Annotated in this window: 79 protein-coding genes, 1 other RNA gene and 1 pseudogene (1 of these 81 cut by a window edge); 25 read left to right on the top strand and 56 right to left on the bottom strand. The window is 71.0% G+C overall.

The features are described from left to right. Nucleotides 1-509: 509 nt before the first annotated feature. Nucleotides 510-1,853, bottom strand: coding sequence for a type I glutamate--ammonia ligase (gene glnA / locus ACFY1H_RS15055; RefSeq protein ID WP_366574999.1), 1,344 nt, complete (start codon nucleotides 1,851-1,853; stop codon nucleotides 510-512). Between the two features lie 76 nt (nucleotides 1,854-1,929). Continuing rightward, a complete protein-coding gene (locus ACFY1H_RS15050; RefSeq protein ID WP_366575001.1) occupies nucleotides 1,930-3,210 on the bottom strand; it encodes an MFS transporter in 1,281 nt (426 codons plus the stop codon). A 90-nt stretch (nucleotides 3,211-3,300) separates the two neighbouring features. Between ACFY1H_RS15050 and ACFY1H_RS15045 the strand changes: the two are divergent. Next, nucleotides 3,301-3,888: pseudogene (locus ACFY1H_RS15045) on the top strand (LppX_LprAFG lipoprotein); the annotation flags it as partial. Between the two features lie 78 nt (nucleotides 3,889-3,966). On the opposite strand, the gene ACFY1H_RS15040 reads toward ACFY1H_RS15045, so the two are convergent. Beyond that, nucleotides 3,967-5,535 (bottom strand): alpha/beta hydrolase, encoded by a 1,569-nt coding sequence (locus tag ACFY1H_RS15040; RefSeq protein ID WP_366575913.1) that lies wholly within the window; start codon nucleotides 5,533-5,535, stop codon nucleotides 3,967-3,969. 160 nt (nucleotides 5,536-5,695) lie between these two features. Between ACFY1H_RS15040 and secA2 the strand changes: the two genes are divergently transcribed. Continuing rightward, nucleotides 5,696-8,035: an accessory Sec system translocase SecA2 gene (gene secA2, locus ACFY1H_RS15035; RefSeq protein ID WP_366575005.1), complete on the top strand. Its 2,340-nt coding sequence runs from the start codon at nucleotides 5,696-5,698 to the stop codon at nucleotides 8,033-8,035. 130 nt (nucleotides 8,036-8,165) lie between these two features. After that, a complete protein-coding gene (locus ACFY1H_RS15030; RefSeq protein ID WP_386946850.1) occupies nucleotides 8,166-9,887 on the top strand; it encodes an NAD+ synthase in 1,722 nt (573 codons plus the stop codon). Here the strand turns inward: ACFY1H_RS15030 and ACFY1H_RS15025 are convergent. From ACFY1H_RS15025 to lysX, 3 genes are all read right to left on the bottom strand, one after another. Beyond that, a complete protein-coding gene (locus ACFY1H_RS15025; protein WP_366575009.1) occupies nucleotides 9,884-10,417 on the bottom strand; it encodes a methylated-DNA--[protein]-cysteine S-methyltransferase in 534 nt (177 codons plus the stop codon). The genes ACFY1H_RS15030 and ACFY1H_RS15025 overlap by 4 nt on opposite strands. Before the next feature lie 32 nt (nucleotides 10,418-10,449). After that, entirely contained in the window at nucleotides 10,450-11,028 is a 579-nt protein-coding gene (locus ACFY1H_RS15020) for a hypothetical protein (RefSeq protein WP_366575010.1), read from the bottom strand. Between the two features lie 71 nt (nucleotides 11,029-11,099). Continuing rightward, nucleotides 11,100-14,423: a bifunctional lysylphosphatidylglycerol synthetase/lysine--tRNA ligase LysX gene (gene lysX / locus ACFY1H_RS15015; protein WP_386946848.1), complete on the bottom strand. Its 3,324-nt coding sequence runs from the start codon at nucleotides 14,421-14,423 to the stop codon at nucleotides 11,100-11,102. Between the two features lie 251 nt (nucleotides 14,424-14,674). On the opposite strand from lysX, the gene panB reads away from it, so the two are divergent. After that, nucleotides 14,675-15,553 carry a 3-methyl-2-oxobutanoate hydroxymethyltransferase gene (gene panB / locus ACFY1H_RS15010; protein WP_366575014.1) on the top strand — a complete coding sequence of 293 codons (879 nt, stop codon included), beginning with the start codon at nucleotides 14,675-14,677 and terminating at the stop codon, nucleotides 15,551-15,553. A gap of 19 nt (nucleotides 15,554-15,572) precedes the next feature. On the opposite strand, the gene ACFY1H_RS15005 is transcribed toward panB, so the two are convergent. Then, a complete protein-coding gene (locus ACFY1H_RS15005) occupies nucleotides 15,573-16,415 on the bottom strand; it encodes a cytochrome c oxidase assembly protein (RefSeq protein ID WP_366575914.1) in 843 nt (280 codons plus the stop codon). Between the two features lie 112 nt (nucleotides 16,416-16,527). After that, the gene (locus ACFY1H_RS15000; protein ID WP_366575016.1) at nucleotides 16,528-17,472 is read right to left on the bottom strand and encodes an undecaprenyl-diphosphate phosphatase; all 945 of its coding nucleotides are present in this window, start codon (nucleotides 17,470-17,472) and stop codon (nucleotides 16,528-16,530) included. A 669-nt stretch (nucleotides 17,473-18,141) separates the two neighbouring features. Between ACFY1H_RS15000 and pip the strand changes: the two genes are divergently transcribed. Continuing rightward, nucleotides 18,142-19,095: a prolyl aminopeptidase gene (gene pip, locus ACFY1H_RS14995; protein ID WP_366575017.1), complete on the top strand. Its 954-nt coding sequence runs from the start codon at nucleotides 18,142-18,144 to the stop codon at nucleotides 19,093-19,095. Here pip and ACFY1H_RS14990 read toward each other — a convergent pair. Then, nucleotides 19,092-19,655: a TetR/AcrR family transcriptional regulator gene (locus tag ACFY1H_RS14990; protein WP_366575018.1), complete on the bottom strand. Its 564-nt coding sequence runs from the start codon at nucleotides 19,653-19,655 to the stop codon at nucleotides 19,092-19,094. The genes pip and ACFY1H_RS14990 overlap by 4 nt on opposite strands. A 55-nt stretch (nucleotides 19,656-19,710) precedes the next feature. Here ACFY1H_RS14990 and ACFY1H_RS14985 point away from each other — a divergent pair, with 55 nt between their 5' ends. Next, nucleotides 19,711-20,490 carry an SDR family NAD(P)-dependent oxidoreductase gene (locus ACFY1H_RS14985; RefSeq protein WP_366575020.1) on the top strand — a complete coding sequence of 260 codons (780 nt, stop codon included), beginning with the start codon at nucleotides 19,711-19,713 and terminating at the stop codon, nucleotides 20,488-20,490. Nucleotides 20,491-20,496: 6 nt separating this feature from the next. On the opposite strand, the gene ACFY1H_RS14980 is transcribed toward ACFY1H_RS14985, so the two are convergent. From ACFY1H_RS14980 to ACFY1H_RS14960, 5 genes are all read right to left on the bottom strand, one after another. Next, nucleotides 20,497-21,300 (bottom strand): ABC transporter permease, encoded by an 804-nt coding sequence (locus ACFY1H_RS14980; protein WP_370643837.1) that lies wholly within the window; start codon nucleotides 21,298-21,300, stop codon nucleotides 20,497-20,499. Between the two features lie 15 nt (nucleotides 21,301-21,315). After that, complete coding sequence (locus ACFY1H_RS14975; RefSeq protein ID WP_386946845.1) at nucleotides 21,316-22,197, bottom strand: ABC transporter permease; 882 nt, start codon at nucleotides 22,195-22,197, stop codon at nucleotides 21,316-21,318. 118 nt (nucleotides 22,198-22,315) lie between these two features. Further along, a complete protein-coding gene (locus ACFY1H_RS14970; RefSeq protein ID WP_366575024.1) occupies nucleotides 22,316-23,524 on the bottom strand; it encodes an ABC transporter substrate-binding protein in 1,209 nt (402 codons plus the stop codon). A gap of 25 nt (nucleotides 23,525-23,549) precedes the next feature. After that, nucleotides 23,550-24,626, bottom strand: a complete 1,077-nt coding sequence (locus ACFY1H_RS14965; protein ID WP_386946844.1) for an ABC transporter ATP-binding protein — start codon at nucleotides 24,624-24,626, stop codon at nucleotides 23,550-23,552. Between the two features lie 34 nt (nucleotides 24,627-24,660). After that, on the bottom strand, nucleotides 24,661-26,082 hold the full coding sequence (locus ACFY1H_RS14960) for a gamma-aminobutyraldehyde dehydrogenase (protein WP_366575028.1): 1,422 nt from the start codon (nucleotides 26,080-26,082) through the stop codon (nucleotides 24,661-24,663). Between the two features lie 114 nt (nucleotides 26,083-26,196). On the opposite strand from ACFY1H_RS14960, the gene ACFY1H_RS14955 reads away from it, so the two are divergent. Further along, nucleotides 26,197-26,940 (top strand): FCD domain-containing protein, encoded by a 744-nt coding sequence (locus ACFY1H_RS14955; RefSeq protein ID WP_366575030.1) that lies wholly within the window; start codon nucleotides 26,197-26,199, stop codon nucleotides 26,938-26,940. A gap of 32 nt (nucleotides 26,941-26,972) precedes the next feature. After that, nucleotides 26,973-27,710 (top strand): cache domain-containing protein, encoded by a 738-nt coding sequence (locus tag ACFY1H_RS14950; RefSeq protein WP_366575032.1) that lies wholly within the window; start codon nucleotides 26,973-26,975, stop codon nucleotides 27,708-27,710. Here ACFY1H_RS14950 and ACFY1H_RS14945 read toward each other — a convergent pair. After that, complete coding sequence (locus tag ACFY1H_RS14945; RefSeq protein ID WP_386946842.1) at nucleotides 27,700-29,139, bottom strand: PucR family transcriptional regulator; 1,440 nt, start codon at nucleotides 29,137-29,139, stop codon at nucleotides 27,700-27,702. The genes ACFY1H_RS14950 and ACFY1H_RS14945 overlap by 11 nt on opposite strands. Nucleotides 29,140-29,245: 106 nt before the next feature. Here ACFY1H_RS14945 and gabT point away from each other — a divergent pair, with 106 nt between their 5' ends. Together gabT and ACFY1H_RS14935 are read left to right on the top strand one after the other, a co-directional pair. Beyond that, nucleotides 29,246-30,598 carry a 4-aminobutyrate--2-oxoglutarate transaminase gene (gabT, locus tag ACFY1H_RS14940; RefSeq protein WP_386946840.1) on the top strand — a complete coding sequence of 451 codons (1,353 nt, stop codon included), beginning with the start codon at nucleotides 29,246-29,248 and terminating at the stop codon, nucleotides 30,596-30,598. Next, the gene (locus ACFY1H_RS14935; protein WP_386946838.1) at nucleotides 30,595-32,022 is read left to right on the top strand and encodes an aldehyde dehydrogenase family protein; all 1,428 of its coding nucleotides are present in this window, start codon (nucleotides 30,595-30,597) and stop codon (nucleotides 32,020-32,022) included. The genes gabT and ACFY1H_RS14935 overlap by 4 nt, the downstream gene beginning before the upstream one ends. Here ACFY1H_RS14935 and ACFY1H_RS14930 read toward each other — a convergent pair. After that, a complete protein-coding gene (locus ACFY1H_RS14930; protein WP_386946836.1) occupies nucleotides 32,011-32,784 on the bottom strand; it encodes a helical backbone metal receptor in 774 nt (257 codons plus the stop codon). The genes ACFY1H_RS14935 and ACFY1H_RS14930 overlap by 12 nt on opposite strands. Beyond that, on the bottom strand, nucleotides 32,781-34,181 hold the full coding sequence (locus ACFY1H_RS14925) for an RNB domain-containing ribonuclease (RefSeq protein WP_366575916.1): 1,401 nt from the start codon (nucleotides 34,179-34,181) through the stop codon (nucleotides 32,781-32,783). Before ACFY1H_RS14925 ends, ACFY1H_RS14930 begins: the two co-directional genes overlap by 4 nt. Nucleotides 34,182-34,307: 126 nt before the next feature. Between ACFY1H_RS14925 and ACFY1H_RS14920 the strand changes: the two genes are divergently transcribed. Further along, complete coding sequence (locus ACFY1H_RS14920; RefSeq protein ID WP_366575042.1) at nucleotides 34,308-35,270, top strand: AAA family ATPase; 963 nt, start codon at nucleotides 34,308-34,310, stop codon at nucleotides 35,268-35,270. Nucleotides 35,271-36,372: 1,102 nt separating this feature from the next. On the opposite strand, the gene ACFY1H_RS14915 is transcribed toward ACFY1H_RS14920, so the two are convergent. The 10 genes from ACFY1H_RS14915 to rnpB all read right to left on the bottom strand — a co-directional run bounded on the left by ACFY1H_RS14915 (nucleotide 36,373) and on the right by rnpB (nucleotide 50,147). Continuing rightward, on the bottom strand, nucleotides 36,373-36,570 hold the full coding sequence (locus tag ACFY1H_RS14915; RefSeq protein ID WP_220246518.1) for a hypothetical protein: 198 nt from the start codon (nucleotides 36,568-36,570) through the stop codon (nucleotides 36,373-36,375). Between the two features lie 24 nt (nucleotides 36,571-36,594). Continuing rightward, the gene (locus ACFY1H_RS14910) at nucleotides 36,595-36,966 is read right to left on the bottom strand and encodes a hypothetical protein (RefSeq protein ID WP_386946833.1); all 372 of its coding nucleotides are present in this window, start codon (nucleotides 36,964-36,966) and stop codon (nucleotides 36,595-36,597) included. Between the two features lie 3,942 nt (nucleotides 36,967-40,908). After that, nucleotides 40,909-41,907, bottom strand: coding sequence for a C40 family peptidase (locus tag ACFY1H_RS14905; RefSeq protein WP_366575043.1), 999 nt, complete (start codon nucleotides 41,905-41,907; stop codon nucleotides 40,909-40,911). Nucleotides 41,908-41,911: 4 nt separating this feature from the next. Next, complete coding sequence (locus ACFY1H_RS14900) at nucleotides 41,912-42,520, bottom strand: hypothetical protein (RefSeq protein WP_366575045.1); 609 nt, start codon at nucleotides 42,518-42,520, stop codon at nucleotides 41,912-41,914. A 3-nt stretch (nucleotides 42,521-42,523) separates the two neighbouring features. Continuing rightward, nucleotides 42,524-44,602: a magnesium transporter gene (locus tag ACFY1H_RS14895; protein WP_386946831.1), complete on the bottom strand. Its 2,079-nt coding sequence runs from the start codon at nucleotides 44,600-44,602 to the stop codon at nucleotides 42,524-42,526. Further along, nucleotides 44,599-47,571, bottom strand: a complete 2,973-nt coding sequence (locus ACFY1H_RS14890; protein WP_366575049.1) for an ATP-binding protein — start codon at nucleotides 47,569-47,571, stop codon at nucleotides 44,599-44,601. The genes ACFY1H_RS14895 and ACFY1H_RS14890 overlap by 4 nt, the downstream gene beginning before the upstream one ends. A 3-nt stretch (nucleotides 47,572-47,574) precedes the next feature. After that, nucleotides 47,575-48,063, bottom strand: coding sequence for a hypothetical protein (locus ACFY1H_RS14885; RefSeq protein WP_366575051.1), 489 nt, complete (start codon nucleotides 48,061-48,063; stop codon nucleotides 47,575-47,577). Between the two features lie 12 nt (nucleotides 48,064-48,075). Beyond that, nucleotides 48,076-48,342, bottom strand: a complete 267-nt coding sequence (locus ACFY1H_RS14880) for a hypothetical protein (protein ID WP_285970229.1) — start codon at nucleotides 48,340-48,342, stop codon at nucleotides 48,076-48,078. A gap of 459 nt (nucleotides 48,343-48,801) precedes the next feature. Further along, complete coding sequence (locus ACFY1H_RS14875; protein WP_366575053.1) at nucleotides 48,802-49,659, bottom strand: hypothetical protein; 858 nt, start codon at nucleotides 49,657-49,659, stop codon at nucleotides 48,802-48,804. A gap of 92 nt (nucleotides 49,660-49,751) precedes the next feature. Continuing rightward, nucleotides 49,752-50,147, bottom strand: an RNA gene (gene rnpB / locus ACFY1H_RS14870) — RNase P RNA component class A. A gap of 263 nt (nucleotides 50,148-50,410) precedes the next feature. Between rnpB and sfnG the strand changes: the two genes are divergently transcribed. Beyond that, complete coding sequence (gene sfnG / locus ACFY1H_RS14865; RefSeq protein WP_386946828.1) at nucleotides 50,411-51,535, top strand: dimethylsulfone monooxygenase SfnG; 1,125 nt, start codon at nucleotides 50,411-50,413, stop codon at nucleotides 51,533-51,535. Between the two features lie 108 nt (nucleotides 51,536-51,643). Then, nucleotides 51,644-52,825 carry an SLC13 family permease gene (locus ACFY1H_RS14860; protein WP_386946901.1) on the top strand — a complete coding sequence of 394 codons (1,182 nt, stop codon included), beginning with the start codon at nucleotides 51,644-51,646 and terminating at the stop codon, nucleotides 52,823-52,825. A 19-nt stretch (nucleotides 52,826-52,844) separates the two neighbouring features. On the opposite strand, the gene ACFY1H_RS14855 is transcribed toward ACFY1H_RS14860, so the two are convergent. The 4 genes from ACFY1H_RS14855 to ACFY1H_RS14840 form a co-directional block, all read right to left on the bottom strand. Next, entirely contained in the window at nucleotides 52,845-54,590 is a 1,746-nt protein-coding gene (locus ACFY1H_RS14855; RefSeq protein ID WP_386946827.1) for a hypothetical protein, read from the bottom strand. Nucleotides 54,591-54,875: 285 nt separating this feature from the next. Continuing rightward, a complete protein-coding gene (locus ACFY1H_RS14850; RefSeq protein WP_386946825.1) occupies nucleotides 54,876-56,027 on the bottom strand; it encodes a bifunctional RNase H/acid phosphatase in 1,152 nt (383 codons plus the stop codon). After that, complete coding sequence (locus tag ACFY1H_RS14845; RefSeq protein WP_366575061.1) at nucleotides 56,024-56,761, bottom strand: C4-type zinc ribbon domain-containing protein; 738 nt, start codon at nucleotides 56,759-56,761, stop codon at nucleotides 56,024-56,026. Before ACFY1H_RS14845 ends, ACFY1H_RS14850 begins: the two co-directional genes overlap by 4 nt. Before the next feature lie 36 nt (nucleotides 56,762-56,797). Then, a complete protein-coding gene (locus tag ACFY1H_RS14840) occupies nucleotides 56,798-57,613 on the bottom strand; it encodes a Nif3-like dinuclear metal center hexameric protein (RefSeq protein ID WP_386946824.1) in 816 nt (271 codons plus the stop codon). A gap of 41 nt (nucleotides 57,614-57,654) precedes the next feature. Here ACFY1H_RS14840 and ACFY1H_RS14835 point away from each other — a divergent pair, with 41 nt between their 5' ends. The 3 genes from ACFY1H_RS14835 to ACFY1H_RS14825 all read left to right on the top strand — a co-directional run bounded on the left by ACFY1H_RS14835 (nucleotide 57,655) and on the right by ACFY1H_RS14825 (nucleotide 59,713). Next, nucleotides 57,655-58,116 (top strand): low molecular weight protein-tyrosine-phosphatase, encoded by a 462-nt coding sequence (locus ACFY1H_RS14835; RefSeq protein ID WP_386946821.1) that lies wholly within the window; start codon nucleotides 57,655-57,657, stop codon nucleotides 58,114-58,116. Between the two features lie 79 nt (nucleotides 58,117-58,195). After that, on the top strand, nucleotides 58,196-59,026 hold the full coding sequence (locus ACFY1H_RS14830) for an SURF1 family cytochrome oxidase biogenesis protein (RefSeq protein WP_366575066.1): 831 nt from the start codon (nucleotides 58,196-58,198) through the stop codon (nucleotides 59,024-59,026). 72 nt (nucleotides 59,027-59,098) lie between these two features. Next, on the top strand, nucleotides 59,099-59,713 hold the full coding sequence (locus ACFY1H_RS14825; protein WP_386946819.1) for an FMN-binding negative transcriptional regulator: 615 nt from the start codon (nucleotides 59,099-59,101) through the stop codon (nucleotides 59,711-59,713). Nucleotide 59,714: 1 nt separating this feature from the next. On the opposite strand, the gene ACFY1H_RS14820 is transcribed toward ACFY1H_RS14825, so the two are convergent. Further along, nucleotides 59,715-60,716, bottom strand: a complete 1,002-nt coding sequence (locus tag ACFY1H_RS14820) for a cobalamin biosynthesis protein (RefSeq protein WP_386946817.1) — start codon at nucleotides 60,714-60,716, stop codon at nucleotides 59,715-59,717. Between the two features lie 155 nt (nucleotides 60,717-60,871). Next, nucleotides 60,872-61,582, bottom strand: coding sequence for a FadR/GntR family transcriptional regulator (locus tag ACFY1H_RS14815; RefSeq protein ID WP_386946816.1), 711 nt, complete (start codon nucleotides 61,580-61,582; stop codon nucleotides 60,872-60,874). A gap of 95 nt (nucleotides 61,583-61,677) precedes the next feature. On the opposite strand from ACFY1H_RS14815, the gene ACFY1H_RS14810 reads away from it, so the two are divergent. Further along, on the top strand, nucleotides 61,678-62,172 hold the full coding sequence (locus tag ACFY1H_RS14810; RefSeq protein ID WP_386946814.1) for a gluconokinase: 495 nt from the start codon (nucleotides 61,678-61,680) through the stop codon (nucleotides 62,170-62,172). Beyond that, nucleotides 62,169-63,536: a gluconate:H+ symporter gene (locus ACFY1H_RS14805; RefSeq protein WP_386946812.1), complete on the top strand. Its 1,368-nt coding sequence runs from the start codon at nucleotides 62,169-62,171 to the stop codon at nucleotides 63,534-63,536. The genes ACFY1H_RS14810 and ACFY1H_RS14805 overlap by 4 nt, the downstream gene beginning before the upstream one ends. Here ACFY1H_RS14805 and ACFY1H_RS14800 read toward each other — a convergent pair. Then, the gene (locus tag ACFY1H_RS14800; protein ID WP_366575076.1) at nucleotides 63,533-64,510 is read right to left on the bottom strand and encodes an aldo/keto reductase; all 978 of its coding nucleotides are present in this window, start codon (nucleotides 64,508-64,510) and stop codon (nucleotides 63,533-63,535) included. The genes ACFY1H_RS14805 and ACFY1H_RS14800 overlap by 4 nt on opposite strands. Before the next feature lie 90 nt (nucleotides 64,511-64,600). On the opposite strand from ACFY1H_RS14800, the gene ACFY1H_RS14795 reads away from it, so the two are divergent. From ACFY1H_RS14795 to ACFY1H_RS14785, 3 genes are all read left to right on the top strand, one after another. After that, entirely contained in the window at nucleotides 64,601-65,506 is a 906-nt protein-coding gene (locus ACFY1H_RS14795; protein WP_386946810.1) for an AraC family transcriptional regulator, read from the top strand. A gap of 71 nt (nucleotides 65,507-65,577) precedes the next feature. Next, on the top strand, nucleotides 65,578-65,904 hold the full coding sequence (locus tag ACFY1H_RS14790; protein WP_386946808.1) for an ArsR/SmtB family transcription factor: 327 nt from the start codon (nucleotides 65,578-65,580) through the stop codon (nucleotides 65,902-65,904). After that, nucleotides 65,901-66,410 (top strand): SRPBCC domain-containing protein, encoded by a 510-nt coding sequence (locus tag ACFY1H_RS14785; protein ID WP_354871544.1) that lies wholly within the window; start codon nucleotides 65,901-65,903, stop codon nucleotides 66,408-66,410. Before ACFY1H_RS14790 ends, ACFY1H_RS14785 begins: the two co-directional genes overlap by 4 nt. Nucleotides 66,411-66,449: 39 nt before the next feature. On the opposite strand, the gene ACFY1H_RS14780 is transcribed toward ACFY1H_RS14785, so the two are convergent. The 13 genes from ACFY1H_RS14780 to ACFY1H_RS14720 form a co-directional block, all read right to left on the bottom strand. Then, on the bottom strand, nucleotides 66,450-67,460 hold the full coding sequence (locus tag ACFY1H_RS14780; protein WP_366575083.1) for a BadF/BadG/BcrA/BcrD ATPase family protein: 1,011 nt from the start codon (nucleotides 67,458-67,460) through the stop codon (nucleotides 66,450-66,452). Further along, nucleotides 67,457-68,722: a 6-phospho-beta-glucosidase gene (locus ACFY1H_RS14775; protein WP_386946805.1), complete on the bottom strand. Its 1,266-nt coding sequence runs from the start codon at nucleotides 68,720-68,722 to the stop codon at nucleotides 67,457-67,459. Before ACFY1H_RS14775 ends, ACFY1H_RS14780 begins: the two co-directional genes overlap by 4 nt. Continuing rightward, a complete protein-coding gene (locus ACFY1H_RS14770) occupies nucleotides 68,719-69,603 on the bottom strand; it encodes a carbohydrate ABC transporter permease (protein WP_366575086.1) in 885 nt (294 codons plus the stop codon). The genes ACFY1H_RS14775 and ACFY1H_RS14770 overlap by 4 nt, the downstream gene beginning before the upstream one ends. Then, a complete protein-coding gene (locus ACFY1H_RS14765; protein ID WP_386946803.1) occupies nucleotides 69,600-70,583 on the bottom strand; it encodes a carbohydrate ABC transporter permease in 984 nt (327 codons plus the stop codon). Before ACFY1H_RS14765 ends, ACFY1H_RS14770 begins: the two co-directional genes overlap by 4 nt. Then, the gene (locus ACFY1H_RS14760; protein WP_364059392.1) at nucleotides 70,580-71,956 is read right to left on the bottom strand and encodes an extracellular solute-binding protein; all 1,377 of its coding nucleotides are present in this window, start codon (nucleotides 71,954-71,956) and stop codon (nucleotides 70,580-70,582) included. The genes ACFY1H_RS14765 and ACFY1H_RS14760 overlap by 4 nt, the downstream gene beginning before the upstream one ends. A gap of 20 nt (nucleotides 71,957-71,976) precedes the next feature. Continuing rightward, nucleotides 71,977-73,218, bottom strand: coding sequence for an ROK family transcriptional regulator (locus ACFY1H_RS14755; RefSeq protein WP_386946899.1), 1,242 nt, complete (start codon nucleotides 73,216-73,218; stop codon nucleotides 71,977-71,979). 492 nt (nucleotides 73,219-73,710) lie between these two features. Further along, a complete protein-coding gene (locus ACFY1H_RS14750) occupies nucleotides 73,711-74,079 on the bottom strand; it encodes a hypothetical protein (protein ID WP_366575091.1) in 369 nt (122 codons plus the stop codon). A gap of 154 nt (nucleotides 74,080-74,233) precedes the next feature. After that, a complete protein-coding gene (gene nudC, locus ACFY1H_RS14745) occupies nucleotides 74,234-75,241 on the bottom strand; it encodes an NAD(+) diphosphatase (protein ID WP_366575093.1) in 1,008 nt (335 codons plus the stop codon). Next, on the bottom strand, nucleotides 75,238-76,614 hold the full coding sequence (locus ACFY1H_RS14740; protein ID WP_366575095.1) for a pitrilysin family protein: 1,377 nt from the start codon (nucleotides 76,612-76,614) through the stop codon (nucleotides 75,238-75,240). Before ACFY1H_RS14740 ends, nudC begins: the two co-directional genes overlap by 4 nt. Then, the gene (locus ACFY1H_RS14735) at nucleotides 76,611-77,909 is read right to left on the bottom strand and encodes a M16 family metallopeptidase (RefSeq protein ID WP_386946799.1); all 1,299 of its coding nucleotides are present in this window, start codon (nucleotides 77,907-77,909) and stop codon (nucleotides 76,611-76,613) included. Before ACFY1H_RS14735 ends, ACFY1H_RS14740 begins: the two co-directional genes overlap by 4 nt. 10 nt (nucleotides 77,910-77,919) lie before the next feature. Next, the gene (locus ACFY1H_RS14730) at nucleotides 77,920-79,485 is read right to left on the bottom strand and encodes a DUF2207 domain-containing protein (RefSeq protein ID WP_386946797.1); all 1,566 of its coding nucleotides are present in this window, start codon (nucleotides 79,483-79,485) and stop codon (nucleotides 77,920-77,922) included. Further along, complete coding sequence (locus tag ACFY1H_RS14725; protein WP_386946795.1) at nucleotides 79,478-80,164, bottom strand: DUF2207 domain-containing protein; 687 nt, start codon at nucleotides 80,162-80,164, stop codon at nucleotides 79,478-79,480. The genes ACFY1H_RS14730 and ACFY1H_RS14725 overlap by 8 nt, the downstream gene beginning before the upstream one ends. Before the next feature lie 3 nt (nucleotides 80,165-80,167). Further along, nucleotides 80,168-81,187: an RDD family protein gene (locus ACFY1H_RS14720; RefSeq protein ID WP_386946793.1), complete on the bottom strand. Its 1,020-nt coding sequence runs from the start codon at nucleotides 81,185-81,187 to the stop codon at nucleotides 80,168-80,170. A 152-nt stretch (nucleotides 81,188-81,339) separates the two neighbouring features. Between ACFY1H_RS14720 and ACFY1H_RS14715 the strand changes: the two genes are divergently transcribed. Further along, nucleotides 81,340-82,344 (top strand): stage II sporulation protein M, encoded by a 1,005-nt coding sequence (locus tag ACFY1H_RS14715; protein WP_386946791.1) that lies wholly within the window; start codon nucleotides 81,340-81,342, stop codon nucleotides 82,342-82,344. Here ACFY1H_RS14715 and ACFY1H_RS14710 read toward each other — a convergent pair. The 6 genes from ACFY1H_RS14710 to ACFY1H_RS14685 all read right to left on the bottom strand — a co-directional run bounded on the left by ACFY1H_RS14710 (nucleotide 82,341) and on the right by ACFY1H_RS14685 (nucleotide 88,526). Further along, nucleotides 82,341-83,120, bottom strand: coding sequence for an RICIN domain-containing protein (locus ACFY1H_RS14710; RefSeq protein ID WP_386946789.1), 780 nt, complete (start codon nucleotides 83,118-83,120; stop codon nucleotides 82,341-82,343). The two genes, ACFY1H_RS14715 and ACFY1H_RS14710, sit on opposite strands and share 4 nt — an antisense overlap. A 90-nt stretch (nucleotides 83,121-83,210) precedes the next feature. Further along, nucleotides 83,211-84,503: a DUF58 domain-containing protein gene (locus tag ACFY1H_RS14705; protein ID WP_366575109.1), complete on the bottom strand. Its 1,293-nt coding sequence runs from the start codon at nucleotides 84,501-84,503 to the stop codon at nucleotides 83,211-83,213. Nucleotides 84,504-84,506: 3 nt separating this feature from the next. Continuing rightward, nucleotides 84,507-85,490, bottom strand: a complete 984-nt coding sequence (locus ACFY1H_RS14700; protein WP_364059359.1) for a MoxR family ATPase — start codon at nucleotides 85,488-85,490, stop codon at nucleotides 84,507-84,509. Then, entirely contained in the window at nucleotides 85,487-86,629 is a 1,143-nt protein-coding gene (locus ACFY1H_RS14695) for a DUF4350 domain-containing protein (RefSeq protein WP_366575113.1), read from the bottom strand. The genes ACFY1H_RS14700 and ACFY1H_RS14695 overlap by 4 nt, the downstream gene beginning before the upstream one ends. Continuing rightward, a complete protein-coding gene (locus ACFY1H_RS14690; protein WP_386946786.1) occupies nucleotides 86,626-87,261 on the bottom strand; it encodes a DUF4129 domain-containing protein in 636 nt (211 codons plus the stop codon). The genes ACFY1H_RS14695 and ACFY1H_RS14690 overlap by 4 nt, the downstream gene beginning before the upstream one ends. Then, nucleotides 87,255-88,526, bottom strand: a complete 1,272-nt coding sequence (locus tag ACFY1H_RS14685) for a hypothetical protein (protein ID WP_386946784.1) — start codon at nucleotides 88,524-88,526, stop codon at nucleotides 87,255-87,257. The genes ACFY1H_RS14690 and ACFY1H_RS14685 overlap by 7 nt, the downstream gene beginning before the upstream one ends. Before the next feature lie 371 nt (nucleotides 88,527-88,897). On the opposite strand from ACFY1H_RS14685, the gene ACFY1H_RS14680 reads away from it, so the two are divergent. Further along, on the top strand, nucleotides 88,898-89,896 hold the full coding sequence (locus tag ACFY1H_RS14680; RefSeq protein ID WP_366575119.1) for a neutral zinc metallopeptidase: 999 nt from the start codon (nucleotides 88,898-88,900) through the stop codon (nucleotides 89,894-89,896). Nucleotides 89,897-89,903: 7 nt separating this feature from the next. Continuing rightward, entirely contained in the window at nucleotides 89,904-92,747 is a 2,844-nt protein-coding gene (locus ACFY1H_RS14675; RefSeq protein ID WP_386946782.1) for a BTAD domain-containing putative transcriptional regulator, read from the top strand. On the opposite strand, the gene ACFY1H_RS14670 is transcribed toward ACFY1H_RS14675, so the two are convergent. Next, entirely contained in the window at nucleotides 92,710-93,129 is a 420-nt protein-coding gene (locus ACFY1H_RS14670) for a hypothetical protein (protein ID WP_386946898.1), read from the bottom strand. The two genes, ACFY1H_RS14675 and ACFY1H_RS14670, sit on opposite strands and share 38 nt — an antisense overlap. Before the next feature lie 168 nt (nucleotides 93,130-93,297). Next, on the bottom strand, nucleotides 93,298-94,380 hold the full coding sequence (locus tag ACFY1H_RS14665) for an NAD-binding protein (RefSeq protein ID WP_366575123.1): 1,083 nt from the start codon (nucleotides 94,378-94,380) through the stop codon (nucleotides 93,298-93,300). A 106-nt stretch (nucleotides 94,381-94,486) separates the two neighbouring features. Here ACFY1H_RS14665 and ACFY1H_RS14660 point away from each other — a divergent pair, with 106 nt between their 5' ends. After that, entirely contained in the window at nucleotides 94,487-94,870 is a 384-nt protein-coding gene (locus tag ACFY1H_RS14660; RefSeq protein WP_366575125.1) for a hypothetical protein, read from the top strand. A gap of 3 nt (nucleotides 94,871-94,873) precedes the next feature. Here ACFY1H_RS14660 and ACFY1H_RS14655 read toward each other — a convergent pair whose 3' ends face one another. Continuing rightward, nucleotides 94,874-98,234: the 3' portion of an ATP-dependent helicase gene (locus ACFY1H_RS14655; protein WP_386946780.1), read on the bottom strand. Its footprint extends 80 nt past the window's final position; only the last 3,361 of its 3,441 coding nucleotides appear in the window; its start codon lies beyond the right edge, outside the window; it ends in the stop codon at nucleotides 94,874-94,876.

Genomic DNA, 98,234 nt, shown 5'->3' with positions numbered 1-98,234 from the left:
TCTAGTTTTCTCAAAGGAAACCCCGACGAGGGGGTTTCATATAAGCTCTACTGGCTTAGTTCACTAGCACACTGTTGAGTTCTCAAGCAACACACCGCAACCCAGCCCACCCAGCAGGCAAACCAGATCACCGCGTTGTTTCAAGCTTTTTGGTCGAGCATGCCGATGCCTGCAAGGTAACTCGCAGAGAGTCGGCGGCCGCTCGTGGGCCGACGCTGAACATTACCTGGTCCGTTTCGCGGTGTCAACCCGCTCGGCCCTGGCGCCCCGTTCCCTTGGGGCTTTCGGCCCCGCCGGCCCGGTGTTCCTGGCGACGAAGAGAAGATTACATGCCCCGCAACGGCCCGAAAACAGGGGGGTCACTTAACGACATTGCCGCAGGTCAGGGGCCGATTCGACCCCGCGCGACGGTCACCGACCGCAACGGCTCGCCGGCCCGGAACGCGAACCGGCTCCCCCACCCGCCGCGAAGGCAGGGCGAGGGAGCCGGATTCGAACGGTCCGCGGGGTCAGAGGACCGGCAGCAGGGTCCTCAGCTCGTACGGCGTCACCGCACTCCGGTAGTTGTCCCACTCGGCGTGCTTGTTCCGGAGGAAGAAGTCGTAGACGTGCTCCCCCAGCGCGTCGGGCAGCAGCTCGGAGCGCTCCATCTCCGCGAGCGCCTCCCCGAGGTTCTGCGGCAGCTGCGCGTACCCCGCGGCACGACGCTCCGACTCCGACAGCTGCCAGATGTTGTCCTCCGCGGGCGGCGGCAGCTCGTAGCCCTTTTCGATCCCCTTGAGGCCGGCGGCGAGGATCACCGAGTACGCCAGGTACGGGTTGCACGCCGAATCCAGCGTGCGGATCTCCACCCGCCGCGACGACGCCTTGCCGGGCGAGTACATCGGCACGCGCACCAACGCCGAGCGATTGGCCCGGCCCCACGACACCGTCGTCGGCGCTTCACTGCCGCTGATCAGGCGTTTGTACGAGTTCACCCACTGGTTGGTGACCGCCGAGATCTCCTTGGCGTGGTGCAGCAGCCCGGCGACGAAGGCCTTCCCCGTCGCGGACAGCTCGTACGGGTCCTCCGCGTCGTAGAACGCGTTGCGGTCGCCCTCGAACAGGCTCACGTGGGTGTGCATCCCCGAGCCGGGCTGGTCCGTGAACGGCTTCGGCATGAACGTCGCGCGCACGCCCTGCGTCAGCGCGACCTCCTTGACGACGTACCGGAACGTCATCACGTTGTCGGCCATGGTGAGGGCGTCGGCGTACCGCAGGTCGATCTCCTGCTGGCCCGGCGCTCCCTCATGGTGGCTGAACTCGACGGAGATGCCCATCGCCTCGAGCGTCTCGATGGCGTGGCGGCGGAAGTGCGTGGCCGTGGCGTGGCTGGCCTGGTCGAAGTACCCGCCGTTGTCGGCCGGCTCGGGTTCGCTGCCGTCGTCGGGCAGGGTGGCGAGGAGGAAGAACTCGATCTCCGGGTGCACATAGCACGTGAAGCCCGCTTCGCCGGCCTTCGAGAGCTGGCGACGCAGCACGTGCCGCGGGTCGGCCCACGAGGGCGAGCCGTCGGGCATCGCGATGTCGCAGAACATGCGCGCGGAGTACGGGCCGCCGTCCGGTGTCTCCCACGGGAGCACCTGGAACGTCGACGGGTCCGGCTTCGCGACCATGTCCGACTCGTAGACGCGGGCGAAGCCCTCGATGGCGGAGCCGTCGAAGCCGATCCCCTCGCTGAACGCGCCCTCGAGCTCGGCCGGCGCGACCGCGACGGACTTGAGGAACCCCAGCACATCGGTGAACCAGAGCCGGACGAAACGGATGTCGCGCTCTTCCAACGTCCGGAGCACGAATTCCTGCTGGCGATCCATGGCCGCACCCTAACGACGGCGTGTTAACGACATGTTTCGCGACGCGCCGGAAGTGTCCACAATGCGCGAACTCACCTCAGGCCACGAACGTGAGCTCGCGTTTCCCGGATCGGGTGATCGACACCGACGCGATCGAGGCGATCACCGCGAGGCCCGCCGCCACGTACCAGGCCAGGGCGTAGTCGCCCAGCTGGTCGCGCACGGCTCCGGCCGCCGACGCCGCGAACGCGGCGCCCAGCTGGTGGCACGCGAAGACCCAGCCGAACACGATCGGGCCGGCCTCGCCGAAGGAGCGGATGCAGAGCGCGACCGTCGGCGGGACCGTGGCGACCCAGTCGAGACCGTAGAAAAGGATGAACGCCCACATGCTGGGCTGCACGGAGTCGGTGAACAGCTGCGGCAGCAACGCGAGCGAGAGCCCCCGCAGGGCGTAGTACACGCCGAGCAGGATGCGCGGGTCGACCCGGTCGGTGAGCCAGCCCGACACGACGGTCCCCACCACGTCGAACACGCCGACGAGCGCGAGCAGGTTCGCCGCGGTGGTCTGCGGCATGCCGTGGTCGTGCGCGGCCGGCACGAAGTGGGTGCCGACCAGGCCGTTCGTGGTCGCCCCGCAGATCGCGAAGCCGATGGCCAGCAGCCAGAACGAGCGGGAGCGCATGGCCTGGAACAGCACGCGGATCGCCCGGCCCGCCGAGCCGCGTTTGACGTCCGGGTGGGCCACCTCCGTGCCCTCGGGCGCGCCGAACGCGACCGCCCCGAGGTCGGCCGGGTGGTCGCGCACCACGAGCAGCACGACGGGGACCACCGCGAGCGCCGCGATGGCGATGACCAGCGACGCCGTGCGCCAGCCGTCGTTCACGGCCAGCGTGGCGACCACAGGCAGGAACACGAGCTGACCCGTCGAGCCGGCCGCGGTGAGGATGCCGGTCACGGCGCCGCGGTGGCGCACGAACCAGCGCGTGGTGACGGTCGCGGCGAAGCTCATGGCCATCGAGCCCGTGCCGGCGCCGACGAGCACGCCCCAGCACAGGATGAGCTCCCAGCTCGTGCTCATGAACACCGTGCCGCCCGCACCGAGCGCGACCACGAACAAGGCGGTCGCGGCAACACGCCGGATACCGAAACGTTCCATGAGCGCCGCGGCGAAGGGGGCGAAGAGGCCGTAAAGCACGAGGTTGACGGAAACCGCCAGGCCGATGGTCGCGCGGGACCAGCCGAACTCCTCGTGCAGCGGGTCGATCAGCACGCTCGGCGCGGCCCGGAACCCGGCCGCGGCCAGCAGGGCGATGAACGCGGCCGCGGCCACGAACCAGGCTCGGTGGACGCGGGGCGCGGTGCGGGTCTCGACGGTCACGGGTGATGAGTCTGATTCGTCTTCGGCGTCCTCGACAGTGGCTTGAAGGACACCGTCCGAAAGGATCGGGCCACGGGTAGTCTCACCGCCATGCGCTGCCGACGCTTCCTGCCGGCGCTGCTGCTCCTCGGACTCGTCGGCGGGTGCACAGCGCCCTCGCTGCCCCCGGCCGGTGACCTGCTCGGCGCGGCCGGAGCGAACTTCGCCGGCGTGCGCAGCCTGCACTTTTCCGTGGTCGTGAACGGCGTACTGCCCGGCCTGCCCTTGAGCACCGTCGACGGCGACGCGACGCTCGACGACGGCGGCCACGCGGCCGGCACCGCCGAGCTGGAGAACGCGACGAGCGACCGGAAGCTCTCCTTCGTCCTCGACGGGACCCACGCCACCACGCACGACAGCACCGGCGCGACCTGGTCGGGCCCGGCGACGTTCACCGTCGGAGACTTCCTCGGCCCCGACGGCGGCCTGGCGCGGATGCTCAGCTCACTCGGCAACCCGCAGACCGAGACGCGCGAGCCCGTGCACGGCCTCGACACCTACCGCGTCGGCGGGGTACTGCCCGCGAAGGTGGCGACGCGGCTGCTCCCCCAGATTCACTCGGACGTGAACGTGAAGGTGTGGGTCACGGCCGCCGAGCCGCGGCGGTTCGCCCGGTTCTGGCTGCAGGTCCCGCCCCCGACGGAGAAGGACAGCCCGGTGATGTTCGAGGTCACGCTCTCGAACGAGAACCAGCCCGTGCCGACTCCGCCGGCTGACTCAGCTACCCGCGCAACGCGTCCCGTCGGCCGGCACCGTGCCGTCGACGAGGTACGCGATGCCCGCCTTGTCCACGCACGCGTTGCCCTGCAGGAACGCCGTGTGCTGCGTGCCCTCGAAGGTGAGCAACGCGCCCTTCAGCGCCTTCGCGAGGTTCACGCCTGCCTGGTAGGGCGTGGCCGGGTCGTTGGTCGTGGAGATGGTGAGCGTCTTCGGCAGTCCTTCGACCTGCGGTTCGTGCGGCGTCATGGTGTTCGGCACCGGCCAGAAGGCGCAGGCGTCACGCGCGGAGCTGGCCGGGCGGCCGTCGTCGAGGAACGGCGCCACCTGCTCGTACTTCTGCTGCGCGTCGAGGATCGCCTTCGGGTCGGTGACGCGCGGGTCGTCGACGCAGCGAATGGCGGTGAAGGCGTCCTGTGTGGTGCCGTAGCGGCCGTCGGGGCCGCGCTCGTTGTAGATGTCGGCGAGCTGCTCGAGCGTGGCGCCGCGCTGGTTGCGCAGCTCGTTGAGGCCCGTGTTGAGGTACTCCCAGAGGTTCTGCTGGTAGAGCGCCTGGATGGCGCCGGTGGTGGCGTCCTCGTACGACAGCTTGCGGCCGTCGCCCACCGGCACCGGGAAGTCGATCAGCGGGCGGGTGAGGTCCTGGAACGCCTTCGTCGCCCCGGCCGGGTTGGTGCCGAGTGCGCAGTCCTGCCGAGCGGCACACCACTTCGCGAACTCGCCGAACGCGACGCCGAAGCCCTGGCCCTGCGCGACGAGCGAGTCTTCCGGGTCCTGCGTCGGGTCGACGGCGCCGTCGAGGACGAGCGCGCGGACGTTGCGCGGGAAGTCCTCGGCGTAGGTCGAGCCGAGGAGGGTGCCGTAGGAGTAGCCCAGGTAGGTCAGCTTCTCGTCGCCGAGCACGGACCGCAGCACGTCCAGGTCCTTGGCGACGTCGCGGGTGCCGACGTGTTCGAGCATGTCGTCGCCGAGTTTCGTGCGCTGGGCGCACTTCGCGGCGAAGTCCTTTTCCTGCGTCTCCTGCTTCGTGACGCCGGCGGGCGTGCCGTCGGTTTCACTGTCGTCGGCGCGGTCCGCGTCGCGTTCGCTGTCGGTGAGGCAGCGGATCTGCGGTTCGCTCGCGCCGATGCCGCGCGGGTCGAAGCCGACGAGGTCGAAGCGTTTGCCGAGGTCGTTGTTCTTGACCTGGTCGATCAAACCGGCGGCGGCGACCATGCCGGACGCGCCGGGACCGCCCGGGTTGACCACCAGCGAGCCGATGCGGTCGTCCGGTTCGCTCGCTTTGTGCCGCAGGACGCCGAGCGTGATGGTCTGTCCGTCCGGTTTGTCATAGTCCAGCGGCACGGTCAGCCGAGCGCACTGGATATCCGACCGACGGAAGGCGGTCTGCGCGTCGTCCGAGGTCGCGTAGGGTGCGCAGTCGGCCCAGGTCATGCTCTGGCCGTAGAAGCGCGCGAGCCCCGTGGGCACCGGCCCGACGGGCGGGTGCGATTCGGTCGTCGGCGAGGGCACGGTCTGGCCGGTGTTCGACGAGCACGCGACGAGCGTGCCGCCGAGCAGGCCGGCCACCGCGAGAGCGGCGATCCGGAGGGCGCGAGAGCTGGCGCTGGCATGGGGAGGCACGGTTTGATCGTGCCATCCGGCGGCGGAACTCCGACGCACCACCGGCGCGTTGGGTAATTCGAGGTGGCGGTCGGAGACACGAGCAAGACAGGACGGGAGACCAGGGGTGGCACTGATCAGCCGGGTGGGCAAGCGGCTCCGCCGGATCATCCAGCGGCCGGGCAGCGTCGAGCTGACCCGCTACGAAGCGCTGCTGCCCGCAGTCGCGAAGCTCGAACCCGAGCTCGAGAAGCTCTCGGACGCCGAGCTCACCGAACGTGCCGAAAAGCTGCGTGAGGACCTCGGCGGCGCGAAGGTGTTCAACGACGACCAGCTGGTGGAGACCTGCGCCCTCGGCCGGGAGGCCGCCCGGCGCGCGCTCGGTGAGCGCGCGTTCGACGTGCAGATCCTCGGCACGATGGGCCTGCTCACCGGGCACGTGGTGCAGATGGAGACCGGTGAGGGCAAGACGCTCGCCGGTGCGCTGGCGGCCGCCGGGTACGCCCTGCGCGGCAGCCGCGTGCACGTCGTCACCGTCAACGACTACCTCGCCCGACGCGACGCCGAGTGGATGAAGCCCGTCTATGACCTGCTCGCGGTCACCGTCGGCTGGGTCGAGCCCGCGCACTCGCGCGACGAGCGCAAGGACGCCTACGGCAAGCAGGTCACCTACGGCGCCGTCGCCGAAATCGGCTTCGACGTGCTGCGCGACCGGCTCGTGACGAACGTCGACGACCTGGTGCAGCCCGCGCCCGAGGTGGCGATCGTCGACGAAGCCGACTCCGTCCTGGTCGACGAGGCCCGCGTGCCGCTCGTGATGGCCGGCTCGATCGACCACAACGACGCCGACGAAGAGGTCGCCACGGTCGTGCGGCGCCTGCGGCTCGGCCTGCACTACGAGACCGACACCGACGGCCGCAACGCGTGGCTCACCACCGCCGGCGCGTCCGTGGTCGAGAAGTCGCTCGGCGGCATCGACCTCTACGGCGACACGGGTTCCGACCGCCTGGCCGCCGTGAACGTCGCCCTGCACGCCCACGCGCTGCTCACCCGCGACGTCGACTACCTCGTGCGCGACGGCAAGGTGCAGCTCATCAACGCCGCCCGCGGCCGCGTCGCCGAGCTGCAGCGCTGGCCGGACGGCCTGCAGGCCGCTGTCGAGGCGAAGGAGCAGGTGGCGGCCACCGACCGCGGCGAGATCCTCGACTCGATCACGGTGCAGGCGCTGCTCGCGCGCTACCCGTCGGTGGCGGGCATGACCGGTACGGCCGTGGCCGTGGCCGAGCAGCTGCGCGAGTTCTACCGCCTCGAGGTCGCGGTGATCCCGCCGAACACCCCCAACGTCCGCGAGGACCAGCCGGACCGGATCTTCGGGTCGCCGTCGCAGAAGCTGCGCGCGATCGAGGAGGAGATCCGGAAGGTGCACGAGACCGGGCGGCCCATCCTCGTGGGCACCCAGGACGTGGCCGAATCCGAGGAGCTGGCCGACAAGCTCGCGAAGGTCGACCTGCCGTGCGTCGTGCTCAACGCGCGCAACGACGCCGAAGAGGCCGCGATCATCGCCGAGGCCGGCAAGAAGGGCGCGGTCACCGTGTCCACGCAGATGGCCGGCCGCGGTACCGACATCCGCCTCGGCGGCACCGACGGCGCGAGCCGCGAGGAGGTCGCCGAGCTGGGTGGCCTGCACGTGATCGGCACCGCGCGCTACCCGTCGAGCCGGCTCGACGGTCAGCTGCGTGGCCGCTCCGGCCGCCAGGGCGACCCGGGCAGCGCGATCTTCTTCGCGAGCCTCAACGACGACCTGGTCCTCTCCAACGCGCCCGACATCCCCGAGGGCATCGACGCCGACACCGAGACCGGGGAGATCACCGACCCGGCGGCGCTGCGGCAGATCAACCACGCCCAGCGCGTGGCCGAGGGCGTCGACCTGGAGATCCACCGCAACACCTGGCGCTACACGCGGCTGATCGAGCGGCAGCGCACGGAGCTGCTGGAGCACCGTGACAAGGTGCTGCACACGGCGTTCGCGGCCGAGGAGCTGGAGAAGGCGCAGCCGGAGAAGTTCGCCGAGGTGAAGGAGAAGCTCGACGACACCGAGCGGCTCGAGCAGCTTTCGCGCGAGGTCGTGCTGTTCCACCTCGACCAGCTCTGGTCCGACCACCTCGCGTACCTGACCGACGTGCGCGAGAGCATCCACCTGCGGGCGCTGGCCCGGGAGACGCCGCTCGACGAGTTCCACCGCGCGGCGATCCCGGAGTTCCACAAGATCATCCCGGAGTCGGCGGCGCGCGCTTCAAAGACGCTCGAGGAAGCCGAGATCACCGACGACGGCATCGATCTCGCCGACGCCGGCGTGCGGCGGGCGAACACGACGTGGACCTACCTGGTGCACGACAACCCGTTCGACTCGGACTTCGAGCAGACGGTGAAGAAGGTGCGCAGCATGATGCGGATGAAGAAGTCCTGATCTTGTTCTTGAGGAGCCCGGTCACCTGTGTTGGTGGCCGGGCTCCTTTTTTGCCCACACCCGGGCCTCACTGTGCTGATTGGCCCACATTCACTCGGTCCGGAGCGCAGAGCCAGGTCAGAATGACCGCATGCCGCAACTGCGCATCGCCTTGGCCCAGGTCAACCCCACCGTCGGCGACATCGACGGCAACACCGCGCTGACGGTCGAGTGGACCCGCCGAGCCGCCGAGGCCGGCGCCCACGTGGTCGTGTTCCCGGAGATGTCCCAGACGGGTTATCCCGTGGAGGACCTGGCGTTCCGGGCCACTTTCGCGCAGGCGTCGCGCAAGTCCCTCGACGAGCTGGCCCGCCGGCTGGCCGAAGCGGGCTGCGGCGAGGTGCTCACCTACGTCGGCTACCTCGACCACGACGAGGCCGGCCCACGCGACGCGGCTGCCGCGCTGTTCAGCGGCGAAGTCGTGGCGAAGCAGTACAAGCACCATCTGCCCAACTACGGCGTGTTCGACGAGCACCGCTACTTCAAGCCGGGCACGGAGCTGCAGGTTTTGCGGCTGCACGGCATCGACATCGGCATGGTGATCTGCGAGGACATCTGGCAGGACGGCGGCCCGATCTCCGCGCTGGGCAAGGCCGGTGTCGACCTGGTCGTGGCGCCCAACGCGTCGCCCTACGAGCGGTCGAAGGACGAGCAGCGGCTGCCGCTGGTGGCCCGGCGCGCGGCCGAGGCGGGCGCGCCCCTGGTCTACACGAACCAGGTCGGCGGCCAGGACGACCTCGTGTTCGACGGCGACTCGCTCGTGGTGGGCGCCGACGGCAAGCTGCTCGCGCGGGCGCCGCAGTTCGTGGAGCACCTGCTGGTGGTGGACATGGACCTGACGTCGGGCGGCCACGCCGGCGACGGCGCGCTGGCGGGCCTGCACGTCCACCGGCGGGTGCTGAGCGCCGAGCCGCTGCCCGCGTACCCGCCGCTGACGGATCCGGTGCTCAGCGAGCCGCTTTCGGACGAGGCCGAGGTGTGGTCGGCGCTCGTGACCGGGCTGCGCGACTACGTGCACAAGAACGGCTTCTCGTCGGTCACCTTCGGCTTTTCCGGCGGCATCGACTCCGCCGTGTGCGCGGCGCTGGCGGCCGACGCGCTCGGCGGCGACAACGTGTACGGCGTCTCGATGCCGTCGAAGTACTCGTCCTCGCACTCCAAGGACGACGCCGCGGACCTGGCGCGCCGCATCGGCGCGCACTACCGCGTGGAACCGGTCGAGGACATGGTGAAGGTCTACGTCGACCAGCTGGCGCTGACGGGGCTCGCCGAGGAGAACATCCAGGCCCGCACGCGCGGCATGCTCCTCATGGCACTGTCCAACCTGGACGGACACCTCGTGCTCGCCACCGGCAACAAGACCGAGCTGGCCGTGGGCTACTCCACGATCTACGGCGACGCGGTGGGCGGGTTCGCACCGATCAAGGACGTGTTCAAAACGCACGTCTGGCAGCTCGCGCGCTGGCGCAACGACGAGGCGGCCAAGCGCGGCGAAACCCCGCCGATCCCGGAGAACTCGATCACCAAACCGCCCTCGGCCGAGCTCGCACCCGGTCAGGTGGACACCGACTCACTGCCGGACTACGCGCTGCTCGACGACATCCTCGACGACTACGTGGAGGGCGACCGCGGCTACGCCGACCTCGTCGCCGCCGGATTCGAACCGGAGACCATCGACCGGGTCGTGCGGATGGTCGACCGCGCGGAGTACAAGCGGCGGCAGTACCCGCCGGGCACGAAGATCACCTTCAAGGCGTTCGGGCGCGACCGGCGGCTGCCCATCACCAACGCGTGGCGGGAGCGCAAAGCCTAGAAAAGCGTCGGTTCGTCGGGCAGCGCACCCTCGATGACGAGCATCCGCCGCTTGGTCTCGACGCCACCCGGGGCCGAGAAGCCGCCGTGTTTGCCACCGGCCGCGAGCACGCGGTGACACGGCACGACGATCGGGAACGGGTTGTTGCCCATGGCCTGGCCGACGGCTTGCGCGGCACCGGGCAGGCCCAGCTCGTGGGCGATGTCGCCGTACGTCTTGGTCTTCCCCGGCGGGATGGCGCGGGCGATCTCGTAGGCGCGGCGGTTGAACTCCGGGACGGAGTCGAGGTCGAGCGGGATCTCGCGCAGGTCGTGGTGCGCGCCGGAGAGCAGCGCGGTGATCTTCTCGATCGCATCGGCCGGCTCGGGTGGTGGCACCGCTTCCACCGCGTCGGGGAACCGCCGGGCCAGGAACGCCCGGGTGCTCGCGGGCGAGCTGCCGGGCAGCGCGGTGCCGATGATGACCCCTTCGCGCCAGGCCAGCCCACACGCGCCCAGCGGCGTGTCGAAAACGGTGAATCCGGACCTCATCGGCCCAGGGTACGAGCGACCCCCGACAAAACTCAGCGAACGGGACGCGAGGCGAAGCGCGGCAGGGGCCGGATGACGATGTACGCGACGCCCGAAATCAGCAGCGCGGCCCGCACCCCGAGCTGCACGCGGCTGAACACGCCGGCCAGGTGTCCGGGCCCGAGCAGCGACGCGATGAGGACCAGCGCCCACGTGACGAGCACCAGCGCGAACCCCGCCATCGCCCACTCGCGCCACGGCGGCGGCCACCAGAACATGAGGCTGAACGAGCCCCCCACGAACGCGAGGTTCTCCAGCAGCTGCGCGGCGGTCGTGCCCGGCACCAGTGCGTCGGCGACCAGGACGAGCCCGAAGAACCCGAGCGTGATCGCGGCGACCCGGCCGGTCCAGTGCACCGGCACCAGGCGCAGCAGCGGTGGGCAGGCGAGCAGGAAGGCGAAGCCCGCGACCCCGGTGGTGATCCGGAACAGCGGATCTGCCCGCAGCAACGCTTCGACGGTCTGCTGGGCCGGCGAAACGCCGGTGGGCAGGAAGAATTCGAGCAGCCAGGCGGAATAGACCACCACCCCGAGCCCGACCAGGGCGACCACGGTGAGTCGCGCAGTACGCACGCCCACACATTAAGCGAAGCCGTGCGACGTTGCGCGCGGAGGTGTCACTTTTTCCCTGGTCGCAACGAACCTCAGGCGTGCGGGCGCACGAACGGGAACAGCACCGTCTGCCGGATCGACGCGCCGCTGAGCATCATCAGCAGGCGGTCGACGCCGAGACCCAGCCCGCCCGTGGGCGGCATGCCGTGTTCGAGCGCGAGCAGGAAGTCTTCGTCGAGCTCCATCGCCTCGACGTCGCCGCTCGCGGCGCGCAGCGACTGGGCTTCCAGGCGGCGGCGCTGTTCGATCGGGTCCGTGAGCTCGGTGTACGCGGTGCCGACCTCCGAGCCGAACGCGATGAGGTCCCAGCGTTCGGCCAGCAGCGGGTCGCGGCGGTGCTGGCGGGTCAGCGGCGAGACGTCCGTGGGGTAGTCCGTGTAGAAGGTGGGCAGCACCGTCGAGCCCTCGACGAGGTGCTCGTGGGCCTTGAGCACCAGGTCACCGTGGCCGGCGTCCTCCCCCACCGGCACGCCGGCCGCGCCGCAGAGGCGCCGGAGCGTGGCCACGGAGGTGCCGGAGTCGATCTCCTCGCCCAGTGCGGCCGACACGGCTTCGTGCACGGGGATCACCGGCCAGTCGCCGGAGATGTCGTACTCGGTCACCTGGCCGTCGGCGTCGTGGCGGCGCACGATCTGCGCGCCGAAGGCGGCTTCGGCCGCGTGCTGCACCAGTTCGCGGGTGAGGTCGCGCATCGAGTTGTAGTCGGCGTAGGCCTGGTACGCCTCGAGCATCGTGAACTCGGGGTTGTGCGTGGCGTCGACGCCTTCGTTGCGGAAGTTGCGGTTGAGTTCGAAGACGCGCTCGACGCCGGCGACGCAGAGGCGCTTGAGGTAGAGCTCCGGCGCGATGCGCAGGTACATGCGCATGTCGTAGGCGTTGATGTGCGTGACGAACGGCCGCGCGTTGGCTCCACCGTGGACGGTCTGCAGCATCGGCGTCTCGACCTCGAGGTAGTCGCCCTGGTGCAACCGCTCGCGCACGGCGCGGACCACCGTGGACCGCAGCCGCAGCATGTGCGCGGACTCCGGGTTCACGGCCAGGTCGAGGTAGCGCTGGCGCACGCGCGTCTCGGGGTCGGTGAGGCCCTTTCGCTTGTCCGGCAACGGGTGCAGGCACTTCGCGGTGACCGTCCACTCGTCCACGAGCACGGACAGCTCACCGCGGCGCGACGTGATCACTTCGCCGCTCACGCCCACGTGGTCACCGAGGTCCACGCCGGTGCGCCAGCCCACGAGGTCGAGCACTCCCGCGTCGAGCATCAGCTGCACTTCGCCCGAAAAGTCCTTGATGCGCGCGAAACACAGCCCGCCGAGCGTCCGCAGCGCGAGCACCCGGCCGGCCACGCGCACGCGGTGCCCGGTCCGCGAATCCGCCGGCAGATCGGCGAACTTGCTCACGACGTCGCCCAGCAGGTCTTCGCGGCTGAAGCCGACAGGATAGGGGTCCACGCCGAGATCACGTAGTTTGTCCAGCTTCGCCACGCGCACGCGCACCTGCTCCGGACGCCGCGCGGCCTTTGGGACGACACGAGCGGCGGCGTCCTCGATGCGCCGGACCTCGGCCACGAACTCGTCGCTCACCGTCTCGAGCCGCAGCACGCGCGAGCGGCCCGTGGGGACGAAGCCCTCCAGCGCGCCGGCGACGATGCCGACGCGCGGCAGGCGGCGGGCCGAGGAGTAGCAGAGGAAGCGCGGCTCCCAGTCCGGGCCGTACTTCGCGTTGGACCGGTACAGCGACTCCAGCTGGAAGAACCGCGACGCGAGGCCCAGCACCGACCGCCACAGGCGCAGCACGGGACCGGCGCCGATGCGCTCGCCCTCGGCGAAGACCGCGCGGAACATGGCGAAGTTGAGGGAGATCCGCTGCGCGCCGAGGTGCTGTGCGGCCGCGACGACCTCGGCGACCATGAACTCGTTCAGGCCGTTTTCCGCGGCGCGGTCGCGGCGCATCAGGTCGAGCGAGAGGCCCCGCCGGCCCCACGGCACGAAGGACAGCAGGCCGCGCAGCTCGCCTTCGCCGTCGTAGGCCTCCACCATCACGCTGCGGGCGTCGCTGGCGTCGCCGAGGCGGCCCAGCGCCATCGAGAAACCGCGCTCGGACTCGGCGCCGCGCCACTGCTGCGCCCGCGCGAGCAGGCCCTGCATCTCGTCGTCGGGGATCTCGCCGTGCCGGCGGACGCGCGCGGTGTACCCCGCGCGTTCGATCCGCTTCACGGCCTGGCGCACGGACTTGCGCTCGGGCCCGGTCAGGGAGAACTCGCGGACGTCGAGCACGGCTTCGTCGCCGATCTCCAACGCCCGAAGGCCCGCGGCGGCGTAGGTCTTCGCGCCGCGCTCACTCGCGCCGAGGACGCCGGGAATCCAGCCGTACGAACGGGTTTCGTCGAGCCACGCCCGCACCGCGTCGGGCCACGCGTCGGGGTCGCCGATCGGGTCGGCGCTGGCGACGCTGGTGCCGCCGAGCACCCGGTAGGTGACGGCCGCGCGGCCGTTGGGCGAGAAGACCACACTCTTGTCGCGGCGCGTGGCGAAGTAGCCGAGGGAGTCGTCGTCGCCGAACTCGGCGAGCAGGCGCCGCAGCTCCAGCTCCTCGTCGTCGGTGCGCCGGCGGCGGTGCCGGACGCCGCGGAAGAGCGTGTACAGCGCGCCGGTGGCCACGAAGGTCGCGCCGAGGTCGAGCACGACGTCGATCCACGCCGGGCCCTCGCCGACGCCGATCCTGCGCAGCTGCAGGTTCTCGCCGGTGGCGTGGTTGAGCACCCAGACCAGGCGTTCCCACGAGTCGCCGAGCGTGCCGGGGAACGCCTCGGTGAGCGCCCAGCCGAGCGCGACCACCACGAGCAGGCCGCCGAAGAGCACCGCCAGCCCGTCGCGCCAGGCGCCCGGCGCGAGCCGCGCGGGGAACGCCGGGCGCAGGGCCAGCAGCAGCCAGATCAGCAGCACCGACAGGACGTCGGCGATCGTCAGCACGCCGACCTGCATCGGGATGTGCCGGATCTGGCGCGGGCCGAGGGTGAGCAGGTCGGGTGCCCACAGCAGGACCGCCTGCAGCGCCAGCGTGATGGCCAGGCCGGCGAGCTGGAAGAGCAGCAACGTGTAGAGCGCGGCTTTCTTCCGCCGGCGCAGGGCGGCGCCGAGGACGACGAGCAGCAGCACGATCACGAGGCTCGCGCTCGTCGGCACGCTGAGGGCCGAGAAGGCCATGTCGATGCCGTTGAGCAGGCGCCCGCGGGTGCCGCCGGCGATCAGCAGGACCACCGAGAAGACGGCGGCGAGCTGCACGACGGTCGCCACGATGCCGCCCGCCCTGGCCTTCCAGGCCGGGATACGGGTGCGCGTGCTCGCTGGGGTTCCCATCGGTGCCCTTCTCACGTGATCCTCACGACTGGTGCAGAGACGTCAGTGAACAGCGAATGGTTGTCTGAGGACAAACACCAGTCATCACCCGGCAGGCTGAGCCGGGATCGTCCTGACGGAGCACACCACGCGCGTGTGAAGCTCATCGCACGACCTTGGGGCGGCCCGACGGACATGTCAGGCTTTGACGTGTTCTGACTCCACGACCCGGGGACCTCACCGAGGCCTCGAGGGAAGGACGGTCGACGACGATGTCTGCCAACCCGAACGGATCCGACGAGGTGGCCGCCCCGTACGGAACAGGCGCCGCGCCCGCGCAACCCGCGACGACCGGGCGCAAGGTCCGCGTGCACCACCTGCGTGAGCTGAAGGAACGCGGCGAGCCGTGGCCCATGCTCACCGCCTACGACATGTACACCGCGCAGATCTTCGACGAGGCCGGCATCCCGGTGCTGCTCGTCGGCGACTCCGCGGCCAACAACGTGTTCGGCTACGACACCTCGCTGCCGGTGACGGTCGACGAGCTGCTGCCCCTGGTCCGCGCCGTGACGCGGTCGGTGAAGCGGGCGCTCGTGGTGGCCGACCTGCCGTTCGGCTCCTACCAGCTCTCGCCCGAGCAGGCGCTGGCCACGTCCGTGCGGTTCATGAAGGAAGGTCGCGCCCACGCCGTGAAGCTGGAAGGCGGGCGCCGGTTCGCCGCGCACGTCGAGGCGCTGACGTCGGCCGGCATCCCCGTGATGGGACACATCGGATTCACCCCGCAGAGTGAACACAACCTCGGCGGCTACCGGGTGCAGGGGCGCGGTGAAGCGGCAGACGTGCTGCTCGCCGACGCGCTGGCGCTGCAGGAGGCCGGCGCGTTCGCCGTGGTGATGGAGATGGTGCCCGCCGAAGCCGCGAAGCGCGTGACGCACGAGCTGAAGATCCCGACGGTCGGCATCGGCGCCGGGCCCGACTGCGACGCGCAGGTGCTGGTGTGGCAGGACATGGCCGGGCTGCGCCGGGGCAAGGCGCCGCGGTTCGTGAAGCGCTACGCCGAGCTCGCCGACGTGCTGCAGGGCGCGGCCTCGGCCTTCGCCGAGGACGTCCGCCGCGGCGAGTTCCCTGCTCCGGAGCACGCGTTCCACTGAGATTTCCCAGGCCCGGGGCTCACCGGCGGCGAAACCGCTCGGCGAGCTCCGGGTCGTTCTGCCACCAGAGGCCACCCGTCGGGGCCTCACCGGATTCGGCTTCCTCGTCGAGGCGCTCGTCGATCTGCTTGGCGCGCTTCTGGTCGTCGCGGACCCAGCGCACGAACAGCGCGCCGACGAACGGCAGGCCCGCCACGTCGCCGCCGATCCACAGCACGCCGGCGCCGATGATCTGGTCGGTGCGCGGGTCCGGGCCCCAGCCGGGGTGCGCCGTGGCGTAGTGCGCGGGCGCCAGCAGCGGGCCGAGCCAGAGCACGAGGCCGAGCGCGCCGTCGAAGACGACTTCCGTGAACGAGATCCACACGGACACGAGGTGTGAGCCGCCGCGCGGGGTCGGGTCGAGCGCCACGCGGCTGTAGAAGTAGAGGAACCCGGCGGCGATGAGGAACACCCGCACCAGGCCGCCGACCACGGGGTAGTCGAGCGCCAGGCCGTAGAGCGGCGTCAGGTAGATGATCACGAAGGGCGCGATCAGCACGACCGTGACGGTGAGCGGGAACGTCAGGAACTTCGCGAACGCGCTGCGGCCGTGGTGGCGCAACCACGCCGCCAGCCCGGGCGGCGCGGCGCTCATGAGCAGCGTGATCGGCGCGCCGAGGGCCAGCAGCAGCGGCGTGACCATCAGCAGCACAGTGTTCTGCGTGGCACGGATCCAGAACAGCGTGGTGTCGTAGACGCCGAGGAACGAGCACGTGACGAGGACGATCGTGGCGAGGCCGGCGAGGAACGCCGTGGTCCGGCCGGGTGCCCAGGTCTCCTGCTTCCGCGCGGCGACGACGTAGGCCGCGCCGAGGGCGAGCACGACGACCACGGCCGGGACGTCGAGTGTCCAGGCCGTGAAGAGCGTGGTGCCGGTCAGCGGGGTTTCGATAGCGCCAGTGTCCCCTTCCGGAAATCGGGCCGGGACACCGCCCTCAGAAACTGAAGACGAGCAGGCTGGCGATTCCGGCGAGGACGCAGTAGATGGCGAACGGCGTCAAGGTGCGCGTTTCGAAGTATTTCGTGAGAAAACGGACAGAAATGTAGGACGCGATACCGGCCACCAGACTTCCGGCGAGCGCCGGGCCGAGCGACGGGCTGTTCTCCGGCGTGAACAACGACGGGAGTTTCAGCACGCCCGCGGCGAGGATCACCGGGGTGGCCAGCAGCCACGCGAAGCGGGCCGAATCCTGGTGGCCGAGGCCGCGGCGCAGGCCCGCGACCATCGTGATGCCGGAGCGGCTGATGCCCGGCAGGAGCGCGAGAACCTGAGCCGAGCCGATGAGCACGGCCTCCTTCACGCTGAGCTTGGAGAGGCGGGCGTCGGTGGCTTCCTCGACCGTGATCGCGCGCATGACGAGGGTGTCTTCGGCGCTGAAGTCGACGGTGTCTTCCGTTGTCCTGCCGGAGATCCCGGTCTTCGGCGCGGCGCGGGAGAAGCGTTCGGCCGCGTAGAGCACGCCGCCGTTGAGGATGAGGAAGATGGCCGACGGCACGGGCTTGCCGAGGAAGTCGCGCAGCAGGCTTTCCAGCAGCAGACCGGCGATGCCGACGGGGATCGTCGCGAGGATCAGCAGCCACGCCAGGCGCTGGTCGGCCGTGCGGACCTCGCGGTGGCGGATCGAGGAGATCAGGCCGCCGATGATGCGCACCCAGTCGCGCCAGAAGAACAGCACGAGGGCGAGCGCCGTGGCCACGTGCATCGCCACGAGCACCGCGAGATAAGGCGAATCCTCACCGATGCTCAGATCACGCTGCCAAGATCCGCCGATCACCGCGGGCAACAGGATGCTGTGCCCGAGGCTGGACACGGGAAACAATTCCGACACGCCTTGCAGCGCGCCGACGACGATCGACTCGACATACGTGACCGCGGACATTCTCGAGCCTTTCTCGCGTCGGTTCGGCCTTTCCTCGCGCAAGCTACCCACTACCGGGTAAACGCGGGGCAAGGGGGCGAAAGAACCTCCTCAGCCGGCCTGTGCTTGTTCACATCCATGAACACGAATCATGTCCTTGACTGGTGTTCGGGCCGTGGCTTAGCGTGGTCCCCACCACGAAGGTGTGAACCTCAGCCGAGCGAGGAGGACGGGATGCCGGAAGCAGCCGGAGCTTCACGCGCTTCCCGTGCGACCCGCCGCCCGAGGTCCGCACCCCGGTGAAGGAAATCGCGACGCGGCCACGTCTCCCGTGAGCCACCGACGCGACACGGACGGGGGCCCGCTCAGCCCGGCGGCGGGGGCGGGCCTCCACCTTCTCTCTCGATGCAGGTGCCGCTGAGCTCAGCGAGACGCCGGCGGTACGCGCGACAGTGCAAGCGGCCTCGCTGCGAACCCGGACCGCGACCGTTTCGCCCGACGTCGGAGGAAAGCGGTCCCGACTCCCGCGTGACGCACTACACAGCCGCATTTTCGGCGGCGGCCGCGCACGGAGGCGAAACCGGCGTCCGCGCGCACCAGGCCGGCCGACACCCGGACGGCTCGCGGCCTTTCGGCTGAACGGCGCGGCGACTCCCGCGCGACGGTCGCCGGTCCGGCAGAGTGATCGGTATGGACGACCTCTACCCGCCGCTGCAGCCGTTGGCCGATGGGATGCTCGACGTGGGCGACGGGCACTGGATCTACTGCCAGGAGGCGGGGAACCCGCAGGGCAAGCCGGTGGTGGTGCTGCACGGGGGGCCCGGGAGCGGGATCGCGCCGATGGCGCGCCGGCATTTCGACCCCGCCGCGTACCGGATCATCCTGTTCGACCAGCGTGGGGCGGGGCGGAGCACGCCGAGCGTCGCGGATCCGGACGTGGACCTCAGCACGAACACGTTGTGGCACCTCGTCGCAGACATGGAGCTGCTGCGGGAGCGGCTGAACATCCGGCGCTGGCAGGTGTTCGGCGGGTCGTGGGGGTCGACGCTCGCGCTGGCGTACGCGCAGACCTACCCCGATCAGGTGACGGAGCTGGTGCTGCGCGGGATCTTCACGGCACGGCAGCGCGAGCTCGACTGGATCTACCGCGGCGGCGCGGCGAACCTCTTCCCGGCCGAATGGGAGGACTTCCTGGCGCCGCTGCCCGAAGAGCACCACAAGGATCCGCTCGCCGGGTACGCCGAGCTGCTCGACGACCCCGACCGCGGCGTGCGGGAGCGGGCTGCGATCGCGTGGAGCGTCTGGGAAGGCGCGACGGTGGCGCTCATGCCGCAGCAGGCGTTCCTGAACCGGTACGCCGACCCGTCGTTCGCGCTGACGTTCGCGCGGCTGGCGGTGCACTACTTCAGCCACGACGCCTGGCTCGAGGACGGGCAGCTGATCCGCGACGCCGGCAAGCTCGCCGGCGTGCCGGGCGTGCTCGTTCAGGGCCGCTACGACGCCGTCTGCCCGCCGATCACCGCGTACGAGCTCCACCACGCGTGGCCCGGCTCGATCCTGCGCATCACCGAAGGCGCGGGGCACGCCGTGAACGACCCGGGCACCCTGGCCGCACTGCGGCAGGCGACCGACGACTTCCGCTAGACGGCCAGCAGAAGCCGGAAGAGCCCTTCCAACGTCGAGGCCAACGCAGCCTCGTCAGTCGCGTTCAGAGCGGTGCTGCCGATCACCTTGCGCATCAACCAGAAGCCCGAGATCAGCGACAGCGCCACGGCCGCGCGATCAGTCCCGCGCGCGCCGGGGACGACGTCGAGGATGTGTGCCTCGACGTGCTTCTCGATGCCCGCGCGCAGGATCTCGGCGGCGCGCGGGTTGGGCGCCGAGCGCAGCATGAGCAGGAACGGGTCGAGGTTGTCGGCGTCCGGTGACGTCCGGGACACCAGCGAAGCCGCGACGTCGCGCGCGAGCGTGGCCGGGTCGCCGGTCAGCACGGTCCGCTCGGTCATCGACACCTCCACCACCTCGGCGAAGAGCCCTTCCTTCGAGCCGAAGTAGCGGTTCACGAGCATCGCCGTGACGCCGGCGGTCTGCGCGATCTCCCGCACGCCGACGCCGTCGTAGCCGAAGCGCGTGAACGCCTCGACGCCCGCGCGCAGGATCGCTTCCCGGGTCGCGGCGGCGTCGCGACGACGTGGTGCAGTCATGTATACGAGTGTAGACTAAAACTAAATCTACACCCGTAGACCTGAACGGAGAACCATGGAACTCAACCTGACCGGCCGCCGCGCACTCGTCACGGGCTCGAGCTCCGGCCTCGGCGAAGCGATCGCGCGGCTGCTCGCGGAAGAGGGCGCCGACGTCGTGGTGCACGGCCGCGACGAAGCCCGGACCCGTGCGGTGGCGGACGAAATCGGCGCGAAAGCCGTGGCGATCGGCGACCTCGCGACCGACGAAGGCGCGGCGAAAGTGGCCGAAGAAGCCGGCGAAGTCGACATCCTCGTGAACAACGCCGGCGCCTACCAGCACTTGAGCTGGGCCGAGGCCGAGCCCGAGGAGTGGGCGCGGACGTACGAGGTCAACGTGGTCTCGTCGGTTCGCATGATCCGGCACCTCGTGCCCGGCATGCGCGAACGCGGCTGGGGCCGCGTGATCCAGATCGGTGGCGGTCTGTCCGGCCAGCCGATGGCGTCGCTCCCCCACTACAACGCGACGCTCGCCGCCCGCCACAACCTCGCGGTTTCCCTTGCGCGGGAGCTGAAAGACACCGGCGTGACGTCCAATGTGGTCGCACCCGGCGCGATCCTCGTGGACTCCGTGCAGAAGCTGCTCACGGACCTCGCGCCGGAGCACGGCTGGGGCGAGACCTGGGACACGATCGAAAACAACGCCGCGCAGGACTTCGTGCCCAACGACATCGGCCGCTTCGGCCGGCCCGAGGAGATCGCGGGCGCCGTGGCGTACCTGGCGAGCCCGTACGGCGACTACGTCAGCGGGGCCACCCTCCGCGTGGACGGTGGCACCATCCGCTCCGTGATCTAGGAACCCCTAGATCCGGCCACCCGAAGAACTGTCGCCGCCGGAGAGCTTCTGCGCGAAGTACACCGGCACCGTCGAGACGATGATCAGCACCGCCGCCACCACGTTGACCACCGGGGCCTGGTTGGGGCGGAACAGGTTGTCGTAGATCCAGATCGGCAAGGTCTCCATGCCGGTGCCGAGCGTGAACGTCGTCACGATGATCTCGTCGAACGACAGCGCGAACGCCAGCAGACCACCCGCCAGCAGTGCCGAGCGCAGCATCGGGAACGTCACCAACCGGAACGTGGTGATGCCGTCGGCGCCGAGGTCCATCGACGCTTCCTCGAGGTTGCCGCCCATGCGCCGCAGGCGGGCGACGACGTTGTTGAACACCACGACGATGCAGAAGGTCGCGTGGGCGATGATCGCCGTGAGCAGGCCGAGGTCGATGCCGAGGATCGTGCGGAACGCGTTGTTCAGCGCGATGCCGGTGACGATGCCGGGCAGCGCGATCGGCAGGATGATCAGCAGCGAGATCGAGTCCCGGCCGAAGAACCGGTAGCGCTGCAGGGCGAACGCGGCCATCGTGCCGAGCACGAGCGCGATCGCCGTGGCCGCCACCCCGGCCTCGATGCTGGTCCACAAGGCGTGCAGCGCGCCGGCGTTGGTGACCGCGCGGCCCCACCACTCGAGGGTGAAGCTCTTCGGCGGCCAGCCGAACGTGGTGTCCGAGTTCACGGAGTTGAGCAGCACCACCAGAAGCGGGAAGTAGATCACCGCGAACCCGACCCCGAGTGCCGTCCACAGCACCACCCGGCCGGTCTTCGACATGCGCACGGCGGTCTCCTAGAGGTTGTTCAGCGCGCCGGTGCGACGCACGACGGCCAAGTACACGAGCATGATCACGACCGGCACGATGGCCACGGTCGCCGCGAACGGCAGGTTGTTGGCCGCGCCGATGTTGTCGTAGACGACGTTGCCGAGCATCTGCGACGTGCCGCCCACGATCTTCACGGCGATGTAGTCGCCCAGTGACAACGAGAACGTGAAGATCGAGCCGGCCACGATCGCCGGGAAGGCGAGCGGCAGGATCACCGAGCGGAACGTGCGGAACGACTTCGCGCCGAGGTCGCCCGAAGCGTCCACAAGGGAGTCCGGCAGCCGCTCGAGACCCGCGTAGATCGGCAGGATCATGTACGGCAGCCACAGGTAGGACAGCGTGATCACGGTGGCCGCGACGCCGTAGCCGGGGCCGGAGAGGCCGAACGGGCTCAGCAGCCAGCTGATCGCACCGTTGCCGGAAAGCAGGGTGCGCCACGCGTAGGCCTTCACCAGGTAGCTCGCCCACAGCGGCGTCATCACGGCGATCACGAGGATCCGTTGCGCCTTAGGGGAAGCGAGCTTGGCCATCGCGAAGGCCATCGGGAACGCGATGACCGCGTCGATCACCGTGACCAGCAGTGCGATTCCGACGGTCCGCAGCGTGATCGTGCGGTAGACCGAGTCGGTGAAGAGGGTGACGAAGTTGTCGAACGACCAGTCCGTGACCACCTGGCCGGTGAACACGTCGGTGGTCCAGAAGGCCGTGATGAACAGGGCGGCGAGCGCACCGAGGTAGGCCAGGCCGAGCCACAGCAGCGGGGCCGTGAGCAGGATGCCCAGGCGCAGCTTGGGTTTGCGGAAGAAGAAAGCCGAAGCGCGGCGGCTCGGCGGGCTCACGGCGGTCATGAGGAAGACACCTTCGGGAAAGGGGGTCCGGGGGCGGCGGACGAGGGGGGAGGGTGCCCGCCGCCCCCGGAGCTACCGGGGAGATCTCACGGGTGCGGTGAAGGCACCCGTGAACACGTCAACCCTTGATCTCGGTCCAGGCACGGGTCCAGTCGCCGTAGTCCTTGCACTTGACGTCCGTGCGGCCGTCGAGGCACTGCGGAATCGGCGTGGTCCAGTACTGGATCTTGGCGGCGTAGGCCGCGTCGTTGGCGTGGTAGGTGTCGCACAGCGACTTGTCGGTGAACTCGGCGCAGGCCTTGGAGTTGGCCGGTGCCTCACCGAAGTACTCGGCGACCTGGGCGTTCACCTTCGGGCTGATGATGTAGTCCATCCACTTGTACGCGCACGTCTTGTGCTGCGACTTCGTGGCCACCATCCAGGTGTCCGACCAGCCGGTGGCACCTTCGCTCGGCACGGTCGCGCCCAGCGGAGCACCCTCGCTCTTGGCCAGGTTCACCGTGACCTGCCACGCGGTGCCGATCACGGCGTCCGCGTTCTTGAGCGACTGCGTTTCCTTGAGGTAGTCCGCCCAGTACTCGCTGACGTTCGGCCGCTGCTTCTTCAGCAGGTCCACCGCCGCGTTGAACTGCTTGTCGTCCAGGGCGTACGGGTTCTTGATGCCGAGGTCGGGCTGGTGCGCCATGAGGTACAGCGCGGCGTCGGCGATGTAGATCGGCGAGTCGTAGGCGATGATCTTGCCCTTGTAGGGCGAGTTCACGTCGAACATCGGCGACCACGACGTCGGCTCCGGGCTCACCTTGTCGGTGCGCCAGGTGAGCACGTTCGCGCCCCAGCCGTGCGGGATGCCGTAGGCGACGTTGTTGACGCTGTTCCACGGCTTGTTCTTCAGGAACGGGTAGACGTCGTTGTAGTTCGGCACGAGCGCGGTGTTGACCGGCTCGACGTCACCCGAGGCGACCAGGCGCAGCGAGGCGTCGCCCGAGGCGGACACCACGTCGTACTGGCCCGTCTTCATCAGCGTCACGGCCTCGTCGGACGTGCCGAACGCCTTGACGTTGACCTTGCAGCCGGTCTGGTCCTCGAACGGCTTGACCCAGTTGACGTTCGGGTCGGTGGCGCCGTTTTCGGCGTAACCGGGCCACGCGAGCACGTTCAGCTGGCCTTCCGGCTGGCCCAGCTGGGTGAGTGCGGCCAGCTTGGGCGGGGTGAACCCCTGGGCGCCCGGCGCGGACCCCGCGCTCGAGTCGGAGCCCGACGTCCCGCAGGCCGCGAGCAGCAGGCTCACGCCGCACAGACCCGCGAGCAGCGTCTTCCTGTTCTTCATGTCGAGAGAAACCTTCCCGTGAGAACTAGCCGGCTTCGGGGACCCGGAAACTGTGTTCGTGGCGCCACCGCAGGCGGACCCGGCCGTCGGCGAACTCGGTCGGTTCACTGGTGTTCTGGCGGACCACGGACAACTGACCCCCCGCATCGAGCGCGACAGCGTAGCGCACTGTGGATCCGGCGTATACGACATCCGTGACGATTCCGGTCGCCGAAGTCTCGCCCGGACCGGCCGGTGACGCAAGATCAGCATCGATGCGGATTTTCTCCGGCCGGATGCTGTACACGCCGGGCTTGCCGATCACCGCTTCGGCCCCACGCCCGCTGAGCAGGTTGGACGTGCCGACGAAGCCGGCGACGAACGCGCTCGCCGGTCTCTCGTACACCTCCACCGGGGTGCCGACCTGTTCGATCCGCCCGGCGTTGAACACCGCGATGCGGTCGCTCATGGTCAGCGCCTCGTCCTGGTCGTGCGTCACGAACACGAAGGTGATCCCGACCTCGCGCTGGATCTGCTTGAGCTCGATCTGCATCGCCTGCCGCAGCTTGAGGTCGAGCGCTCCCAGCGGTTCGTCGAGCAGCAGCACCTTCGGGCGGTTCACCAGCGCCCGCGCGAGAGCGACGCGCTGGCGCTGACCACCCGAGAGCTGCGAAGGCTTGCGGTCGCCGTACTCCCCGAGGCGCACGGTCTCGAGGGCTTCCGCGGCGCGTTGCCGGCGCTCGGCCTTGCCGACCCGCTTGACCTTGAGGCCGTACTCCACGTTCTGCCGCACGGACATGTGCGGGAAGAGCGCGTAGTCCTGGAACACGGTGTTCACGTCGCGCTCGAACGGCGCGAGCTGGCTGACCTCCCGGCCGGCCAGCTCGATGGTGCCCGCGGTGGGCAGCTCGAAACCGGCGATCATGCGCAGCACCGTGGTCTTCCCCGAGCCCGACGGGCCGAGCATGGAGAAGAACTCACCGGGCGGGATGTCGAGGTCGACGCCGTCGACGGCGCGGACCTTGTCGAAGTGCTTCTGCAGCCCGGTGAGCCGGATCGCCGGCTCACCGCCGGCCCGCGGCCGTTCGGGCCGGCGGGCGGTCGTCGGGGCTTGGTGGGGCATGGCGGGCCTTCCCGTGGATCTCGTCACCTGGTACCTACAGCGCGCTCATCACGTGCTTGACGCGGGTGTAGTCCTCGAGGCCGTACAGCGAGAGATCCTTGCCGTAACCCGACTTCTTGAACCCGCCGTGGGGCATCTCGGCGACGAGCGGGATGTGGGTGTTGATCCACACGCAGCCGAAGTCGAGCTTGGCGGACACGCGCATGGCGCGCTGGTGGTCCTTGGTCCAGATCGAGGACGCGAGGCCGTAGGGCACGCCGTTGGCCGCCTTCACCGCGTCGGCTTCGTCAGAGAAGCGCTGCACGGTGATGACCGGGCCGAAGACCTCGTTCTGGGTGATCTCGTCGTCCTGCGTGACGCCGGAGACCACGGTGGCCTCGTAGAAGAACCCCTCGTCGCCGGCGCGCCGCCCTCCACAGTGGACGGTGGCGTGGCCGGGCAGGCGGTCGATGAAACCCGACACCTTCTCCAGCTGCGCGGCGTTGTTGAGCGGGCCGAAGGCGACGGTGTCGTCGTCGGGCTTGCCGGTCTTGTTGGCCTCGGCCTGGCGCGAGAGGGCGGCGACGAAGGTGTCGTGCACGTCGTCGGACACCAGCACGCGGGTGGCGGCGGTGCAGTCCTGGCCGGCGTTGAAGTAACCCGCCATCGCGATGGTCTCGGCGGCGGCCTCGAGGTCGGCGTCCTCGAAGACGATCACGGGCGCCTTGCCGCCCAGCTCGAGGTGCACGCGCTTGACGTCGCGGGCCGCGGCGCCCGCGACCTCGATGCCGGCGCGCACGGAGCCGGTGATCGACACCATCGCGGGGATCGGGTGCTCCACCAGCGCACGGCCGGAGTCGCGATCGCCGGTCACGACGTTGAACACGCCCGGCGGCAGGAACTCGCCGCAGATCTCGGCCAGCAGCAGCGTGGACGCCGGCGTGGTGTCCGACGGCTTGAGCACCACGGTGTTGCCCGCGGCGAGCGCCGGCGCGATCTTCCAGATCGCCATGAGCAGCGGGTAGTTCCACGGCGTCACCTGCGCGCAGACACCCACGGGCTCACGGCGGATGAAGGACGTGTGGCCTTCCATGTACTCGCCGGCCGCACGGCCTTCGAGCACGCGCGCGGCGCCGGCGAAGAAGCGCAGCTGGTCGACGATCATCGGCAGCTCTTCGGACATCGTGAGCGCCACCGGCTTGCCGGTGTTGCGCGACTCCACGGCGATGAGCTCCTCGCCGCGGGCCTCCACGGCGTCGGCGATCTTCAGCAGTGCGAGCTGGCGCTGGGCCGGCGTGGTCTCTTTCCAGCTCTCGAACGCTTCGGCCGCGGTCTTGAGGGCGCGGTCGACGTCCTCGGCGCCCGCCACCGGCGCGGTGCAGTACGCGCGCCCCGTGACCGGGTCGACGATCTCGAGAACCTTCCCTGACAGCGAGTCGACGAATTTCCCGCCGACGTAGTGCTTCAGTTCCTGCACGCGTGCGCCTCCTGACTCTCCGTGGCAGGGTGAAACATATAACTCCATATTTCACATGACAAGGTCCTGGGGCACTATTGGCCCCAATCGCACGCCGAGACGGGTGGACCCACGATGCGCAAGGAGATGTCGAACAGCGCACGACTGGCGATGTTCGCTCCGCTGGACCAGCTCGGCCGCGCCGAGGCGGTCGCGGCCCGGCTGCTCGACGCCATCACCCTGGGTCTGCTCGACGACGCCGAGCAGCTGCCGAGCGAGGTCGAGCTCGCCGCTCAGTTCCGCGTGTCCACCGTGACGGTCCGGGAAGCGCTCGCCGTGCTGCGGCAGCAGGGGCTGGTCGAGACCAGGCGCGGCCGCGGCGGCGGCAGTTTCGTGCGCACGCCCGCGTGGCCGGCACCGAGCTCGTGGGCCCAGCGCCTGCGGCTCGTCTCGCTCGCGGATCTGCGCGACTTCGGCGACCACTACCTCGCCGTGGCCGGGTCGGCGGCCAAGCTCGCGTCGGAGCGCAGCTCGCCCGAAGACCTGGAAAGACTGCGTCTGACCAGCGAAGACCTCCTCGGCACGACCGGTCCCGAAGCGACCCGCGCCGAGCGGCACTTCCACCTCGAGATCGCGGCCGCCGCGCAGTCGCCGCGGCTCACCAACCAGGAGGTCCAACTGCAGGGCGAACACGGCGGGTTGCTCTGGGTGCCCCTCGACGGCGAGGACACCTGCCGCCAGTCCTACGCTGAGCACCACGCGATCGTGACCGCGATCGCGGCGGCCGACGGCGACCTGGCCCGCAAGCTGACCGAGGAGCACATCCTGAGCGCGCTCGACCGGCTCGTGGATCTGCACTTAAGCCTCGAAACGCCGTAAGCTTCGATGACCCCGCGATCGAGGTGAGCATCGTGACCGACACCCGCACGTTGACCGGCGACGAGGTCGTCGCGCAGGTATCCGCGCTGGTCGAGGAGATCTTCGAGCGGCTCAAGCCCGTGCTGGCCGCGGCCGAGACGCTGCTGGCCGAGCCCGGCGGCGCCGGCTCCGGCACGCTCCACGGCATCCGGCCGCAGGTGCTGGAGGCCCTCGGCGGCCTCGTGATCGGCGCCGGGTTCGTGAGCGCGCCCCACGTGTTGTCGGACCAGGAGTTCGGTTTCGAGTGGTGGACCACCACCGGTTCGGACCAGACGCCCGAGCAGCTGTTCATCAGCCTCGACCCGGAGAGCCCCAACTTCCTCGACTACACGCGCCAGTCGTGGTTCACCGTGCCGCGCGACAGCGGGCGGCGCCACATCAACGGGCCGTACGTCGACTACCTCTGCACCGACGAGTACACGCTCACGTTCACGCTGCCCGTGTACCGCGACGGCGCGTTTGCCGGCGTGGTGGGCGCGGACGTCTACGTGCGCGAGTTCGAGCGCACCGTCAGCCGGCGGCTGCGGTCGCTGGGCCGGCGCGCGGCGCTGCTCAACGCGCAGGGGCGCGTGATCGTGTCGAACAGCGTCCGGCAGGCGACGGGTTCGCTGGTGCGCGACGTCGACGTGCCGGCGTGGTGGACCTCGGGCGCGGAACCGCAGACGATGTCGGGCGGCGCGACGTTGCGGCGGTGCGGGGATTCGCCGATCGCGTTGCTCGTCAGCGTGTGACGTTCAGGGCCAGCCAGAGTTCGGCCCTGGTGCCGGGTGAGTCGAGGTCCTGACCGAGGAGCTCGGCGGTCTTGGTGATGCGGTTGCGCAGGGTGTGGCGGTGGATGTGCAGCTGCGAGGCGGCGCGGTCCCAGTGGCCGTGGTTTTCCAGCCAGCAGCGCAGGGACTCCTCCAGCTCGCCGCGGCCGGACTCGTCGTGGGTGCGCAGCGGGTTCAGCAGCTCGTGGGCGAAGGCTTGGGCGGCAAGGGGATCCAGGAGGTTGAGCAGTCCGCGGCCGGCGTGGTCGGCGTAGCGCAGGAGCGGGATGCCCTGGCTGCGTGCGGTTTCGGCCGCCTGCTTGGCTTGGCGCAGGGCGGCCGGGAACTCAGTGGCGTCGCCGACGCCGACGTGGCAACCGCCGACTTCGGCGGCCACGGTGAGCACGCGGTCGGCGTCGTCGGTCGCGGCGACGAGGAGCGCCTCGGAGTGGGCGTAGAACACCTGTGCCGCAATGGGTTCCAGGCGGTCGGACACGGCGGTCCGCACGGCGGGCGGGCCCGCGACGGCGAGCACGGTCCACGGTTGCGGCGGCGCGCCCTGCACGGTGCGCAACACGTCGAGCGCGAGGGTTTCCTGGCCGTCGGTGAACAGGTCGAGCAAGCCGGTGCGCAGCCGGGACAGCGCGCCGCGTTGAGCACGATCCTGTTCCAGGGCAAGGGAAAGCAGCGAGACAGCGGTGTTCACGATGTGGCGACCGGTCGAGTCGAGTGGCTCGGCGGTACCGACCGCGAGGGTGCCGCGCGTGTGCAAGGTCTGGAGCACGACCTCCTGCTCCCCCAGCGTGACGACCCGCGTGCCGGCGCGCAGGTCCTTCACGTCGAGCTGTTCCCCGTGTGCGCGAGCGGCCGTGGAGGAGACTTCTCGGACGCGGCCGGCGGCGTCGAAGAGCACGACCCAGCCGTCGACGAGCCGGGCGAGACGGCGCACGACGCCGGCCGCACCCGTCTTCCCGACGGCGGTGCGGGTGAGCTCCTGGTGGGCGCGGCCGATGCGGACGGTCGCGGCGTACTCGTCGGCGGCGACCGCGCGGGAGACGGCGCGGGTGATCGCGATGAAGGGCGTCTTGCGGGGCACTTCGAGCACCGGAAGGCCGACCTCGTCGGCGGTCGCCTTCAACGTGGCCGGCACGTGCTCATGGCTCAGACCGACGCCGAAGCCGAGCCCGGCGGTGCCCGCTTCGACGAGGCGGCGGACGTAGGCCTCGGACGTCGTGTCGTCCAGCGCCAGGCCGGTGGTGAGCAGGAGCTCGCCGCCTTCGAGGAAGGCGTGCGGGTCGGTGAGCTCGGTCGGGTGCACCCAGCCGATCGGGCGGTCGAGCCCGGCCTCCCCCGCGACCACGCGAAGGGCGAGCGGCCGCTGTTCGGCGAGCGCGCGCAGGGTGAGTGCCATAGTGGCCAAGTTTACGCGCGTTTCTGGACAACTTGGCCAGCAGACGCCGCGGCCTTACCACCTCATCCTGGGAGGTGACCGAGCCCGTTTCCCAGGAGTTGAGCCCATGACCACGACCACCGAGACCCTGGTGGCCCCGGCGCCGCGTCAGCGCCAGTTGCGCACCGAGATCCCCGGCCCGGCGTCGCGCGCGCTGCAGGAGCGGCGGACGGCCGCGGTCGCGGCGGGGGTGAGCTCGACGCTGCCCGCCTACATCACGTCGGCCGGCGGCGGCCTGCTCACCGACGCCGACGGCAACGTGCTCATCGACTTCGGCTCCGGCATCGCCGTGACGAACGTCGGCCACTCCGCGCCCGAGGTCGTCGACCGCGTGCGCAAGCAGGCGTGCTGGTTCACGCACACGTGTTTCATGGTGACGCCGTACGAGGGTTACGTGGAGGTGTGCGAGGCGCTGGCGGAGCTGACGCCGGGTGACCACGCGAAGAAGTCGGTGCTGTTCAACTCCGGCGCGGAGGCCGTGGAGAACGCGGTGAAGATCGCGCGCGCCGCGACCGGGCGGCAGGCCGTGGTGGTGTTCGACCACGCGTACCACGGGCGCACGAACCTGACGATGGCGTTGACCGCGAAGTCGGTGCCCTACAAGCACGGCTTCGGGCCGTTCGCGCCCGAGGTGTACCGCGTGCCGGGGTCGTACCCGTACCGCGACGGGCTTTCGGGCCCGGAGGCCGCGCGGATCGCGATCGACCGGATCGAGAAGCAGATCGGCGGCGACCAGGTGGCGGCCGTCGTGATCGAGCCGATCCAGGGCGAGGGCGGGTTCATCGAGCCGGCGCCCGGGTTCCTGCCCGCGCTTTCCGAGTGGTGCACCGCGAACGGCGTGGTGCTCGTGGCCGACGAGGTGCAGACCGGCTTCTGCCGCACGGGCGACTGGTTCGCGTCGTCGCGCGAGGGCGTGGTGCCGGACCTGATCGCGACGGCCAAGGGCATCGCGGCCGGGCTGCCGCTCTCGGCCGTGACCGGGCGTGCGGAGCTGCTCGACGCGGTCGGGCCCGGTGGGCTCGGTGGGACCTACGGCGGCAACCCGATCGCGTGTGCCGCGGCGCTGGGTTCGATCGAGACGATGCGGTCCGCGGATCTGGCGTCGTCCGCGCAGCGGGTGGAATCCGTGGTGCTGCCGCGGCTGCGCGCGCTGGCGGCCGAGACGGGCGTGATCGGCGACGTGCGCGGGCGGGGCGCGATGCTGGCTGCGGAGTTCGTTCGCGCCGGTACTTCCGAGCCGGACGCCGACCTGACGAAGCGCGTCGCGGCGGTGTGCCACGCGCTCGGTGTGGTGGTGCTGACCTGCGGTACCTACGGCAACGTCATCCGGCTGCTGCCGCCGCTTTCCCTGTCCAACGAGCTGCTCGACGAGGGCCTGTCCGTGTTCGAGCACGCGGTCCGCACGGAGGTGCGCAAGTGACTGTTCCGTTCTGGGTCGCCGGCAAGCCGGTGACGAGTTCTTCGACCGCGGTCGTCCGCCATTCCTACGACGGGAGCGAGGCCGGTTCGCACTACCTGCCGTCCGCGTCGGACGTCGAGGAAGCGGTGGCCGCGGCGGCTTCGGTGGCCGATGAGTTCGCCACTACGCCCGCGCACGTGCGCGCGGGCGCGTTGGACCACGTGTCCCGTTCGTTGAGTCAGCGGGCCGACGAGATCGCGCGCCTCATCACGGCCGAGTCGGGCAAGCCGTTGAAGTGGTCGCGCGGCGAGGTGGGGCGCGCGGTGTCGACGTTCCGCTGGGCCGCCGAGGAGGCTCGCCGGTTCTCGGGCGAGCTGCAGCGCCTCGACACCGACCCGGGCGGCACCGGCCGGCTGGCCTTGGTGCGGCGCGTGCCGCACGGGCCGGTACTCGGCATCACGCCGTTCAACTTCCCGCTGAACCTGGTGGCGCACAAGGTCGCGCCGGCCATCGCGGTCGGCGCGCCGATCGTGCTGAAGCCGGCGCCGGCGACGCCGCTGACGTCGTTGCTGCTGGGCGAGATCCTGGCGGAGACCGCGTTGCCGGCGGGGAGCTGGTCGATCCTGCCGCTGGGTAACGAGGAAACGGCTTCGCTGGTGCAGGATCCGCGGCTGCCGGTGGTTTCGTTCACGGGTTCGGTTCCCGTTGGTTGGTCCATTCGGGACAGTGTGCCGCGAAAGCACGTTTCTCTGGAGCTCGGCGGCAATGGCGCCGTGCTGGTCTGTCCGGACTGGACCGACCTGGACTTCGCGGCGCAGCGGATCGCAACGTTCTCGATGTACCAGGCGGGCCAGTCGTGCATCTCGGTGCAGCGGGTCTACGTGCACACCGATGTTTACGACGAGCTGGAGTCGCGGGTTCTGGCGCAGGTCGCGGCTTTGCGCACCGGCGACCCCGCGTCGGACGGGGTGGATGTCGGCCCGCTGATCAACGAGGCCGCGGCTTCGCGCGTTGCTTCGTGGGTTTCGGACGCCGTCTCCGCCGGCGCTTCCCTGCTGGCCGGCGGCGGCCGTTCCGGCGCGACGGTGGAGCCGACGGTCCTCGCCGACGTCCCGGAATCCGCTTCGGTCATGGCCGAGGAGGTGTTCGGGCCGGTGGTTTCGCTGATCCGGGTGTCCTCTGTGGACGAGGGCATCTCGCGCATCAACGCCTCGCGCTTCGGCCTCCAGGCCGGCGTCTTCACGCGCGACCTGCCCACCGCGTTCGACGTCTCCGCGCGCCTCAAGGTCGGCGGCGTCCTCGTCGGCGACGTCCCCAGCTTCCGCGCCGACCAGATGCCCTACGGCGGCGTCAAAGACTCGGGCGTCGGCCGCGAAGGCCCGGCCGCCGCGATGGCGGACTTCACGGAGGAAAGGGTGACCGTGTTGACGGGACTAACGCTCTGACCGAGTCGCGATCGCCTCGGTCAAGGCGGCGTGGGCTTCGACGAGGGACGGGCCGTACCAGGTCAGTTGGCGGCCCGAGACCAGCAGCGGACGGAAGCCGGGGAAGAAGCCCGGGCCGTCGTCGGTGGTGAATTCGTACGGTTCGTCCGGCAGCACCACGACGTCGGCTCGGGCTGCTCGCAGCTCTTCCAGCGGCGGGCGCGGGTAGCGGTCGTCGGCGTCGGCGTACGCGTTCGCCACGCCGACGCGGCGGAGGACGTCGCCGGCGAAGGTGTCGCGGCCCAGGACGATCCACGGCTTGCGCCAGACCGGGATGACGGCGCGGAAGCGGATCGGGGCCGTCGTGCGCCAGAGTTCCTCGGCGGTGACCAGCCACGCGGGCTCGTCGAGGGCGTAGACCTGCGTCAAGAGCCGCCGCAAAGAGCCCAGCGCGGCCGGCACCGAAGCGGCCGCCTCCATGACGAATACCGGGATCCCGTTGGCCCGCAACCGTTGCACGTCCTCGGGGCGGTTCTCCTCCGAGTTCGCCAGCACCAGGTCGGGTTCGAGCGCGAGGACGTCGTCGATCTTCGGGTACTTCGACCCACCGACGCGTGGAACGTCCAAATCGGACGGATGCGTGCAGTAATCCGTCGCACCCACCAGACGACCGGGGGCGCTCACCTCGACCGCCTCCGTCAAGGAGGGGACCAGGGACACCACGCGCTCGGGCGGCCCGGCGAGGGGCACCGGCTCGCCGAGGTCGTCGACCAGGTTGCTCATACGCGTTCGAACGACACCTTCCGCTTGTCGACGTCCACCGCGGTCAGGCGGACGCCGATGCGTTCACCTTCGGGGAACTTCTCGCCCGTGCACTTGGCCATCACCGGCGGGTCCTCCACGAGGATCTCCGCGCGCGTCTCCTCCGCGCGCAGCACCACGGCGGTGAACTCGCGCCCGACGCGTTCCGCCAGGACCCACGCCTCCACCTGGTCGATGCAGGCGCGTTCGACGCGGGCGGCGAGGCCGTCCGAAGCGGACATCTGCAGTGGCACCTCCGCGAGCGCGTCGCGAACCCACGACGGCACCTCACGCCCGGCGGTGACGGCGAGGCAGACCTCCGTGCCGAAGCGGTCGACCAGGCGACGGATGGGCGCCGTGACGTGGGCGTACGCGCCGCCGATGCCCGCGTGGGTCGTCAGCGCGGGCAGGGATCCGTCGAAGGACGTGTAGCCCGCGCCGCGCAGAAGCCTGGTGGTGTCGGCGAAGATGGCCATCGACGAGGGCCGTCCGGGGTCCAAAGAGGACAGGAACTCCGACACCCCGAGCCCCGCCGGCCACGCGACGCCCACGACCGAGGCCGAGCGGCGCAGCCACTCCACGGCGTCCGGCTCGGGCGGCGGGAGCGTCCGCAGCACACCGACCCGGGCTTCGATCATGATCTGCGCCGCGGCCATACCGGTGAGCAGCGAGATCTCGGCGTTCCACGCGTCGACGGCGGTGCGCGGGCGGCGGGCCAGCGCCCAGCCACCGTCGGGGTCGCCGCTGATCTCCTGCTCCGGCAGCTGCAGCTCCACGGCCCCGCGTTGCACCGCCAGCTCGCGCCGCAGCCGGCCGAGCTCCGGCAGCGCGGCGACGGACGGGTGCGGGGTGCCGGCGTCGAGCGAGGCCTGCACGCTCTCGTAGTCGAGCTGCTCGGTCGAACGCACCAGCGCGCGGCGCACGCGGGTGGCGACGGGCTCGCCGGCGGCGTCGACGTCGATGGTCCAGAGCACGGCCGCCCGGATCTCGCCGGGCAGCAGGCTCGCGGCGCCTTCGGACAGGACGGTGGGGTGGAGCGGGACGTTGCCGTCGGGCAGGTAGAGCGTCTGGCCGCGGCGGCGGGCCTCGTGGTCGAGCGCGCCGCCGGGCGGGACGAACGCGGCAAGGTCGGCGATGGCGTAGTGCACGCGGAAGCCGCCCGCGGTGCGTTCGACGACCATCGCCTGGTCGAGGTCCTTGGCTCCGGGCGGGTCGATCGTCACGAACGGCAGGTCCGTGGCGTCCTCGCGGCCCTCGGCGCGCGCGGAGAGCACGGCGGCCTCCGCCTCGGCCAGCACCTCGGGGCCGAAGGACTCCGGCAACGCGAACTCCGTCCGGAGCCGACCGAAGTCCCCTCCCGACGCGGGTGTCCTGATCACGAGTGGCACCACACAACAGTATCCCGCGCGACGGCCGCCGATCGCCCGTTCGGGCGCGAGCCGCGCGGGTGTACGTTGATCCGTGCTGTAATGAAAACCATCTTCATTTTGTGAAAGGGTTTCGCCGTGAAGATCGCGTTCGTCGGCAAGGGCGGCAGCGGGAAGACCACGCTGTCGTCGCTGTTCGTCTCGTACCTGGCCGACGCCGGCAAACCGGTGCTGGCCATCGACGCCGACATCAACCAGCACCTCGCCGTCGCCCTCGGCGCGACCGAGGAGGAAGCGCTCGCGTGGCCCACGCTGGGCGACAACATGGCGCTCATCAAGGACTACCTGCGCGGCGACAACCCGCGGATCCCCTCCGCGTCGGCGATGATCAAGACCACGCCGCCGGGCCGCGGATCGCGCCTGGTCACGCCCTTCGAGGACAACCCCGTCACCGACGCGTGCTTCCGGTTCCTGGGCGACGTGCGCCTGGGCGTCACGGGCCAGTTCGACGAGGACGACCTCGGCGTGGCGTGCTACCACTCGAAGGTCGGCGCCGCGGAACTCCTGCTCAACCACCTGGTCGACGGCCCGGGCGAATACGTGGTCATGGACATGACCGCCGGCGCCGACGCCTTCGCGTCCGGCCTGTTCACGCGCTTCGACGTGACGTTCCTGGTCTGCGAGCCCACCCTGCGCAGCGTCGGCGTGTACCGCCAGTACGCCGACCACGCGCGCGACTTCGGCGTGCACCTGGTGGCGGTGGGCAACAAGGTGACCGACGCCGAGGACGTGGCCTTCCTGCAGTCCTCGCTGGGCCCGGCTTTGCTGGGCTGGCTCGAGTCGTCGCGCCACGTCCGCGCCGGCGAGCGCGGCACTTCGCGCCCCATCGGCGAACTGGAACCACACAACCTGGGCACGCTGTCGTCGATGCTCTCGACGGTCGACGGCGTCACCCGCGACTGGTCCCGCTACCAGCGCCAGGCGGTGGACTTCCACCTGCGCAACGCCCGCGCCTGGGCCAACGGCCGCACCGGCGAGGACCTCGAGGCCCAGGTGGACCCCGAGTTCGTGTTGGAGCCGGGGGTTTCGACGTCTTTGTGAGGTTGTGGGGTCGGCGAGTGTCCGGCTCGGCACGCCGGTCACGCCTCGGCGGCCCGGTCCGGGCCGGGCCGGTCCGCGAAATGCCGGCCGGACTGTGACAACCAGCCCATGCCTCGCTTTGGCCACAGTCTCTAGGAGGCGAGGTGTCGGCCGGGTCGGCCTGCGCCAACCTTCGCGGGCTGATCTCAGGCGCGCCGGAGAGCGCGGGTCAGATGACAGCGGGCCGGACTGACCCAGGATCCGTCGGGCCAGGCCGGATGACCTGGCCCGACGCGGCTGGTGGTCGGTCACCGTCCCATTCGCGGTCGGCGGCGTCGACCTGGCGACTGCACTCGCGCGGCGACGTCTCGGGCCGGTCCATCGGCTGTGCGTCAGTGCGCTGAGCCGGACACGGCAGCAAAGTGCCGGCCAGAGGTTGCTGTAGCCCCCGTTGCGCCGGTTTCGGCGGCGACTCCGCACATTGAGCCGGCGACCCCGAGCGGCGACGAGCAGGCCGGGCCGACTGACAACTGCACTATCAGCCCCTGTTTCGCCGACGATTGCGGCCGCCCTGCTGGCATGCCCAGGATTGCGACGTCGCGGCCGGAGCGAACTGACGACTGCGCCATCAGCCCTTGTTTCGCCCGCGGACCGGCTCCTTTGCTGGCCCGCCCCAGAGGCGCGTGCCGGGCGAGCGATCCGGCAACTCCGCTATCAGCCCCTGTTTCGCCGGCGGACCGGCGCCTTTGCTGGCCCGCCCCGGAAGCGCGTGCCGGGCGGGCGATCCGGCAACTCCGCTATCAGCCCCTGTTTCGCCGGCGGACCAGGCCCTCTGCTGGCGGGCGAACTGACGACTCCGCTATCAGCTCTGGTTTCGGCGGCGGTTCCGACGTCCCTGCTGGCCTTGCCCCCGTACCTGCCAGTTGGGGCGAAGTCGCGCCTGCGCTAACCGCTCCGGTCTCGGCTGCGATTCCGTCTGCGTTGAGCTGACCTGTCCTGCGCGGCGGCGTATCGGCCTGGTCGGGCCGCGCCGACCTTCGCGGGCCTCGATCAGGCTCGCCGGAGAGCGCGGGCGGACGTCAGCGGGCCGGGCCGGATATACCCGGCCGGGCGGGGCGGGTGGTCAGTCGCCGTCCCATTCGCGGTCGGCGGCGTCGGCCTGGCGGTTGCGCTCGCGGGCGATGTCGAGGGCGCGGCGGGCAGTGGCCTCGTCGGGGTAGGGCCCGAGGAGGTCGATGCTCCGGCTGCGTTCCAGGTGTTCCACCTCGTGGGTGCGGGTGTTGTAGTACCAGCCGGGGTCGGGGTTGGGGTCGTCAGCCATGCGTCCAGCCTGACATCCGGCAGGTCACTTGCGCCAGCGGAACGGGATCTCGGTCGGGTCGCCGGTGGGGCCGAACTCGCCGCCGTCGGGGTCGTCGCTGTTGGGTGGCGTGGCGGTTTGCGGTGCGGTGCTGGGGTTGTCGGGGTGCTGGTCGAACCAGCCGCGCACCTGGGGGATGCCGCGGGGTGGGGTGGGGGTGTCGTCGGCGGGGTGGGGTGGGGGTGCGCTCGGTTGTTGCCCCTGGACCGTCTGCTCCGAGAACCCCAGCGGCACCTCCCTCACCTGGGCGCCCGCCGCCTGCCCCTGCTGCCCCGCCAACTTCCTCTCCATCGACGACGGCTGCGGCAACCCCGGCTTCTCCTCAACGGGCCGGCTCACCTCCGGCACCACCGGCACCACGGGCTCCTTCCCGGGAAACACCGGCGGCGCGGCGCGATACACCCGCGCCGCCGCAGGTGGCGGCGCCACGGGCCCGGTCTCGTGACCGGGGAACACCGGCAGGGGGCGACCGTCGGGGCCCAGCGCGGGCCGTGTTTGGGGTTGGGGCAGCTCGGGCCAGGAGGCTCGCGGTTCTTGCCGGCCCCAGCCAGGCTGCGGCAAGCCACTCGCAGGGGAAGGCGGCTGTTGTCCATCGGGCTGCGCACCCGGTTGCGGCAAGCCGCTCGCCGGGGAAGGCGGCTGTTGTCCATCGGGCTGCGCACCCGGTTGCGGCAAGCCGCTCGCCGGGGAAGGCGGCTGTTGTCCATCGGGCTGTGTACCCGGTTGCGGTAAGCCGTTCACTGGAGCCGCTGGTTGCTGTCCCTCCGGCTGGGCACCCGGCTGGGGCAAGCCACTCACCGGGGGCGCCGGTTGGGGCACCTGCGGCTGTGCACCCGGTTGCGGCAAGCCACTCGCCGGGCCGGACGGCGGCTGCCCGCCGGGTCCTTGCAGTCCGCTCGGCTGAGGCAAGCCGTTGATCGGAGCCGCTTGTTGCATCACCTCCGGCTGTGCGCCCGGCCGCGGCACGCCACTCACCGGACCGGCCGGCTGCGCCGCCTCCGGCTGTGCGCCCGGTTGCGGCGAACCGCTCACCGGGCCGGACCGCTGTTGCCCGCCAGGTCCCTGCACTCCGCTCGGCTGGGGCAAGCCGTTGACCGAAGCCGCTTGTTGCATCACCTCCGGCTGTGCGCCCGGCTGCGGCACGCCGCTCGCCGGGGCCGGCGGCTGGTGTCCCTCTGGCTGTGGCAAGCCGCTTCCTGGAACCGCCGATTGCGCACCCAGTTCGGGCGAGCCACTGACCGGGGCGGCCGGCGGTTGCCCATCGGGGCCTTGCACTCCGCCTGGCTGGGGCAATCCACTCGTGGCTGCATCGGGCTGCGCGCCAGCGGACTGCGGCGCACCCGGCTGGGGCGCCCCGCTGACGGCGCCCGCAGACTGCGGCTGTGCACCGCCCGGCAAAGGCCCGCCCGGTTGTGGCTGGCTCCACTGACCGCTCGGCTGCTGTTCGCTTCCCGTCTGAGGCTGGGCCCAGCCAGAGTGCGGCTGCACTGCGCTCGATTGGCCGGTCCACTGCGGCGTTGCCTCGCTCGGCGGCTGCAGCGCACCAGCCGCCGGTTGGGTCGGCTGAGGCGACGAAGGTTGCTGTGGCAGCACACTGCCATCCGGCGCACCGCCGCTTGCCGGCTCGCTGTAGTGCGGGTGACCAGCGACGTGCTCCGACTGCGCAGCCGGAGGCTGAGCCCGAGGGACCTGCGCCGGTGCGGGGCCCTGCTGCGCCGGCGGGAACTCCTCTTGCGGGCGCTCGATCTCCTGGTCAGCCGACCCTGCATTCGCACCAGACGGCTCATGCTCCGCGCTCGGAACTTGCTGCTCCGGCGGCGCGCTCTGTGACATCGGCTGACCGACCGCTGCGGCCGGCTCCGGCTCAGTCGTGGAGGGCACCGGTGTTGAGTCGGCCTCCGCATCCGCCGGTTGCTCGGATGCTTCGGCATGCGGAGTCGGCGCGGGCGGTTCAGCACTTTCGGCTTGACCCGCCGCAACGACAGAAGCCGCCTCAGCCTGCTGCGGCACCTCAACCTGCGGCGAAGCCTCCTCAATCGCAGACTGCAGCCCGCTTTCGGTGGCCTCGGCCGCCCCCTGATCAGGCGACGCCTCGTTCGCCGGAGACGCCTGGGGCTGCTCCTCCACCAGCGGCGATCGGTCCAGCGGCTGCGGCTCTGCCTGCTCGGCAGGGGTCCGCATCGAAGGCTCGGTCGCCAGTGGCGCCGGCGACTGCTCGCCCGCATGCGACGACCGGTCCGACAGCTGCCGCTCGGTGAGGGCGATTTGCGACTGCGGGGAAGGTTCCGTCCCCGGTGACGTCGGCTGATCAGTCGATGGCGGGTGTTCGGCCGAAGGTGCGGGTGGCGGTGTTGGCTCCGGCTGTTCGGTCTGTCGCGGCGGTTGGTCAGCATTCAGCTGCGGCGAAGAGCCCGCCGGGGCTTGTGCTGGCTCGGGAATCTGTGCTACGGGTTCGCCGAGGTCCGGTGTGCCGGCGTTGGGGGCCTCGGAGGGTTCCGGCAACCCGGCCGCGGAGGTCGGCTCGAGTGAGGGAGCACTGCTGGCCGGGTTTGGTTCTGGCGCCGGTGGCGCGGTCGCCGGCGCATCGGCCGGGATCGCAGCCTTCGCTGGAGGCTCGGCAGGAGCCGGCCGAGTGTCTGGGGTCGGCGTCGGGGCTTCCGCGGTGGGCGCCGGGGCGGGCGCGGGCGTCGTTGCCGGAGGCGCCGAAGGAACGGCGCCGGTAGGCGAGTCGGCGAGGTTGGGCGTTGAAGTCCGGGCAGGCTCGGGCTCCGTCGACGGGGATAGCGTCTGCGCAGGCTCGGGCTCCGCAGGCGGAGCCAGCGTCTGGACGGGCTCGGGCTCCGCAGGAGGAGGCGGCTGAAGGGGCTCGGGGTGCGTGACCGGTTCCGAGGCGGGCGGGGTCTCGGGTGGGAGCAGGCCGGGTTCGGGCGTCTGGGCGATCGGCGGCTGGGGGGCCGGAGGAGCCGGTGGTGGCTGGGGAGCCGAGGTCCACTGCGGTTGGGTGGAGACCGGGATTTGAGAAGGCACGACAGGCACCGGCGCCGACGGTGTCTGAGCAGTCTCGGGTGCCGCGGTTGGGACTGGGGGTCCTCCGGCGAAGTTCGGACCGCCGCCGATGGCCGGAGAGCCCGTGTCGAAGGTCGCTGTGGTCGGGTCGACGGCGCCGGTCGCGAAGGTTGAACCGCCAGGGTGAACTGCGGCGGAGTGTTGCCAGCCGGCTGGTTCGGGCGACGGTGCGGTGTGAGGAGTCGGGTTGAAACCGAGGTGCGATGGTCCGGGGGTTGGCGTCTGGAAGACAGGGTCGGCCGGGACTGGGCCAGGGTTTGAGGTAGCAGGAGCCGAAGCAGCGCCAGGGCCCGGGCCGACAGGGCCCTGACTGCCTTGCGCCGGGTCGGGAGCAGCAGGGTTCGGACCACCAGGAATCGGAGCGCCAGGAACCTGAGCGCCAGGATCGCCAGAGCCCGAGCCGTGGCTCTGGTTCTGGTTCTGGCCAGGGTTTGACGCAGGACCCGGAGCGCCAGGCCCAGTGGCGCCGAACCCCGGAGCCCCCGGAACACCAGCACCAGGACCAGAAACCCCCGGAACCTCACCCTCACCTGGGTGCGGCACCGTCCGCCACACCGGGGCCGGGCCGATGTTCATGGGTGCGGGCGCGCGCAGAGGCTGGGAGGGGGCGGGAGCGGCAGGGCGCGCCGTGGGCTTGGGAATCGGGTCCAGGCATGACACCAGGACGGTCGTGTTCAGGGGGTCGTCGACCTTGCGGCCGCTGCGTTCGCGGTAGATCATCTCGCCTTCGGTGTCGATTTCGACGAGGTAGCCGGCCTCGGCCAGTTGTTCCTCGTCGAGGTCGACGAGCTTTTCGTAGCGCGACGGGACGACGCGGTAGATCGGCCAGGCGAGCTGGGCGTGTTCGGCGTGGAACTGGGCCAGCAGGGCCGCCATCTGTTGTTGCCAGGGCAGCGACATGCCCTCGGCCAAGGACCGCGGCAGCACGACGTACCCGGGGTCGACGCCGGGCCAGCCGTGGGCCAGGTGGTCGGCCAGAGGGGTGCTCGACGCGGGGTGCGCGGCCTGCCGCGGGGGCTGGGGCGCACCGAACAACGTCGCCGGGTCCTGGGGTTCGCCCTGGCCGGGCTTGCCTCGTTTGCCGAATTTCCGTGCCACGTGTGTCATCCTCTGCCAGCGCGCGGCCGCGTGCTCGTGGACAGGCCGCGACTTCGGGTGAATCCGCGGCGCCGGTCCAGCGCCTTAGCGGTCACCCCGGTCCGTGTCAAGAGCCGGTGACTCCCGAACTCCATGCTAGACGCCGGGGCGCACCGCCTGCGGTACCACTTCGGCCTCGTCGAAGGAGAAGGGGCGCACGTGCACGGGGACGCCCGTCTGCTGGGCCTCGACGATCTTGCCGTCGCCCAGGTACATGGCCACGTGGTGGATGGTGGACGGATCTGCCGGATCGGTCGCGAGGAAGATCAGGTCACCGGGCTGCGCCTCGCGCACCGGGAGCATCGCGCCGGCCTTGTACTGATCCTGGGAGACGCGCGGCAGGATCACGCCGGCCGACTCGTAGGCGCGCAGCATGAGGCCGGAGCAGTCGTAGGCGTCGGGACCGGTCGCGCCCCACACGTAGGGCTTGCCCTGCTCCCCCAGCGCGAACTTGATGGCCTGCGCCGCCGCCTGGCTGGGCGGGAGCGCGGCGCCGAGGCCCTGGCCGCAGCCGGACGCGTCGACGACCTGGCCCAGGTTCTCGATCAGCACGGAAGCCATGGCTTCCCACTTGTGGTAGCGGTCGGGGAAACCCGATCGCTCCACGGCCTGCGCGGCGTCACCCGGGCGTTTGTTCTGCCAGTCGGGCACGGCGAGGAGCACGTCGTAGAACTTGTTGATCGCGTAGTTCGGGTCGGTGACCTGCGCGACGCTGCCCCAGTTCATCGACGGGCGCATCTGGAAGATGCCGAGCGAGTCGCGGTCGCCGTAGTTCAGGTTGTGCAGGTGTGATTCCGTCATGCCGGCCTGGATCGCCACCTGCCAGGCGCGCGGGGCGAGGCTGCGCTGCTTGCCGATGGAGATGATGAGCGAGACGATGCCGCGCTGCTCGTTGTCGAGGTTCTGCGCCTGCGCCGCCCCGGTCTCCGGCTGGCCGGGCTGCGTGGGGCCGATCGCGGCGTCGCACGAGGTGTTGAGAATGCCGCCCGCGGCGGCTTCCTGCTGGTCCACCACGACTTTCGTCACGGTGCTCGCGGTGAGCACCGTCGCGAAGACAGCAGCGACCAGCACCGCGACGAGGATCGCGATCTTCACCGTGTCAGCTCGCCTGGTCGTAGTCCGAAACCCGCCACCCCGCGCCGGTGTTGACCACGGTGATGGACAGCTTCGGACCGTCAGTGGGGACGAGGACTACGACGGAGCTGGTGTAGGAGGACTGGACCGTCGCGTCGCCGGTCACGCGCGTGGCCGGGATGTTCGCGGGGTCCACAGTGGACATCTGGGGCAGGAACTCGTCGGTGGTCAGGGTGCGCATGCCGTTGAGCCAGTCGGCGTTGGTGATGCCCGCCGGGTGGTTGACCCACGCCGTGGCCCACTGCTTGGCGACGTTGATGGCCTCGGGGTTCGGCGCCGCCGACGTCGGGGTCAGCAGTGGGCTCGACAGCCGCGTCGGGAGCGTCGCGGTGGTCGGCACGGGTGCCGCGAGGCCCGGCGGCGGCGACGTGGTCGTGGCGACCGAAGTGCTGCCCGGCGCGCCCGGCGTCGCGGTGGCCGGCTTGCCCATCACCTTCGGCAGCACGATGCCGAGCGCGGTGACCACGATCGCCAGGAACACGAGCGTGCCCACGAGGTGCCGGGGCGAGCGGAGCGGGTAGCCCCACAGGCGGCGGTAGACCGCGGTCCGGCCGCGGTTGGTGCGGATCGGCACGCGTCACCGCCCCATGAGCTGGTCGGTGTCGCGGACCTCGATGCCACGGGAAGGCCGGTACAGCACGAAAACGGGCTTGCCCGCGACCACTTCCGGGTCGACCCGGCGCGGCTGCGCGCGGATGCCCGGCGGTGTGTAGACACCTGCCTGCTCCGGAATCGACTCCGGCGACGCGTAGCCCCGATCCGACGAGCTCATCCGCGACGGGACGACCACGGGTTCCTGCTCGTCGCTCCAGCGCCGGTCGGCCACCGGCGACGTGTCGACGCGCCGGCTCTCCTGCGTCGGCACGCGACGGCCGCCGACCGCGTAGTCGCCCGGCTCGCCTGTGACCGGGTTGTACTGCGAGAACACCGGCGCTCCCCCGCCGCCCGAGGTCAGCGCGGCGCGCTCGCCGGCCGAGCCGACGGCGCCGGGCCACGGCGCGCCCGACCACGCGGCGGCCGGCCGCGCGGAGCGGGAACCGTTGTCGAGCCGCTGCGCGCTGGCGAAGACCGCGGCCTCCGGCCGGTAGCGCCCGCCGCCGACGGTCGCACCCATCGGGCCGCGCGCTTCGCCGTCGACCACGTCGTCGGTCTCGCGCACGTTCTGCCAGAACTCGTCCTGCGGCGTCGGCCCGGCCTTCTTGCGGAAGCGGGAGAAAATGCCGCCGTTGGGCGAAGGCACGGCCGCGCCCACCACGTTGACGGACATCTCGACCATCTGCCACAGCCGCCGCACCGGCCGTCCGACGAGGAACAGCAGCACCGTGATCAGGCCGGCGAGCACCATCTGTGTGAGCAGGTTGAGCGAGTTGCCCGCGTCGAAGATCGCCTGCAGCAGCAGCGCGTGCACCCCCGCGAGCACCGACAGCACCACCAGGTTGAACGCGATCCCGCCGGCCACCTTCAGCACGCGGCGCAGGATGTCCGGGTGCAGCAGCGCGACGAGACCGATCAGCGGCGCGGTGAGCGTGAAGAGGCGGATCAGGACCTGCGCCAGGAGCACGGAAGCCTTGGCCAGCAACTGGAACAGCGAGTAGACGATGCTCTGGCCGAGCGCCAGGAACCCGGCACCGGTGCGGCCGCCGGACTCGCCGGTGAAGTAGCCGGTGGCGGGGCCGAGCTTGCCGGAGATGTCTTTGAAGGCGGCCTTTTTGGCGTCGACGACGTTTTGCTTGCCGTCGTCTCCGTTCACGAGCTGGTCGCGGGTGAACGCCTGCGCGTCGAGCAGCGGTTTGCCGAACTGGTCGGCCTGCGGCGCGGTCGGCGAACCGAACTCCCCGCGCAGCCAGTTGTCGTAGACGATCTGCGTGTGCAGGTTCGTCGGCAGGATGTCGCGCACGATCCGGTCGGAGCTCTCGTCGACGAAGCCCGCCTGGATGTTCGTGGTGGTCTGGACGATCGCTTTGTCGATCGGGTCGAAGTACCGCAGCATCGCCAGCGACGACGCCGCGAGCCACACCCCCGCGAGCGCGTACAGGGCCCGTTTGCTCACCGCCGCGAGGTCACCCCGCCAGATCTGGCGGAACAACAGGATCGACAGGATCAGCGCGACGAGCCCGAACAGCTGCGCGTAGATGTTGTTGTAGACCTTCTCCGCGCCCGATTTCACCGCGTTGTAGATCGGGTTCAGCAGCCCGCCCTCGAGCACGGTGTAGTGCAGCGAGTTGGTGGCGCCGACGATGTTCTTGCCGACGTTGAACAGCTGGTTGCCCGCCCACGTGTCGATCGTGGAGCTGGGCGAGGCGATGGCGGACAACGCCGTGCAGTTGGTCTGGTAGGTGTTCCAGACCATGCCCGCGTAGCTGTAGTCGATGTACGCGCTGCCCGGCTCGCCGTGGCCTTCCGGCGGGTCGATCGCGCCGACCATGCCGGAGCCCGGCCGCTCGGGGTTCGGCGACTCACCACAGGCCGCGGCGTTGGCCGACGGCGCCATGAGCACCGTCTGCAGGCCGAGGATCGTGATGACGGCGAGCATCGCGGCCCGCCGGCTCGGCTGCCGGCGCCCGCCCGGCTTGGGGCCTTCCTTGATGCGCCGCTTCAGGGCATGCCAGCCGGCGGCGAACGACAGGACGAACGCCAGCGTCCAGACTGTGTTCACGCGGCATCCCTGCCGGTACCACCCTTGCCGCCGGCCCGGGCGTGCCGGTCCGGGGAGTGTCCGTTGGCAGGTTGTCCGTTTCCGTTGTGCACCGCACCCTCCACCTCGCCGGTCTCGGACGCGAGCGGGTCCGGCGAGCCGAGGAGCTGCTCGTCGGTCAGGCCGACTTCGAGCTCGGCCTGGAGCTCGAAGTCTTGTTCCAGCTCGTCGTCCTCCGGTGGGGTGGGGACGTAGGGGGCGGGCGCTTCCTCGTGGGGTAGCACGAGGGCGGCGCCCGGCTTGGTGTGTGCGTCGGGGGAACCCGGGGTGGTGTCCATGACCGAGCGCAGCTGGTCGAGGTGGGGGCCGGAGAAGTCGACGCGGATGCGTTCCACGCCGCCGGCGCCGTCGCCGAAGATGAACTGGCGGGGTTCCACGTCGCGTTCCGTGCCGCGTTGGGCGCCGGGGCGGCGGCCGAGGGCGGCGACGACCTGTTCGTAGCCCACGCCGACCGGGACCTTCAGCAGGCGCAACGCATCCGCCTGGGCGTCGTCGTCGTCGAGGCGGCCGACGAAGACCGAGTCCAGCAACGCCACGAAGCCCTGGATCTTCAGGAAGTCGGCCGGGATCTGCGACGACAGCAGCACGCGGACGTTCCACTTTCGCGAGTCACGCGCGAAGCGGTTCATCAGCACGCGGCCGGTCGGGACCTCGGACAGGAAGAACGCCTCGTCGATCCAGACGCCCTTGCGCTGTTCCTTCGGCTTCTCGTACACCGACCGCTGCGTGAGCCACGCCGCGAGGTTCAGCATCTCGACGCCGAGCGACTCCGCGTCGGTCCAGTACTCGCGCGGCACGCCGTCCTTGGGCAGGGTCAGGCCCGCCATGGTCAGCACGGTCATGCGGTCGTCGCGCGTCTCGGAGTACGGGTCGGCGTCGCGTTCCGGGATGAGCAGCGCCATGCGTTCGCGCATCTCGTCGAGGAAGTCGGCGACGACGACGGCGTGCTCGTGGTGCTCGCTCGAGTCGCGGCGCAGCGCGTCGATGACCTGGCCCGGGTCGGCGTCGAAGCGACCGCCGACGGCACGGACGGCACGCAGCAGCACGATCCGCGTCTGCGCCATGCGCGACACCTCGTACGGCAGCACACCCGACAGCACGTCCAGGACCAGCCGCCGCCGGGTCGCGCCGGCGAGCGCCTTTTCGCGGCGCCACGAGCGCTCTGGGTCGTCCTCGTCCATGAAGTGCTCGATGAGCGGGTCGGCCACCACGCGGTACGGGTTGAGGATGCCGGGCTGCGCGTTGAGCAGGTTGATCGGCCGCGCGTACGGCCGCAGCTCCGGCAGGTCGCACAGCCGAGCCAGTGGGCCCGACGGGTCGAGGATCGTCCAGTGCGCCCCGGCGCGCAGCGTCTTGTAGACGATGCCGCCGCCGAGGAACGACTTGCCGCCACCGAGGCCGGCCACCATCGCGGTGAGGCCCGAGCCGTCGCGGATCTCCTGCGCCATCCACGGGTCCCACGCCACCGGACGACGGGTCGCGGTCACGGTCTCGCCGAGCAGGATGCCGCGCCGGTCGCCGACCTCCGCGGTGGCCGTGGGCACGGCCGACGCCGTCCACACCACCGAGCCGCGGCGCATGTACGCCGCCGACGCCAGCGGCTCACCCGGGATGAACTCCCGCGCCATCGCGTACTGGGCCTCGGGGTGCTCGATCGCGACCTTCGGCTTGTACAGGTCGAGCAGCTGCTGGGCCAGGCGCAGCGCGTCACGCTCCGTCGGACCGGACACGGCCAGGCGCCACCACGAGCGCACCCGCGTGGCCAGCGCGGTGAAGCCCGACGTCATCTCGTCGTCGATCTCCAGCACACGCCCGGCCTGGCGCGCAAGCGATTGCGGCGGCTCCAGCTCGTGCTCGTCGGTGTAATGCTTGACCTGCGAACGCACCTTGTTCATCTGGCGCTGCAGCTCACCCGCGACCTCTTCGGGCCGGCGCACGTAGATGCGCGCGGACACCTCGACGGCGGCAGGCAGGCGGTCGGCGTGCTGGATCCACGGGTCGTCGACCTCGGGGATCTGCAGGCCGTGCATCTGGCCGACGGTGAGCACGGCGAGGTGCCGCGACACGCCCGCGTTGGACCCCGTGCGGCCACGGACGGTGACCGTGGGCGCGTACGGGTCGGCGTGGAAGTCGGCCGCGTCGGTGAAGCTGGCGAGGTCCTCGGGCTCCCAGGCGGCGCCCGGCACGGCCGGCATGTTGCGCGGCGCGGGCAGGCCCAGCGAGCACGAGCGGTGCATCAGCCAGGACATCTCCTCGGCGTGCACCGGGCGGCCTTCCAGCCCGGCGGTGCCGATGACCTGGTCGAGGTGCTCGACCTCGGAGTCGAGCGCCACCAGCTCGGCGTCGACGGCCTCGGGCAGGATCTTGCGCAGCACGGGGGCCGCGCGTTCGACGGCGCGGTCGACCATGCGCCGGGTCTGCACCTGGACGCCGAGGTAGACCTCTTTTTCCGCCATCGAACGGCCCATCAGCTGCTGCTGCTCGCCGATGAGGTAGTCGTCGAAGGAAAGCGCGCCCGGCACGTCCTGCGGCCGGCCGACGGCGTTGTGCACGTGGGCCTCGGCCCACATGCGGATCGGGTACGGCCGGTTGGTCACGCGCAGGTGCAGCCAGCGGCCCTGCAGCTCGGCGTACTGGCCCGCGATGGCTGCGATCAGGTCGCGGCGCTGCGAGTCGGAGCGGAACGACCACCGTTGCGGCGCGAGCCGGTACCAGGCGTACACCTCGTGCCCGGTGCGCAGCAGGTGCCCGTCGATGCTGCGCGCCGCGATCGACGGCGTGTACGCGGGTATGGCCTGCTCACCGGGCAGCCTCTTGCCCGCCGAGGAGTTGTTCCTCGGCGAGGGTTGCCGGACCTGCTGCGGGGTTTCCCAGGCGCCCGTGGGCACGCTTCGATCCCGCTTTCCTCGGCTTCCGCCGCGACCGAACAACGACTACCTCCCGGCCCGAGCCGCAGGGCGGCTCCGGCGCGCTCGTGGTGCTCCCTGTGCTCCGGCCGTAACTCCGGCGCCCTGGCCGTAGCCGTGGTGCCGGTACTGCCGCCTCCTCTTGTGCTTCGGCAGCGGGCGCTCGGCCCGCACGCGGATGCGGCTGGCGCTGACGGCGCCGCCCGTGCCCGCGGCCTTCTCACGCGGTGTGTTGAGCTCTCGGCCGGCCATCGCGATCACCGCGCCCAGCGGGCGCTCGTGGCTGATCTTGGCGGTGATCAACCGGGTGATCACGATCGTGGCCACGAAAGCCCACGCCGTGGAGAAGAACCCGAAGCTCCAGCCGGCCCACCGTTCGACGGTGAGCACGACCAGGAAGACCGGTATGCCGATGAGCCACGCTACGTAGCGGGCCCTCCAGGGAAAAGTCGCCTTCGGCGGGCCGAGCCAGACGGCGTCGACCCGATAGACCTCGTCATCCGTCCTGATGCGCACGCCTGCTCCGCCTCAGCCCGTGAACAGGCCGGCGATCCACTGGCCCACGTTGACGCCGGCGCCGCTGACCGCGAGTCCGATGATGGCGAGCGCGATGACGACACCGGCGAGCCTGCGCATGACACCGGCGTTGTCACCCTTGCCGCCACCGAGCCAGAGCAGCAGGAGCGCGACGGCGAGCAACACCAGGGGGACGATGTTGTCGAGCAACCAGTTTCGGACGTTTCCGGTGCCGAGTTCGCCGGCAGCCAGCGTCTCGAGGGTGGTCATGGTCATCATCGCGTTACTCCCGGTGCGCGGACGGTCCCGCGCGGTTCTGGCTTCGGCGAAGCTTCGAACAACATCATGGCGTCACAAGGGGTAGTGGTCAAAGCGCGCTGTGTAATGTCGACTTGTGGACACGGGCGGAGGCAGGGGTCGTCTGGTCAGAATTCCTCGCCCTCCATCATGGTGGCAAGGGTGCTTGGGATTAACCCCGGCCACCCGGATTTCGCAGTGGACCCACGAACTCACCCTGCTGGGAGTATTTTGCTCACTCTCGGTGCTTCCCAAGTGGTCGGGATCCGGCCGCAACCAGTGTGGCATGCCCCATTCGGCCTCCCCGAGCGAGCCCGCAGTGTCACCGCCGCCCTGCCCCAGGGTCGCCGGGAGCAGTGAGGCGCTCGTCACGATACGCGCAAGCCGGGCCAGGATTTTCACTACATAGCGTGATGCCGGACATCGGGCACGAGAGGTGCCTTATCGGGAAGACGTCACCGCTCGGGGAAACGCCCCGGCCTTGACGACGGCGCGGCTCAGCGGCCGGCACAGCTCGGCGAGGCGGGCGGATTTTTCCCCACCCAGGTGCCGCCACGGGCCTTCGGAGGCCGCGTTCGTGGCGGCCTCGACGCGCTCGCGGAGGTCGGCGCCCTGGTCCGTGAGGTCGCCGTCGGCCCCGATGACACCCTGGTTCGCCAGGCGGGCGACCTCGGCGTCCCACTGCTCGTCGCTCCAGCCGCGCGTGCTCTTGGCCATCTCGGGCGTGAAGCCGGCGCCGCTCGCGACGTGGGTGACGAGGGCGGCCAGGCCGTCGAGGCCGTGGAGCATGAGGGCGGCGACGTGGGCGTCGCCGCGGTGCTCGCGCAGGAGCGTGAGGGCGTGCCAGAGGACGAGGTGGGGCTTCTCGGGCCAGGCGAGGCTCGCGTGGCCGGCGTAAAGGGCCCGGCCTTCGGGGCCGCAGCCGCCCGTGGCTTCCCGCGCGAGCTCGGCGGCTTCGGCGGTGGTTTCAGCGTGGACCTCGTCGCCGAGGAGCCTGGTGAGCGCGGCGTCGACGGCACTGAAGCGGGCCTCGATGATCCGTTCGGGCTCGGCGAGGGTCCACGCGCGCGGGATGTGGCGTTCGACGATCTCGGGGTTGAAGTTGTAGAACGTCGCGGCCACCACGCCGGCTTCCACGGCTCCCATCGGCGCCGAACGGCTGGCGAAGTACGTCATGCGCCCGGGCCGCAACCCCGCGGCGGTGAGGTGCTCCTCGGCTTCGGGGACGAAGTAGATCAGGGAGTGGAGGGTGTCGAAGGTGCCCTTGAACTTCTTCGCCGCTTCGGCTGCTTCGCCCATGGGCGGGATGCTACCGGGCGGTAGGTTTTTTGTCTGCGGGGATGCCGGTGGGTTTTCGGCTGGTTGCGGGGAAGAAGGCGCCCCGGACAGGGCGGACGAGTTGGCGTGTAAGCCGGATCCTGTGCCCGACGCGGCCTCTCGGCCGGTCGGGCGACGGTCATCCATCTCGGCCTGCCGTTGCCGGCAGGCTCCAGCGGCCTACCCGCAGGCATCGGACGGGCCGTCCTCAAACGCCTGCGCAGGAGCGGCAGCTCCCTCTTGGCCTTGCTCCGGGTGGGGTTTACCGAGCCACCCCGGTCACCCGGGGTGCTGGTGGTCTCTTACACCACCGTTTCACCCTTACCCCCGTCCGAGGACGGAGGCGGTCTGTTTTCTGTGGCACTGTCCCGCGGGTCGCCCCGGGTTGCCGTTAGCAACCACCCTGCCCTGCGGAGTCCGGACTTTCCTCGGACCGGGTCACCCCGATTCGCGACCGTCCAGCCAACTCGTCCGCCTGGGAATCGTACCCGCGCACCGCCGGACGGGCGCGCGGCGGGGCGAGCAGTTCGACGACGCCGAGCGTCACGATCACCGCCAGCGCCACGAGCTCCACGACGTTGATCAGGTTCACGAGCCACCAGCTCCCTTCACAAAGGGGAGTACGGGTCCCGTCCGAGACCGGTTCAAGTCGATCAGCGCAAGGTCCTTTGTGGATGATCTCAAGCCGTGGACGTGCGTTGACGCTGCTCAGGGCCGCTGTTTCACTCGCGACATGTCCGCACCAGACCTGCACGAGCCCCTGAAATTCGCCTACTGGGTCCCGAACGTGAGCGGCGGCCTGGTCACCAGCGACATCGAGCAGCGCACCGACTGGGGGTACGAGTACAACAAGCAGCTCGCCGTCCTGGCCGAGAACAACGGCTTCGAGTACGCGCTCACCCAAGTCCGCTACACCGCCAGCTACGGCGCCGCCTACCAGCATGAATCCACCGGCTTCAGCCTCGCGCTGCTGCTGGCCACGCGGCGGCTGAAGGTGATCGCCGCGATCCACCCCGGGCTGTGGCACCCCGGTGTGCTCGCGAAGTTCGTCGCGAGCGCCGACGTGATCTCCGGCGGGCGTGCGGCCATCAACGTCGTCAGCGGCTGGTTCAAGGACGAGTTCACCAAACTGGGCGAACCGTGGCTCGAACACGACGAGCGCTACCGCCGCACGGAGGAGTTCATCACCGCCGTGCGCGAGCTCTGGACGAACGACCACGCCGAGTTCGGCGGCGACTTCTACCGCATCCACGACTTCGACATCAAGCCCAAGCCCGAGGTCTCCCCCGGACGGCCGCACCCGGAGATCTTCCAGGGCGGCAACTCCACGGCCGCGCGCAAGGTCGCCGGCCGCGTGTCCGACTGGTACTTCAGCAACGGCAAGGACTACGAGGGCTTCACCGAACAGGTCGAAGACGTCCGCGCCATCGCCGACGGCCGCACTGTCCGCTTCGGACTCAACGGCTTCGTCATCGCGCGCGAAACGGCTTCCGAAGCCGAAGCCGTGCTGCGCGAGATCATCGAGAAGGCGAACCGGCCGGCCGTCGAAGGATTCCGTTCCGCTGTCGCCCAGGCCGGGAAGTCCACGTCGGACAACAAGGGCATGTGGGCCGACTCCGAGTTCAAGGACCTCGTGCAGTACAACGACGGTTTCCGCACCCAGCTCATCGGCACGCCGGAACACATCGCGGACCGCGCCATCGAATACAAGAAACGCGGCGCGAACCTGCTGCTGCTCGGTTTCCTGCACTACCTGGAAGACGTGGAGCACTTCGGGAAGAACGTGCTGCCCGTGATCCGCGAGAAGGAAGCCGAACTCGCCAAGGGCAAGGGCATTCCCGAACCAGCGGTTCTCTGAGGCACCGGCGAGGGGGACGGCCGCGCGCTCGATTAGCGTTCTCGCGTGCCCGAACCCCTCGCCGCGGTCGTGTCCCTCGTGCTCCTGGCTGTGACGCTGGGGTTCGCGATGGTGCGCCCCCGTGGGCTGCCCGAGGCGGTGGCCGCGGTGCCCATCGCGGGGGTGGTGCTGGCGATCGGGCTCACGACGCCGCAGGCCGCGTGGCAGCGGGTCGTCGAGATCCTGCCGACGATGGGGTTCCTGGCCGCGATCCTGCTCGTCAGCCACCTGGCCGCGATCGACGGTGTGTTCACCTGGCTGGGCAGCCGGCTGGCCGAGGTGTGCCGGGGCAAGCCCAAGCGGCTGCTCGTGTTCACCTTCGTCGCGGCGGCGGGTGTGACGGCGGCACTGAGCCTCGACGCCACCGTTGTCCTGCTCACGCCTGTCGTGCTGGCGACGGCGGAGGGGCTCAGGCTCGAGTCGAAACCCCACGTCTACGCGTGCGCCCACCTGGCGAACTCGGCCTCGACGCTGCTGCCCGTCTCCAACCTGACGAACCTGCTCGCGTTCGCGGCGTCCGGGCTCACGTTCGCCGGGTTCACGGCGCTGATGGCGCTGCCCTGGCTGGTCACGATCCTCATTGAGCTGGCCGTGTTCGCGCGCTTCTTCAAACGCGACCTGGCCGGTCCCCGCAGCACCGAAAAGCCGCAGCACCGGGAGCCGCCGGTGTTCGCGCTCGTCGTGCTCGGCGTGATGCTCGTGGGCTTCGGGGTGGGCCAGCTCGTGCACGTCGAACCGGTGTGGGTCGCGGCGCTGGCGGCGCTCGTGCTCAGCTCGCGGGCGCTGGCCGAGCGCAAGATCAAGCCGTGGCAGGTGGTGACGGAAGCGTCGCCGCTGCTGGTGCTGTTCGTGCTCGGCCTGGCCATCACGGTGGAAGCCGTCGACGAACACGGGCTCGGCGGCGCCCTCAAGGCCTTCCTGCCGACGACGGCGGCACTCCCCGACCTGCTCCTCACCACCGCGATCGCGGCCGTGCTGGCGAACGTCCTCAACAATCTGCCGGCGACGCTCATCCTGCTGTCGGTGCTCGGCGACCACCCGAACACGGGTGTGCTGCTGGCCGTGCTGATCGGCGTGAACGTCGGCCCGAACGCGACCTACCTCGGCTCCCTGGCGACGCTCCTGTGGCGGCGCGTGCTGGCCCGCCACGGCCACACGCCGAGCGCGCGCGAGTTCACGGCACTGGGCGCGCTGACCACCCCCGTCTCCCTCGCGGCGGCGACCACGGCGTTGTGGCTGGTGCTGCCGTGACGGATCGGGACGGACCCGGCTACGAACGCGGCGGGATGGTCTGCCCCGGCTCCAGCGTCGGGCCGCAGTCGTCGAGGCCGTTGCCGAAGCGGTAGGCCTCGACGTCCATCATCGTGGTCGCCGCGTAGTGCTGGACAGCCTGGAGTTTGGCCGGATCCTTGACCGCGTCCTTGCGGACCCAGTCGCCGTTGCGGAGGCCGGGGCCGGGGTAGATGAAGATCGGGTAGTAGTCGCGGTCGATGCGGGGGTCGAGGGAGATGCCGTTGCCGCCGGCCCAGGGGCCCCACGAGTGGATGAAGGTGGGCTTGACCGTGTCGAACACGTAGTCGCGCAGGCCCGCCATGTTCTCGTCGTGCGTGAGGTCCGCGATGGGGGCGTTGACGAGGCCGGCCATGTCCACGAGCTGCAGCCGGCTGGTCATCGACGAGCCGCCGAGGTCCGGCAGCAGCAGCGACGCCTGCTGCAGGCCCAGCATGTCGGCGTAGGTGTTGAAGCCACGGCCGAAGCGGTCGGCGATCAGGCACGCCGGCACGGTGGGGCTCTTGATGAACTCGTCGGACTGCTGCACGAACCCGACCATTGACGGGATCGCCGCGGCCACCACGACCACCGACGCGACCGCGCGCCAGCGCACCTTCACCGTGCGCAGCAGCTCGCCGAAGGACAACGTGCCCGCGAGCACGCCCAGCACCCACACCGGCGTCGCGAACCGGAACTGCGCCATCCAGTCGGGCATCAGCACACCGAAGGCGATCACGCCGAGCGCGAACGGCGTGATCAACGCGGCCAGCGGACGCCGCCACGGCGCCTTGCGCAGCGCCCAGATCACCACGATCGCGAGCACGACCACGGCGGCGACACCGGCGTAGAGGATCAGGGTTCCGGGCCGCACCAACGACATCAGGTCGGGCAGGCCCTGTTTCTTCGCCACCGACGGATTCGCGAGGAACCGGCCGCCGAACTCGCTGTGGCGCCAAGCCACATACGCGCCGAACGGGACCGCGAAGGCCACAATGGACAGAACGGCGTAGCGGAAGCTGACCCAGAAACCCTCGCGCCGCACGCCGTACAGCAGGACGAGCGGGAACGCGGCGGCGTAGATCAGGCCTTCGGGACGCGTCAGCGCGGCGAACGCCACGATCACGCCCGCGCCCACCGCGACCTTCCATGAAAGCGTGCGTTCCTTGCGGACCGCGGTGAACAGCAGCACCGCGAGACCGAGCACCGCGAACGCGAACAGCGAGTTCTCGAGCCCCGAGACCACCCAGATCACGAACGACGGGATCGTCGCCAGCGTGAGGCCCACGGCCAGTGTGGCCGCCCACGCGTGGCGCGGGAAGATCTGCCGCGCCACGACGTGGCACAGCGTGAGGATGCCGGCGGTGAACAGCAGGCCGAGCGCCTTCGGGAACAGCACGTAGTCGGGGATGCCGAACAGCAGGCCGTGGTCGAACAGGCCCACGAGCTTCCCGCCCGCGAGCAGGACCATCCACGTCGGGTCGGAGAAGCCCTCGACGGGCGGCGCACCCGGCTGCAGAACCGGGCCGAGGCCGTCGGCGAGGCTGCGCGAGTAGGAGAACGTGATGGCCGCGTCGTCCACGATCCAGTGGCCGTAGCGCGTGGCGTGCCAGGCGACCGCGGCGACACCGGCCAGTACCGCCAGCACGGAGGCGATCCAGCCGTGGCGCAGGCCGACGGCGGTCACGGGCGCGTCCTCGCCGGGGAGGTCGCGTTCGGATGCTTCGGTGAGTGCGCTAGCGGTCATTACCTCGTCACTGTTTCTACTCGCAGAGCTTGCCGAGAAACGCACGAGCCTGCGCCCCCCTGATGAGGATCCCGGGTGGAACCCGCGCCGCGGCGCCGCGGTCGACACAGCACTCTAGCCAATACCGGATCGGCACCCGCTCACGCGTCGTCCCTGCGCGTGATCCGCCCCACAATTTACCAATCCGGCCGGAAGCAGGCGGGCACCCAACCGGACGGTATCCCGTCCGGCGACCGCACCCGCCGTGGCTGAAGCCGGATCGGTAAACGATCAGCAGAGCCCCGGTCAGGAGAGGTGTGAAATGTCGTTGGCCAGATGCACAGAGGAGTTGCCATCCGGGTAGAACTCCACGATCGAGAGCGACGCCAGGTCCAGGTGCAGGCGGAACAGCAGGCTCGGACCCGCGTCGAGGCCGATCCGCAACAGTGTCTTGATGGGCGTGACGTGGCTGACGACGATGATCGTCTTCCCCTCGTACTGCTCGATGAGGTCGCGGCGGGCCTGGTCGACGCGCTCGTGGACCGCGTCGAAGCTCTCGCCCCCGGGCGGCGCGCACGACGAGTCGCGCAGCCAGCAGCCGTGCAGCTCGGGGTCGCGGTCGGCGGCTTCCTTGAAAGTCAGGCCCTCCCACTGGCCGAAGTCGGTCTCGATGAGGCCCGGGTGCGTGACGAAGCGGGTACCCAGCGCGTCAGCCACGGCCTGCGCGGTCTGCTTCGTCCTGGTCAGGGGTGACGAGACGATGGGGGCGGCCTCGCCGTCTTCGGAGACGAGCCCGGGCCACGCGCCGAGCCGCTTCGCCGCCGCGGCCGCCTGGCCGCGCCCGCGCTCGGTGAGCGGCACGTCGCCGCGGCCGGAGTAGCGGCGGTCGACCGACATCTCGGTCTGGCCGTGGCGCAGGAGCAGCAGCCGGGTGGGTGTGCCGCGCGCACCGGTCCAGCCGGCTTTGGCGCCGCGGTCGGCCTCACCGGTGCCGGAGGTGGTCTTGACCTGCGGTTTGTCCTGAGCCGGCGCCGGGGTGGTGGCCTTGCCGGTGCCGCTGTCCATCGCGACGTTGGCGAGGTGGTCGGCGTGGGAGTTCTCTGCGCGGGGGATCCACATGTAGGTGACACGATCGAACCCGTCCGCGAGTTCACGCGCCCGCGCGGCGAGCGGCTGCAGCGCGGCGTGCTTGATCTTCCAGCGGCCGGACATCTGCTCCACGACCAGCTTGGAGTCCATCCGCACGTCCACAATGGACGCGCCGGTCTCCGCCGCCGCGGTCAGCGCCGCGATGAGCCCGGAGTACTCGGCGACGTTGTTGGTCACCACGCCGAGGTACTCGTGGCGCTCGGCCAGCACCTCGCCGGTGGCGGCGTCCTTCACGACCGCGCCGTAGCCGGCCGGGCCCGGGTTGCCCCGGGACCCCCCGTCCGCCTCGACGACAACCCGGTCGGTCACAGGCCCGACTCCATCGTGCGGACCAGGATCGCCCCGCAGTTCTCGCACTGGACGATGGTGTCCTCGGGCGTCGCCTTGATCTCGGCGATGGTGTTGCGGTCGAGCTCGAGCTGGCAGGCGCCACAGCGACGGGCGCGCAGCAGCGCCGCGCCGATGCCCTTGTGGTCCAGCACGCGCTCGTACAGCTTGAGCACCGGCTCCGGGAAGCGCGGCAGCAGCTTCGCGCGGTCCTCGTCGCGGCGGGCGCGCGTGGTGTCGAGGTTCTTGAACTCCTCGTCGCGGCGCTCGATCGCGGCCGCGACGCCCGCCTCGGCCTTGTCGACCTCGGCGCCGGTGCGCTGGGCGTCGAGCTCCAGGGCCTCGCGCTGCTCCATGAGCTCCAGCAGGTCGTCTTCGAGCGCGCTCTGGCGGCGGCCGAGCGTCTGCAGCTCGTGCTCGATGTCGGTCATCTGCTTGGCGTTGACCGAGCCCGACTCCAGCAGCTTGCGGTCGCGGTCCTCACGGGCCCGCACCGACTCGACCTCTTTCTCCTGCCGCGCGATCTCGCGGTCGAGGTCCGACGCGGCGGTCTGCACGGACACGAGCGCGTCACGCTTCTCGCGCACGGCCTTCTCGCCCGCGTCGATCTCGGCGAGCTCGGGCAGGGTGCGCCGGCGGTGCGCGGTGCGCGAAAGCTCGGCGTCCACCTTCGCGAGTTCGAGCAGCTGGCGCTGGACGGCGGGGTCGGCCTTCACGGTGCTCCTTGTGGAATTGGGGGGGACTTGCGTTAGTCAGCTGGCGGGGGTCGCGCGGACGGTCCACGGGTCGGTGCACCTCGTGGAGACGTGACTGTCGACGTTACCCGCAAAGGCTGCGGCGACAAGGGCCGAGGCCTGCCCGCACCAGGGCCATTCGCTGGCCCAGTGCGTGAGCCCGACCAGCGCGGGCCCCGAGGCGGCGAGGTGCTCGCCGGCGGGGTGGTGGCGGAGGTCCGCCGTCACGTACGCGTCGACCCCCTCGGCCGTGGCGCGCGCGAGGTAGGAATCGCCCGCACCGCCGGACACCGCGACGGTGCGGATCGGCCGGTCCGGGTCCCCCGCGCCCAGCACGCCCGGCACCGTGGCCGGCAACGCCTCGGCGACCCGCTGCACGAACACCGCGAACGGCTCGGCCTCCGCCAGGTGCCCGATCCGCCCGATGCCCGTGCGGCCGCCGGGCTCCTGCGGGTCGAGCGGCCGGTCGACGGTGAGGCCGATGGCGTTCGCGAGAGCGTCGGACACGCCGGGGTCGGCCGAGTCGGCGTTGGTGTGCGCGCAGTAGAGCGCGCGGCCGCCGCGGATCAGCCGGTGCACGAGGCCGCCCTTGACCGTGTCGGCGGGCACGCCGTGCACCCCGCGCAGCAGCAGCGGGTGGTGCGCCACGATCAGCTGCGCACCCAGGTCCTCGGCCTCGGTCACCGTCTCCTCGACGGGGTCGACGCAGAACAGCACCCGCGTGACCTCCTCCGCCGGGTCCCCGCACACGAGCCCGACGGCGTCCCACTTCTCGGCGAGGCGCGGCGGGTAGTGGCGTTCGAGGACGTCGAGGATCTCGGCTAGGGCAGGCACCAGGGGATCTTCCCACGACGGTTGCGGCAGACTCGGGACCCGTGACTTCAGTGGTGTTCGTGTGTTCAGGCAATATCTGCCGCTCCCCGATGGCGGAGCTGGTGTTCCGGGCGAAGCTCGCCGAGGCGGGGCTGGCGGACTCCGTGCGGGTGTCCAGCGCCGGGACCGGCCCGTGGCACGCCGGGGAGCCCGCGGACCGGCGGGCGCAGGCGACGCTGCGCGCGCACGGTTACCCGACGCAGCACGTCGCGTCGGAGGTGAACGACGAGGACCTCGAGGCCGACCTGCTGCTGGCGGCGGACGAGGGGCACCTCGACTTCCTGCGCGGGCGCGTCGAGGATCCGGCGAAGGTGCGGCTGCTGCGCGAGTTCGACCCGTCGGCGAAGGTCGGCGCAGAGGTACCGGACCCGTACTACGGCGGTGACGAGGGTTTCGAGGACGTGCTCGCGATGATCGAGCGCGCGATGCCCGGCCTGATCGAGTGGGTCCGCGCGCACGGTTAGGACCGGTTTGTCCCGCACGAAATCACAGGTGGGAGAGGTCGCCGCGCGGTCCGTGGGGACGACGGCCTACCGTGAAGGGGTGCGGTTGCGGTTTCTGCTCCGGCCCGGCTGGCTGGCACTGACGGTGGTGGTGTTCACCTTCGCCGTCTGCTGCTACACCCTTCTCGCGCCCTGGCAGTTCCGGCGCGACGCCGAGCAGGAGGCCCAGAACAACGCGCTCACCGCGTCGTTCACGGCCCAGCCGGCGCCCGTCGCGCAGCTGCTGCCCGCCGGCTCGACGCCCGGCCAGCAGACGGAGTGGCACCTCGTGTCGATCACGGGCACGTACCTGCCGTCGGCGGAGGTCGTCGCGCGGTTGCGGACCGTGCAGGGTGAGGCCGCGTTCGAGGTGCTCACGCCGTTGCGCGCGGCCGACGGGACCGTGTACCTCATCGACCGCGGTTACGTGCGGCTCGACGACCAGTCCGGGGTCCTCCCCTACGCCGCCGCGCCCGGGGGCCAGGTCACCGTGGTCGCGCGGGTGCGCAGCGACGAGGTGGACCCGAAGCACCGCGACGCGTTCTCCGATGCGTCGACAAAGGGGAAGCTGCAGAGCTACACCGTCGACTCGCAGGTGGTGGCGCGCTCGTCCGGCCTGAAGATCCGGCCCGGTTACTTCCAGCTCGACCAGAACCAGCCCGGTGTGCTCGGCGCGCTGCCGCTGCCGCAGCTGGACTCGGGGCCGTTCTTCTCCTACGCGTTGCAGTGGCTGGCGTTCGGCAGCATGGCGGTCCTGGGCTGGCTGTACTTCACGATCCGGGAGCTCAAGCCCGGCGGCGCGCTGACCACGGAGAAGCCGGAGCGCACGCGCCGCAAGTCCGTGGCGGAGATGCTGGCCGAGGACGAGGAAGAGTTCACTCCCTCGGCGTAGGCAAGTGGTCTCCTGCTCCAGCCCGGAACTGGCCCTTTCTCGGGGCCACTTCGCCGGGTGATACTCGGTGACATGCTGATCCACCCTTGGGACGCCGGAGACGACGCGGAATGGCGGCAGTGGCTCAAGGGCCACGACTTCGGTCAGCTCGTGGCCGGTGGCCGCGGCCGTGACCTCCCGGTGGTCGTCCCCACGCACTTCACGTTCGACGGCGAAGCCACCGTGTGGCTGCACCTCGCGCGCCCCAACCCGGTGTGGCCGCTGCTGGAGGAACACCCGCGCGCACTGCTGACGGTGATCGGCGAGTACACCTACATCCCGTCGGACTGGAACACCGCGGACGACCCGGCCGTGGGCGTACCGACGTCGTACTACGCGAGCGCGCAGCTCGCCTGCGACGTGCGGATCGTCGACGACCCGGCCGAGAAGGCGGAGGTGCTCAACCGGCAGCTCGGGCACTTCGAGCCGGGCAGCGGCCGGACGCCGGTGTCGTCGGTCGACGCGCCGGACCGGCGGCTGCTGCCGGGGATCCGCGGGATCGAGCTGACCGTGACGTCCGTGCAGGCGAAGTTCAAGTACGGCGGCAACAAGACGCCGACCGACCGGGAGCGGATCTCGGGGAAGCTGGCGGCTCGGGGCGGGCCGTTGGACGCGGCCGCGCTGGAGCACCTTCAGCGGCGCAGCTGACTCACCTACGACGGCGGCGGCGCGCGCCGACGAGGACGGCCACCGTCACCGAGGTCGCGCCCGCCAGCCAGCCGACCACCCGCGACAGCTCCACCGCGCGCGTGACGTGCCCGGCGTCGGGGTTGCGACCGACGCCCAGCACGGGCAGCTCCACCACCCCGTGCGGGTACACCGTGCGCCCGCCCACGCGGATCTCCAGCGCACCGGCGAACGCGGCCTCGACGCGGCCCGCGTTGGGGCTCGGGTGGGCGATCGTGTCGCGCCGCCAAGCCCGCCACGCGCCGCCCGCGGAACCGCCGACGACGGGGGCGGCCAGCACGGTGAGGGCCGCGGCGATCCGCGTCGGCACGAGGTGGACGAGCTCGTCGAGCCGGGCGACCAGCCAGTGGCCCGCCGAGCCGCGCGCGAGGACGCTGATGGTCCGGGACGCGAGCAGCCCCGGCACGCCGGCGAGCGCTCCCCACAGCAGTGGCGCGACGACCACTTCGGACGTGTTCTCGGCCAGAGTCTCAACGGACGCACGGGAAAGCGCGATCATGCCGAGCCCGTCGGCGACGCGCGGGTCCAGTTCGGACAGTGTGCCGCGCGCAGGTTCGAGCCGGCCCTCTTCGAGGTCGCGCGCGAGCTCCGTGCCCTGCGTCGCGAGACCGGCGGCACCGACGACCGCCCACGTCGTGACCGCCGTGGCCACGGCCTGCACCACGGGCCGGTCACGAACGGCGCGTTCGGCGAACAGCCCGGCCGCGACCGCGGCACCCGCCAGGCCAAGACCGGTGACGGCGGCGCGAGCGGACATCGTGGTGGAGCGCTCTCCGGCGGGCGCACCGACGGCGGATTCCCCAGACGCCCCAACAGCAACACCGCTCCCGGCGCGCACCGCGGCGCCGGAGCCCAGCGTCGCCACGCGGCGGAACGCCGTGACGGGCGGGCGGTGCCGGGGGTTGCCGAGGACGCCGTCGGCCGCCAGGCCGAGCACCAAGCCGATCGCGCGTGCCGCGCTCACCAGTTACCAATCCGGCCGAAAGCAGGCTGACCCCCACGCGGCACGTAACCGTTGCCACCAAGCCATTCGGCCGTGACTGTGGCCGGACTGGTAACGATCGGCACAGTGCCCCCCGGGAACGTGGTTCGATGCCGCCGACGCGATGGCCTGGCGAGTTATTGCCCGCCGAGATTACTCGACACCGCGGCGGCGATTTCGTCCCGTGCCTGGTCCACGATGTCGCGCATGGCGCGCTCGGCCCGGTCCGCGTCGCCGGCGTCCACGGCCACGGCGACTTCCACGTGCAGCGCGACTGCTTCGGGCTGCGGTTCCTCGGGCATCAGGCCGTGGGAGGTGCGGCCCGCGAGCACCTCGGCGACCACCGAGGACAGCTGCGCGAACATCGGGTTTCCCGACGCGGTGAGCAGCAGGTCGTGGAACGCGATGTCGTGGCCGAGGAACGTCGTCAGATCGCGGGCCCGGGCCGTCTCCTCCAGGCGGTGGCCCAGCGCACGCAGCCGCCCGCGGTCCTCCGGTGTCGCGCGCAGCGCCGCGAACCGCGCGGCGCACGGCTCGACGCCCGAGCGCAGCTCCGTCAACGTCCGCAGCGCCACTGCGCGCCCCGAACCGTCGAGCTGCCAGCGGATCAGGCGCGGGTCGTAGTGGTTCCACTCCCCCGGGTCGCTCACGATCGCGCCGACGCGGCGGCGGCTCGTGGTCAGCCCCATCGTCTCCAGCACGCGCACGACCTCGCGGGCCACCGTGCGCGAGGCGCCGAAGCGTTCCTGCAGCTCGTCGGAGCGCAGCACGGCGCCCGGCGCCAGCTCGCCGTTGGCGATCGCCGCGCCCAGCGCGTCGAGGACTTCTTCGTGCCGGTCGCTCCCCACGCGGCCAACCTACCGCTCTGATTCGATTAAGTAGTACTTCTTCTTGAATAAGTACTACTTTTGGGTTTGACTCTTCCGGACACAAGGAGGTGCGGATGACCGTCATCGTCGTGATGGGCGTGTCCGGCTCGGGGAAGACGACGGTCGGCGAGGCCCTGGCCGAGCGCCTCGGCGTGGAGTACGCCGAGGCCGACAGCTTCCACTCGAAGGCGAACATCGAGAAGATGTCCGCCGGCCACGCGCTGACGGACGCCGACCGTGAGCCCTGGCTGCAGGCGATCGCGCACTGGATCGCGGAACACCAGGAATCCGGCGGGGTCGTGTCGTCGTCCGCGCTGAAACGCCGGTACCGCGACGAGCTGAGAGCCGGCGGCAACGTCTGGTTCCTCCACCTCCACGGCGATCGCGACGTGCTCGCCGAGCGCATGCAGACCCGCAAGGGCCACTTCATGCCCGTGTCGCTGCTCGACTCCCAGCTCGCGGACCTCGAACCGCTGCAGCCGGACGAGCCGGGTCTCGTCTTGGAGATCACCGAAAGCCCCGCCGCCCTCGTCGAGGCGGCGATTCACGCGTTCCAGGAGCGTGCATGACCACCCTCGCCGCCGGCTGGACCGGCCACGACACCCGCCTGATCCTGGCGACGGTGCTCGCCATCGCCGTGATCGTGGTGCTGATCAGCAAGCTGAAGCTCCACCCGCTGCTGGCGCTGACGATCGGCTCCGGCGTGCTGGGCCTCGTGGCCGGCATGCCCGTGGACAAGCTGTTGAAGAGCTTCGAAAGCGGCGTCGGCAGCACGGTCGCTTCGGTCGGGTTGCTGATCGCGTTCGGCGCGATGCTCGGCAAGCTGCTGGCCGATTCCGGTGGTGCGGACCGGATCGTGGACACGATCCTCGGGCGCGTGCACGGCAAGGGGCTGCCGTGGGCGATGGCGCTGGTGGCCGCGTTGATCGGGCTGCCGATGTTCTTCGAGATCGGCCTCGTGATGCTGATCCCGGTGGTGCTGCTGGTCGCCAAGCGCAGCGGGAAACCCGTGCTGCTGCTGGGAATCCCGGCGCTCGCGGGCCTGTCCGTGCTCCACGGGCTGATCCCGCCGCACCCCGGCCCGCTGGCCGCGGCGGGCGCGCTCGGTGCCAACGTGGGCATCACCCTCGCGCTCGGCCTGCTCGTCGGCATCCCGACGGTGGTGATCGCCGGCCCGCTGTTCGGCCGCGTCGCCGCGCGGTGGGTGCCCGACGCCACCCCGCCGCAGCGCCTGGTGCCCGAGTCGGAGAGCACCGAGGTCGATGAACGGCCCAGCTTCGGTGCCACGCTGACCACGGTGCTGCTGCCCGTGGCGCTGATGTTGCTGAAGGCGCTCTCGGACATCCCGCTGGGCAAGGAAAACGCCGTGCGCCGCGTGCTCGACTTCGTCGGCGACCCGCTGGTGGCGCTGCTGCTCGCGGTGCTCGTCGGCATGGTCACGCTGGGCCGCCCGGCGGGCCTGCACCGCGCGAAGCTGTCGTCGATCATCAGCGACTCGCTCGCGCCGATCGCGGGCATCCTGCTCATCGTGGCCGCGGGCGGTGGTTTCAAGCAGACGCTGGTGGACGCCGGCGTCGGCGACGTGATCACCAACCTGTCCACCGGCGCCCACCTGTCACCGCTACTGCTCGGCTGGCTGGTCGCCGTGGCGATCCGGCTGGCGACGGGCTCCGCGACCGTCGCCACCGTGTCCGCCGCCGGCATCGTCGCGCCGCTCGCCGCCACCCTCGACCCGACCCACAACGCCCTGCTGGTGTTGGCCATCGGCGCCGGTTCGCTGTTCTTCTCGCACGTGAACGACGCCGGGTTCTGGTTGGTCAAGGAGTACTTCGGCATGTCCGTGGGGCAGACGCTGAAGACGTGGTCGGTGATGGAGACGGTGATCTCGGTCGTGTCGATCGCGTTGATCCTGCCGCTGGGCGGCTTGCTCTAAGGCGTTCGCGACGGGTAGGCGCCGTCGAGGGTCCAGGCCGGGTACTCCGGGCGCAGCGCGCTGACGGCGTCGAGCTCGGCGAGGTCCTGCTCGGTGAGCTCCAGGTCGACGGCTGCGAGGTTCTCGTGCAGCTGGTCGGGCCGCTTCGCGCCGACGATCACGCTGGTCACGCCGCGCTGCGCGAGCACCCAGGCCAGCGCGACGCGGGCGACGCCGACGTCGTGGCGCTCGGCGACCTTGCGCAGCGCGTCGACAATGTCGTAACCACGCTCGCGGTCGATGGGCGGGTTGTCGGCCTGGGCGCGGCGGCCGGACGCGTCTTGGCTGCCGCGGGTGAACTTGCCGGAGAGGAAGCCGCCGGCCAGCGGGCTGTAGACGAGCAGGCCGAGCTTCTCCTCGTTGACCAGCGGCAGCAGCTCGCGCTCGAGGTCACGCCCGACGAGCGAGTAGTACGCCTGCAGCGACACGAACCGCGAGTAGCCGTGCAAGTCGGCGACGCCGAGAGCCTTGGCCAGCTGCCAGGCGAAGGTGTTGGACGTGCCGATGTAGCTGATCTTGCCTTGGCGGACGGCGTCGTCGAGGGCCGAGAGGGTCTCGTCGAGCGGGGTCAGGTGGTCGTGGGCGTGGATCTGGTAGAGGTCGATGTGGTCGGTGCCCAGGCGGCGGAGGCTGTCGTCGATCGCGTGGCGCAGGTGCACGCGGGAGAGCCCGACCTCGTTGGGGCCGGCGCCCATGCGCGAGTACGCCTTGGTGGCGAGCACCACGTCGCGGCGGCGGCCCTTGAGGATCTTGCCCAGCAGCTCCTCGGTCTCGCCGCCGGCGTACATGTCGGCCGTGTCGATGAGGTTCACGCCGTGGTCCAGGGCGATGCCGACCAGCTCGTCGGCCGCCTTGAGGTCCAGTCCGCCGATCACGTCCCACGGCTTCCGGCCGGAGCCGCCGAACGTCATGGTGCCGAGTGCGATCCTGGACACGAAAGTTCCGGTGGCGCCGAGTTGTTGGTACTGCACGGAGGTTCCTTTCTTCGGTGCTTCCCACGCTAGGCAGAGCGGAGGGTGCGGACCATGAGTGAGCGTTCGGAGCTCGTGCTGGATCGTCCGGATCCCCTCGCCGGCGTCCTGTCGATGGCCGACGTCCGCCCGGCCCTCCCGGCCCGGTTCACGGCGGGCGGCGACTGGGCGGTGCGGTTCGGCGGCTCGCACCCCAAGGTGATCACCGTGACGGCGGGTTCGTGCTGGGTGCTGCCCGAGGGATCGGCGCCGGTCTTCTTGACGGCGGGTGGCTGCTACCTCGTGGGCCGCGACGCCGCGTACGTCACGGCCAGCACGCCGGACGTCGCGCCGATCGAGGCCCGCAGCGTGTTCGCCGGCAACGACGGGCGGGCCGGTTCCGCCGCCGACGTCGCCCTGGTCGGCGCCACCCTGGACTTCACCGACCCCGCGGCGGCGGTGCTGCTGGAGGACCTCGGTTCCTCCGCCCGCATCACCGACCCGGACACCGCCGAGGTCCTGAACTCGACGCTGCGGCTGCTGGCGTTCGAAACCGCCGGCCGACCGGGCGGCGGCGCGATGCGCGAGCACCTCACGCAGATCCTGTCCCTCCACGTGCTGCGCAGCCTCCTCGGCGCCGACGCGCGCCCCGCCTGGCTGGCCGGCTTCCGCGACCCGGCCATCGGCGCCGCGCTCGCCGCGATGCACCGGCGCCCCGCGTTCGGCTGGACGGTGGCCCACCTGGCGAGCGAGGCGCACCTGTCGCGCACAGTGTTCGCGACGCGGTTCAAGGCACTCGTCGGACTGTCGCCGATGGACTACCTGCTGCACCGGCGGATCTCCGGCGCCACCCGGGACCTGGCCGAGGGCCGGACGGTCGCTTCCGTGGCTTCGCGTTGGGGATACGGCTCGGAGAGCGCGTTCAGCGCGGCGTTCAAGCGGGTGACGGGCCGGACGCCGGCGAGCAGCCGCGGTCGCTGATCAGCACAAACACCACACCCTGGTTCGAGCACGGGTTGACATGTGACCTTTTGGTCACCTATTCTCGGCGAGTGCCTGACGATGACCTGGTGTTCAAGGCGCTGGCGGATCCGACCCGCCGGGGCCTGCTGGACCGGCTGTTCGAGCGTGACGGCCGCACGCTCACCGAGCTGGAGTCCGAAGTGGACATGACGCGGTTCGGGGTGATGAAGCACCTCAAGCTGCTCGAGGAAGCCGGTCTCGTCGTCACGCGCAAGGAGGGGCGGGAGAAGCTCCACTTTCTCAACCCCGTGCCGATCCGGGAGATCCACGACCGGTGGATCGACAAGTACACCGAGCGCCACGTGTCGGCGCTGATGGAGCTCAAGACCGATCTGGAGAGGGAGCCACCGAAATGACCGAGACCAAGACCGTGCAGGTCAACCGCGTGTACATCAAGGCGACGCCGCAGGCGATCTGGGACGCGATCACCAAGCCGGAGTGGACGCAGAAGTACGGGTACTCCGGGCTGGCCGAGTTCGACCTCAAGACGGGCGGCAAGCACCGCACCAAGCCGACGCAGGAGTTCATCGACGCGGGCTTCACGAGTGACCTGCTGGACGGCGAGGTGCTCGAGTCCGACCCGCCGCGCAAGCTCGTGATCACGTGGAAGCTGCTGATGGACCCGAGCCTCGTCGCGGAGCCCTACACCACGCTCACCTACGACATCGAGGAAACCAAGACCGCCGGCACCAGACTGACCGTGACCCACGACGTCACGGGCGCGCCCGGACACGCGGCGCTCGTGTCGGGGGCGATGGAGAACGTCGACGCCGGTCCGGGCGAGAACGCCGGTGGCGGCTGGGCCTGGGTACTGTCCGACCTCAAGTCCGTGCTGGAGACCGGGAAGAACATCGTCGGCTGAGGCCCGGCCCCCAGCGCCCCAATGCGGCGTTCGTTGCGCTCAACGCACCGAACGCCACATTGGGGCGCGTTGAGTGGCCGCCTTGAGGGCGGCCTTGGCCGCCGGGGAGGCACCCAGCTCGTCGAGGCCGAACAGGGCCGCGCCGACGACCGGGTTCACGTCGACCACGCGCACCACCGCCCGCGGAGCCACCTTCAGGCAGCGCCGCTCGATCTCCGAGATCACCGACGGGCCGACGCCCGTCAGCACTCCCCCGCCGAGCACGACCTCCGGCGCCGACTGGGTCAGGTCGAGCCGCCGCAGGATCACGGCGGCGAACACGCTGACCTCCTCCACGAACCGCGTCACGACCTGCTGCGCGACCTCGTCGCCGTCGGCGGCGACGTCGAACAGCAGCGGGCACAGGCCGTGGATCCGGGCGGAGTCGATCTCCTTGAAGTGCAGGCCCTGCACCACGTCGAACACCCGCGAAACACCGAAGAAGCCCGACACCGCCGCCTGCAATGCCGTGGACGGCCCGCGGCCGTCCTCCGCGCGCACGGCCCACCACAAGGCTTCCTCACCGAGGCGGTACCCGCCGCCCCAGTCACCGGAGATCTTGCCCAGCGCGGGAAAGCGGTGCACGCGCCCGTCCGGGCCGACGCCGGCGCCGTTGATCCCGGCGCCGCACACCACGGCCACGCCGGTGCCGTCGGAGCTGCCCGCACGCAGCAGGGCGAGCACATCGTTGCCCACGTGCAGGGTGGAGCTCCAGCCGCGCGCGAACAACGCGGCGTGCAGCGCCGCTTCCTCACGCGGGAAATCCAGGCCCGCGAGGTAAGCCGACGTGTGCACGCCGAACGGCCGCGCCGTCTGCAAACCCGCCGACGTCAAGGCCGACAGCACCAACGTCTCCAACGCCGCGACGCAGCCGTCGACGCCGATGTTCTGCGGTGAGGCGCCCGGGCCGCGCGATTCGGCGAGCACGACGCCTTCGCGCGACACCACGAGCACCTCGGTCTTGCTGTTCCCCCCGTCGATCGCGACGACCGCGGGTCCGGCTTCGCTCATCCGCGCGCCCACGGCAGGAAATCGCGGTTGATCGACACGAGGGAGTCGGCCAGCTGGTCGGCCTTCGTGTACTGGCCGATGAGCGGGTGGGCCAGCAGCGCGTCGGCCACGCGGTCGCGTCCGCCCTTCACGGCGGCTTCGAGCGCGAGGTTCTCATACGCCGTCACCGCGGCGATGAGGCCGGCGAAGCGCGGCTCCACCGTCGGCTGGGGAATCGCGCGGGCACCCTCGGAATCCACAGTGGACGAGACCTCGATCACGGCGTCGTCGGGCAGGAAGGAGAACGTGCCGTCGTTGCGCACGTTCACCACGTGCTCCTCGGCCGGCCCGCCCGCCGTCAGCGCGTGCACGAGCTGCACGGCGGCCTCCGAGTAGTACGCACCGCCGCGCTTCTCCAGCGAGTCTGGCTTGGTGACCTGCTCCGGGTCGAGGTAGATCTTCAGCAGCTCTTCCTCGACGTCGCTCACCACCTCGGCGCGCGGTCGCTCGGTGAGCTGCTTGGCCACCTGCGCGTCGTGCGAGTAGTAGTACTTCAGGTAGTACGACGGCACGGCGTTCATCCGGCGCATCCACTCGACGGGCGCGGTCACCTCCTCACCCAGGAACTCCGCGTGCTGGTCCAGCAGCTCGGGCAGCCGGTCGACACCGTCGACGAGCACGCCGCGTTCCCAGCTCAGGTGGTTGAGTCCCGTGTGGACGAGCCGCACGTCGTCGGTCGACGCGCCCAGCAGCTTGGCGAACTTCCGCTGCAGGTTGATCGCGACGTTGCACAGCCCCACCGCGCGGTGGCCCTCCTGCAGCAGCGCCCGCGTGACGATGCCGACCGGGTTCGTGAAGTTCACGATCCACGTGTCGTCACCCGCGACCTTGCGCACGCGTTCGGCGATGTCGAGCACCACCGGCACCGTGCGCAGGGCCTTGGCGAGGCCGCCCGCGCCCGTGGTCTCCTGGCCGACGCAGCCGCACGCGTGCGGGAACGTCTCGTCCGACGCCCGCGCCTTCTGCCCGCCCACCCGCAGCTGGATGAGCACGGCCGAAGCGCCCTCGACGCCTTCCTCCAGGTTCGCGGTGGTGCGCACCCGCGCCGGGTGCCCGGCGTGGTCGAGCAGCCGCTGGCTGAACCCGCCGACGGTCTCCACGCGGTAGGCGTCCGGGTCGATCAGCACGATCTCGTCGACGTCCAAAGTGGACCTGCGGCCCGCGATGCCGTCGACCAGCTCCGGCGTGTAGGTGGACCCGCCACCGACGACTGCCAGCTTCATCCCTTGACTCCCGTGAACGTGATGCCCTTGACGAACGACTTCTGCGCGAACACGAACAGCACGATCACCGGCGCCATGATCAGCGCGGTCGCGGCCATCGTGAGGTTCCACTCCACGTGGTGCATGCCGCGGAACGAGGCGATGGCCAGCGAAAGCGGCCAGTTGTCCTGGTTCTCGCCGGTGTAGAGCAGCGGTCCGAAGTAGTCGTTCCAGGTGAACAGGAAACAGAACATCGCGGTGGCCGCGATCCCGGGGCGGGCCATCGGCAGCAGCACCCGGGTCATCGCGCGAAACTCGTTGCAGCCGTCGATCTTCGCCGCTTCCAGGTAATCCTTGGGGATGGTAAGGAAAAACTGGCGCAGCAGGAAGATCGAGAACGCGTCGAAGAAGAAGTACGGCACGATCAGCGGAACGAGAGTGCCCGTGAGACCCATCCGCACCCACAGGTCGTACAGCGGCACGACCGTGACCTGCGGAGGCAGCATCATCGCGGCCACCGTGAGCATGAAGAACAAGTTCTGGCCGCGCCACTTGAGCTTCGCGAGGCCGTACGCCGCCGGGATGGCGGACACGAGCGCGCCGATCGTCGCGAGAGACGAGTAGAGCAGGCTGTTGCCGAAGTACTCCAGCAGCGGTGCTTTCTTGAACACTTCGACGAAGTTCTCGAAGTGCCATTCCGTGGGCCACAGGCTCGACGTCATCGCCTGGTCGCTCTTCATCACCGCGGTGAGGAACACGAACAGCAGCGGCAGCACGAAGATCACACCGAGCGCGATGCCGATGGCGTGCGTCGCGATGAAGCCCAGCCGCTTGTCCCAACGACGCTTGAACTGGACGCGGGGCGGCGCCGGTGCGGGTGCTGGGGCCGAAATGGTGGTCATGCGCCCTCCTCCTGGTGCTGGGATTTACGCAGCTGCCGAACCAGCACCCACGTGAACGCCGCGGACACGATGAACAGCAGCACGGCCATCGCCGCCGCGTAACCCATGTTGAAGTAGCGGAAACCCTGCACGTACAGCCAGATCGGATACGTCAGCGTCGAGTTCTCGGGTGCGCCGATCAGCTTCGAGTTCCCGGCGACGTCGGCTGTGCCCGCCGAGGCGGACGCGGCCACGATCGCTTGGGTGAAGAACTGCAGCGCGTAGATCATCGAGTTGACCACGCCGAACAGCAGCACCGGCGAGATCGAGGGCAGCGTCACGTGCCAGAACCGGCGGACCGGACCGGCGCCGTCGAGTTCGGCCGCTTCGTACTGCTCGGCCGGCACGTCGAGCAGCGCGGCCAGGATGATGATCATCAGCTCGCCGGAACCCCACAGCGCCAGCAGGGTGAGCGAGGGCTTCGACATCACGGGGCTGTTGAACCACAGCCCGCCGTCGATGCCCACGAGGTGCAGGAACCGGTTCACCGGGCCGAACTGCGGGTTGAACACGAAGACGAACGCGAGCGTCGCCGCGGCCGGCGGCGCGAGCGCGGGCAGGTAGCACAACGTGCGCACCAGGCCGACGCCCGACTTCAGCCGCGAGATCACCGACGCGACGCCGAGTGAGAACAGCACCCGGCAGATGGTCAGGATGATCACGAGCCACAACGTGTTGTACGCGGCCGTCTTCACCAGCGGCTCGCTGGTGAACATGCGCACGTAGTTGTCGAACCCGATCCACTGTGGAGGATTGATCAGGTCGTAGCGGGTGAAGGAGTAGTAGATCGTGGCGATGAGCGGGTACCCGAAGAAGATCAGGAACCCCAGCGTCGCCGGCGCCATGAAGTAGAACACCGTGCGACGGCGCTTGGCCCGGGCCGACCCCGCCCGCACCTTGGCGGGTGCGGACGGGGTCTTGGCTTCTAGGACGGAGGTCATCCGCCGGCGCCCTTCTGCGCCAGCTCGTCGTTGACCTGGGCGTCGACCTGCTTGAGGCCGGCGTCGAGGTCCGGTACCGAACCGGCCTGCCACTTCTCGGCGAAGTCGTTGACCGCCTTGAGGAAGGCGTCGCCGATCGGCGTCGACGGGTTGGCGACCAGCTTGCCGCTGCCGTAGATGTCGAGGAACGTCTTGAACTGCGGCGGAGCGTCGAGCTTCGGCGAGGACAGCGAAGCCGTGGTGCTGGGCACGTTCTTGAGGCCGTTGGCCATGTCCACGAGCGTGTCGGTGTCGAGCGTGACCTGCTTGATCAGCTCCCACGCGGCGCCGGGGTTCTTGGCACCCTTGGGGATCGCGATGATCGTGCCGGTGGCGAAGCCGGCGCCGTAGTGGTCGGCCATGCTGTCGAGCACCGGCGCGGGCGCGGTGGCGTAGTTCAGCGTCGGGGTCTGGTCCTTGATGAACGCGGTGCGGAACTCACCGTCGTACATCATCGCCAGCTTGCCCTTCTGGAAGCCGTTGTCGGCGGAGTACTCGTCGCCGAGGCCGGCCTTGAACTTCTCGACCTTGTCGTGGCCGCCGTAGAAGTCGATGAGCTTCTTCTGGAACTCGAACATCGCCTTCCAGCCGGGGCTGGACGAGATCGACGACTTGCCGTCCGGGCCGATGAACTGCGCGCCGAAGTTCGGGGCCCAGTACTGCGCCTGGTTGGCGTAGAACGGCATCGACGGGATGAAGCCCATCGTCTTGATCGAGCCGTCGGCGTTGAACTCGGTGAGCTTCTTCGCGTCCTCGAACAGCTCGGTCGTGGTCTTGGGCGGCGAGGAGATGCCGTGCGCCGCGAACATGTCCTTGTTGTAGTACAGGCCGTAGACGTCGGCGAGCATCGGCATGGCGCAGCGCTTGCCCTGGTACGACGTGTAGTCGCGCACCGCCTGCGGGATCTGGTTCACGTCGATCTTGTCGCGGTCCAGGTACGGCTTGAGGTCCTGGAAGCTGCCGGTGGAGCACCACGCGCCGAGGTTGTCGGTGTAGAAGGAGATGGCCACGTCGGGCGGGTTGCCGCCGCGTATCGACTGCGTGAGCTTGTCGTCGTCCTGGTTGCCCTCGTGGTTGATGGTGATGTTGGGGTACTTGGCCTTCAGCTTGTTCAACGCGGCCGTGACCACGCCGTACTCGCGGTCGGTGAACTTGCTGTACACGGTGAGGGTGAGCTTGTCGTCCTTGTTCGGCGGCGCGGCGGCGTCGCCCGAGCCGCTCGGCGCGGCCGCGCCGCACGCGGCGGTCGCCAGCAGCGTGGCGGCGGCCGCGGCGGACAGCAGCAGAGAACCACGCCTTCGCGCGATCCTCCGGATGCGGGTCGTGGGGGCCATGACCCTCCTCCTCATGGTGGTTACTCGGTCGGGGACGGGGCAGAGCTCGGGAATGCCGTGCGCGGCGCTCCCGCTGTGTCCTCTGCGGGTCGGCTCGGCCCGCGGAGCGTGGGGGTGACGACGCCGAAGACGTCTTCACGGGCGGTGGCGAGCGCGGACTGCAACGCGCCCGCGCGCACCGCGTTGCCCTGCACCGAAGCGAGTGCGACGGGGGTGCGGGGCAGGACCAGTTCGTGGAGCTTGGTCGCGACTCTCGCGGCGAACTCCTCACCGCCGGCCCGGCTCGTGTCGCCGGAAAGCAGGATGAGCTGCGGGTCGGCCACGGCGACGAGGCTCGCGAGGCCGCCGGCGACGCGGCGGGCCAGATCGTCGAGAAAGCGGTGGTGGCTCTGGATTGTCGCCTGTTCGACGGCTTCGGGGCCGGTTTTCGCGGCCAGGCCGTGAGCGTGGGCGAGCCTGGCGATGGCGGGCGAGTCGACGAGGTTGCCGAAGCGCGCGCCGGCCTCGGGCCAGCGGTCGCCGGTGTCCACAGTGGCCGGATCGGGCACGCGCATCCAGTCGATCTCGCCGCCACCGCCGGTCGCGCCGCGCAGCAACCGCCGGCCGATGACCACGGCGCCACCGACGCCTTCGGAAAGCCAGACCATCACGAAGTCGTCGACGTCCTGGGCTTTCCCGACCGTCATCTCCTCGACGGCCACCAGGTTCACGTCGTTCTCGATGGTGACGGCGATGCCGAGCTCTTCGCTGAGTTTCCGGGGCACGTCGAACCCGAGCCAGCCGGGGATGTGCGGCGCGGAGGAGAGCAGGCCCGTGCGCGGATCGAACGCGCCCTGGGCGCCGATCACGACGTTGGCCAGGTCGTCGAGGCTCTTGCCCGCTTTTCGGGTGACGTGCTTGAGCGCTTTGCCGAACGTGCCGATCACGTCGGCGCCTTCGTGCACGGGCAGCTCGACCTGGTACTCGGCCTGGACGGTCCCCGCGACGTCCGCGATCACGAAATCGGCCACGTGCGGCGTGAGGTCCACGGCCGCGACGTGGGCGAGACTGCCGTTGACGGCCCACAGCTGCGCCCGCGGCCCGCGCCCGCCACCCGCGCGTTCGCCGGCTTTGCCCACGAGGTTGTCCTGCTCCAGCCGCGTCAACAGCTGCGCCGTGGCCGGCTTCGACAGCCCGATCACGACCTCGAGCTCCGCCCTCGTAAGCGGCCCGCCCCGCAACAACGCCTCGATCGCCGCGCGATCGTTGATCTCGCGCAACATCCGCGGACTTCCGGCGCGCACTCGTGGCCCCTTAATTAGGATACTTTACAGACGGTTTCGGGCGACTGTAGTGAGCGGGGCCACACCGCGTCAATGGTCATCCGGAACGAGCGGGTAACACTTCGAGTCGGGGAGGTTTCGGGCGCAGCGGTGGGTGATGCGGTGAGTGCTCAGCGTGTGCGGTCGCAAGTATCCGGTGAGGGGCCGCAGCGGTTGCGGTGTTTGCAACAGTTGCGCTAGGCGGCGAGCAGCAGGCGGGGCCCGAGCTCGGCGGCCCCGGTGTCACGGACCAAGCCAGGTGCGTAACCGTCGACCAGACGCGGCAGCATCCCGAACCGGCCAGCGCGCTCGACCACCGCCCCTGCCACGGTTTCGCCGTCTGATAGCTGATCCCTACCCGCCGAACCGCTTGCCCAGTTTCGACTTCCGAGCCCGCCGGCACGACCGGCCCACGGGGGTCGGCCTCGGGTGCGGTGCGAAGCCGGGGGGCGATCAACCGCCGTAGAAGTCGCCCAGCGTGGTGCGGGTGTAGGAGATCAGCAGGTCGGCCTGGGTGAATTCGGCAGGCAAGCACTCGCGCACGCCGTCGAGGAGCTCAGCGAATCCGACGGGCGGCGTCACGACGTGGGCGAGCGGATGGTTTTCGCGCAGTTGCTTCATCAGCTCGGCGATGTGGATCACGGCGGCATCGGCATCGGTCTGCCACAGCCACGCCAGGACCTCACCGAACGCGGCCGGCGGGCGGGCGACCTCGTCCCGGGCGGTGGTGCGGAATCGGTCGATCAGCACGGTGGCTGTTCCGGTGACGCTGGCTTGCTTCAGCGCACTGACGACGCTCCGCGGGACGGCGACGGTGTCCATGAGCCCCATGCTGGCACCGGGAGAGCGCGGTCGGCGGAGGCTCGCCGGGCGCCGTCCGTCCCGGAAACCGGGGACAGCGAAACACCCAACGGCGAACGACAAAGGCCCTCCCCGGCTCAAGCCGGGAAGGGCCCTGTCACGGACAAGCCGAAGCTCACTCCTCCGCGTCTGCCCACGCTTTCAGCATCACGCGGGCGATCGACGAGTTGCCGGGCAGGATGATCTCCGAAGCGCCGCCCGCGATGGGGGTCGGGGTGTTCGTGCCGCTGTTGTGGAAGGCGGCGCGGACCTCGGCGCGGGAGACCCAGAGGGCCTCCTCGATTTCGCCGTCGGCGGGGACCAGTGGGGCGGAGCGGTCGGCGCGGGCGGTGAAGCCCAGCATGATCGAGCGGGGGAAGGGCCAGGGCTGGCTGCCCAGGTAGCGGATGTCCGACACCTCCGCGCCCACCTCCTCGCGGATTTCCCGTGAGACGCAGCCCTCCAGGGACTCGCCGGCCTCCACGAAGCCGGCGAGCACCGAGTAGCGGCCGGCAGGCCACACCGGCTGGCGGGCGAGCAGTACGTGGGAGCCGTTGACGCCGTCCTGGTCGTGCACGAGGCAGATCACGGCCGGGTCGGTGCGCGGGTACTCCTCGTGGCCCTTGGCCTCGCACTTGCTGGCCCAGCCGAACTGGATCAGGTTCGTGGGCGAGCCGTCGCGGGTGCAGAAGCGGGACTGGCGCCGCCAGTGGCGCAGGGCCTGCGCGGTGGTGAACAGGCCGGCCGACGTGTCGTCCAGCTGGTCGCCGTAGCCGCGCAGCTCGACCCAGATCTCGCCGTCGACCCGGGGCACCTCTTCGACGACGCCCCAGCTGCCGGCCATCTGCACGGTTTCCGCGTCACCCTCGGGGCGGCCGGGCAGGGACCAGTAGTCGGTGTCCTCCCACTCGCCGAGGAACACCGCGTCGGCCGGGGGTTCCGTGCCGAAATCAACCGCCTTGCGAGCGGCCAGCGAAGAGCTGCCCTCGACGACCGGCGTGCGGCCGGTGTCGTCGAGCAGCACCACGCGGGCTTCGGACCACTTCGAGATCAGGCGTTCCGGGTTGGTGCGCAACGTCTCCTGACGGTCCACAGTGGACCGCGACAGGGTCGGCAGTGCCGCCAGTTCGAAAGGGACGGTCACTCCGAACCCACCGTCACGTCGCCCAGCGCGGTCAGCTTCGGCGCGAGCAGCTCCGCGTCGCCGACCACCACGCCCGTGAACCGCTTGGGCGCGAAGTACTCCAGCGCCGCCTCGGCCACCTGCTCCCCCGTCACGGCCGCGAGCCGCGCCGGGTGCTCCTGCAGCCATTCGACGCCGAGGCCCGTGGTCGCCAGCGCCATCAGCTGCCCGGCGAGGCCCGACTGCGACGACGTCGAGGTGAGCAGCGAGCCGATCGCGTACTGGCGCACCGACTCCACCTCCTCGGCCGTCGGCGGCACGAGCCCGAGGCGCGCCAGCTCGTAGCGCGTTTCGAGCAGCGCGGCGGCGGTGACCTCGTTGGCCGTGTCGGCGTCGACGTTCACCACCGCGTTGTCGCCGGTGAACTCGAAGCCGGAGTGGGCGCCGTAGGTGTAACCCTTGTCCTCACGGATGTTCTCGACCAGACGCGAGGAGAAGTACCCGCCGAACGCCAGGTTCGCCATCTGCAGCGCCGGGTACGCCGGGTGCGTGCGCGCCACCGTCTGCGCCGAAAGCCGGATCTGCGACTGCACGGCGCCGGCGCGCGGCACCAGCAGCACGTTGCCGCCGGTCAGCTCCGGCAGCGGCGGCAGCACGAGAGCCGAGCGGTCCGAGGCCCAGCCACCGAGTGCGCGTTCGAGCTCGGCCGGCACGGCGTCGGGGTCGATGTCGCCCACGATGACCAGCACGGAACCACGCGGCAGCACCGAAGCCGCGTGCAGCGCCCGCACCTGCTCCGGCGTCACGACGGCCACATCGTCGGCCTGCGGGACCTCACGCGTGACGGGGTGATCCCCGTAGCGCTGCTTCTGCAACGCTTCCCGCGCGATCGTGCGCGGCTGCGTGCGCGACACCGCGATGCGCTCGATCAGCCGCTCGCGTTCGCGGGTCACCTCGGGCTCGCCGTAGGTGGCGCCGGTGAGCACGTCGCCGAGCACGTCCAGCAGCGTCGGCAGGCCATCGGAGAGCGCGGAACCGTTGAGGTACAGGCGTTCCGGGTCCACGCCGGCGCCGAGGTCGCCGCCGATCAGCGCCAGCTCGGCGTCGATCTCCACGCGGTCGCGCTTCGCCGTGCCGGTGAGCAGCGTCTCGGCCAGCACCTCCGCGGTGGCCGGGTGCAGCGCGTCCTCACCCGCGAACGGGATCCACAGCCGCACCTCCACCAGCGGCACCGAAGCCTTGCGCACGGCCAGCACGCGCAGGCCGTTGCTCAGCGTGGTGTCCACGTGGGACAGGTCGGTGGCGGCGCGCTGCTCGCCCAGCGGGGGCAGCGGGCGCGGACCGGTCGACGTGCGGCCGATCTCCTGCGCGCTGCGATGCGTTGCCGAAGTCACTGCTCTTCGATCCCTTCGGTGTTGGCGGCGGGCTTCACGACGAGCACGGCGCGCGCGTCGGGGCGCAGCGCCTTCGCCGCGGCCGACACGGCTTCGCCGGTGACCGCCGACATGCGGTCAGCGAGCCGGTGCACCAGCGACGCGTCGCCGTAGAGCAGCTCGAACGCACCCAGCGCCAGCGTGCGCGACACCAGCCGGTCGTGTTCCGAGTGCAGGCTCGCGGCCCAGCGCGCGGTCACCTTCTTGAGCTCTTGCTCGTCCGGCGGCGTCGTCGCGAGCTCGTCCAGCACCTCGTCGAGGGCGGCCAGCACGCGCTCGCGCTCCACGTCCGGCGGGTGGATCGCGGTGATCGTGAACGTGTCGGGGTCGCGCGCCTCGAACGGGCCGAACAGCCCGGCACCGGCACCGATGTCGACCACCAGCGGCTCGCGGTGCACCAGGCGCTGCTGCAGGCGGGAGCCGTCACCGTCGGTGAGAACGCCGGCCAGCACGAGGTACGCGAGGTAACCGTCGAGGTCGTTGATCGGGTCGGGCATGCGGTAGCCCACGGCGATCGCGGGCAGCGGCGCGTGCGCGTCCTCGTGCTCGCCGTGCAGCTCCGTGGTGGGCAGCGGCTCGGCGAACGACGGGCGGACCGGCGCGGGCCGGTGCGGCACGTCGCCGAAGTGCTTCTGGATGAGCGCCTTGGCGTTCTCCACCTCGAAGTCGCCGGCGACGGTGAGCACCGCGTTGGCCGGCGAGTAGTAGGTGTCGAAGAAGGCGGCGCAGTCGTCCAGTGTCGCGCCTTCGAGGTCCTCGAACGCGCCGTAGCCGTCGTGGGCGTTGGCGAACGTCGAGTACAGCACCGGCGGCAGGAGGATCCAGGGGAACCCGCCGTACGGACGGTTGCGCACGTTAAGGCGGATCTCCTCCTTGACGACCTCGATCTGGTTCGCCAGGTTCTCCGCCGTCAGCTTCGGGGCGCGCATGCGGTCGGCTTCGAGGAACAGCGCGCGCTCGAGGGCCGCGGACGGCAGCACCTCGTAGTAGTCGGTGTAGTCGGGGTGGGTGGACCCGTTGAAGGTCCCGCCGCTCGACTGCACGTGGCGGAAGTGGGCCAGCTTCTCCAGGCTTTCACTGCCCTGGAACATCAAGTGCTCGAAGAGGTGCGCGAAACCCGTCAACCCCTCCGGCTCGGAACGGAAGCCCACGTCGTAGTGCACGCTGACCCCGACAACAGGCGCGGTCGGGTCCGGGGCGAGCACCACGCGCAGACCGTTGTCAATAGTGAAACGGACGAGCTCGGGATCGGCCATGCCCCCCACCCTACGCAGAGGACCCGACCCTCGGCTCGGCTGGTGGCACCGCTCCCAGCGTGTGGCGCGCGCTCGTCGTCGCGGCGCCGAGCGCGGCCAGGAAAGCGCTGGTCCGGGCAGGTGTGGCGGGAGCGCCGAACCAGTACGCCTGAAGCGAACAATCCGGTGCCGCGAGTGTGCCGAGCCACTGGTCGGTTTCGCCGAGCGCGAGGGCGTACGGGAGGGCGCGGGAGAAGATGAGTTCCGTGACTTCGGCCGGGTTGGCCAGTTCGGTGCGCAGGCCCAGGAGTTGGTCGCGCAGGAGGCTGCCGTCTTGGGTGCGCGGCGGCAGCCACTGCGTGAAAAGGCCGAGCGCGGCACCGGTGGCGACCACGACCAGGCCGAGCTGCGCGTAGCCGGCGGTGAAGGCGAGCAGGGCAGTGAGGAAGACGCCGTAGAAGCAGAGGCGGACGGCGATCTTGGCCAGCAGGGCCGGCCGGCGGGTGAGCCAGCCGCGGCGGACGACGGCCGTGCGCAGTTCGTCCTCGATGTCCGGCGTGATGGTGGCCAGCGGCGCCGAGTCGCCGGGGACGGCGGTTTCGTAGACCGTCCGTTCGAAGGCGGTGAGGTACTCGTCGGGCGGGTTGCGGCTGTGGAGCGTCCAGCCTTCTTCCCCGTCTTCGCTGACCCACAGGTAGTTGCGCACGCAGAGGTCGAGCACGGTCGCGGCGACGTCGAGGTCGTCGGTGCGGCCGGTGAGCAGGAACCCGACGTGGCCGGGCAGCACACCCTGGGGTGAGGAGAACTGGCCGTCGGCTTCGAGGCGGACCGGGAGCGCGGCGACCCGGTCGCGGCGGCGCAGGACCAGCAGCGTGCCGAGACCGGCGAGGACGAGCACCGCCAAGGCGAGCCACGCGGCCAGGATCGGTGCGGTGACGAGGAAGGCGCCGGCCACGGACTTCGCGGGCACCAGCTGCTCGGTCGCGGGCACGGTACCGGCGGGCAGCTCCGCGGTGAGCTCCACGCGGTCGCCCGGCGCCAGCTTCGACACCGAGACGCGCGTGAGCCCGGAGTGGTCGAGCTGCGCGGCGCCGCACGGGGTGGCGGAGCCGGGCGGGCCCGCGAGGCAGGTCACGGCGTCGGGCAGGTTCGGCGCGGCGAAGGTCGCGCGCAGCAGCTCCAGACGGGTGTCCCAGCCGCCGGCGAGGTCCCACGTCAGGTGCTCGACGCCGAGCGAGCGGCCGACAGCGCCGACGACGGTGTAGCGCACCACCGAAGTTCCGCCACGCAGGTCGACGACGATCTGGTCGTCCGTGGTCTGCGCGCTGCCGGCGCCCTCGATGCTGAGGTCGCGCACGGTGAGCACGCGGTCGTGGCCGGCGTCGGCGGACGTGCGCAGCGGGAGGGTGCGCGTCATCGTGGTGCCGGCCGGGACGGAGACGGCCTCGGTCACCGAGAGGCTGCCGTCGCGCTGGAGTTTGAGCGTGACCTCGGCGCTTTGCGGCAGGGCGGGCAGGTCCTGGGCTTGGGCCGGGGCGGCGGCGAGGACCAGGGCCGGGATCGCCAGGACGACGGCGAACCTGCGGAGGCTAACCACGGCTGAGCACCTCGATGCGGTTCTTGCCGCGACGGCGGTGCAGCCACGTCGGCACGGCGGCGATCAGCAGCAGGACGAGGGCGAGCACCGGAATGCCCGGCCCTTTGAAGAACTCGGCGACCGGGGAGACCGCGACGAACCGGGCGTTCACGGGCAGCACACCGGGCGGGATCGCGACCGCGAGGTCCACGCGCTCGCCGGGGCGCAGGCCGTCCTGCTCGACGCGGGCGATGCCGCCGGCGCCGAGCTCGGAGAACGTGCAGTGGCGCGCCGAGCCGATGGCGCCGGCGTAGCAGTCCACAGTGGAGATTCCGGGGGCGCTGAACGCCGTGGTCAGGCGGGTGAGGTCCTGGTCCCAGCCGCCCGTGACCTGCCAGCGCAGCTGCCCGCCGTCGGCGACGGCACCGTCCACTGTGTACGACAGGGTGGCGGGGCCGGTGTAGGTCGCGACGAGGCCGTCGGAGTTCTCGTCGAGGTGGCCGGAGCCGGTGAGGCGGGCGTCGCGGACGGTGTAGACGCGGTCCTCGTCGTCGGTCGTGGCCACGCCCAGGGCGATGCGGTGGGTGGCGGGGGTGGCCGTGGTGACCTGTTCGGTGACCGTGACGGAACCGTCGGGGTGAGCCGTGGCGGTGACGTCGGCGGTGAGCCCGGCGAGCGCCGTGGCGAGTTCGAGGAGCACGGGTCAGCTCGGCGGGGTGAAGGGGTTCTCCGGCTGCGGGGCCGTCGCCTGGGGTTCTTGGGACGGTTGGGGCTGCTCGGCCGTTGACGGTGGGTAGTGCTGGGACTGGGTCTGCTGGGCCGTCGGCCGGAACTGCTGCCGGCTCTGCTGGACGACCGGCTGAAACTGCTGGGAAGGCGGCTGCGGCTGGAACGGCTGCGGCTGAGTCTGCTGATAGCCCGGCTGAGGCCCCGCGTACGCCGGTGGCGGCCCCGCGTACACCTGCTGCGCCAGCCGCGCCTGGTCGCGGTTGCGCCGTTCCGCCAGCACCGCCGAGAGGAACACCCACGCCGGCATCCCGTGTGGCACCGCCACCCCCACGGCGTGGGCCGTCTGGTCGGCGAGGCCCTGGCCGAGCGCGTGGGCGGCGTCGGGGCGCAGCTCGTGGAAGCGGTTGAGGTACTGGCGTGCGGCGAGCGCCAGGTCGTCGGGCAGGCGGCTGAGGTCGAGCTGTGCGGCCCAGTCCTCGAGGCCCGGCGGCATGGCGACGTAGGCCTGCGCGCTCTGCGGCACGCGTTCGCGGATCACGAGCGTGCCCGCCAGGTAGTCGCCGACGCGGCGGCCGTTCGACGAGCTCAGCGACACGATCACGGCCACCGCGCCCAGGAACCCGAGTGCCCAGAAGTCGACGAAGAAGCCGGCGAGCGCGCGGGTGAGGGCGTGGCGGAAGCGGATCGGGCCGCCGTCGAGCCGGACCACGCGCAGGCCGAGCGCCATCTTGCCGAGCGACCTGCCGCGCGTCAGCGTCTCGAACAGCACCGGGTAGCCGATCACGATCAGCACGAACACCGACAGCAGCAGCGCGATCGTGAGCGCCGGGTCGAGATCGGACGAGGTCAGGGTCACGGTGACCACGACGATCAGCAGGAGCGCGCCCTGCACCAGCACGTCGAGCAACATCGCGACGCCGCGGCTGGCGAGCTTGGCCACCCGAAGGTCGAGGACCACGGCCTCACCGGTGACGAGATCGGACTCTTCCTGCACCGGGCCAGCCTAGTTGGCGGTCCGGCCCGAAAGCAGGCGAATACCCGACCGAGCGCCGCCAGTATGTCGCGGCGCTTCCGCCGTGACTGTGGCCGGATCGGCAACAGTCACGGCGCGGTGAGCCCTAGGCTGGTGTTCCAGGAGGTGATCGGGTGGACGTCGACGTCTTCGTCGCGGCGCACGGTGCGGAGTGGGCCCGGCTCGGCGAGCTCGTGCGGCAGCGCAGGCTGTCCGGGGCCGAGGCCGACGAGCTCGTGACGCTCTACCAGCGCACGGCGACGCACCTGTCGATCATCCGCTCGACGGCGCCCGACCCGGCCTTGCTGGCGCGGCTGTCGACGCTGGTCGCGCGGGGGCGTTCGGCCGTCACCGGCTCCCACAGCCCGGCGTGGCGCGAGGTCGCGCTGTTCTTCACCCGCCGGTTCCCGGCCGCGGTGTACCTCAGCCGGCGCTGGTGGATCCCCGCCGCGCTGGCGTCAGTAGTCGTGATGGCCGTGCTCGGCGTGTGGATCGCGGGCGACGAGTCCGTGCGTTCGGCGCTGGTCTCCCCCGACGAGATCAAGGCCATGACGGCGCCCGGCGGCCAGTACGAGACGTACTACTCGACCGGGCCGGCGAGCTCGTTCGCCGCGAAGGTGTGGACGAACAACGCCTGGGTGGCCGCGACCTGCCTGTTCCTGGGTGTCGCGCTCGGCCTGCCCGTGATCAGCGCGCTGTGGCTCAACTCGCTCAACGCGGGCATCGCCATCGGCCTGATGTCCTCGGCCGGCCGCGGCGACGTGCTGCTCGGCCTGCTGCTGCCCCACGGCCTGCTGGAGCTCACGGCCGTGTTCATCGCCGCGGGCACCGGCCTGAAGCTCGGCTGGACCGTGATCGACCCCGGCCGCCGCTCGCGCAGCGCCGCGCTGGCCGAACAGGGCCGGTCCGTGGTCGTGATCGCGCTGGGGCTGGCGTGTGTGCTGCTGGTGTCCGGCGTGATCGAAGCCTTCGTGACGCCTTCGGGCTGGCCGACGTGGGTGCGCATCGGCATCGGCGCGGTCGTCGAGCTGCTGTTCCTGACCTACGTCTTCACCCTCGGCCGCCGCGCCGCCCGCGACGGCGAGCTGGGCGACCTCGACCGCCGCTACACCGGCGACGCGCTGCCCGAGGCGGGTTAGCAGAGGCAGCTGCCCTCGAAGGCGATGGAGTTGCCGTCGTCGAGGGTGGCGCTGCCGGTGAAGCGGATGTCGAACTCGCCGGGGTCGGTGAGGACGAGCTTGGGGCTCGTGGCTTCCCCGTTGGCGCCAGTCTTGGCTTGCGCGGTTTCCTTGCCGCCTTCGAAGACCAGGACGTTCTGCGCGCGGGCGGCGTGGACGTAGAAGGTCACGGGCACGTCGGGCGCCGGCTGGCCGTTGTCGCCGATCACCCGCACCACGAACGGGCTCGCGGGGTCTTTCGTGGCCAGGTGCTGGCCGTTGCCGGACAGGATGGCGAGCGTGCGGCCGCCGGCGGCCCACGCGTTGGACAGGCCCGGCAGCGAACAGACTTCCTGGTACAGCCGCGCGCCCGGCGTCGGCGCCTCGGCGGTGAGGCAACGCGCGGTCGCGACGTTCGCGATCGTCACCAGCCCCGGGTTGCCCGCGACACGGCGCCACTGCTGCCGGTGGTCCCCGTCGGCACACGCGGCCGGCAGCACGCCCACGCCGTCGACCGGGCTCTGCGCGGTGAGGCACTGTCCACTCGCGACATTGCGGTAGTGCTGGGAGGCCTTGTCGTACGTCCAGGCCGCGCCGGGGTCCTTCGCGTCGGCCAGCTGCACCTTGCCGCCGGCGGCGGCGAGGGAGACCGTGCCCCCACCGTCGGCGAGGTAGACGGGCGCACCGTCGGCCGCTTCAGCGACCCCGCCCGATCCGACGAACAGCAGCAGTACCACCACGAACACCAGCCGACGCACGCGCACTCCCTCGGAGCCGAAGTTGCTTCCGGCTTAACAGCAGGGAGTGCGCGGCACCAAGGGAAGCCACTCCATCGAGTGCCGGATCCCCTACAGCCGGCCGGCGGCCTTCAGCGCCAGGTACCGGTCCGCCAGCGCCGGGGGCAGGTCCTCCGGCACGGCGTCCACCACGTCGACGCCGCGGCGGCCCAGGCGGGCGGTGACGGAGGCGCGTTCGGCCAGGGTGCGCTCGGCCGCGGCGGCGTCGTAGACGGCTTCGGCGTCGCCGCGGCCCGCGGCCATCTCGGCGACGCGCGGGTCGGCCACGGACGCGACGATCACCTGGTGCCGGGAGGTCAGGGAGCTGAGCACGGGGAACAGGCCCTCCTCCAGCGGTGCCGCGTCGAGGCCCGTCAGGAGTACGACCAGGGCGCGGCGGCGGGTGCGCTGGAGGATTTCGGCGACCATGCCGCGGGAGTCGGTCTCGACGAGGGACGGTTCGAGTGGCGCCATGGCGTTCACGAGCGACGGCAGCAACGTCGTGGCCGACGAGCCCGGCACGGCGGCGCGCACGCGGCGGTCGTAGGCCAGCAGGTCGACGCGGTCGCCGGCGCGGGAGGCCAAGGCGGCCAGCAGCAGCGCGGCGTCCATGGCGGCGTCGAGGCGGGGTGCGTCGCCGACGCGGCCGGCGGAGACGCGGCCCGTGTCGAGAACGAGCACCACGTGCCGGTCGCGTTCCGGACGCCAGGTGCGGACCATCACGTCGGCCGCGCGGGCCGTGGCGCGCCAGTCGATGGAGCGGACGTCGTCGCCGGCGACGTATTCGCGCAGGGAGTCGAACTCCGTGCCCTGGCCGCGGATCATCACGGCGCTGCGGCCGTCGAGCTGCTGCAGCCGCGCCAGCCGGGACGGCAGGTGCTTGCGGCTGTGGAACGGCGGCAGCACGCGCACCGACCACGGCACCTCGTGCGAACCCTGGCGCGCCGCGAGCCCGAGCGGTCCTGCCGCGCGCACGGTCACGCGGAACGCCACGCGGTCGCCGCGGCGAGTGGGCAGCATCGCGGTGGTGAAGACCCGTCGTTCGCCCGGTGGCACGGAAATCCGGTGCCGGTCGTCGGCGCCCGCGCTCGGCGGCCACGCGTCGCGCAGCAGCCCGCGCACCGCGCGCCGGCCCGGGTTCGTGACGGTCAGCGTGACCTCGGCCGGCTCGCCGAGGCGCACGGAAGTGGTGCCACTGCGCGAAAACCGCAGCGCACGCACGCTGCCGGCGAGCAGCAGGTCCACGGCCACCAGCACGAGCAGCACCACGACGACGCCGAGCACGCCGGTCGCGGACGGGAACAGCAGCCCGACCACCAGCGCACCCAGCAGCGCCAGCAGCCCGAGCCGCCCGGTGAGGGCCACCGCTCAGCGCGGCACCGGCACGGAGGCCAGCACCCGGTCGAGGACCCCGTCGGCGGTCACGCCCTCGAGCTCGGCCTCGGGCCGCACGTCGAGCCGGTGCCGCAACGCGGGCCGGGCCAGCGCCTTCACGTCGTCCGGCGTCGCGTAGTCGCGGCCGGCGAGCCAGGCCCACGCGCGCGTGACGGCGAGCAAAGCCGTTGCGCCACGCGGGGAAACGCCGATGCGCACGGCCGGCAGCTCCCGCGTCGCGCGGCACAGGTCCACGACGTAACCGATCACCTCGGGCCCGATCGTCACGCGCGCCACGGCCTGGCGCGCGGTCGCGAGCTGCTCGGCGCCGGCGACGGGACGCAGGCCCGCGGCGGCGAGGTCGCGCGGGTCGAAGCCCTGCGCGTGACGCCAGAGGATGCCGATCTCGTCCTCACGCGAGGGCGCCGGCATCGTGAGCTTGAGCAGGAACCGGTCAAGCTGCGCCTCCGGCAGCGGGTAGGTGCCCTCGTACTCCACGGGGTTCTGCGTCGCGATGACCATGAACGGATCGGGCAACGGCCGCGGCGTGCCGTCGATCGAGACCTGCCGCTCCTCCATCGCCTCCAGCAGCGACGACTGCGTCTTCGGCGGCGTGCGGTTGATCTCGTCGGCCAGCAGCAGATTCGTGAACACCGGGCCTTCGCGGAACGAGAACTCGCCGCTGTGCGCGTCGTACACGAGCGAACCCGTGACGTCGCCCGGCATCAGGTCGGGCGTGAACTGCACCCGCGTGGTCTTCAGGTCGAGCGACGCCGCCAGAGCCCGCACCAGCAACGTCTTCGCGACGCCGGGCACGCCCTCCAGCAGCACGTGGCCGCGGCAGAGCAGCGCCAGGATGAGCCCGGTGACGGCCGCGTCGTTGCCGACCACGGCCTTGCCGACCTCGGTGCGCAGGGCGATCAGGGCCGCTCGCGCGTCTTGAGCCTGATTCGGCGCCTGCGTCTGTTCGGTACTCAAGACCGCTCCACCTCTCGTTCCACGCTGTCCAGTTCGTCCGCCAGCCGGACCAGCCCGGCTTCGTCGGCCGGGGGCGGACCGTAGAGCACGCCGCCGACCTCGGCCGGGTTGCGGCCCGTGCGCGCGCTCACCGTCTCCACGACCGCGGCCGCTTCGGCGTCGCGCGGCAAGCCGAGCCTCGTGCGCAGCCGCGCGCGGGCCGCTTCCCGCAACGTCTCCGCCGCGTGCCCGGCCGCGCCGCCCCGGCGGTACAGCCGCGCGCGGCCCTCGGCCGTTTCCGCCGCCCGCACCACGATCGGCAACGGTTCGGTCACCACCGCGCCGAGGCGGCGTGCACGCCACAAAGCCAGCAGTACCACGGCGATCCCGGCCGTGAAGGCGCCATAGCGCCAGCCGGGCGGGATGAGCTCGTAGAAGGACTTCTGCCCGCCGCCGAGCGCGGGATCCGCCGGCGACGGCACGTACCAGACGAGCCGCTGGTGGTCGCCCAGCAGCCGCATGCCGAGCGCGGCGTTGCCTTCGTCGGCGAGACGGTCGTTGGTCAGCGGCGCGCCCGTGCCGAGCACCGTGACGGTGCCCGAACGGTCGGCGACCTGAACGAACGTCGGCGCCGAGCCGTCGCGGTAGCACTGGCGGGCTTCGGGGTCGTCGGTGCGGAAGCGCGTGCCGCCGAGCGTGGCGGGTCCCGCGCCGACGGCCGCGCCGACTGTGCAGCCGGGGTCGAGCGTGGCGACGTCGCCGCTGCCGACGGCGCTCACCGTCGGGAGCACTTTGGACAGTGCCTCCGGACCCGGCGCCAGCAGCACGAGGTGCGCGACGCGGCGGCGCAGGTCCACGAGCCCGTCGCCCGGCACCCGGTCCGGCGCGGTGATCACGAGCGTGCCGCCGTCGACCTGCGCCAGCGCCTCGGCGATGGTGTGGACGGGGTGGACGTCGACGCCTTCTTCCTGCAGCAGGTGGGAAAGCGCGTGGCTGCCGTTCGGTTCGTAGGAACCCGGTTCGAGCTCGCCGCTCGTCTGGTCGCCGCGGCTGAGCACGAGCACGAGCCCGGCGAGCACGATCAGCAGCAGGAGCGCGAGCGGAACGCGCACGCCGCGCCAGATGCGCCGCAGATCGGGCGAAACCGAAGTGCTCGTCACGCGCCCACCAGCACCGGCCGCGCGGAGCGGGCCCGGTCTTCGACCGCGGTCACGGAAAGGTACGCGGCTTCGGTGCCGGGCCGGCCCCCGTAGTGCACGTCGTCGAAGTGCCGCGCGGCCAGCGCGAGCCCCGCGGCGAGGTCCGGCAGCAGCGCGCCCGCTTCAGCAGCGGCTTCGTCGGCCGTGCGACCGGACCGCGAGTCGAGCAGCGCCCGTTCTTCGAGACCCCGCACGATCGCGCGGAACCGCTCACGCACGGCGTCGGCGAACTGTCCTTGCGCGGCAGCCTGTTCGGCCGCCTTCCGGTACTCCGCGGCGCTGCGGCGACGGCCCGAGAAGACCTGCCGCGCCGCCTGTGCCGCGCGCCCGACCTTCCCGACACGCAGCCGCACCACCACGATCAGCACGATCAGGAGCCCGATGATCAGCAGCAGCCCCAACGGCCCGCCCGGCACCCCGGACAGGCTGTTCAGCAGTTCGCTGAACTTCTCACCCAGCCACTGCGCGACCCGCTGCAGCAACCCGGGTCGCGCGGCCGCGTACGCCGGGTCGCTCAGCTCCTGGATCGCTCGCAGGCGGGCCGGGTCCCGGTCGATGTCGACCGGGACGTCGGTGAGCAGGAACGTCACCACGCCTGCCGCGGCGCCGGCGGCGGGTTGAGGCCCGCGGCCCGCGCCAGCTCGATGTCCATGCCCTCGCGGCGCATCCGCTGGTCGATGTAGAGGACCACCGTGACCAGCGCGATGAACGGCGCGACGATCGTCCTCGCGATCACCGAGCCCACCGCGCTCAGCACCAGGCCGCCGGTGGTCTGGACCGGCGCCGTGGCCTGCGGGTCGAACAGGCCCGAGAACGCGCCGGAGCCCAGGTCGAACGGGATGCCGATGATCGCTGTGATCAGCCAGCCGATCACGGCGGCGAGCAGCAGGATGCCGAGCACGCGCCAGAACGCGCCCGACACGAGCGTGCGTGAACGGCCGAAGGCCTGGCGGATCGTGCCGCGCTCCAGCACCAGCGCGGGGCTCGCGAGCGCCCAGAACACGTACGGGATCACGGCCGGCAGCAGGCAGAAGATCGCGGCGACCATGGTGGCCAGCCCGTACAGGATCGTGAGGCCCAGCAACGGCAGCAGCCGCGGCGTGACCTCCTGCATGGCCGAGCGGAAGTCGACCGGGCGGCCGAGCACGGCCTTGCCCATCACGACCGTGAGGAAGCCAGTGAGGAACGTCTGGCCGAGCAGCGTGATGATCAGCGCCGGGATCAGCGACAACGCGGTGCTGCCCAGCACGTTGTACATCGCGTCGAGCGCTTCCTGCTGCGTGGCGGCCGGGCCGAGCGTCGCGACGCGGTTGAGGTCGGGCTGCACCACCAGCTGCACGATGAGGGTCAGGCCCGCCACGATCACCGCGATGACCGCCGAGGTGCCCAGGATCAGCACCGGGTAGCGGCGGATGGCGGTGATCGCGCCGTCGAGGATGTCGCCGACGTTGAGCGGGCGCAACGAGATCACGCCGGGTTTGCCGAGGCCGTGCGGAGTCCAGCCGCCCTGCTGCCCGTAGGCGCCGCCGGGGTACTGCGGCATCGGCTGCCCGTACTGCTGACCGGGCGACTGCCACTGGCCACCGGACGCCGGCGTCTGCCCGCCCGGCGACTGCCAGCCGGGCGGCGGGGTCTGCGGGGTCTGGGGCTGCTGCGGAACGCCGTCGGTGCCCGGCGTCTGTCGCGCGCCTTCGGGCTGCGCGCTGTTGGACCCAGGAGCGGTGGAACCAGGAGTGCCGGACGCGGAGGTGCCGGTCTGGTCAGGGCTGGTCGGTTCGGGGCGCTGGAAACCCTGGCTCGGGGTGGGCGCGTCGTCGTCGGGCGCGCCGGACCCCGGCGAACCGGGTGTGTCTGTCATCGAAGCCCCTCGTACTCACGACCCGTCACTTGCTGCCGCTCACTCTTCCAGAGGCGCCCAAACCGGGCCAGACCTGGGGTGACACCCGGGTCGGGTGACGGCGTCGGCACGAGCGCTGCGTACGGCCCCCGTTCCCCCGATATGCTGAACGGAAGCCGGGGGCCGCCCGGCCCGTGCCGAGACCCTCCGGGACTGCCCTGATGACGCAACCGCCCTACGGCCAGGTGCCGCCTCGCGGGACCGTTCAACCGCCGCCGGTCCCGGGTCACGGGCCCGGCAGGCAGGGACCCCAGGGGCCCCCGCGGCAGGGTCCGTCGGTGCCGGGTCCGCCCCAGGGACCTCCGCAGGGGCCGCCGCCGCAGAGCCCGTGGATGGGTCAGTACCCACCGCAGCGCTTCCCTCCGCAGCACCAGAAGAAGTCGCCGGGCGCGATCATCGGGATCGCGCTCGGTGCCGTCACGGTGCTGGTGCTCGGGGTCGTCGCGATCGTCGCGCTGAACCGGCCGAGCCAGAACGTGAACGCCACCGGCTACCAGAACCCGCCGGCGTCCGCGCCGACCAGCGCGTTCGAGCTGCCGCCGAACAACGGCTCGTCCTCCACCGCCTCGTCGGCGCCGACCGAGACGTCCGAGCCGAGTTCCACCGGCCCGCAGAAGATCCTCAAGCTCGCCGACCACCCGATCCTGCAGGACCCCAACGCCGGGCTGCAGAACCGCGTCTGCGACCTGCCGGCGTGGCAGAGCACGCAGTCGGGCGCGGAAGCGTTCTTCACCGCGGCCAGCAAGTGCCTCGACGCAGCGTGGGGCCCGTTCCTCCAGGCCTACGACCTGCCGTTCACCCCGCCCGCGCTGCACTTCCCGACCGGGCCGAGCTTCGAGACCGCGTGCGGCACCATCCAGGTCGGTATCGCGACGGCGGCGTACTACTGCGAGGACAACCTGTACGTGCCCTTCGCCGGGCTGCAGACCGATCAGTACGGCAACAACCCGGGCGTCTACCTGGCGTTGTTCGCGCACGAGTACGGCCACCACGTGCAGGAGGTCGCCGGGATCATGGACGCCGCGTGGCAGAAGATCTACGCGGCCGGCCAGAACAGCCCCGAAGGCCTGGAGATGTCGCGCCGCAAGGAGCTGCAGGCCCAGTGCTTCTCGGGCATGTTCCTCGGCGCCCACGTGGACCAGGGCGGCACGATCACCCGCGACATGTACAACAAGGCCTGGAACGACCAGGAAACCCGCGGCGACAACACTTCCCACAGCCACGACCACGGCACCAACGCCCACTACGCCTACTGGTGGCGCCAGGGCGCGAAGGCCAACCGGATCGCCGACTGCAACACGTTCGCGGCGCCCTCGTCCCTGGTCAGCTAGGGATCAGGTGAGCACGCCCGGCGCACCGCAGGTGCGGTTCGAGCTGCTCGGCCACCTGCGCGCGTGGCGGGGAGATCGTGAGCTCACCCTGGGCCCGCCCGCGCAGCGCCTGCTGCTGACGGTCCTGCTCGCGCGCGGCGGCCACCCGGCCGGGCTCGACGAGCTCGTCGGCCTGCTGTGGGAGGACGACGCGCCGGCCAGCGCGGCCAACGTGATCCAGCGCTACGTCGGCGCGTTGCGGCGGCTGGTGGAACCCGGCCTGCCCGCGCGGACGCAGGGCTCGTGGCTGGTGCGCGATTCGAGTGGGTACGCGCTGCGGCCCGGTGCCACGACGTCGGATCTCGCCGAGTTCCGCGCGTTCGCCGAGCAGGCCCGGCAGGTCGAGGAGCCGGGCGAGGCGATGGCCTGGTTCGTCAAGGCCCTGGACCTGTGCCGCGCCACCGCCGGAGCCGGGGCGGCCGTGCCGTCGCGCGTCGCCGCGCTGCTGGCCGGCATCGACCGCGAGGTCGCCGCGGTCCTGATGCAGGCCGCCGATCTCGCCCTCGAAACGGGGCAGTCGCCGCAGCCGCTCTTGCCGCACCTGCAGCGGGTGGCCGCGCTGGACCCGTTCGACGAAGGCGTGCACGCGCGCCTGATTCGCGTGCTGGCGGCGCTCGGGCGCCGAGCGCTCGCCCTCGAGGTCCACCGGGCGATCCGGGCCCGGCTCGTCGACGAGCTGGGCGTGGAGCCCGGGCCCGAGCTGGCCCGAGTCCAACGGGAGCTGCTCGCCGAACCGGAGCGCCGGCCCGAACGGCCGGCCGCTCCGCGAGTGCGGCCCGCGCAGCTGCCACCGGGTTTGGCCGCCTTCACGGGGCGCGACGCCGAACTGACCACGTTGTCCCGCGTCCTGGAGCCGGCCGCGGACGCCGGGACCATGCCGCTGGCGGTGATCGACGGCCTCGCGGGCGTGGGCAAGACGTCCCTGGCCGTCCGCGTGGCCCACCGGGTGGCGGCGCAGTTCCCCGACGGCCAGCTGTACGCCGATCTGCGCGGCTTCGACCCCGGCGGCGCGGTGGTGGACCCGGCCGACGCGTTGCGGGGCTTCCTCGAAGTGCTCGCGCCGGGCTCGGTGCCCACCGGGCTGAACGCACGCAGCGGTCTGTACCGCAGCCTGCTGGTCGGCCGCCGGATGCTCGTGGTGCTGGACAACGTCCGCGACGCCGAGCAAGTGCGGCCGCTGCTGCCCGGGACACCGGGCTGCGCGGTGATCGTGACCAGCCGCAACAACCTCGCGTCCCTGGTCGTCTCCGACGGCGCCGAGGTGCTGACGCTCGACACGCTCACCGAGGACGAAGCCCGCCACGCGCTCGGCCGGCGGCTCGGCGAAGAGCGGGTGACGGCCGAGCCCGAGGCCGCCACCGAGATCATCCGGTTGTGCGGCCGGCTGCCGCTCGCGCTGGCGATCGTCGCGGCCCGCGTGCGCACGCGTCCGCAGCTCACCCTGGCCGCCCTCGCCACGACGCTGCGCGAAACCCGCGGCACTTTGGCGGCCTTCCGCACCGACGACGTGGGCGACGTCCGCACCGTCTTCTCCTGGTCGTACCGGACTCTCGGTGAGGCGGCGGCGCGGCTTTTCCGGCTGCTGGCCCTGCACCACGGCGTCGACATCTCCGCCGAGGCCGCGGCGAGCCTCGCCGGCGTGCCGCTGCCGCAGGGCCGCGAACTGCTGGAAGAACTCACGCGCGTCCGGTACCTCACCGAGCACCGGCCGGACCGCTTCACCGCCCACGATCTGGTTCGCGCGTACGCCCTGGAGCTGATGGAGGCCACGGACTCACCCGAGGAGCGGGCGGCGGCGCTGCGGCGGCTGGTCAACCACTACCGGTGCGTCGCCCACGCCGCCACCCTGGCGCTGCGCCCGGTGCGGCCACCCAACGACCGCGTACCGGTGGCGGAGCCGGGTGTGACCGTGACCCGGATCGGCGGGTACGACGACGGTGTGGCGTGGTACGAGGCCGAGCTGCCCACCCTCACCCTGCTGGTCCGGGAGCTGGCCGCGACCCCGGCACTGCGCTGCGAAACGGCGCCGCTGGCGCTTTCGCTGGCCATGCCCTACGAGCAGTTCGTCCGCGGTGAGGAATGGGCCTCGGGCATCGAGCTGGCACTGGAGACCATCGACGGCGCCGACCCGCTGGTCGCACAGCTGCACCGGAGCCTCGGCCTGGCGTACTACACCGTGCAGCGTCACGAGGACTGCCTGCGTGAGCTGGGCCGCTCGATGGACCTGCAGACCGACGACGCCGAGCGGGCCTACCTGCACATCAACCTCGGGCAGATCCTGGGCGATGTCGGCGGCCCGGACCGGTACGCCGAAGCCGTCGACCACTTCCGGCGGGGCATGGAGCTGCATCGAGCCGTCGGCAACACCAAGGCCGAGATGATCGCGATGGCCGGGATCGCCTACCCCCTGGCCAAGCTCGGCCGGCTCGACGCGGCGGTGGCATTGGCGGAGCACGCGGCCGAGCTCTGCGAAGCGGCCGGCGAAGAACTCGCGCTGCGCACCGCGCAGGGGGCGATCGCTCAGGTCCGGCTGGCGGCGGGCGACCTGGCCGGGGCCACGGAGATCTGGCGTACCTCGATCGATCGGTTCCGTGCGTCGCAAGGCTGGCGCTGGGCGCTGCAAGTGCTGGAGCAGGTGGTCAAGGCGCACGCGGAAGCCGGTGACCACGAGCAGGCAAGGCGCTTCCTGCGCGAGGCCGTCGACCTCATCGAGGAACACGACGTGCCGGACGCCTACGGTGCCCGGCGGCAGCTTGGCGAGATCGAGCGCGCACTCAGTGCAGGAGGGCCAGTTTCCCCGAGCCCCGGATGACCAGGAACGCGTACATGCCCCCCGCGAAGCACGCGAACACCAGCAGCACGAGCGCGACCGGGCCGCGCGCGTCCTGAGCGCCCGCCGAGGCGTCGGCCGCGCTGACGGTGATCGCGCCGTCGGCCGGAGCGTCCACGGGCACGCCGACCTCGACGCGTTCGCCCTTGGCGTGGCCGCAACCGTTGAGCGTGCCCTGGCGCCTCTTTCCGCCGAGGCTGAACGTGACGGATTCGACCGGGTTGCCCGCCGAACACTCGGCCGGCTGGGTCACCTCCGCCTGCACGGGCGCGCCGGCGTCGTTGCCCGCGATGCCGAACAGGCCGGGCCCGGCGAGCCACGCCAGCACCACCACGAGCACGCCGGCGGCAGCCGGGATGCCCACCTGCAGCCACCTCTGGACTGAGGTCTTGCTCGTGAGGTCGGAGAGCTGCACGCCGCCATGGTTCCAGATCCACGGGGCAAAACCCAGTGAGGTCCCGGCGGCCCGGTCACCGTCCGCCGATCGGCCGTCACCCAGCGGTCAGGAAGTCACGGCTCAGGATTCGACGGCTCAGGATTCGACCTTGTCGGCCGAGGTGACCTTCTTGACGTACAGCAGCCGGTCGCCCGGTTCGATCGCGTCGGCCTGCGGAGCGTCGACGCGGTACAGCACGCCGTCCCGGACCACTCCCAGCACGATGTCGGGCAGGTGCCGCGGCGAACCGCCCTCCTCGGACGGCTCCACGGCGCGCTCGGCGATCGCCAGCCCCGACTCCGGCGTAATGAGGTCCTCGACCATGTCGACCACGAGCGGCGTCGACGTCGCCATGCCCAGCAGGCGCCCGGCCGTCTCGCTCGACACCACGACCTGGTTCGCGCCCGACTGCTTGAGCAGGTGGACGTTCTCCGCCTCCCGCACCGACGCCACGATGTGCGACTTCGGCGCCAGCTCACGCGCGGTGAGCGTGACCAGCACGGCGGTGTCGTCGCGGTTCGGGGCCACGACCACGGCCTTCGCGTGCTGCACGCCGGCCACGCGCAGCACGTCGGCCCTGGTCGCCGAGCCGTGCACGGTCACCAGGCCCATCGAGCTGGCCGCCTCCAGCGCCTGCTGGTCGGTGTCGACGACGACGATGCGGCTGGGCTGCACGTCCTCGTCACCGAGCAGCGCGTTGACGGCCGAGCGGCCCTTCGTGCCGAACCCGACGACGACGGTGTGGTCGCGCACCTTCGTCCTCCACTTCTGGATCTTGAATGCCTGCCGGGAGCGCTCCGTGAGCACCTCCAGCGTGGTCCCGACGAGGACGATGAGGAAGAGCACGCGCAAAGGCGTGATGATGAGGACGTTCACCAGCCGCGCCGAGGCCGACATCGGCGCGATGTCGCCGTAGCCGGTCGTGGAGAGCGAGACGGTGGAGTAGTAGATCGCGTCGAGGAAGGACACCCCGTCGCCGTTGACGTCGCGGTAGCCGCCGCGGTCGGCGAACACGATCAGCACCGTGGCCAGCAGCGCGAGCAGTGCGCCGATGATCCGCTTGACGATCGAGCGCATCGGGCTCGACGTGAACTCCGGCATCCGGATCACGCCGACGAGCTCGTGGTCGGGGCGGTCGTTGAGCCGGACGTTCAGGGGCAGCCGTTTCAGGGCTTTCATGCACCGGCTCCCCGCGGGTGTTCGGCGTCACTCACAGCGGGGAGGATAGCCGAAGGTCATCTCCCGCACACCCGTCGCGGTGATCACGTTGTGGCAGGCTGGACGCATGTCCGACTCCAGCAGGCCGCAACGGCCCGCCTACTGGCTGGCCGGTTTCCTCGCCTCCGCCGGCCTGACGCACTTCCTGCGCCCCAAGCAGTACGACGCGCTGGTACCGGAGGAGCTCCCCGGTTCGCGTCGCGCGTGGACGTACGCCTCGGGTGCGGCGGAGCTCGGCGTGGCCGCGGCCATCGCGCTGCCGCGGACGCGCCGGCTGGGCGGGCTCGCGGCGGCGCTGCTGTTCGTGGGCGTGTTCCCGGGCAACGTGAAGATGGCGCTGGACTTCGAGCGCAAGAAGCTGGCGGCGCCGGTGCGCGCGGCGGCGTGGTTCCGGCTGACGGCGCAGTGGCCGCTCGTCAAGTGGGCGTTGAAGGTCCGCGACAACGCTTGAAGCTCACTCCCGCGGGACGCTGCGGAGCAGGTCGCGCAGGCCTTCGGCGTCGAGGAGGTCGGCGGGACTGAGCGTGTGACCGTGGCGGACGTAGTGGAACGCGGCGCGCACGCGGTCCACCGGCACGTTCTTCAGCGCGGCCCACGCGAGCCGGTACGCGCCGAGCTGCACGGCCAGCGCGGGCAGGCGGTCGGCTGACGGCACGGAGCCGGTTTTCCAGTCCACCACGGTCCAGCCGCCGTCGGGATCCGCGTAGACGGCGTCCATCCGGCCGCGCACGGTGATGCCCTCGACGTCGGCCGAGAACGGCACCTCCACGGCCAGCGGCACGCGTTCGGCCCACTCGCTGCGTTCGAAGGCTTCTTGCAGCGCCTCGAAATCCGAGTCGGGAGCCTCGCCGAGGTCGGCGGCGCCGGGCAGGTCGTCGATGTCGAGCAGGCCCTCGCCGGAGAAGCGCTGTTCGAGCCACGTGTGGAACGCCGTGCCGCGGCGAACGAAAGTGTTGGGCGGCAAGGGAAGCGGGCGGCGCAGCTTCCGCGCGAGGGCTTCGGCGTCGGCGGCGAGCTCCACGAGCTGGCTCACGGAAAGCTGGGCCGGGAGCACGACCCGGTCCACAGTGGCCTGGGCGCGGGCGCGTTCGGCGAGCAGGACGTCGGTGTCGGCGGCCCAGCCGTCGGGGTCTTCGGGATCGACTTCGTCTTCGTCTTCGTCGGAATCGTCGTCTTCGTCGTAGGTTTCTTCGTCCTCGTAAGGTTCTTCGTCGAACTCGTCGGGTTCGGGCGGGAGCGGCACCTCGTCGTCCTCGCCGATGCCGAAGAGTTCCGGCTGCTCGGGTTCGGCCTTCGCGGGTTCGGGCCCTTCGGGCGTGTCGGGTGTTTCAGGTGTTTCAGGCAACGCCGCCATCGCCGCGAACACCATCTCGACGCCCGTCGACACCCCGGTCCGCCGGTCGCCCAGCGGGTCGACGGGCCAGCTCGCCTTGCGGGAGTCCGCCACCAGCGGGTTCTCCTCGTCGTCGGCGGGTTCGTCGGCCCACGCGTCCAGCACGCCGATCGGCGGGTCGGCCTCGCGCACGACGTCGGCGATCTCCGTGAGGAACACCGACGGTCCCTTCGCGCGTGTACTGCTCTCGTTCCACCAGTGGCCGGACACGATGAGCGCGCGTTCCGACCGCGTCAGAGCGACATAACAGAGCCGCCGTTCCTCGTCGGCCTCACGCTCGGCGAAGCCCTCCTCGTGCAGTTCGAGAGCCTCCTGCACCTCTTTGCGGTCGAACCCGTCGGCAACTCGCAGCTCCGGCAGGTCGGCCGAGTCGCCGCGCAGCAACGCGGGCAGCGACGTCGACGTGCGCAGCCATGAGGAGGACCGGCGCTTGCTCGGGAACACCTCGGCCACGAGGTGCGGCACGGCCACGACCTCCCACTCCAGCCCCTTGGCGGAGTGCACGGTGAGCACCTGCACGCGGTCGGGTACGACCTCGACCTCGCCGGGCGTGAGGCCGTCCTCGGCGTGGGCGGCGGTGTTGAGGTAGTCCACAAAGGACAGCAGGGTCGCGGTCGGCGCCGTCTCGGCGTAGTCGGTGACGACCTCCGCGAACGCGTCGAGGTGCGCGCGGCCGGCCGAGCCGGGGCGGGCCAGGGACTCGACGTCGAGCAGCATCGTGCGTTCGACGTCGGCCACCAGCTCGGGCAACGACTGGTCGAGGCGCCGGCGCAACGCGGCCAGCTCCGCGCCGATGCGCCGGATCCGCCGGTAGCCGTCCTCGGAGTAGCGCTCGGGCTTGCCGGGTTCGTCGACGGCGTCGATGAGCCCGGCCTGCTCGGCGCGTTCGGTGACGAGCACGGGTTCGTCTTCGGAATCTCCCTGCGGTGCGGGCGAGGACAGCTCCCCCGCACGTCGCCACAGCGCGGCCAGGTCCGCCGCCGCGAGCCGCCACCGTGCGCCCGTGAGCAGGCGGGCCGCCGCGCTGCCGGCGAGCGGATCGGCCAGGACCCGCAGCGTGCTGACGAGGTCGGCGACCTCCGGTTCGTCGAGCAGCCCGCCGAGGCCGACGACCTCCACCGGCAGCCCGCGCATCCGCAGCTCGGCCGCGATCGGCGCCATGTCCGCGCGCCGGCGCACCAGCACGGCGGCTGTCGGCGGCTTGCCCGTCTCCTCCTTTTCGGCGAGCCAGCGCCGCGCCAGCGCGTCGGCCACCCACTCGCGTTCGGCGCGCACGTCCGGCAGCAGCGCCACGGCGATGTCCGCCGGGCCGGCGCCGTCGCGCGCCCGCAGCGGTTCGACGCCGAGGCCGCGCGCCCGCAGCGGCTCGGCCACGGCGTTCGCCAGGTCCAGGATCTGTGGTGGGTTCCGGAAGCTCGTGAGCAGGCCGAACTCGTGCGCGGGGGCTAGCCGTCCATCGTCGCGGCGCGGGAAGTCGGTGGTGAAGCGCGGCAGGTTGGCCGCCGAAGCGCCACGCCAGCCGTAGATGGCCTGCGCCGGGTCACCCACGGCCGTGACCGGCATCGGCGCGTGGTCTGCCCCGCCGAACAGCGACCGCAGCAGCACGCGCTGCGCGTGGCCGGTGTCCTGGTACTCGTCGAGCAGCACGGCGCCGTAACGCTCGCGTTCGCCGGTGATCACGGCCGGGTAGCCGTCGGCCAGCTGCGCCGCCAGCGACATCTGGTCGGCGAAGTCGAGCGCGCCCTCGGCCCGTTTGCGCCGGTGGTACGCCTCGACGAGAGGCAGCAACGCGAGCCGGAACCGTTGCGCCGCCATCACTTCCTGCAGCTTCTGCGGCAGCGCCGCCCGCTGGCCCTTGGCGCGCGGCGCGTTCTCGATCACCTCGCACAGCCACGTCGTGTACTCCGCGAGCCGTTCCGTCGACACGAGGTGCTCGCCGAGCTCCCCGGCCAGCGCGAGCAGCTGCGCCGTGACCGACGACGGCACCCGGTCGGTGTCGAGGTCGTCGTCCCAAGTGGACACCACGCGGTGCGCGAGCTGCCACGAAGACGTCTCCGACAGCAGCCGCACACCCGGCTGCACCGGCAGCCGCAGGCCGTGTTCCGACAGCAGCCGCCCGGCGTACGCGTGATAGGTCAGCACGGTGGGCTCGCCGGCGACGACCGTGGCACGCAACCCACCCGTCGGGTCGAGCTTCTCCAGCAGTCCGGACCCGGCCAGGCGCCGCAGCCGGGCGCGAACGCGTTCGCCGAGCTGGCGCGCGGCCTTGCGCGTGAACGTCAGGCCCAGCACGCGCTCGGGGCTCACGATCCCGTTGGCCACCAGCCACACGACGCGCGCGGCCATCGTCTCCGTCTTGCCCGCGCCGGCACCGGCGACGACCAGCGACGGCTCGACGGGCGAGGCGATGACCTTGGCCTGC

Source organism: Amycolatopsis sp. NPDC001319 (genome assembly GCF_042896185.1).
Classification (GTDB): Bacteria; Actinomycetota; Actinomycetes; order Mycobacteriales; family Pseudonocardiaceae; genus Amycolatopsis.
Note: the sequence above shows the minus strand (reverse complement) of the source record. Positions and strands in the feature narration are given on the sequence as shown.

What these genes read in the sequence shown, in the direction of transcription:
- glnA (WP_366574999.1), bottom strand. Translation starts at nt 1,853, where the DNA reads ATGGATCGCCAGCAGGAATTCGTGCTCCGGACGTTGGAAGAGCGCGAC.
- ACFY1H_RS15030 (WP_386946850.1), top strand. Translation starts at nt 8,166, where the DNA reads ATGCCGCAACTGCGCATCGCCTTGGCCCAGGTCAACCCCACCGTCGGC.
- ACFY1H_RS15025 (WP_366575009.1), bottom strand. Translation starts at nt 10,417, where the DNA reads ATGAGGTCCGGATTCACCGTTTTCGACACGCCGCTGGGCGCGTGTGGG.
- lysX (WP_386946848.1), bottom strand. Translation starts at nt 14,423, where the DNA reads ATGGGAACCCCAGCGAGCACGCGCACCCGTATCCCGGCCTGGAAGGCC.
- panB (WP_366575014.1), top strand. Translation starts at nt 14,675, where the DNA reads ATGTCTGCCAACCCGAACGGATCCGACGAGGTGGCCGCCCCGTACGGA.
- ACFY1H_RS15000 (WP_366575016.1), bottom strand. Translation starts at nt 17,472, where the DNA reads ATGTCCGCGGTCACGTATGTCGAGTCGATCGTCGTCGGCGCGCTGCAA.
- pip (WP_366575017.1), top strand. Translation starts at nt 18,142, where the DNA reads ATGGACGACCTCTACCCGCCGCTGCAGCCGTTGGCCGATGGGATGCTC.
- ACFY1H_RS14990 (WP_366575018.1), bottom strand. Translation starts at nt 19,655, where the DNA reads ATGACTGCACCACGTCGTCGCGACGCCGCCGCGACCCGGGAAGCGATC.
- ACFY1H_RS14985 (WP_366575020.1), top strand. Translation starts at nt 19,711, where the DNA reads ATGGAACTCAACCTGACCGGCCGCCGCGCACTCGTCACGGGCTCGAGC.
- ACFY1H_RS14980 (WP_370643837.1), bottom strand. Translation starts at nt 21,300, where the DNA reads ATGTCGAAGACCGGCCGGGTGGTGCTGTGGACGGCACTCGGGGTCGGG.
- ACFY1H_RS14975 (WP_386946845.1), bottom strand. Translation starts at nt 22,197, where the DNA reads ATGACCGCCGTGAGCCCGCCGAGCCGCCGCGCTTCGGCTTTCTTCTTC.
- ACFY1H_RS14970 (WP_366575024.1), bottom strand. Translation starts at nt 23,524, where the DNA reads ATGAAGAACAGGAAGACGCTGCTCGCGGGTCTGTGCGGCGTGAGCCTG.
- ACFY1H_RS14965 (WP_386946844.1), bottom strand. Translation starts at nt 24,626, where the DNA reads ATGCCCCACCAAGCCCCGACGACCGCCCGCCGGCCCGAACGGCCGCGG.
- ACFY1H_RS14955 (WP_366575030.1), top strand. Translation starts at nt 26,197, where the DNA reads ATGCGCAAGGAGATGTCGAACAGCGCACGACTGGCGATGTTCGCTCCG.
- ACFY1H_RS14945 (WP_386946842.1), bottom strand. Translation starts at nt 29,139, where the DNA reads ATGGCACTCACCCTGCGCGCGCTCGCCGAACAGCGGCCGCTCGCCCTT.
- gabT (WP_386946840.1), top strand. Translation starts at nt 29,246, where the DNA reads ATGACCACGACCACCGAGACCCTGGTGGCCCCGGCGCCGCGTCAGCGC.
- ACFY1H_RS14930 (WP_386946836.1), bottom strand. Translation starts at nt 32,784, where the DNA reads ATGAGCAACCTGGTCGACGACCTCGGCGAGCCGGTGCCCCTCGCCGGG.
- ACFY1H_RS14915 (WP_220246518.1), bottom strand. Translation starts at nt 36,570, where the DNA reads ATGGCTGACGACCCCAACCCCGACCCCGGCTGGTACTACAACACCCGC.
- ACFY1H_RS14880 (WP_285970229.1), bottom strand. Translation starts at nt 48,342, where the DNA reads ATGATGACCATGACCACCCTCGAGACGCTGGCTGCCGGCGAACTCGGC.
- ACFY1H_RS14875 (WP_366575053.1), bottom strand. Translation starts at nt 49,659, where the DNA reads ATGGGCGAAGCAGCCGAAGCGGCGAAGAAGTTCAAGGGCACCTTCGAC.
- sfnG (WP_386946828.1), top strand. Translation starts at nt 50,411, where the DNA reads ATGTCCGCACCAGACCTGCACGAGCCCCTGAAATTCGCCTACTGGGTC.
- ACFY1H_RS14860 (WP_386946901.1), top strand. Translation starts at nt 51,644, where the DNA reads ATGGTGCGCCCCCGTGGGCTGCCCGAGGCGGTGGCCGCGGTGCCCATC.
- ACFY1H_RS14855 (WP_386946827.1), bottom strand. Translation starts at nt 54,590, where the DNA reads ATGACCGCTAGCGCACTCACCGAAGCATCCGAACGCGACCTCCCCGGC.
- ACFY1H_RS14825 (WP_386946819.1), top strand. Translation starts at nt 59,099, where the DNA reads ATGCTGATCCACCCTTGGGACGCCGGAGACGACGCGGAATGGCGGCAG.
- ACFY1H_RS14810 (WP_386946814.1), top strand. Translation starts at nt 61,678, where the DNA reads ATGACCGTCATCGTCGTGATGGGCGTGTCCGGCTCGGGGAAGACGACG.
- ACFY1H_RS14805 (WP_386946812.1), top strand. Translation starts at nt 62,169, where the DNA reads ATGACCACCCTCGCCGCCGGCTGGACCGGCCACGACACCCGCCTGATC.
- ACFY1H_RS14795 (WP_386946810.1), top strand. Translation starts at nt 64,601, where the DNA reads ATGAGTGAGCGTTCGGAGCTCGTGCTGGATCGTCCGGATCCCCTCGCC.
- ACFY1H_RS14785 (WP_354871544.1), top strand. Translation starts at nt 65,901, where the DNA reads ATGACCGAGACCAAGACCGTGCAGGTCAACCGCGTGTACATCAAGGCG.
- ACFY1H_RS14780 (WP_366575083.1), bottom strand. Translation starts at nt 67,460, where the DNA reads ATGAGCGAAGCCGGACCCGCGGTCGTCGCGATCGACGGGGGGAACAGC.
- ACFY1H_RS14775 (WP_386946805.1), bottom strand. Translation starts at nt 68,722, where the DNA reads ATGAAGCTGGCAGTCGTCGGTGGCGGGTCCACCTACACGCCGGAGCTG.
- ACFY1H_RS14770 (WP_366575086.1), bottom strand. Translation starts at nt 69,603, where the DNA reads ATGACCACCATTTCGGCCCCAGCACCCGCACCGGCGCCGCCCCGCGTC.
- ACFY1H_RS14765 (WP_386946803.1), bottom strand. Translation starts at nt 70,583, where the DNA reads ATGACCTCCGTCCTAGAAGCCAAGACCCCGTCCGCACCCGCCAAGGTG.
- ACFY1H_RS14760 (WP_364059392.1), bottom strand. Translation starts at nt 71,956, where the DNA reads ATGGCCCCCACGACCCGCATCCGGAGGATCGCGCGAAGGCGTGGTTCT.
- ACFY1H_RS14755 (WP_386946899.1), bottom strand. Translation starts at nt 73,218, where the DNA reads ATGTTGCGCGAGATCAACGATCGCGCGGCGATCGAGGCGTTGTTGCGG.
- ACFY1H_RS14750 (WP_366575091.1), bottom strand. Translation starts at nt 74,079, where the DNA reads ATGGACACCGTCGCCGTCCCGCGGAGCGTCGTCAGTGCGCTGAAGCAA.
- ACFY1H_RS14735 (WP_386946799.1), bottom strand. Translation starts at nt 77,909, where the DNA reads ATGGCCGATCCCGAGCTCGTCCGTTTCACTATTGACAACGGTCTGCGC.
- ACFY1H_RS14685 (WP_386946784.1), bottom strand. Translation starts at nt 88,526, where the DNA reads ATGACAGACACACCCGGTTCGCCGGGGTCCGGCGCGCCCGACGACGAC.
- ACFY1H_RS14680 (WP_366575119.1), top strand. Translation starts at nt 88,898, where the DNA reads ATGGGTCAGTACCCACCGCAGCGCTTCCCTCCGCAGCACCAGAAGAAG.
- ACFY1H_RS14665 (WP_366575123.1), bottom strand. Translation starts at nt 94,380, where the DNA reads ATGAAAGCCCTGAAACGGCTGCCCCTGAACGTCCGGCTCAACGACCGC.
- ACFY1H_RS14660 (WP_366575125.1), top strand. Translation starts at nt 94,487, where the DNA reads ATGTCCGACTCCAGCAGGCCGCAACGGCCCGCCTACTGGCTGGCCGGT.